86 protein-coding genes (1 of these 86 running past the window's edge) are annotated in these 115343 nt (G+C 54.9%); 66 read left to right on the forward strand and 20 right to left on the reverse strand.

The genetic code is table 11. From position 1 onward, the window contains the following. Positions 1–106 precede the first annotated feature (106 nt). The 11 genes from ACFO1S_RS26100 to ACFO1S_RS26150 all read left to right on the forward strand — a co-directional run bounded on the left by ACFO1S_RS26100 (position 107) and on the right by ACFO1S_RS26150 (position 13005). Positions 107–964, forward strand: coding sequence for a formylglycine-generating enzyme family protein (locus ACFO1S_RS26100; RefSeq protein ID WP_204604110.1), 858 nt, complete (start codon positions 107–109; stop codon positions 962–964). A 254-nt stretch (positions 965–1218) separates the two neighbouring features. Beyond that, on the forward strand, positions 1219–3009 hold the full coding sequence (locus ACFO1S_RS26105; RefSeq protein ID WP_204604111.1) for an extracellular solute-binding protein: 1791 nt from the start codon (positions 1219–1221) through the stop codon (positions 3007–3009). A gap of 95 nt (positions 3010–3104) precedes the next feature. Then, entirely contained in the window at positions 3105–4001 is an 897-nt protein-coding gene (locus ACFO1S_RS26110) for an ABC transporter permease (protein WP_204604112.1), read from the forward strand. Positions 4002–4012: 11 nt separating this feature from the next. Further along, positions 4013–4891, forward strand: a complete 879-nt coding sequence (locus tag ACFO1S_RS26115) for a carbohydrate ABC transporter permease (RefSeq protein WP_204604113.1) — start codon at positions 4013–4015, stop codon at positions 4889–4891. A 31-nt stretch (positions 4892–4922) separates the two neighbouring features. Further along, positions 4923–6701, forward strand: a complete 1779-nt coding sequence (locus tag ACFO1S_RS26120) for a sensor histidine kinase (RefSeq protein WP_204604114.1) — start codon at positions 4923–4925, stop codon at positions 6699–6701. Then, positions 6679–8295 (forward strand): response regulator transcription factor, encoded by a 1617-nt coding sequence (locus ACFO1S_RS26125; RefSeq protein WP_204604115.1) that lies wholly within the window; start codon positions 6679–6681, stop codon positions 8293–8295. The genes ACFO1S_RS26120 and ACFO1S_RS26125 overlap by 23 nt, the downstream gene beginning before the upstream one ends. A gap of 207 nt (positions 8296–8502) precedes the next feature. Then, the gene (locus tag ACFO1S_RS26130) at positions 8503–9810 is read left to right on the forward strand and encodes a spore germination protein (protein WP_378127889.1); all 1308 of its coding nucleotides are present in this window, start codon (positions 8503–8505) and stop codon (positions 9808–9810) included. Then, a complete protein-coding gene (locus ACFO1S_RS26135) occupies positions 9803–10873 on the forward strand; it encodes a GerAB/ArcD/ProY family transporter (RefSeq protein WP_204604117.1) in 1071 nt (356 codons plus the stop codon). The genes ACFO1S_RS26130 and ACFO1S_RS26135 overlap by 8 nt, the downstream gene beginning before the upstream one ends. Next, positions 10870–11964 (forward strand): Ger(x)C family spore germination protein, encoded by a 1095-nt coding sequence (locus tag ACFO1S_RS26140; protein WP_204604118.1) that lies wholly within the window; start codon positions 10870–10872, stop codon positions 11962–11964. The genes ACFO1S_RS26135 and ACFO1S_RS26140 overlap by 4 nt, the downstream gene beginning before the upstream one ends. A gap of 124 nt (positions 11965–12088) precedes the next feature. Then, positions 12089–12427, forward strand: coding sequence for a MazG nucleotide pyrophosphohydrolase domain-containing protein (locus ACFO1S_RS26145; protein ID WP_204604119.1), 339 nt, complete (start codon positions 12089–12091; stop codon positions 12425–12427). Continuing rightward, positions 12424–13005: an LOG family protein gene (locus tag ACFO1S_RS26150; protein ID WP_204604120.1), complete on the forward strand. Its 582-nt coding sequence runs from the start codon at positions 12424–12426 to the stop codon at positions 13003–13005. The genes ACFO1S_RS26145 and ACFO1S_RS26150 overlap by 4 nt, the downstream gene beginning before the upstream one ends. A gap of 37 nt (positions 13006–13042) precedes the next feature. Here the strand turns inward: ACFO1S_RS26150 and cntE are convergent, their stop codons facing one another. Genes cntE through ACFO1S_RS26195 form a run of 9 tightly spaced genes read right to left on the reverse strand, consistent with a single transcriptional unit; the run spans position 13043 to position 22350 of the window. Beyond that, positions 13043–14233 carry a staphylopine family metallophore export MFS transporter CntE gene (gene cntE / locus ACFO1S_RS26155; RefSeq protein ID WP_204604121.1) on the reverse strand — a complete coding sequence of 397 codons (1191 nt, stop codon included), beginning with the start codon at positions 14231–14233 and terminating at the stop codon, positions 13043–13045. A 58-nt stretch (positions 14234–14291) separates the two neighbouring features. Beyond that, the gene (locus ACFO1S_RS26160; RefSeq protein WP_204604122.1) at positions 14292–15035 is read right to left on the reverse strand and encodes an ABC transporter ATP-binding protein; all 744 of its coding nucleotides are present in this window, start codon (positions 15033–15035) and stop codon (positions 14292–14294) included. Continuing rightward, positions 15022–15843: a staphylopine uptake ABC transporter ATP-binding protein CntD gene (cntD, locus tag ACFO1S_RS26165; RefSeq protein ID WP_204604123.1), complete on the reverse strand. Its 822-nt coding sequence runs from the start codon at positions 15841–15843 to the stop codon at positions 15022–15024. Before cntD ends, ACFO1S_RS26160 begins: the two co-directional genes overlap by 14 nt. Positions 15844–15847: 4 nt before the next feature. Then, a complete protein-coding gene (cntC, locus tag ACFO1S_RS26170) occupies positions 15848–16741 on the reverse strand; it encodes a staphylopine uptake ABC transporter permease subunit CntC (RefSeq protein WP_204604124.1) in 894 nt (297 codons plus the stop codon). Continuing rightward, positions 16741–17673, reverse strand: a complete 933-nt coding sequence (gene opp1B, locus ACFO1S_RS26175) for a nickel/cobalt ABC transporter permease (protein ID WP_204604125.1) — start codon at positions 17671–17673, stop codon at positions 16741–16743. Before opp1B ends, cntC begins: the two co-directional genes overlap by 1 nt. A 51-nt stretch (positions 17674–17724) precedes the next feature. Continuing rightward, the gene (cntA, locus tag ACFO1S_RS26180; RefSeq protein WP_204604126.1) at positions 17725–19329 is read right to left on the reverse strand and encodes a staphylopine-dependent metal ABC transporter substrate-binding lipoprotein; all 1605 of its coding nucleotides are present in this window, start codon (positions 19327–19329) and stop codon (positions 17725–17727) included. 23 nt (positions 19330–19352) lie between these two features. Further along, the gene (locus ACFO1S_RS26185) at positions 19353–20666 is read right to left on the reverse strand and encodes an opine metallophore biosynthesis dehydrogenase (RefSeq protein WP_204604127.1); all 1314 of its coding nucleotides are present in this window, start codon (positions 20664–20666) and stop codon (positions 19353–19355) included. Between the two features lie 31 nt (positions 20667–20697). Further along, positions 20698–21489, reverse strand: coding sequence for a class I SAM-dependent methyltransferase (locus ACFO1S_RS26190; protein ID WP_204604128.1), 792 nt, complete (start codon positions 21487–21489; stop codon positions 20698–20700). Between the two features lie 24 nt (positions 21490–21513). Then, the gene (locus ACFO1S_RS26195) at positions 21514–22350 is read right to left on the reverse strand and encodes a diaminopimelate epimerase (RefSeq protein ID WP_204604129.1); all 837 of its coding nucleotides are present in this window, start codon (positions 22348–22350) and stop codon (positions 21514–21516) included. A 296-nt stretch (positions 22351–22646) separates the two neighbouring features. On the opposite strand from ACFO1S_RS26195, the gene ACFO1S_RS26200 reads away from it, so the two are divergent. The 9 genes from ACFO1S_RS26200 (at position 22647) to ACFO1S_RS26240 (ending at position 39108) form a co-directional block, all read left to right on the forward strand. After that, positions 22647–25544 carry a family 78 glycoside hydrolase catalytic domain gene (locus tag ACFO1S_RS26200; RefSeq protein ID WP_204604130.1) on the forward strand — a complete coding sequence of 966 codons (2898 nt, stop codon included), beginning with the start codon at positions 22647–22649 and terminating at the stop codon, positions 25542–25544. Positions 25545–25578: 34 nt separating this feature from the next. Beyond that, positions 25579–27828, forward strand: coding sequence for a glycoside hydrolase family 3 protein (locus ACFO1S_RS26205; RefSeq protein WP_204604131.1), 2250 nt, complete (start codon positions 25579–25581; stop codon positions 27826–27828). A gap of 118 nt (positions 27829–27946) precedes the next feature. Beyond that, positions 27947–29683: a sensor histidine kinase gene (locus tag ACFO1S_RS26210; protein ID WP_204604132.1), complete on the forward strand. Its 1737-nt coding sequence runs from the start codon at positions 27947–27949 to the stop codon at positions 29681–29683. A 14-nt stretch (positions 29684–29697) separates the two neighbouring features. Next, on the forward strand, positions 29698–31302 hold the full coding sequence (locus tag ACFO1S_RS26215) for a helix-turn-helix domain-containing protein (protein WP_204604133.1): 1605 nt from the start codon (positions 29698–29700) through the stop codon (positions 31300–31302). Positions 31303–31464: 162 nt separating this feature from the next. After that, the gene (locus ACFO1S_RS26220; RefSeq protein ID WP_204604134.1) at positions 31465–32397 is read left to right on the forward strand and encodes an ABC transporter permease; all 933 of its coding nucleotides are present in this window, start codon (positions 31465–31467) and stop codon (positions 32395–32397) included. Positions 32398–32417: 20 nt separating this feature from the next. After that, complete coding sequence (locus ACFO1S_RS26225) at positions 32418–33290, forward strand: carbohydrate ABC transporter permease (protein WP_204604135.1); 873 nt, start codon at positions 32418–32420, stop codon at positions 33288–33290. A gap of 67 nt (positions 33291–33357) precedes the next feature. Next, positions 33358–34902 carry an ABC transporter substrate-binding protein gene (locus ACFO1S_RS26230; protein WP_204604136.1) on the forward strand — a complete coding sequence of 515 codons (1545 nt, stop codon included), beginning with the start codon at positions 33358–33360 and terminating at the stop codon, positions 34900–34902. 123 nt (positions 34903–35025) lie between these two features. Further along, on the forward strand, positions 35026–37290 hold the full coding sequence (locus ACFO1S_RS26235) for a beta-glucosidase family protein (protein WP_204604137.1): 2265 nt from the start codon (positions 35026–35028) through the stop codon (positions 37288–37290). A 63-nt stretch (positions 37291–37353) separates the two neighbouring features. Next, positions 37354–39108 carry a DUF5605 domain-containing protein gene (locus tag ACFO1S_RS26240; RefSeq protein ID WP_204604138.1) on the forward strand — a complete coding sequence of 585 codons (1755 nt, stop codon included), beginning with the start codon at positions 37354–37356 and terminating at the stop codon, positions 39106–39108. A gap of 258 nt (positions 39109–39366) precedes the next feature. Here ACFO1S_RS26240 and ACFO1S_RS26245 read toward each other — a convergent pair whose 3' ends face one another. Continuing rightward, the gene (locus tag ACFO1S_RS26245; RefSeq protein ID WP_204604139.1) at positions 39367–39762 is read right to left on the reverse strand and encodes a hypothetical protein; all 396 of its coding nucleotides are present in this window, start codon (positions 39760–39762) and stop codon (positions 39367–39369) included. A gap of 374 nt (positions 39763–40136) precedes the next feature. On the opposite strand from ACFO1S_RS26245, the gene ACFO1S_RS26250 reads away from it, so the two are divergent. The 3 genes from ACFO1S_RS26250 (at position 40137) to ACFO1S_RS26260 (ending at position 46208) form a co-directional block, all read left to right on the forward strand. Then, positions 40137–40742 (forward strand): pentapeptide repeat-containing protein, encoded by a 606-nt coding sequence (locus tag ACFO1S_RS26250; RefSeq protein ID WP_204604140.1) that lies wholly within the window; start codon positions 40137–40139, stop codon positions 40740–40742. A gap of 301 nt (positions 40743–41043) precedes the next feature. Further along, the gene (locus tag ACFO1S_RS26255; protein WP_378127857.1) at positions 41044–44145 is read left to right on the forward strand and encodes a hybrid sensor histidine kinase/response regulator; all 3102 of its coding nucleotides are present in this window, start codon (positions 41044–41046) and stop codon (positions 44143–44145) included. A gap of 281 nt (positions 44146–44426) precedes the next feature. Continuing rightward, a complete protein-coding gene (locus ACFO1S_RS26260) occupies positions 44427–46208 on the forward strand; it encodes a cellulase family glycosylhydrolase (protein ID WP_378127858.1) in 1782 nt (593 codons plus the stop codon). A gap of 102 nt (positions 46209–46310) precedes the next feature. Here the strand turns inward: ACFO1S_RS26260 and ACFO1S_RS26265 are convergent, their stop codons facing one another. Genes ACFO1S_RS26265 through ACFO1S_RS26275 form a run of 3 tightly spaced genes read right to left on the reverse strand, consistent with a single transcriptional unit; the run spans position 46311 to position 48059 of the window. Continuing rightward, positions 46311–46970 carry a formylglycine-generating enzyme family protein gene (locus ACFO1S_RS26265; RefSeq protein ID WP_204604226.1) on the reverse strand — a complete coding sequence of 220 codons (660 nt, stop codon included), beginning with the start codon at positions 46968–46970 and terminating at the stop codon, positions 46311–46313. Positions 46971–47020: 50 nt separating this feature from the next. Beyond that, positions 47021–47386 carry a DUF4180 domain-containing protein gene (locus ACFO1S_RS26270; protein WP_204604141.1) on the reverse strand — a complete coding sequence of 122 codons (366 nt, stop codon included), beginning with the start codon at positions 47384–47386 and terminating at the stop codon, positions 47021–47023. A 13-nt stretch (positions 47387–47399) separates the two neighbouring features. Continuing rightward, on the reverse strand, positions 47400–48059 hold the full coding sequence (locus tag ACFO1S_RS26275; protein ID WP_204604142.1) for a TetR/AcrR family transcriptional regulator: 660 nt from the start codon (positions 48057–48059) through the stop codon (positions 47400–47402). Between the two features lie 221 nt (positions 48060–48280). Here ACFO1S_RS26275 and ACFO1S_RS26280 point away from each other — a divergent pair, with 221 nt between their 5' ends. From ACFO1S_RS26280 to ACFO1S_RS26395, 24 genes are all read left to right on the forward strand, one after another. Next, positions 48281–51388 (forward strand): ATP-binding protein, encoded by a 3108-nt coding sequence (locus ACFO1S_RS26280; RefSeq protein ID WP_204604143.1) that lies wholly within the window; start codon positions 48281–48283, stop codon positions 51386–51388. A gap of 236 nt (positions 51389–51624) precedes the next feature. Next, positions 51625–52140, forward strand: coding sequence for a GNAT family N-acetyltransferase (locus ACFO1S_RS26285; RefSeq protein ID WP_204604144.1), 516 nt, complete (start codon positions 51625–51627; stop codon positions 52138–52140). After that, positions 52133–52651 carry a phage tail protein gene (locus ACFO1S_RS26290; RefSeq protein WP_204604145.1) on the forward strand — a complete coding sequence of 173 codons (519 nt, stop codon included), beginning with the start codon at positions 52133–52135 and terminating at the stop codon, positions 52649–52651. Before ACFO1S_RS26285 ends, ACFO1S_RS26290 begins: the two co-directional genes overlap by 8 nt. Before the next feature lie 75 nt (positions 52652–52726). Continuing rightward, on the forward strand, positions 52727–53224 hold the full coding sequence (locus tag ACFO1S_RS26295) for a phage tail protein (protein WP_204604146.1): 498 nt from the start codon (positions 52727–52729) through the stop codon (positions 53222–53224). Positions 53225–53237: 13 nt separating this feature from the next. Beyond that, positions 53238–53762 carry a phage tail protein gene (locus ACFO1S_RS26300; protein WP_204604147.1) on the forward strand — a complete coding sequence of 175 codons (525 nt, stop codon included), beginning with the start codon at positions 53238–53240 and terminating at the stop codon, positions 53760–53762. Between the two features lie 78 nt (positions 53763–53840). Continuing rightward, on the forward strand, positions 53841–59378 hold the full coding sequence (locus ACFO1S_RS26305) for an S-layer homology domain-containing protein (protein WP_378127860.1): 5538 nt from the start codon (positions 53841–53843) through the stop codon (positions 59376–59378). Between the two features lie 366 nt (positions 59379–59744). Then, positions 59745–62108, forward strand: a complete 2364-nt coding sequence (locus ACFO1S_RS26310; RefSeq protein ID WP_204604149.1) for a GH36-type glycosyl hydrolase domain-containing protein — start codon at positions 59745–59747, stop codon at positions 62106–62108. A 246-nt stretch (positions 62109–62354) separates the two neighbouring features. Beyond that, the gene (locus ACFO1S_RS26315) at positions 62355–63497 is read left to right on the forward strand and encodes an asparaginase (RefSeq protein WP_204604150.1); all 1143 of its coding nucleotides are present in this window, start codon (positions 62355–62357) and stop codon (positions 63495–63497) included. A 253-nt stretch (positions 63498–63750) separates the two neighbouring features. Then, a complete protein-coding gene (locus ACFO1S_RS26320; protein ID WP_204604151.1) occupies positions 63751–64332 on the forward strand; it encodes an NAD(P)H-dependent oxidoreductase in 582 nt (193 codons plus the stop codon). A gap of 179 nt (positions 64333–64511) precedes the next feature. After that, positions 64512–65135: a TetR/AcrR family transcriptional regulator gene (locus ACFO1S_RS26325; protein ID WP_204604152.1), complete on the forward strand. Its 624-nt coding sequence runs from the start codon at positions 64512–64514 to the stop codon at positions 65133–65135. Positions 65136–65231: 96 nt separating this feature from the next. Continuing rightward, complete coding sequence (locus ACFO1S_RS26330; protein WP_204604153.1) at positions 65232–67571, forward strand: ABC transporter permease; 2340 nt, start codon at positions 65232–65234, stop codon at positions 67569–67571. Positions 67572–67581: 10 nt separating this feature from the next. Continuing rightward, complete coding sequence (locus ACFO1S_RS26335) at positions 67582–68352, forward strand: ABC transporter ATP-binding protein (RefSeq protein ID WP_204604154.1); 771 nt, start codon at positions 67582–67584, stop codon at positions 68350–68352. Positions 68353–68513: 161 nt separating this feature from the next. Further along, positions 68514–68804, forward strand: a complete 291-nt coding sequence (locus ACFO1S_RS26340) for a transposase (RefSeq protein WP_204604155.1) — start codon at positions 68514–68516, stop codon at positions 68802–68804. Positions 68805–68827: 23 nt separating this feature from the next. After that, positions 68828–69688, forward strand: a complete 861-nt coding sequence (locus tag ACFO1S_RS26345) for an IS3 family transposase (protein WP_204604227.1) — start codon at positions 68828–68830, stop codon at positions 69686–69688. 582 nt (positions 69689–70270) lie between these two features. After that, positions 70271–70936 (forward strand): hypothetical protein, encoded by a 666-nt coding sequence (locus ACFO1S_RS26350; RefSeq protein WP_378127862.1) that lies wholly within the window; start codon positions 70271–70273, stop codon positions 70934–70936. Between the two features lie 131 nt (positions 70937–71067). After that, the gene (locus ACFO1S_RS26355; RefSeq protein WP_204604157.1) at positions 71068–71454 is read left to right on the forward strand and encodes an iron chaperone; all 387 of its coding nucleotides are present in this window, start codon (positions 71068–71070) and stop codon (positions 71452–71454) included. 123 nt (positions 71455–71577) lie between these two features. Further along, positions 71578–72531 carry a carbohydrate ABC transporter permease gene (locus ACFO1S_RS26360; protein ID WP_204604158.1) on the forward strand — a complete coding sequence of 318 codons (954 nt, stop codon included), beginning with the start codon at positions 71578–71580 and terminating at the stop codon, positions 72529–72531. Positions 72532–72556: 25 nt separating this feature from the next. Beyond that, the gene (locus tag ACFO1S_RS26365) at positions 72557–73405 is read left to right on the forward strand and encodes a carbohydrate ABC transporter permease (protein WP_204604159.1); all 849 of its coding nucleotides are present in this window, start codon (positions 72557–72559) and stop codon (positions 73403–73405) included. Between the two features lie 131 nt (positions 73406–73536). Beyond that, the gene (locus ACFO1S_RS26370) at positions 73537–74952 is read left to right on the forward strand and encodes an ABC transporter substrate-binding protein (RefSeq protein ID WP_204604160.1); all 1416 of its coding nucleotides are present in this window, start codon (positions 73537–73539) and stop codon (positions 74950–74952) included. A gap of 69 nt (positions 74953–75021) precedes the next feature. Continuing rightward, positions 75022–76848 (forward strand): sensor histidine kinase, encoded by a 1827-nt coding sequence (locus ACFO1S_RS26375; RefSeq protein WP_204604161.1) that lies wholly within the window; start codon positions 75022–75024, stop codon positions 76846–76848. After that, complete coding sequence (locus ACFO1S_RS26380; protein ID WP_204604162.1) at positions 76841–78436, forward strand: response regulator transcription factor; 1596 nt, start codon at positions 76841–76843, stop codon at positions 78434–78436. Before ACFO1S_RS26375 ends, ACFO1S_RS26380 begins: the two co-directional genes overlap by 8 nt. A gap of 30 nt (positions 78437–78466) precedes the next feature. Next, positions 78467–80392 (forward strand): heparinase II/III family protein, encoded by a 1926-nt coding sequence (locus ACFO1S_RS26385; RefSeq protein WP_204604163.1) that lies wholly within the window; start codon positions 78467–78469, stop codon positions 80390–80392. Beyond that, positions 80340–81470, forward strand: coding sequence for a glycoside hydrolase family 88 protein (locus ACFO1S_RS26390; protein ID WP_204604164.1), 1131 nt, complete (start codon positions 80340–80342; stop codon positions 81468–81470). Before ACFO1S_RS26385 ends, ACFO1S_RS26390 begins: the two co-directional genes overlap by 53 nt. 43 nt (positions 81471–81513) lie before the next feature. Then, positions 81514–83421, forward strand: a complete 1908-nt coding sequence (locus ACFO1S_RS26395; RefSeq protein ID WP_204604165.1) for a DUF2264 domain-containing protein — start codon at positions 81514–81516, stop codon at positions 83419–83421. A gap of 47 nt (positions 83422–83468) precedes the next feature. Here ACFO1S_RS26395 and ACFO1S_RS26400 read toward each other — a convergent pair whose 3' ends face one another. After that, positions 83469–84461, reverse strand: coding sequence for a zinc-dependent alcohol dehydrogenase family protein (locus ACFO1S_RS26400; RefSeq protein ID WP_378127863.1), 993 nt, complete (start codon positions 84459–84461; stop codon positions 83469–83471). A gap of 176 nt (positions 84462–84637) precedes the next feature. On the opposite strand from ACFO1S_RS26400, the gene ACFO1S_RS26405 reads away from it, so the two are divergent. Continuing rightward, positions 84638–85312 carry a uracil-DNA glycosylase gene (locus ACFO1S_RS26405; RefSeq protein WP_204604229.1) on the forward strand — a complete coding sequence of 225 codons (675 nt, stop codon included), beginning with the start codon at positions 84638–84640 and terminating at the stop codon, positions 85310–85312. A gap of 51 nt (positions 85313–85363) precedes the next feature. On the opposite strand, the gene ACFO1S_RS26410 is transcribed toward ACFO1S_RS26405, so the two are convergent. Further along, complete coding sequence (locus ACFO1S_RS26410; protein ID WP_204604166.1) at positions 85364–86482, reverse strand: GntR family transcriptional regulator; 1119 nt, start codon at positions 86480–86482, stop codon at positions 85364–85366. Positions 86483–86757: 275 nt separating this feature from the next. On the opposite strand from ACFO1S_RS26410, the gene ACFO1S_RS26415 reads away from it, so the two are divergent. The 11 genes from ACFO1S_RS26415 (at position 86758) to ACFO1S_RS26465 (ending at position 98447) form a co-directional block, all read left to right on the forward strand. Beyond that, complete coding sequence (locus ACFO1S_RS26415) at positions 86758–87426, forward strand: cyclase family protein (protein WP_204604167.1); 669 nt, start codon at positions 86758–86760, stop codon at positions 87424–87426. Continuing rightward, on the forward strand, positions 87423–88418 hold the full coding sequence (locus ACFO1S_RS26420) for a C-terminal binding protein (protein ID WP_204604168.1): 996 nt from the start codon (positions 87423–87425) through the stop codon (positions 88416–88418). Before ACFO1S_RS26415 ends, ACFO1S_RS26420 begins: the two co-directional genes overlap by 4 nt. 19 nt (positions 88419–88437) lie before the next feature. Beyond that, a complete protein-coding gene (locus ACFO1S_RS26425; protein ID WP_378127866.1) occupies positions 88438–89454 on the forward strand; it encodes a zinc-dependent alcohol dehydrogenase in 1017 nt (338 codons plus the stop codon). Between the two features lies 1 nt (position 89455). After that, entirely contained in the window at positions 89456–90211 is a 756-nt protein-coding gene (locus ACFO1S_RS26430; RefSeq protein ID WP_204604170.1) for an SDR family NAD(P)-dependent oxidoreductase, read from the forward strand. An 88-nt stretch (positions 90212–90299) separates the two neighbouring features. Continuing rightward, positions 90300–91172, forward strand: coding sequence for a fumarylacetoacetate hydrolase family protein (locus ACFO1S_RS26435; protein ID WP_204604171.1), 873 nt, complete (start codon positions 90300–90302; stop codon positions 91170–91172). Between the two features lie 265 nt (positions 91173–91437). After that, positions 91438–92619 (forward strand): AraC family transcriptional regulator, encoded by a 1182-nt coding sequence (locus ACFO1S_RS26440; RefSeq protein ID WP_378127867.1) that lies wholly within the window; start codon positions 91438–91440, stop codon positions 92617–92619. Further along, complete coding sequence (locus ACFO1S_RS26445; protein ID WP_378127868.1) at positions 92567–93298, forward strand: ABC transporter substrate-binding protein; 732 nt, start codon at positions 92567–92569, stop codon at positions 93296–93298. Before ACFO1S_RS26440 ends, ACFO1S_RS26445 begins: the two co-directional genes overlap by 53 nt. Positions 93299–93486: 188 nt before the next feature. Next, a complete protein-coding gene (locus ACFO1S_RS26450; RefSeq protein ID WP_204604172.1) occupies positions 93487–95202 on the forward strand; it encodes an ABC transporter ATP-binding protein in 1716 nt (571 codons plus the stop codon). Positions 95203–95235: 33 nt separating this feature from the next. After that, on the forward strand, positions 95236–96279 hold the full coding sequence (locus tag ACFO1S_RS26455) for an NAD(P)/FAD-dependent oxidoreductase (RefSeq protein ID WP_204604173.1): 1044 nt from the start codon (positions 95236–95238) through the stop codon (positions 96277–96279). An 85-nt stretch (positions 96280–96364) separates the two neighbouring features. Next, positions 96365–97414, forward strand: a complete 1050-nt coding sequence (locus tag ACFO1S_RS26460) for a FecCD family ABC transporter permease (protein ID WP_378127870.1) — start codon at positions 96365–96367, stop codon at positions 97412–97414. A 61-nt stretch (positions 97415–97475) separates the two neighbouring features. Next, entirely contained in the window at positions 97476–98447 is a 972-nt protein-coding gene (locus ACFO1S_RS26465) for a FecCD family ABC transporter permease (RefSeq protein WP_378127891.1), read from the forward strand. 736 nt (positions 98448–99183) lie between these two features. On the opposite strand, the gene ACFO1S_RS26470 is transcribed toward ACFO1S_RS26465, so the two are convergent. After that, positions 99184–99705 (reverse strand): nitroreductase family protein, encoded by a 522-nt coding sequence (locus ACFO1S_RS26470; RefSeq protein ID WP_204604176.1) that lies wholly within the window; start codon positions 99703–99705, stop codon positions 99184–99186. Positions 99706–99730: 25 nt separating this feature from the next. Next, positions 99731–100342, reverse strand: a complete 612-nt coding sequence (locus ACFO1S_RS26475) for a nitroreductase family protein (RefSeq protein ID WP_204604177.1) — start codon at positions 100340–100342, stop codon at positions 99731–99733. Between the two features lie 166 nt (positions 100343–100508). Here ACFO1S_RS26475 and ACFO1S_RS26480 point away from each other — a divergent pair, with 166 nt between their 5' ends. The 4 genes from ACFO1S_RS26480 to htpG all read left to right on the forward strand — a co-directional run bounded on the left by ACFO1S_RS26480 (position 100509) and on the right by htpG (position 108111). Next, positions 100509–102170, forward strand: a complete 1662-nt coding sequence (locus ACFO1S_RS26480; protein WP_378127893.1) for a helix-turn-helix domain-containing protein — start codon at positions 100509–100511, stop codon at positions 102168–102170. A 47-nt stretch (positions 102171–102217) separates the two neighbouring features. Further along, positions 102218–103486: an ABC transporter substrate-binding protein gene (locus ACFO1S_RS26485; protein ID WP_204604179.1), complete on the forward strand. Its 1269-nt coding sequence runs from the start codon at positions 102218–102220 to the stop codon at positions 103484–103486. A 485-nt stretch (positions 103487–103971) separates the two neighbouring features. Further along, complete coding sequence (locus ACFO1S_RS26490) at positions 103972–105348, forward strand: RsmF rRNA methyltransferase first C-terminal domain-containing protein (RefSeq protein ID WP_204604180.1); 1377 nt, start codon at positions 103972–103974, stop codon at positions 105346–105348. An 882-nt stretch (positions 105349–106230) separates the two neighbouring features. Further along, positions 106231–108111, forward strand: a complete 1881-nt coding sequence (gene htpG / locus ACFO1S_RS26495; protein WP_204604181.1) for a molecular chaperone HtpG — start codon at positions 106231–106233, stop codon at positions 108109–108111. A gap of 46 nt (positions 108112–108157) precedes the next feature. Here htpG and ACFO1S_RS26500 read toward each other — a convergent pair whose 3' ends face one another. The 3 genes from ACFO1S_RS26500 to ACFO1S_RS26510 form a co-directional block, all read right to left on the reverse strand. Continuing rightward, positions 108158–109651 (reverse strand): GGDEF domain-containing protein, encoded by a 1494-nt coding sequence (locus tag ACFO1S_RS26500; protein ID WP_204604182.1) that lies wholly within the window; start codon positions 109649–109651, stop codon positions 108158–108160. Between the two features lie 97 nt (positions 109652–109748). Next, positions 109749–110741: a lipoate--protein ligase gene (locus ACFO1S_RS26505; protein WP_204604183.1), complete on the reverse strand. Its 993-nt coding sequence runs from the start codon at positions 110739–110741 to the stop codon at positions 109749–109751. A gap of 163 nt (positions 110742–110904) precedes the next feature. Continuing rightward, the gene (locus tag ACFO1S_RS26510; RefSeq protein WP_378127873.1) at positions 110905–111411 is read right to left on the reverse strand and encodes an SRPBCC domain-containing protein; all 507 of its coding nucleotides are present in this window, start codon (positions 111409–111411) and stop codon (positions 110905–110907) included. A 194-nt stretch (positions 111412–111605) separates the two neighbouring features. On the opposite strand from ACFO1S_RS26510, the gene ACFO1S_RS26515 reads away from it, so the two are divergent. From ACFO1S_RS26515 to lspA, 3 genes are all read left to right on the forward strand, one after another. Next, on the forward strand, positions 111606–112187 hold the full coding sequence (locus ACFO1S_RS26515) for an SLOG family protein (RefSeq protein ID WP_204604184.1): 582 nt from the start codon (positions 111606–111608) through the stop codon (positions 112185–112187). Positions 112188–112393: 206 nt separating this feature from the next. After that, entirely contained in the window at positions 112394–114757 is a 2364-nt protein-coding gene (locus ACFO1S_RS26520; protein WP_204604185.1) for a carbohydrate-binding domain-containing protein, read from the forward strand. A gap of 150 nt (positions 114758–114907) precedes the next feature. Further along, positions 114908–115343, forward strand: partial view of a signal peptidase II gene (lspA, locus tag ACFO1S_RS26525; protein ID WP_204604186.1) — the 5' portion only. It continues 23 nt past the right edge of the window; only the first 436 of its 459 coding nucleotides appear in the window; it begins with the start codon at positions 114908–114910; the stop codon falls past the right edge of the window.

Consider the following 115343-nt stretch of genomic DNA (forward strand, 5'->3'; position numbering starts at 1 on the left):
CAATGAGCGATTCACTGGAAATTTTGACGGAGGCCTCCAGCCCCCTCGAGGACTGGAAACTGACTTAAAAGAGCTTTCAAAAGATACTATACGAGGAGACATATCAATGAGAAAGCTAGGAGTTTTCCTTCTGATCGCGATCGCTTTTATCAGCGCATGTTCGCAGGACAAGCCCGGGAACAATAGAGACGCCGAAAGAAAGAACGACGGCTTGGTCTTGATTGAAGGCGGGACAGCCGCGAATGCCAATTCCAACTACTATGGAAAAGACGTAACCTTATCGAGCTTTTATATCGGCCGTTACGAGGTCACGCAAAAAGAATGGCAGGGAATCATGGGAAGCAATCCTTCGGCATTCAGAGGCGATCATCTGCCGGTCGAGATGGTGAGCTGGTACGATGCTGTCGAGTACTGCAATAAGCGGAGTATAAACGAGGGCTTAACCCCCTATTACCATATCGACAAGAGCAAGAAGGACCCGAATAACAAGAGCGATCATGATTCGATGAAATGGACGGTAACGATCCAGGAGGGAGCGAACGGCTACCGATTGCCGACAGAAGCCGAGTGGGAGTATGCCGCAGGCGGGGGGCGAGCGAGCAAGGGCTATCTATACAGCGGAAGCGACAATGCGGATGAAGTGGCATGGTATTGGAGGAACGCCGGAGAGAAGTACCTATCGGGAGATTGGAACTGGCCGATCATAGAAAATAACCGGAATAAAACCCAAGATATCGGCGGCAAGACGCCCAACGAGTTAGGACTGTACGATATGTCAGGCAATGTCAGGGAATGGTGCTGGGACTGGTACGGGGACATGGATAGCCAGAGCGGCTCTTTCCGGGTGGTGAAGGGCGGCGGCTGGATCGGAGATATCGGCAACAACGAGCTGTCCTTTCGGGGCAAGTTCGAGGCGAACGGCTATGGGCCCGATCAGGGCTTTCGCGTCATTCGCAGCGGTTAGGGGAGATGAAGTTTCAATAAAAATATAGCCTTTAGGAAAAGCTCGACGCAATCCCGTTGAGCTTTTTCTTTGCGTAAAAGAGGACAGACGTCTGCCGGGCAACGGTCGAGGCGTCTCTTTTCGCTGAAATACAGCGAGCTAGGAATAGATGTATGTTTTCCGATATGACGTTAAAAATCGAATATTTACGCTGATTTGCCAAGTTCATATAATTTGAAGCGTACCGCCAAACGTCTAACGCAAAGGGGTAACTTATGAGTCGATATGCTAAGGTTATACGGCTGTTAACGCTTTCGATTGCAATCGGGCTGCTGCCGACATTAGCCGCCTGCAGCAAGGGCAACGATCAAGGCTCGGCAAGTCCGACCGCATCATCCAGCTCTCCGGCTCCATCGGGAACCGGCAATGAAGAGGCTTCGGCAGAAAAGTGGAAACAGAAGTTCGACCCTCCGGTTACGATTACGACCGCAATCATTGACGACGGGACTTCGAGAGGCAATGCGTTCAAAGCCGGAGAATCCATGGAAGACAATGCGAATCTGCGCTGGATGAAAGAAAATCTCGGCATTAACGTGAAGTTCGATTTTATTGTAACGAAGCCGGAGGATTACGATACGAAGCTTCGGCTGCTGCTTTCCAGCGGCGGGAAGCTGCCGGACGCTTTCGCGGCGGCGAACGATCCGCTGCAAAACCTGCTCGCGGCGGATAAGCTGATGCCGCTGGACGAGGCTATCGAGAAATACGCGCATCCCGAGTATAAGAAGCTGGTAGAGAAATATGGCTACGCGATGGGCGAAGTGAAAAAAGACGGTAGAATTTACGGGTTGCCGGCGTTCTTCATGGGCGACGAAGGCACCGTCATGTGGATTCGCAAGGACTGGCTTGATAACCTGGGGCTTCAACCGCCCGCAACGATGGACGAATTCGAGCACGTTCTTGAGCGGTTCACGGAAGGCGACCCGGATCAGAACGGCAAGAAGGACACGATCGGTCTGGCGGCGCCGCTTAAAGAAGGGCCATGGACCTGGATGGGTCAGACGGACGCGATCGTGGCCGCCTTCACCGATCAGATGATCAATACGTACGATGCGCGCCTGTTCTGGAACAAAGGCGCGGACGGCAAGCTAAGCTATGGCGCGATCCATCCGGACGCCAAGCTGTATTTGGAGAAGATGCGAGATTGGATGAGCAAGGGTTATCTGGACAAAGAAGCCGGCATCAAGGATCCGGCCAAAGAGTCCGAATTGGCGGCCAGCGGCAAGGCAGGCATTATGTTCGGTCCGTTCTGGATGGGAGAATGGCCGCTCGGAGACGCGACTAACAACGATCCGAAGGCCGATTTCCAGCCCTATCCGCTTCCGGTCGGTCCGAACGGCCTGGTAGGGCGCGCCGAGAAGCCGTTGGTGCAGGGCTTTACGGTATTCAACAAAGACTTTAAGCACATTGACGCCTGGTTCGCCTACTTCAACAAAGTATTCGCCAAAAAGCTGGAGAAGGCAGGCGATCCGTACTTCGATCCGCGTTGGAAGGACGGCTACCACGAAGGGTACGACTATGTCAAATATAACGGCAAGGTCATCAAGAGCAACTACGAGGCCGCAGGCGTTCCGGCGGATCAATGGCCGCTGAAGGACGGAGGCACGTTGGACATCCGCTTCATGATGACGAATATCCTGGGCAACTTCACGAGCATTCCGCACTCCAACACGGAAGCGGTCAAGAAGTTTTTGGCCGATCCGAATGCCGAGCCTGTAACGGCGATGGAGTTCGATACCAAACAATTGAAGAAGAGGCAGCTCGACGCCGCGGGCGTGCGGATCAATCAAACCGTTACGGAAGGCAAAAACTATTTTACCGGGCCTATGACGCCGACGATGAAATCCAAAGGCGAGCTGCTGAAGAAGCTTGCTACGGAAAGCTATCTCAAAATCATATACGGCGAAAAACCGATTGAGTACTTCGACGAATTCGCCAAGCAATGGCTCGATAACGGCGGCCAGAAGATTACGGACGAGGTCAACGAATGGTACGCGAAAAACCAGTAATGTTCGTCCACTGCATTTGATAAAGAGATGGAGGAGAGGGCGGCCTTGGTTCGCTTGCTCCTCCTCTATTTTTACAAGGATAGGAAGGATGCATAATGGCAGCGTATTGGCGAAAAACCTGGCCGTTTCACGTTCTCTTGTTGCCGGCCTTAACGTTGGTTCTCGTGTTTCAATATATTCCTCTATTCGGAGCCGTCATCGCCTTCCAGGATTACGAGCCATGGCTTGGGATCAAAGGCTCGCCTTGGGTAGGCCTGGACCACTTCCGTTACTTGTTCACCTATCCGGACGGCAAGCAGATCATCTGGAATACGTTAATCATTTCGGCATTTAAGTTAACCGTGAATCTAATCATCCCGATCATCTTCGCGCTTCTGCTCAATGAAGTCCGCGCGATACTGTTCAAGAGATTCGTGCAGACGTTTGTCTACTTGCCGCACTTTTTATCCTGGGTAATCCTTGGCGGCATTCTGATCGATATCTTGTCGACGGAGGGCGGAATCGTCAATCGGCTTTTGAACTCGCTCGGCATTCCGAGCATCTTCTTCCTGGGCAACGGGCAGTGGTTCCGGTTTACGGTCATTCTAAGCGACGTGTGGAAAGAGTTCGGGTTTTCCGCGATTATATTTCTGGCTACGCTGGTGGGCATTAATCCGGCTTTGTACGAAGCCGCCGAGATTGACGGGGCTTCCCGCTGGCAGCAGGTGAAATCGATCTCCGTTCCGCTTATGATGCCGATCGTCATCGTCGTGGCCACTTTGTCGCTGGGCCGAATATTGGACGCCGGCTTCGATCAGCTGCTGAATCTTTACAACCCCCTCGTCTACTCGCATGGAGATATCATCGATACGTTCGTCTACCGGGTAGGCTTGAACAACGGACAGTTCAGCTTCGGGACGGCAGTCGGTCTGTTCAAATCGGCGATTGGCTTCATCTTGATCGTGATCAGCTACAGATTGGCTTTCAAATTAGCCAATTACCGGATTTTCTAAGGAGGGCGACTATGCGCTATCGTTCCACGGGATACAACGTATTCTCGATCTCGAACACCATCCTGCTCAGTCTGCTGTCGGCGCTGTGCGTGCTTCCGCTGCTGCACGTATTCGCGCTGTCGTTCAGCTCGCGGGCTGCGGCAACGGCGAATATCGTCAATTTCTGGCCGATCGGCTTTACGACCGATGCCTATGTGAAGACGTTGGGCAACACGATGTTTCTGCAAGCGCTGTGGCACGGCGTAGAGCGAACCGTGTTAGGGACGCTGCTGTCGATGGCCGTCATTACGATGGCGGCGTACAGCTTATCGAAATCGGTCCACAAATTTCCCGGACGTCAGATCTATATTTGGATATTCGTCTTTACGATGCTGTTCTCGGGAGGGCTGATCCCTTCTTATATCTTGGTAAGCAAGCTGCACCTGATGGATACGCTATGGGCGCTGGTGCTTCCTACGGCCGTCAGCGTATGGAATATGATCCTGATGCTCAATTTCTTCCGAACGATCCCGCAGGAGCTGGAAGAAGCCGCCCACATCGATGGAGCCGGCCATCTGAGAATTCTATGGAGCGTATATTTGCCCGTATCGATGCCGTCGATCGCGACGTTATCGTTGTTTACAATGGTATTTCATTGGAACTCCTGGTTCGACGGCATGATCTATATGTCCAATCCGAGCGGGTATCCGCTTGCCACTTATTTGCACTCTATGATTGTTAGTGACAATTTGTCCAGAGCCGGGGTAACATTGGAGAGTATAGATAATTTTTCTAATCGCACCGTCAAATCGGCGCAGATCTTTATCGGGGCGCTTCCGATCCTGCTCGTCTATCCGTTTTTGCAAAAGTATTTCGTTAAAGGAATCGTACTTGGCTCGGTCAAGTCCTAGCCTGCAATAAAACTCGAATCGGGGGAGTTCCTTGTTCAAGTGGAGACGCGGAACGGTCGGCAAGATGAACATTTTCACGAAAGTCATGATCGTGATCGTCCTGATGCTGATCCCGATTATCGTCATGTACAACTATTCGAACAAGACCAGCACCCGCGTTGTCGAGCAAGAGCTGCTTCAGATCAACTTGAATCGCATTCGTTTTTTCGTAGCGCAGATGGACGTCGAGGCGGACCGGCTATGGAAGGCCGCCTTCGTCGTCGCGGTGGACCCGGATACGCTGCAAATGCAGTTCAGGTCTTCCTCCGAGCCGGATTATACCCTGCTGGCTTCGAAGAGACTTCTGCTTCAGAAGCTGGATATGCAGTCGACCTCCTTCGAATGGGTGAATGATTTTACCGTCTATTCTCCTCTTTCGGGCGTCGCCGTTTCTACGAATTTGAAGCAAAATTACGATGAGGAATACTTCAAGGATGCGAGTCAGGAGGAATGGGACTATCGCGTTATCGAGATGGACCGGGGGCTGGAGAAGGCGTTCGTGCGAGCTTTGACTACGCCGTTCGAGTCGCATGCCAGACGGGAAAAACCGAACTTGTATGTCGAGGTTACCTTTACGTCGGATAATCTTGTGAAAATGCTCGAAAGCTTTATGCAAGGCAGCGACGGCCAGCCTTTCCTCTATCGTCCCGGCTTTGAGCCTATTCTGCCGCGGGGGCACGATCCCGAATTGGCGAACGCGATGGTGAAGCAATTCGACCTTATCAGAGAGCAGTATCCGACCGAGGGATCGGCCAATATTACCTTTCAGGATGAACCGTACTTGGTCAATTACGTCACTTCGGAGTCTCTGGGCTGGTATATGGTCGATTTTCAGCCGATGAAGAAGGTGCTGGCGCCAATCGACCACAGCAAGCGGATGTTCTATGCGGCCGGGTTGCTGCTGCTGTTGATGGGCATCGCTTCCGCCGCCTTGCTGTATCGCAACGTGCAGAAGCCGATCAACGATCTGATTCGAGCGGTGAAGTCGCTCCGGCGGGGCGCATACGATCATCGGATCAAGCGCGGTTCCCCTAACGAGTTTCATTATTTGATCGATCAATTCAATCTGATGTCCGAAGACATCGAGACGCTGATCGACAAGGTGTACGCGGAGCAGCTGCACGCCAAGGAATCCTCGCTCAAGCATCTGCAAGCCCAGATTAATCCGCATTTCCTGTATAACAACTTCGCCTTCATTCAAAGCATGGCGCAGCTGGAACGGACGAAAGTGATCGTCGCGTTCACGCAGCACCTGAGCCAATATTACCGTTATACGACCCGCACGGGGCAGCAATGGACTTCATTGTCCGAAGAGATGGATTTGATTCGCAATTACCTGGAAATCCATCGGATGCAGTCCGAGCGTCTTCAGGTGCTTGAGCAGATCGAGGACGGCATGCTGTCTATTCCCATGCCCCGCTTGCTGCTTCAGCCGGTCGTCGAGAACGCGATCGTGCACGGGATGGAAGGCAGAATAGGGGAGTTCCAGATCGTCATTACCGGAAGACGAACCGAAGAAGGCTGGGAGCTGATCGTAGACGACAACGGAGTCGGCATGCGGCAGGAGGAGCTGGAAGCTCTAAAGCGCTCCTTGCTCCTGCAGTCGGAGGACGATCGCAGTCTTGGGCTGCGAAACGTTCATCAGCGGTTAAAGCACTGCTTCGGGCAAGCCTCGGGCTTGCGGATCGAGCATTCGAAGCTGGGCGGGCTGCGAGTGACGCTGATGATGACGGACGGAGGCGATTTCGGTGTTAAAGATTCTGATCGTTGACGATATCCCTTCCCAGGTGGAGAGCATTGCCGCTACGATTCCGAAGGACGAGCTCGGTATCGGACGTATCTATAAAGCCTATTCCGGCAGAGAAGCTTTACAGCTTTATCGGGAATCAAGCATCGACATCGTCATTACGGACATACGGATGCCGGAGATGAGCGGAATCGAGCTGATTCGGGAAATTCGCGACATGGGGCGCAAGGTTAAAATCGTCGTCATTTCGGGGTATGCGGATTTCGAATATGCCAAAAGCGTAGTTCCGTATAATATTTCCGGATACTTGATGAAGCCGGTTAACCCGGATCAATTGAGAGAGACGCTAGGCAAGCTGGCCGAGGAAATCGCTTGCGAAATGAAGCGGCAGCAGGAGCAGCAGCGCGACGTCTACGCTTTCCGGGAAAATCTGCCCGCGCTCAAGAGCGAGCTGCTGCAGCGACTGCTGTACGGCTACGGCATGCCTAACGCAGAGCTGGAACGGAAGCTGTTCCTCTTAAACCTGCCCTTCTCATTGCAGCAGAAAGCGGGATTGTTCGTCGTAAGGCTGGAGGGAAAGCATCAGGAATACCAAAGGAAGGATAAGGAGCTTCTCGAATACGCGGTAATGAATATGGCGGAGGAGATGCTTCAGGAGGCCTTTCATTCGTGGTTCTGTCGAGACCAGAATGAATACCTGGTATTTATCGTTTCGGCCAAAGAGAGAACCGAGACGAACGAGCAGACGCTTCGGTATGCGATGGACGTTCAGGCGGCGGCGCTGAAGAAAAGGGTGGAATCCCTCCTGGGCTGCGGCATTTCGATAGCGCTGGCCGAGGACTGGACTTACTTTCCGGGTGGCATTCCCGGATTATACCGATCGGTCATCGACGGGATGCGAGTCATCGAAGAGAAGCGGCAGAGCGTATTCCTGCGCATTGCGGGCAGCGCCGATCAGGTTCGAATCGGCACGCTGACGTCGCTGTATCGGCCTCCCCTTCTGCTTCATTTGCTCGATACGGGGAACTGGGCGGATGCGGAGAAGAAAATCATCGAAATCTTCGACGAATTGAAAAGCAAGAACTATCCGCCCGAGCATGCCAACGAAGCGTACTTCGCCATTGCCAACGCCTATCAATATATGGCGCATAAGAAGGGGAAGCTGCTTAGCGAGTTCGGCGCGTCGTCCTTCGGCCTCATGCCGGCGGCTCCTTCGCTTAAGCAGCTGGAGAAGTGGGCATTCGCTACGCTTCAAAGCCTGAGAGAGCAATCCGAGGATCGGTCCGATAAGCAGACCGGTTTAGTCGACAAGGTTCATACGTTCGTTAAGGAGAATATGAACGGCAATCTATCGCTGCAGACGATCGCCGCGCACATCGGTCTTCATCCCGCTTATTTATCAAGAGTGTATCGAGCGGAAACGGGTAGTAATCTTAGCGAATATATTATGCGATACCGGATGGAGTTGGCCTCTTATTTGCTGCGCAGCGGCGACAAAAAAATATACGAGATTGCCCAGATGCTCGGTTATCAGGCCGTTCCGCATTTTATCAAGCTGTTTAAGGCCTTTACGAATATGACCCCGCAGGATTACCGCGACCGGGCGGGGCTATCCTGACGATTGCAAATATCGGGTCTGAGTTTAAGTTGTTCAATGAGTCATTAAGATCTAAAAAGCGGAACGTTGGCTGTCAAAGCCGGCGTTCCGCTTTTATATTCCATCGCGGGCGTAAACCTGCATAACGGGGATTTCTCAAAGACATACTATCGGAGGAGGTGGTAAAATTTGCATGATTTCGATCATCATAACCTTATAGGGGTGGAAATGCAGCTTTATGACCGATTTCGGAAAAATTCTGATTTCGCGTGCAGGACCGTCGTTATCGCAAGCGAGGCAGTAAGAGCATGCTTTCTGGAATCTCTGGTTAATTTTCGAACGACGTTGCCTGCCCTGTGTCAAGAAGCGGTGAATTCGGATCGCGATTCGATTAGGCAGGCTTTTAATACGATGAGGGAAGACGTCTCCGAATCCGTCGCCCGTCTATCTGGCGCCTTGCTGCAAGGAAAGCTGATTCTATTTAACAAGGAAGGCTCGGTCGCCATAATCGAACCTGTGCAGCCTGAGCTTTCCAGGTCCGTCATGATTCCGAACAGCGAGAATCCCCTACAGTCCGCTTTCGATGCCTTTACAGAAGATATCGATATTAATATCGGGCTGTTGCGCAAAAAAATGATTTCGGATCGGTTGGTCGTCGAGACCCGGTTCATGGGGAGGAGTTCGGTCAAAAAAATCGCCATGATCTATCTAGAGGACACGGCTAGGCAGAAAGTCATCGAGTCCATCCGGGATAAGCTGGAGGGCAATAGCGACAAAGAGCTGACCACAGTACGCGATCTAGCTCGTCTGCTGGGGCACCCCAAGTTCGCGTTGACGCCGACCTATATTTCTTCCGAGCTGCCCGGAGAAACCGTACAGACCTTGATAAACGGAAAAGTGGTTATTCTGATCGACCAATTTTCGTTTGCATTCGCTTTTCCGGCAATCGTCACAGACCTATGGACGACAACTCTGGACTCCAACTATCCGCTGCTTTTTCAACTGTTTTTGCGCACACTCCGGGTTGGAGCCTCCCTGATGGCGGTTACGCTCCCCGGTCTCTATGTCGTGCTGAATTCCGTAAATCCGGAGTTGCTCCGGATTCAGTTAGCTATCACCGTGGCGAACAGCAGGGAAGGGGTTCCGTACCCTTCAATTATCGAAATGCTGCTTGTCCTGCTGCTGTTGGAAATGATCGTCGAGGCTACGATCCGGCTTCCTAAGAATATCGGCCCCACAATCACGATGATCGGGGGTATTCTATTAGGCCAAGCGATCGTTCAGGCCAAACTCGTCAGCAATTTGTTAATCATTATTTTGGTTGCTTCCGCAATTGCCAATTTCGCTCTCACGAGTTATATGAATGCGGTCGGCATGCGAATGTACAAGTACGTTGTCATGTTCGCTAGCTCCTTCTTTGGGATTTGGGGGTTGGAGGCTGCGATGATCTGGCTCATGCTCTACTTTTCCTCCTTGACGATCAGTACGGTACCTTACTTAAGCTTAAGCGTGAAAGGAAAGGTTCCGGATGAGTAAAGCAAGGACCCTGATCCTGTTCTTCCTGCTGCATCTGGCTTCGGTTTTTGCCATATTTCCGGAGCGGATGATGGCGGCCTCCTCTACGGGGCATTGGATGGCCGTTTCCCTTCTCTTTGTAATCGAGCTGCTCGTGCTATGGCTATATATGAAGGGAATGTCGTTCTTTCCCGGGAAGACGGTAGCGGATATTTGCAGCGAAGCGTTGGGGAAATGGGGAGCTGGTCTGGTAGCATTGCCGATCCTGTTTTTTTTGATGCTTGAAGTGATCCTTCTGACTTATTACGAAACGGTTGAGATCAAAGCGGTGCTTTTGCAGCGAACTCCCGTTCTTGCTACGTCAGCTCTTTTTGTCCTCCTCTGTCTCTATGCGGCCTGGAAGGGACTTGCGGCGTTGATTCGGGTAAGTATCGGGTGGTTTTTTCTGTTCATGCCCTTTATTCTCTTCTCCATGCTGATCAGCGTCAAAAACTATAGATTCCATTACATATTTCCGATCTGGAATGGCAGCTTGACCTTCCTCTTTGATCCGGATTTCTATGTGGGCAGCGTTATGTTCGCCGGATTCCTGTTCCTCGGAATGACTTCCCCCGGAAGCCGGATTGGATTTAAAGGAGCGACTGCTACGATGGGAGTCCTGTTCGTGTTCGCTTTGGCATCCGTATATATCCCGCTGCTCTTATTCGGGCAGGAGACGGCGGTCCGATTGCAGTATCCCTTGCTCATGGCGTCGGATACAATCGATTTGGAATGGGTAGTGTTTGACTGGCTCCCCAGCTTTTACGTCGTTTCTTCAAGCGCGCTCGGCGTACTGAAGGTATCGGTGCTGCTCTGGATGCTCGTGTCGTTCCTTCATCGGTTGTTTATGCCCAAAGCCGACAGCAGGTTGATTCTCGCGATCGCCTGCATCGGTTTGTATATCTCTTGCCAACTAATCCCGAACGCGGATAGGTTGAACCACTATTTATATCTGAACTCGTATTTTTGCCTGTACACCACGATCGGCTTTCCGATCATCGTATTCCTTGCTGCACAATGGAACCGAAAGAAGGCGAGGGCATGAGAATTCGTACGTTATGGGCTCCGATAATCGCGTTGTGCGCGATTATATTGCTGACAGGGTGTTGGGACACGAAGGACATTAACAAGGAATATCTTCCGGCAGTCATGGGCATCGGAAAGGGACGTTCGGATAAGTACAGGGTTATTCTGCAGATTCCTAATGCAACAGGGAAAACCCAATTTTTAGATAAAGAATCAAAGTCCATTAGCAAAGCGATCGATCTGATCCGGACAGATTCGGAAAAAAACATCGATCTGGTTCACTTGCGGCTCATGCTGATTGATAAAGAGCTTGCCCATGAAGGGATAGGCAACCTCATCGATTTTGCCGTCAGAGCCAACGACATTTCGATCAAAGGGCTAGTCGCTGTAGTGGACGGGGACTTCGAGAAGACGCTCTACCATGAAATTTCTCCGACACCGGAGGTTTCATCGTACGATTTTTTCAGCGAAGAAGCGGGATGGACACCGAATCAATCGATCGTGAGAATATGGGAAGCTTATCGCAGCCAGAATTCCTTCTCGGAGGATATGGCCATTCCGATGCTCAAGAACGGCGATCGTACTTTGTTCACTTTTAGAGGCACGGCCGTCATGCGAGAGGACCGCATGGTTGGAACACTGAGTCAGGATGAAACGCTTTTGTACAATCTGTTCAAGGGAAAATATACCGGAGGAACGATCGAGGTCGCCCAAAACACGAGCGTGCTGATTGAGAACGCCAAAATCAAGCATCGAAGGGGGTGGTCGGAGCAAGGACCGTCTCTCATAACTGAGGTGACCCTGAACGTCTTGATTACGGAAAAGCCCAAAGGGAAAAGCAACAAGAGAATCGAGAAAGAGATGTGCGAACAGCTGAGTCGACAATTTAACGATACGTTGAACAAGATCCGCGGCTATAAATCGGATGTGCTGGGGACTGGTCTGATCTTCCGCCCTTACCTGTCGGAAAAGAACCTCATGAAATGGAAATCCAAATGGTTTCCCATGTTGGAGCAGAAGGTCAACGTTCATGTAAATATATTGAACGAAATCTATTTTAAAGACCCCGACACAGATATGGGGCAGGGAGGATTGCTGAAAAGCAGCTAGTCTGGAGCAACGGGCCGCTTGCATAGCGCTCTGTGCTGCCGTTGCAGATGTTTCTGTGTATCTGAGGGCAACAGAGATGTGATAGACTGTTATAAATACATGCTCTCTGACCGGAGGATTAATCTTGGATATTGCAAATTTTCAACAATGGGTGAAACAATATTACCGGGAGCGGGGCTGGGCGGAGCTGGATATCTTCGTGCGCATCGGCTTCTTGGCCGAAGAAACCGGCGAGGTGGCAAGAGCGATAAGGGCGCTGGAAATCGGCAGAGACCGTCCCGATGAGCCCATCGGTTCTTATGAAGAAAACAAAGCCCAGTTGACGGAAGAGCTAGGCGATGTACTCGGGAATCTGATCGTCATTGCGAATAAGTACGATATTTCCCTGGAGGAGATCTTCCTTTCTCATCAGACAAAGCTGGACCACAGATATTCAAGCTCAAAGGAGACTGAACAAGAATGAAGAAGATAGCGGTATTTTGCGGCTCCAGTGACGGAGCAAATCCGATCTATAAGGAAGGCGCGCAGCTTCTGGGCAGGGAGCTTGCCAACAGGAGCATTACCCTTGTGTATGGCGGCGCGAGTGTCGGCTTGATGGGGGCCGTTGCCGATGCCGTACTGGAGCAAGGCGGAGAAGTCATCGGGGTTTTGCCCGGGTTTCTGCAGAGCCGGGAGATTGCCCACAAAGGGCTTACAGATCTGATCGTTGTCGATTCCATGCATGAAAGAAAAGCAAAGATGGCCGAGCTGGCCGACGGTTTTATAGCTATGCCCGGCGGGGCCGGCACAATGGAGGAATATTTCGAAATCTTCACTTGGGGACAATTGGGGCTGCACGAGAAGCCGTGCGGTCTTCTGAATATCAATCATTATTTCGACAGCTTAATCGCCATGTTCGATCTCATGATTCAAGAGAAGTTTATGCAGGACAAATATCGTTCCATGGCGATTACGGACACGACGGCACAAGGCCTGTTGGCTCAATTCAAGGCTTATGCTCCTCCTTCTGTCAAAACATACCTTGAGCCCGGTCGAACCTGAGTAAGCGCAGAGAGGCTGAAGGGCCTCTCCGCACGTTTTACTTTGATTCGGCAAGCCGCCGGCGTCCCCGATAACCGACGGGAAGCATCGCGACGGCCAAGATCGCGCATATCATATACATCGTAGAATAAGAGGAAAGATCCGCGATCGGCCCCATCATAACCCCGCCCAGCGAAACGCCCAGGTCCGCCATCGCAATGAACAGGCCCACCAGCACATTGCGGCTTTCCCCTGGCAGCACGAACGTCAGATAGGTCGTGAGAGTCGGATAGAGCAGCGCTTGCGCGGTTCCCATCAGAACGGCGCCGATATAGAGGAATGAGGCTCCGCCTAGAACCGAGAAGCTGACGGCTTGCGCCGCCGCGGCGACGATGAGCATAATGACCATGATGTAGGCCGAGTGCCATTTTCCGTCCGACGGTATTTTTTTGCGAAGAGCAAATCGCGCCAACACAACGACGCTTGCCTGGAGCATCAGATAGACGGCCGCGTTACCGTGCGAGATTTGCTCGGCGTATAGCGGGATAAAGGTGGTCACCGCGCCAAACACAAGGGAAGCGCTCAGCATCAGGAGGCTGCACCTTAGCAGATGCGGATTTCGGACCAGCTGGCTGAACGATTTCAGCATAGCTGCTCCTGGCTTCGTCTGACCCGCAGCGGCGGTCTTGACTTCTTGCCGCTCTATTTTGGCGCTATAGCCAACGCCTCCGGTAAGGAGGGCAATCGCGATCATCGCAGCCGTAAAAGCCTGCATATCGCCTGTCTGCCAGATGCCAAGAGCGATAAGGGGACCGAAGATTCCCGGCATGGAAGCGCAGAGCGAGTACATCGAGATGCCCTGCGAGCGATCCTTGTCCGGCAAGGCGTCGATAATGCCAAGCTGAAGAGCCATCGAGAAAAACGCGGTGCACACTCCTTGCAGCACGCGAGCAACGAAATAACCCTCCAAGCCAGTAAACGTATAGAGCAGCAGCGCCACGCCGTTAACCGCAAGAATCGCGCGGAGCACCTTGATCGGCCCGTATTTCTGGATGATCAGACCCGCCCAGGGACGAAAAAACATCGTTGTAAACAAGTAAGCTCCCATGATGAGCCCAATCGTGGTATTGGTAGCGCCCAGCGATTCGCCCTTCAACGGAATGAGAACATTCAACAGGGCATTCGCGCTAAAATACAAAAGCGTTAGTGCGTATAACCGCAGAAAAGGCCAAGACAACGCTCCCTTCAACCTGCCTGCTCCTTTCTCCAAGCTTCTTGGCGGCTTTCTTGCTTGAGCCGGAGCATCGCTAAGCGATGATCATGCTCAGCAGCTTCCTTGCGTACGGCGACTCCACATCCTTCAAGCGCTCGACAGGAACAATCTCCTCAATCCGGCCCGCTCTCATGATCATCACTCTGTCGCAAATATAAGCCGCCGCCTGTATGTCGTGCGTGATGAAGATATATCCCATGCGGTACAACGTTCTCAGGCGTATCAGCAGATCGAGAATTTGGACTTGAACCGAGCCGTCAAGAGAGCTGATCGCTTCATCCAGCAGGATGCAACGCGGTTCCGTCGACACGGCTCTTGCGATGCACACCCGTTGCGCTTCCCCGCCCGACAGCTCGTGCGAGTATTTGCTGCGATAGGACGGGTCCAAGCCGACCTGCCGCAATAACCGATCGATCTTGTCGTGAAGCCCGCGGCGAGGCTCATTGTGCAGCTTTAACGGCTCCATCAGGGCCTGCTCTACCGTATAGAACGGATTGATGGAGGAGGAATAATCCTGAAATACGGCGCTGATGCTGCCTAGTCTTGTTGTACGCTCCTCGATTCGCCGCCCCTCCCATAGAAGGCTTCCTCGATCTGGCTTTTCGATGCCCAGGAGCAATCGGCCCAAGGTCGATTTGCCGCTGCCGCTTTCCCCGATGATGCCCAGGCATTCTCCCGGCCGCCAATCGAAGCTGATGCCGGAGAGCACCTGCTTTCGCTTGCTGGCGAACAGGCCGCCCTCCGGATAGGACTTGTCCACGCGATCAATGGTAAACAATTCGCTCGCCTCCCATGAGCTTCTTGAAATGCTCGCTCAGCGCCAGCTTCGCCGAGACCAGATGACGGGTGTAGTCATGGCGGGCCGCGCTGAAGATGTCCTTGGACGTTCCGCGTTCCACGATCTCTCCGTCCTTCATGACAAGAATTTCGTCCGCGACCCGCTTGACGACGCCCAGGTCGTGCGACACGAAGAGCATCGAGCAGCCGATTCTTGCCCGCAATTGAACAAGCTGTTCGACGGCCTCGAACTGCGATATCGTATCAAGCGCCGTAGTCGGTTCGTCGGCAATGACCACATCGGGCTCCAGCACGAGGGCCAGCGCAATCATGACCCGCTGCAGCATGCCGCCCGACAGCTGGTGCGGGTAGCTGTTCATGACGGCGAGAGGGTCCTTGAGCAGCACGCTTGCCATTGCTTTACCCATTCTGGCGACGATCACATCCCGGCTCCAGCCGAAATGAAGGGCCAGCGTTTCCTGCAAGTGAACCCCGACGATGCAAGAGGGATCGAAGGCGCGCATGCCATTTTGTACAATCATGCAGAGGCGCTTGCCTCTTATCGCCCGCATCTCTTTCTCGGAGAGCTTGGACAAGTCAAGCTCTCCGAGCCGAATGTCGCCGGACTGGCGAATTCCGGCTTTATTTAATCCCATGATGGCTCTGCAGGTCAGAGACTTTCCGCTGCCGCTTTCGCCTACGATGGCCAGACAGCTTCCTTGCTTTAATTGAAAGGAGCTGCCTAAGACCAGCGCGTTGCCGGTATGGCGGTCCCAAACCTTCAGATTGGATACTTCCAGATTGCTCATGCGATCATGCCACCTCTTTTCCCTGAAGTTGCGCGGTTATGGAGACGCTTTGCTTCTGCCGCTTGTGCCGGGAGGTCATCAGCTTCGGGTCCAATGCCTTCTGCAGCGCGTCGGACAGGAAGTTGACGGCCGATACGATCAGGATGATCGCGATTCCGGGGGCCAGCATCAGCTCCGGCTTCGAGAACATGACGCCTCTTGCCTCGTTAAGCATCATTCCCCATTCCGCATTCGGCGCTTGAATGCCCAGACCAAGGAAGGAGAAGCCCGAGATTTGCAGGATCATGGAGCCGAACGCGCTGCTTGAGATGACGGCGATGTCCGGAAGCGCGACGGGCAGAAGATGCTTTCGGACAAGGGTAAAGCTGCGGGTGCCGATAGCTCTGGAGAACCTCACGTATTCGGCATCCGCATATTGCATGACGGACGTTCGAATGATGCGGGCGAACCAGGCCCATTTCATCAGTACAAACGCGATCAGGATATTCTCAAGACCTGCGCCCAGAACGCCGATGACCGCCAGCGTCATCACGTAGCCCGGAAAGGAAAGCATGACATCGCAAACTCTCATCAGAACGGCATCGATCTTGCCACGAAAGTAGCCCGCAATAAAACCGACGATCGCGCCTATTCCCACGGATGCGAGCAGCGCGGCCCCAACCCATAGCATACTGGGACGTATGCCGTAAATGATACGGGATAGCACGCATCTGCCCAGATGGTCGTTCCCTAACCAATATTCCCATGACGCCGCTGCATAGCGAAGCTCCATATGGACTTCCTCCGGGTTATGCGGCGCAAATAGTGGGGCGCAAATTCCGACGACAAAGGTTGCCGAGAGAAAGAACAGGCAGACAGCGGCCAACCGCTCTCTACACACTTGTCTAAGCAGCTTCATTAGAGATCCTTCCTTAGCTTGGGATTCAACGCAGCGTTGAGAATATCGGCAACGGTGTTAAACAGGACAAAGGCAACGGCGAGCACCAGAACATAGGCCTGAATGATCGGGAAGTCTCTGCTCAGGATGGATTTGACGCTAAGCGGTCCCAGCCCCGGCCAGGCGAACAGGTTTTCCACGACAACCGTGCTTCCGAGAATGACGGGAATCGCCATGCCGAATACCGAGACGGCGACCTGCAACGAATTCCGCAGAACGTGCAGCGTTATCTTTCTTTCCGGCAAGCCGGAGGCTCTTCCGTAGAGCACATAGTCCTCATTCAGATTGCTTAGCATAGAGGTTCGGATCATTCGGAAGTAGATGCCCGCATAGCTGATCGTGAGCACCGTAACCGGCAAAATATAGCTTGAGTAATCGTCCATGCCGCTGGTCGGCAGAAGATCCAGCTTGACGGAGAAATACCAGACCAGAAGCGCTGCAAGCCAGTAAGGAGGCATCGACGTCAGTAAAAAGGCGAGGCCTCTGACGGATTTATCCAACCACTTCCCTTCGCGCAAGGCGCAGAAGACGCCGAGCGCGAGGGACAGCGCGGCAATCGCCGCTACGGAAACAATCGTCAGCTTCAGCGTGTTCAGGAATGCCGGGCCGAGCATAGACCATACCGGTTTTCCCGTGACATACGAGCTTCCGAAATCGAGCTGCAGACAGGAAACCAGCCAATCCAGATAGCGCAGCATGAACGGCCGATCCATTCCGAGCGCAGCCCTTGTTTCGGCGATTAGTTCATCCGTAATGCTCGGTATGCCTTGCGCATGCAGCACCACTTCGGCCGGATCCATAGGAGACAGATTGCTCAGGATAAAGGCGATAAACGAAATGACGGCAAGCAGAGGAATCGCTATCAACAAACGTCTGAGAATATATAAGCCCATCGCAATCTCCCTTGTCAGACCTAATAAAAGGGGAAGACCCCTTTTATTGATCTATTCGAAGTACATTTGCTCGAAAGGCAGCTCATATTGCGTTTGCTTGAATGAAATGCCCTGCAAGCTTTTTGGCGCTACAATGGTGACATTGCCGTTCGTAAGCGGAATAAATACCGCCTCGTCATGGACTAGGTTCAGAATATCCGCGTACAACGACTTCCGCGTTTCCTCATCCGCAGACACCATTACCTCTTCGATTTTTTTGTACAGCTCAGGCGCTTTCGCGAGGCCTTTGGTCGTGTGGGCATAGGCCGATTCGGACGTAAAGGCGGCGATGGTGCTCTGCGGGTCGTAGGCCAGTCCCCACGTTTGGTTGAACAGCAGATCGTAGTCTCCCGTCGACCTTCTATTGGCGATGGATGAGGATTCTTCGCCGATCAGCTCCAGCCCGATTCCAATCTGCTTGGCGGTGCTTTGGATGTATTCGGCCTGCGTCTTCTGCGAGTTCGAATTCGCGTCGTAGTACAGCTTCAGGGTTAATCGGTTTCCGGCTTTCGCCCGGAGCTCGCCGCCCTGATCGCTAAGCCAGCCGGCTTGTTCCAATATCGACTTCGCCGTCTCAAGGCTGTAGCCGCGTTTCTTCAACTCGACATTGGCATAGTTGACGTTCGAGGAGAACAGGCTATCGGCCGGCGTCTCGGTGCCGCTGAAGATTTGCTTGCTGATCGTTTCCCGGTCAATCGCATGCCAGAGCGCTTCCCGGACCGCCTTTTCCACGATAGGGCTGCCGGTCTTGCTGCTGTTGGCCACGAGCATTTTCGTATTCATCGGTTCGCTTCGCACGATCTGATAATCGCTTGTCTCCGCCAGCTGATTCATGGCCTCCACATCGATGCTGTCTGCGCCGCGATCGTCCGTGAAGATGAAATTGACCTCGCCCTTCTGCAGCGCCAATAAGGTCGTCTCGCCGGCGGGAAGCACCTTGGCCGTAATCTTGGTCACCTTGGGCGCGCCGCCCCAATAGCTTTCATTAGCTTCAAACACGGCATATTGATCCGTCTTATGCTCGCCAAGCTTATAGGGACCGGTGCCATGGTAGCCCTTAACGCCATCCTTGGTTCCTCCGTTGTCGAAATCCTTAGGGGACAGGAACGCATACGGGCGGGTCATCGCCAATTCCAGCAGTGTCGGATAATACGCTTCGGAAAGCGCCAGCTGGACCGTATGCTCATCGAGAACGTCCACGCTTACGATCTTGGTCGACAGCTTGATCCAGGAATGCTTGCTCGGATTGCTCTGGACCGCTTCGATGTTTTGTTTCACCGCATCGGCATTAAACGGGGCACCGTCATGAAATTGAACGCCCTTCCTCAGGTGGAAGGTATAGGTCTTGCCGTCCGGGGAAATCTCCCACGATTCGGCCAGCATCGGCCGAATTCCGTCCTTGGTGTTCTCGACAAGCGATTCGTACACGATCCCTTGCGCCGGAATAGAGCCTGCATATAGATGAGGATTCATGTCATTGATATCCTTGGATGTCGCATAGATGAGTTCCGTGCCTTTAGCCGATTCCTTCACATTCTCCGTCTGGCCGCCGTTGCAGCCTGCAAGCAGGACCAGGGCAACCAGCGAAGAAATCAAAATCGCAAATTTGTTGTTCATGTCATATCCTCCAGTAATCGTGCTCATGTAGGGGTGCGGCTCTGATGGATGCCGATTTCCTTGCATATCCTTTCGATATCCTCTTCAAAGCTTTGCAAGGCAAATGCATCGGATAAGGGCTCGCCCGCAAGCTTGAGCGCAGCTTCCGCCAGGCTGCGCTCGTAGGTTGCGATGAAGAGGTCGAGGGTCGGGCAGGCTGAATCGAGCCGTCTTGCGATGCCTTGCAAAATCTTGATCCGGTAGTAATCCTCCTTGGGCATCCGCGGAATGTCCCAGAGACCTTCCTTGTTGCGGAAGATCGATCGAATGGGGACGGCGGAGAAGTCGAAATATTTGCCGTCCCGATCCGGCTCCGAGTATGGATCGATCAACAAGGAGGCATAGCGGACGTACAGCAAGTATTCCTGGTGAATCGCCTCCAGGCGAACGAATTGCTCAATATCGTGCCGCGATAAGCTTTCCGGTCTCACCGGGTAATTGTCGTCGGTCATAAACTTCAGCAGGTTAACGCCGTTCAGATGCAGTCTCTCGCCGATCGCCGAGATTTCCCTCCAGGCGGCGAGCATGCTGCGAATTAATTGGGGTGTGATAGGCCCTTCGGGAAATAGCTTATAAACATACTTCCTGGCGGAGGCTTCGTCGAACACCGCGCTTAACGTAAAATCATTCATGAACAGCGGCGGGTGGACATACAACGAAATATTTCTCGCTTCGGCCTCGATCGGCGAATTCATGACCTCCAAGGCGATGCCCGACGATTCATATAGCGTCCGAAGCTGCTCGACCTGTCGGGAGGGGGCGCGGGTCGAGCCGATAAACACCTTCCGCTTGACCCCCGTTGTGATCGCGTTGCTTGACGGACGGGCATCCGCCCAGCGCGTATCTCCCAAATAAGTAGAAAAGCTGATCGTCTCCGCCTGCGAATGCCGGCTGTTCATCCAATGGCGAATCAGCGCGCCCGAGCCGAAGGTCGGAGAGAGCAGCGCCACGCATCGGAGCTGCCGCAGAACGCCTGCGTCCAACTGCTCCAGCACCTTGGTATAGGCGTCCGCCGTAACCGCTAATATCACGGTGTCCCATTGTCCCTGAACGCTGTCGTAGCCTTGAAAAACATGATCGATTCGGCATTCGCCTCTAAGCGCGAGATGCTTCTCGTTCTGAATGTCGACGCGAATCCTTTGGTCGTTCCGCTCAAGCGCGGCAAAGAAAGGCTCGGAGCGCACGGACCGCCGTCCGACGATGCCAATGCAGCAATCCAGGCGGCCTTTGAGCAGCACAGCCATCTGAATGGAGGCGGGGCCTGTTCCCGCAATCAAGATGCGTTGCCTATCGCTCATATCCAAACCTCCTTAAAGGAAATCCCGGCCATCAGGCTTTCTGATACAAGGCGATATCGAATACATGATCCGGCCTCAAGACCTGATCCGCCAACCGCCATTTGCGCTCGTCGACCGCCTGCAGGGGATAGTTGAACAACGATTTCAGCCGGTCTCCGTATCTCATCGCTACAACAACCCGGTCGCAGGTGCGCTCATGCAAGCGGTCCAGAAGCTGATATTTCTCGGAGACCGTCGAGCTAAAAATGATATGAGTCGTATCCTCGATTCCCTCTAGCCGTTCGACGACTTCGTTAACAAGCGTAATTCGTAAGCCGCTTCCCAATCGTTCGACGACCTTCCGTCCAAGCGCGACGGCTTCCTCGTCAATGTCGATGCCGACTACGGCCGCGCCTGTCTGTCTGGCGATGAACAGGGGCGTCATCGGGAACGAGCCGGAGCCTACGAGCAGCACCTTCGAATCGCCGGTAACCTGGAAGCTGCCGAATTCCTGTTCGATGCAGGCTTCAATGTTATGAAAATAATCGCAGCGCTCCGACTCGCCGTTCAGCAGCTTCAAGGCGCGATACTTCTCCATCGTCGCCACGCACAGCGCCGAGGACTTCCTTAGTTCCGCAATGAGCTCGACATTCTCGCGGGAAGGCTGCCGCTCCAGCTCGGTCCATACTTGGCGATGCTCCTCGTTGGTGACAAATGCGGAATACTCGTCGATGACCGATTCCAGCTCCGAGCTTCGGCTGATCGCACCGTCGTATTGATCGGCCAAGGCCGAGAAGGTTGCCTGATAATCGGCCAGACGTCGTTGAAACTGCTCCAGATTCACGTTTTTCCACTCCCTTGCAGCTATTTAAGCTTCAATGTAGGCTTTGCCTTGCGCGACAATGCCGACCGTACCCTCGATCAGCAGCCGTGTCACCTTGTCGCGCTCGCAATCGGCCGTAACCTGAATCGTGCCGCCGGGCTGCTTGACTGGAACGGCGACGGCTCCTTTGTTTTTCCAGGCAAGGTAGGCCCCGAGGGATGCCGTGCCCGAGCCGCAGCCTCTTTCCCAGACCATGCTGTCCAGGGACGGAACATAAATGAGCGGAGCCAGCTCATGGGAGTCGGGCTTGAATAGCAGAATGCCGATCAGGCTGGTTCCCAGTGCGACTCCAAGCAGACGGGCCAGCTGCTTGGCCTTTCTTCTCACGGACTTGTCGACTTGATCGACTTCAAGAACGACATGCAGAAAATCGCGATACCTCACGATGGCCAGCAGCAGCTCTTCGCCTTCATAGCGGACAGCTCTTTGTTCAATTTGCCGAGGGATCGGCATGTCAACCCGGCAGACATACGCTTCGTGGCTTCTTCGAACCTGGCATACGACGAACCGGTCGCTTCCCGAGGCTTCCAGCACAATGTCGGTTGCATCTTCATGGCGCAGGCCGCGTTCCGCTGCAAGATACGCGGCCAAGGCCATGCAGGCATTGCCGCAAAACTCGCCTCCCGCCATCTGCAGCTTGGCGGCAGCTTCGCCGTTAAGCGGCTCCTCGATAAAGCCGACTTGCTCGCCATGGACGTGATCGTAAGCCATCATTCTAGCGGCGATGCGAGGCTGATCTTCCGGTGAATGCTTCGTTGTCACAAGCAGAGTCATATTCTGTGTGGGATTAAGCTTTACGAATTCGATTTCGTGTTTTCCCATAACGTCCCTCTAGACTTTAAATTGATAGCACTCGTCTTTAAAATGTAATTATTACGATTAACGGCAAATTCATCATACCCATAAAATGGGTCATCGTCAATACGAGATTGCGAATCATTTTCATTATGCTGCGATAATGTCGCGAGATTGCGAATCTTCCGGTTTGCCTCGATCGGAATTGGTCGGCAAAACAAAAACTCTGGTCGTTATAGTGGAAGCTGGCTGCGGAATCCGTCCGGTAGAATAAAAGGAGAATGGAAGGGATCAAATCTCAGGATAGCGGAGGAGATCAAGACATGAATTCACTCTACGTGCACGGCTTGACCGTAGAATATCGGGAAAATCTGCTGGGTACGGACGTCGCCCGTCCGCGAATCAGCTGGCGGCTGGAATCGGACCGTAAAGCCACTCGGCAAGAGGCTTATCAGATCCAGGTAGCCGCTCATTGCACGGATTTCAGTTCCCCCGTATGGGATAGCGGACGGGTATTGTCGGAGGAATCGGTGCTTATTCCGTATGAAGGGGCGCCTTTGACATCCAGAACTCGCTATTACTTTCGAGTCAAGGCTTGGGATCGATTCGGCCGCGAGTCCGATTGGTGCGAGGCCCAGTGGTGGGAGACAGCCTTCCTCCACGCGAAGGAGTGGGAAGCAAAGTGGATTACGCCCGACCCGATAGCGATCGATCCGGATGCGGATCCGGCCTTCATGCTGCGTAAAGCTTTCGAGTCGGACAGCAAGCCGGTGCAGTCGGCGCGTATCTATGCGACTGCGGCAGGCGTATACGAGCTTTATTTGAACGGGCTAAGGGTTGGCGACGAGGTGCTCGCGCCGGGCTGGACGAGTTATCGCAAGCGTCTCCAATTCCAGACCTACGATGTGACGGCGCTGCTTCGAGACGGGAGCAATGCTCTCGGCGCGATGGTGGCGGATGGCTGGTACAAAGGCCGCTTGGGCTGGGAGAACAAAACCCGACATTACGGAGACCGGAGAGCCTTGCTGCTTCAACTGCACATTCGTTATGCGGACGGGACGGAAAAGACGGTCGTTACCGATTCGGATTGGAAGGCGACTCTGGGTCCTATTCGGTTGTCCGAGATTTACGACGGTGAGACGTACGATGCACGGGATGAGAGGACGGGTTGGAGCGAAGCGGCGTTTGACGACAGCTCCTGGAGTCCGGTTGTGGAGGTCGAGCTGCCGCTGCATCATCTGGCAGCCCAGGAGAACGAGCCTGTGCGGGTAACGGAAACGTTAACGCCTAAGGCCGTGGTTCGGACGCCGGCCGGGGAGACGATTCTTGATATGGGGCAGAATATGGTCGGCAGAATCCGGATGTCCGTTGCGGCTCCGGCAGGTACAACAATTCAACTGACCCATGCGGAGGTACTCGACAAGGACGGAAATTTCTACAGGGGAAATATTCGAACCGCGAAGCAGCAGGTGATATATATCGCCAAGGGGACCGGCATGGAGACGTACGCCCCGCACTTTACATTCCAAGGCTTTCGTTATGTCAAGGTGGATGGATATCCCGGGCAGGAAAAAGGCTTGCCTCTTGAGGCCTTCATCGGCGAGGTGCTTCATTCCGACATGGAGCCGACTGGCGTCTTCGAATGCTCCGACCCGATGGTCAATCAACTGCAGCGGAACATCGTCTGGGGACAGCGGGGGAACTTCCTCGATGTGCCGACGGACTGTCCGCAGCGGGACGAACGCCTTGGCTGGACGGGCGACGCTCAGGTGTTTGCGGGAACCGCGTTGTTCAACTATAACGCCGGGTCTTTCTTTACGAAATGGCTTCGCGATCTGAAGGCGGACCAATTGGAGGACGGCGGCGTTCCGTTCGTCGTTCCGAACATCATCCAAGGCTATTCTTCCGCCGCTTGGGGCGATGCGGCGACAGTCATTCCTTGGGCGGTCTACGCCGGCCTGGGGGACAAGCGCATTCTGGCCGAGCAATACGAGAGCATGAAGGGCTGGGTTGATTACATCCGCGCTCAGGGAGAGCACGAGCACGTCTGGAATACGGGCTTCCACTTCGGCGATTGGCTCGCCTTGGATGCAAAGGAGGGGAGCTATATGGGCGCCACGCCGAATCATATGGTGACCGCGGCTTACTTCGCGCTTTCAACCCGAATCGTGCGCGATGCGGCTGAAGTGCTTGGCTGCGCAGAGGATGCGGCCTATTACGGACAACTGGCCGAGCGCATTGCCGCAGCCTTCCGCGATGAATTCATGACGCCGAACGGGCGGGTCGCCGCCCAGACGCAGACGGCCCACATTCTCGCGCTTGTCTTCGATCTGGCGGAGCGCAAGGATCGCGCGAGGATCGCCGGCGATTTGAACGAGATGATTGTGGACAACGGATATCACTTGACGACCGGCTTTGTCGGGACGCCGTATCTTTGCTTCGCGTTGTCGGACAACGGCTACCATGATACCGCGGTCAAGCTGCTGCTTCAGAAGGAATATCCTTCCTGGCTGTACTCCGTGTCTAAAGGAGCGACAACGATATGGGAGCATTGGGACGGCATCAAGCCGGACGGCTCGTTCTGGAGCGAGGATATGAACTCCTTTAACCATTACGCCTACGGCGCCGTGGGGGAATGGATGTACCGCAGAATCGCCGGTCTGGCGCCGATAACGGATCAGCCGGGCTATAAGCGAATTCGTGTGGAGCCGGATTTCACGGGGGGCAGGTTGAGTCATGCCCGGGCATCCTTCAAATCCATGTACGGGCTCATCGAGTCCGAGTGGGCGTTCAAGGAGGATCGCCTGAAGGTGAACGTCGCGATACCGGCGAATACAACGGCATCCATCCTGCTGCGCGGAGCGCAAGCGGATCGCGTTCAAGTCGGAGGAGTCGCTCTTGCGCAAGCGGACGGCATCTTGCTTTTTCGGCAAGAGGCGGACGGAGTACGGGTCGAAGCGGGCTCCGGCAGCTACAGCTTCATCTACGACAGGCCGGAGGCCTCCTATCGAACCTACCATGCAGGCATGAGATTAGGGGAAATGGCGCAATGGGACACGGCAAAGCGGATTATGGATCGGCATGCTCCCGGCTTTGCGGACAATCTGGGATTTATGAGCCGGATGCCGTTGGCCAGTGCCGCGAATAGCCCTATGGGAAGCTACATTTCGCAAGAGCAGTATGAGGCGATGCTTGCGGAGCTGCTCTCGATCCGCGAATGATCATTGATCCAAGATCGCAGCAGGAGGGATTCCGATGAGACACACAGGCGACATCAAGGTGCTGTACGTTCACAATGAGCGAGGGCCGAAGCTCGGCTATTCCGAGGCTTCGGGCGTTCGGATTGTGCATTCGGACGGCTTGGCTTTCAAGAGCCATAGCGGGGACGAGGAGCTGCTCCCTTACGAGGACTGGAGGCTGGCCCCGGAAGCGCGCGCGAAGGATCTGGCTTCCCGAATGACGATCGAGCAGATCGCCGGACTGATGCTGTATAGCAGCCATCAGGCGATTCCGGGCAATCAAGGGTGGTTTCCTGCACACTACGGCGGTCAAGACTTCGCGGTTAGCGGAGCCGATTCGGCCGACCTGTCCGACGAGCAGATGGCTTTCCTTGCGAACGACCACATTCGTCATCTGCTGATTACGCGCATAGAAAGTCCCGAGACGGCCGCGCGCTGGAACAACAACATTCAGGCTTATGCGGAGAGCCTTGACTGGGGCATCCCGGCGAACAACAGCTCGGATCCGCGCCATAGCTCGGATGCGTCCAAGGAGTTCAATGCGGGCGCAGGGGGAACGATCTCCATGTGGCCGGAGAGCATGGGGCTGGCAGCCACCTTCGATCCCGAGACCGCCCGTAAATTCGGAGAGGTGGCGGCACTGGAGTACCGGGCCCTCGGTCTGGCAACGGCTCTATCGCCGCAGATCGATATCGCCACGGACCCAAGATGGTTCCGCTTCGGCATGACGTTCGGAGAAGACCCGCGGTTGGCGGCGGATATGGCGCAGGCCTATATTGACGGATTTCAGACTTCGGAGGGAGAGGCCGAAATCGCGGACGGATGGGGTTACGACAGCGTGAACGCCATGGTCAAGCACTGGCCCGGCGGCGGGTCCGGCGAAGCCGGAAGGGATGCGCATTTCGGCTATGGCAAATACGCGGTGTACCCGGGCAATAATTTTGAGGAGCATCTGATTCCGTTTACGGAAGGAGCCTTTCGCTTGTCGGGCAGAACGGGCCAGGCTTCCGCCGTCATGCCGTATTACACGATATCCGTCGGTCAGGATCCGATCGGAGGAGAGGATGTCGGCAACGCCTACAGCTCCTATCTCATTCAGGAGCTCCTTCGGGAGAAGTACGGCTACGACGGCGTCGTATGCACGGACTGGGGCATTGTCGCAGACGAAGGCGAAGACATCACCCGTCTGTTCCCCGGGGGACGCTGCTGGGGCGTAGAGGAAGGCTACACGGTTGCTGAACGGCACTACAAGCTTCTGATGGCCGGTATCGACCAATTCGGAGGCAGCAATGAGCCTGCTCCTGTGCTGGAGGCGTATCGCATAGGCGTCCAGAAGCATGGCGAAGCCTTCATGAGGAGGCGCTTCGAGCAATCGGCGGCGCGGCTGCTCCTGAACATGTTCCGCTTGGGCCTGTTCGAGAATCCCTATGTCCAGCAGCAAGAAACGGCAGTCAGAGTCGGATCTCCCGCTTTTATGGAACACGGGTATCAGGCTCAGCTCAAGTCGATCGTGCTTCTGAAGAATGAGCGGGCGCTGCCGCTTGCGAAGAGGCAGACCGTATATATTCCGAGGAGATCTCTGCCGGCCGATACGGATTGGATGGGAATACCGCTTCCGCCATCCGAGGAATTTCCGATCCGCCTCGATGTCGTGAAGAAATATTTCGAACTGACCGACGATCCGGACAAGGCGGATTTCGCGCTGGTCTGCATCGAAAGTCCCCGCTCGACGAAGGGCTACAGTAAAGCGGATGCGGAGGCGGGAGGCAACGGGTATGTACCGATCAGTCTCCAATACAGGCCTTATACGGCAGAGCATGCCCGCGAAGAGAGTCTCGCCGGTGACCCGCGCGATGTGTTGAACCGCTCGTACCGGGGCAAAACGGTGACCGTCTCGAACGCTTCCGATCTGGATTTGGTCGTTCGAACCAAACGCTTGATGAACGGCAAGCCGGTCGTCGTGTCCATGCTGCTGTCGAACCCTGCGGTGATGGCGGAGCTGGAGCCCGAGGCCGATGCGATCATTGCCCACTTCGGCGTACAGGATCAGGCGATTCTCGATATTGTATCGGGCGCTTTCGAGCCGCAAGCGCTGCTTCCCTTCCAAATGCCCGCCAGTATGAAGACGGTGGAGACGCAGCTGGAAGATATACCGCATGACATGGAAGCGTATGTTGATTCGGCAGGCCGCGCGTATGACTTTGCGTACGGATTGAATTGGAAGGGCGTCATTCAGGATGCCCGCGCGGTTAAATACAAAAGGTAACCCGACGAGGGTTGTTGGAGAGGGCATTGGTCATAATGCCCTCTTTATGACGTCCGCCCCATTCGGATAAAATGAGGACAAGCAGATTATAGGCGGATTTCAAGGAGGAGGAGCGGCCGTGCGTAGAATTAGACCTTATCTGAACTCGCTGCGCTTCAAGTTCATTGCGGCCGTGCTCGTCATTTTCGTGCCTCTGGCCACGATGCTGGTCGTAAACAATCTATACTCCGTTGAAGTTGTCCGCAGCCAGGTCGCGCAATCCAACAAAAATATGCTTAGTCTGTACATGGGACAGATTGACCGCAACCTGGTGGAAGTGGACAAGTATATGTTTCCGACTCTGGAGGGCAATCTGAACGTACTGGATCTGGAATTTCCCAAGTCGCGCGACTCGGACAGATACCAGATTGCGAAAATCAGCATGTTCAATACCCTTAAGGATAACATGGGCTATTACCCGATTCTCGAATCGTTTTTCGTCTATTCGGCGCTTAATCAGGAGCTGATCGTTGCGCAAAATAACCAAGGCAGCTTCGAGGAGCGCGAACAATCGCGCCAAGAAATTCTGAGGATGCTGGAGCAGGAAATGGAGACCAACGATTATTCCAACTGGCATGTCTGGAAGGGAGAACAGAATTATTATTTATTTCATTTGCTGAAGTCCGGCAATGTCTATATGGGCGCCTGGATCAACAGCAGCCAATTGATGGTTCCATTAAATCTCATCGATCTGGGCGAATCCGGCGCCGCGCTCATTACGACGGACAAATCGGAGCCGATCAGCCATGTCGACCTCGTCAATGACAAGGAGCTCAGCCTGAACTTTCCCAAGCAATCGTATACGCTCACAGGCCAAGGCAACGATACCTACCTGGTCATGGGAGAGCCCTCGACGCAAGGCAATTTCAATTTGGTCGCGCTCGTTCCCGAAAGCACGATTTTGCAAAATCTACCTTACCTTCAGCGGATCTCCTCCATCATTACCCTTGCCGGCGTATTCTTCCTGCTGCTGTTTATTTTCCTGATGCGGCATATGTTCCTGAAGCCGATTAAGCGAATCGTCATGGCGATGCGCAGGCTGCGAGACGGCAACTGGGAATCGCGGATCGAGCAGAAGCCTGCGTCAACCGAATTCGAAATCGTGAACGAAACGTTCAATCGCATGATGGAAGAGATCGTGCATCTTAAGATCAACGTGTACGAGGAAAAGCTGAATCACCAGCGTGCGGAGCTGAGACATCTGCAGCTGCAGATCAATCCTCACTTCTTTCTCAATTCGCTCAATATTATTTACAACCTGGCGACGGTCAAAGACTTCGCCCTCATTCAGGAGATGACCAAGTGTCTCGTGTCGTACTTCCGGTTCATGTTCCGGAGCAATTCTTACCTCATTCCGCTGCGCGACGAGCTGAACCATACTGCTAATTATTTGCGGATTCAGCAGCTGAGATTCCCGGATATTTTCCAATATCGGATCGATCGGCCCGAGGCCTTCCTGGATCAGGAGGTTCCTCCGCTTATTGTGCAGACGATGGTGGAAAATACGATTAAATATGCGGTGAACATGGACAAGCTGATTTATATTTCGGTCGAAGTGGGGAAGGAGGAGTCGGCCAAGGGCCCCTCGCGTCTCCTTCTTCACATTAAAGACACCGGTCCCGGCTTTCCCGACGAGGTGCTGGAGTGGCTGGCGCAGGAACGGGAAGGTGCCGCCAGCGAGAACGGAGAGCAGATCGGCATTTGGAATGCGCGAAGGCGGCTTCGGCTGCTCTACCAGGACAGGGCGACAATTGAATTCTACAACGAGCCGGGGCAGGGCGCTGTCGTGCGGATCGGAATTCCGATGCAGGAATGAACGGGGTGGGATAGATGTTTCAGGTGTTGATTGTAGATGACGAGGTCCATGCCGTCAGAGGGCTGCAGGCCGGGGTTCAATGGGATAAGCTGGCCGTTGACGAGGTTCATACGGCGCATAGTCTGAGGCAGGCCCAGGACGTATTTCGCGACCGCAAGATTCACCTCCTGATCTGCGATATCGAGATGCCTCAAGGTTCGGGAATCGAATTGACGGCTTGGGTCAGAGAGCAATACCCGGATACGGAAACGATCTTCCTGACCTGTCATTCCGACTTCTCCTTCGCCAAGCAGGCGATTCAATTAAACAGCTTCGATTATTTGCTTAAGCCGGTAGACTATTCGGAGCTGGAGACGGTCTTGGCCAAAGCCCTGGGGAAGATCAAGAAGGAGAGCGAGCTCCGTTCGTTCGAGGAGGTTCACAACCGCTATCACCAGCTGTGGGAGGCTCATAAGCCGGTAGTGGCGGACCGCTTCTGGCAGGATCTGATCCAGAAGAAGCTTCCGGCCATTCCGAAGACGATAGGTGCGGCTATGCAGAGCGCCGGCTTGTCTTATCGGGAAGGGAAATACCTGCCCGTCTATACGCGTGTTCAGCGCTGGAACAAGGAGCTGTCAGACCGGGATCAGCGGATTATGGAATACGCGCTGCGCAATGTGCTGGAGGAAATCATGAATCAGGTGGAAGGGGCCGCGATTATTCCTGTGCATCACGATTCGCTGCTGACGGTTATTCCCGTTGATGCGCCGATAGATCAGCCCAAGTTTCGCAGCGATTGCGATTCCTTCATCCAGAATTGCAATCAATACTTGTATTGCGATATTAGCTGTTATGTCGGCGATCCGGTACAGCTGCATGAGATGGCGGATATGCTGTATACGCTGCAACGGCTGGAAGAGAACAATGTGACGCGGATTAACCGTACGATTTTTCTGGGGGAATCGAAGAGGGGAGAGCTCCGGATACCGACCGCTCCGTTGGCGGAATGGGCAGAATGGATGAAGCAGGGGGCCCGCGACAAATTAAGGGAGCATATCTCCCGCTATCTTGAATCGTGGAAGGAGCTTGAAGGCGGAGTGGATGCGGAGGACGTCCATTCGTTCTATCAGGACTTCATGCAGATGATCTACTTCGTTCTTCAGTCCAAGGGACTGCAGGCCAATCAGGTGTTTGCGCGCAATCTGCTCACGCACAAGCCGGAATCTGTGCTGCGTTCGTTGACCGCCTTGCAGGAATGGGTGGGCTTCATCGTGGAGGTTGCGTTAAACCATATCCATTCGATCGAGGAGAACTTATCCGTCGCGAACAAGGTGAAGAGATTTATTGCCGAGAAGATCGGGGAGCAGAGCCTTTCTCGCGAGGATATCGCCAATCACGTGTTCCTCAATCCGGACTATCTGACGCGTATATTCAAGAAGGAGACGGGGCTATCCCTTTCGGACTTCCTCCAACAGAGTCGAATTGAACATGCCAAGGAGCTTCTTGTCCATTCAGGTCAATCGATCAGCGATATCGCGCTCGCTTCGGGCTATTCGAACTTGTCCTACTTCTCGACGATTTTCAAGAAATCGACCGGCATGAATCCGCTTGATTACCGCAGACGATCGCAGACGAATTAGAGCTCCACAGCCGATTCCTTAACAAGGAGTCGGCTTTCTGTATATACGAGCAGAAGAGGTCGGAATTTTATAAACGAGAAGTCGTTTTATTGGTAAGCGCTCTCACCGATACTCCCTTAGAATGAGAGCATAACGAAAGGCAAGGAAGAGGGGGAGTTCCACATGGCGAAGACAGGATGGGCTCGTACATGGAAACAAATGAAACGCTATCGTGCCTTGTTCTTGATGATGGTGCCCGGCATCGTCTACTTGATTATCAACAATTACATGCCGATGTTCGGCGTTGTCATCGCCTTCAAGGACATTAACTATGCAAAAGGGATTCTCGGAAGCGACTGGATCGGGTTCAAGAATTTCGAGTATTTGTTCAAGACAGAGGATGCCGTTACGATTACCCGTAACACGATACTGTATAACGGAGCGTTCATTATCCTCAATACGGTGATGGCCATAGGCGTTGCGATATTGCTGAATGAAGTTCGCAGCAAGCTGGCCGCCCGATTCTACCAGAGCGTGATCCTGCTGCCGTTCCTCATCTCAATGGTTGTCGTCGGGTATCTGGTGCTCTCGATGCTAAGCTCCGAGAACGGGTATCTCAATATGAATATCCTTCCGATGTTAGGCATTGAACCGATCTCGTGGTACTTTGAACCGAAATATTGGCCTTATATCTTAACGATTGTCCAATTGTGGAAAGCTACCGGATATCTGTGCGTGATTTTCCTGGCGTCGATCATCGGAATAGATAACGAATACTACGAAGCGGCAACGATCGACGGCGCAAGCAAGTGGCATCAGATCAGGAGCATTACGATCCCGCTGATTACGCCGACGATCACGATTATGACCCTGCTGGCGATCGGCCGGATTTTCTACTCCGATTTCGGCCTGTTCTACCAGGTTCCGCTTAACTCCGGTCCGCTGCAGCCGGTTACGGACGTGATCGACACGTATGTGTACCGGGGCTTGATGACGCTTGGCGACATCGGGATGTCTTCCGCAGCAGGCTTGTACCAATCGTTGGTCGGATTTGTTCTGGTGCTGCTGTCCAACTACATCGTCAGCAAACGCAACAAGGATAATGCCTTGTTCTAAACCGAAAGAGGTGAACTGCAATGAGAAACAATATGAACCAGGCATTCGTACACACGGTGTTCGTCATTCTCGCGATCCTGTGCTTGTTTCCCTTCCTTCTGCTCTTCATGTCGTCGATCACGGAGGAGAGCGCAATCATAAGCAATGGATATTCGGTCTGGCCGAGCGACTTCAGCTTGGAGGCCTACAGCTACCTGTGGAAGCAAAAGCTGTCCATGTTCAACGCTTACGGCATCACGGTTCTGATTACCGTTACAGGCACCTTCGTAGGTCTGCTGATCAGCGCTCTGCTGGCCTATCCCTTGTCCAGGCGCGACTTGCCTATGCGAGGCATCCTGTCCTTCCTCGTGTTCTTCACGCTTCTGTTCAACGGAGGACTCGTGCCGACGTACCTGATCTACACGGAAGTGTTCGATATGAAGAACACTTTAATATCTCTCATCGTTCCAGGACTGCTGACCAACGGATTTTTTATTCTGTTGATCAGAACCTTCTTCGCCAACTCCATTCCGGTACAGATCATTGAGTCGGCGTACATCGACGGAGCGTCGGAATTCAAAATTTTTTACCGCATGGTGCTTCCGCTCTCCTTGCCCATTCTGGCGACAATCGGTCTTATGCTGACGATCAATTACTGGAATGATTGGTTCAACGGTCTTATCTATGTCACGGAACCGGGCCTGTTCAGCATTCAGAACCTGCTTAACCGAATGCTGGTCAACATCCAGTTCCTTCAGCAGAATAACCTGGGAGGCCAGAACGTGACCGCCAACCTGCCCATGAACTCGGTTCGGATGGCGATGGCCGTCATCGGGATATTGCCTCTGCTGCTGATCTATCCGTTCTTTCAGAAGTATTTTGTCAAAGGCCTCACCATTGGTGCTGTCAAATGATTGGCCATTCTCGGGCTTCCGGCCCGGTTGGTATAGATGAGTATACAATTATTTAGGGGGAATACACATGTTAAGAAAGTCCAAGGCCTCTATACTTCTGCTCTCCGTCGTATTGATTCTGTCTTTACTGCTTGCCGCTTGCGGGAAGTCCAGCAACTCGGGCAATACTTCCTCTCCCGCTGCGAGCGGCGGGGCCTCTTCGTCGGAAGGCGTCGCCTCCGGTCCGAACAACGAGAAGGAGCTGGAATTGAAGCTGGCCTTTATCGGGCTTGGCAATATGAAGGAAGTGAACCTCGTACAGGAGGAAATGAGCAAAATTACAAAAGAGAAAATCAATGCGACTGTCAAGCTTATTCCGATAGACATCGGCGCATGGGTGCAGCAGGTGAATCTGATGCTGGCGGGCAACGAGCCGCTCGACCTGTTGGTCACGTCTTCCTTCTTCAACTTCTCTTCGCAGGTTGCCAAGGGGCAATTGCTTCCGATCGATGAGCTTGTCGCGAAACACGGCCCAGCGATCAAGGACACGATGGAGCCGAGAATCTTTAATGCAACGAAGGTCGGCGGCAAGAGCTACGGCGTGCCGAGCGTGCGGGATACGGCAGCCGATCACGGCTTCGTGGCCAGAAAAGACTTGATGGACAAGTATGGTCTCAACTTCGATAACGTTAAAACCTATGCGGATCTGGACCCGATCTTCAAGACGATCAAAGATAATGAGCCGGGCATCTACCCACTGGTGCAACGCTCTCAGACGAACACCATTGCTTACGAAATCGTTCGGGGATATATTGACCAGATGGGGGACACCCCGGGGGTGCTTCTGGTGAACAACCAGGATTTGAAGGTCGTTAACCTCTACGAGCTGCCCATCTACAAGGATGCTTTGCAGTTGGCCAGAAGATGGTACCAGGCCGGTTATATTATGCCGGATGCGGCCACCTCGCAGGAATCTAACACCAGCTTGACGAGCGCAGGCAAAGCGTTCAGCTACATGGCCAATCTGAAGCCGGGATTTGAAGCCCAGGAAAAGACAATCACAGGCTATGAAGTGGCGGTTGCCCGGTTTGTGGCGCCGATCTCCACGTCCGACTCGAGCACCGGATTTATGATGTCCATTCCGAAGAATACGCAGGATCCCGATCGCGCCGCTCAACTGTTGAATCTGCTCTATACGGACAAGGATATCGTTAACCTGATCGCCAACGGCGTCGAAGGCAAGCACTACGTGTCCGCAGGGGACAATCTCATCAAAGCGCCGGAGGGCGGAAGCAGCTATATCTTTAACCAATGGCAGGTTGGCAACAATGCCTTGGCGAAGGTATGGGAAGGAACGCCGCCGGACATCTGGGAACAAACGAAAGCCTTCAACAAGGCTTCAACCTTCTCCAAGGCGCTTGGCTTCTCGTTTGATGCTACTCCTGTGAAAACCGAAGTAGCGGCGGTTGCCAATGTCAATAATCAGTACAAGGCTGGCCTGGAATCCGGGACGATTGATCCAGCCAAGCTGGATGAATTCTTAAGCAAGCTGAAGTCTGCTGGCCTCGACAAGATCATTGCCGAGAAGCAGAAGCAGTTGGATGCATGGGCTAAGGAGAACAACATCCAATAACCGTTCGTCCTCCGCCCCGTGAAGCCTCCCTTCTTCGGAACTGCTGTTTCGAGGAAGGGAATTTATTATCCGGCCTTCGGCCGGCGAAGAGCATGTCGACAGGATTCTAATGGAGGTGCTGCAATGGCAAGGGATATTCAAGGCTTAGTTGCCCGAATGACATTGGAAGAGAAGGCCGGAATGTGCTCCGGTCTTGATTTCTGGCATATGAAAGGAGTCGAGCGCCTGGGCATTCCGTCCATCATGCTGACTGACGGGCCCCATGGACTGCGGAAGCAGCGGGCCTCGGCGGATCATCTCGGCTTGTTCGACAGCGTCCCGGCGACGTGTTTCCCCTCGGCTGCGGGCATGGCCAGCTCGTGGGACCGGGAGCTGATTCGCAAGGTCGGGGTTGCGCTTGGAGAGGAATGCCAGGCGGAGGAGGTTGCCGTCCTTCTCGGTCCAGGAGCGAATATCAAGCGCTCGCCGCTTTGCGGACGCAACTTCGAATACTTCTCCGAAGACCCGTATCTGTCTTCCCGTATGGCGGCCAGCCACATTGAGGGGGTGCAGAGCCAGGGCGTCGGCACTTCGCTGAAGCACTTCGCAGCGAATAATCAGGAGCATCGCCGTATGACCGGCGATTCGATTGTCGACGAACGGACTTTACGGGAAATTTATTTGGCCAGCTTCGAGCTGGCCGTGAAGGAAGCGCAGCCTTGGACGGTGATGTGCTCCTATAACAAGGTGAACGGGATCTATGCCTCCGAGAACGAGTATTTGCTGACTGATATTCTGAAGGAAGAGTGGGGGCATGAAGGGCTTGTCGTCTCGGACTGGGGCGCCGTGAATGAGCGGGCGGACGGACTGGCAGCAGGCCTAGAGCTCGAAATGCCCTCAAGCGGAGGAGCGGGAGAACGCAAAATCATCGAGGCCGTACGCAGCGGCCGACTGCCGGAGTACAAGCTGGATCGGGCGGTAGAGCGCCTCTTGCGGATCATATTCATGGCTGTAGACAACCGTAAAGAGATGGCAGCCTACGACGCGAAGGAGCATCACGCTTTGGCACGTGAAGTCGCGCGGGAAAGCATGGTGCTGTTGAAAAATGAAGACGGCATCCTGCCGCTGCGCAAGGAAGGACATCTTGCCGTAATCGGCGAGCTTGCGGTCAAGCCGCGCTATCAGGGGGGAGGAAGCTCCCACATCAAGCCGACCAGGCTGGAGGATATCCGCGAGGAGATTGTGAAATCCGCAGGTGCAGGCGCGCAAATTGCGTATGCTCAAGGCTACGAGCTCCAATCGGACGCTTCGGACGATCGGCTTCTCGATGATGCGAAGCGGATCGCTTCTCAAGCGGACGCGGCTGTTCTGTTCGTCGGATTGCCGGAGCGTTACGAATCGGAAGGTTTCGACCGGACTCATCTCCGTCTGCCGGACAACCAGATCGAGCTTATTCTAGCCGTTGCGGAAGTACAGCCGAATCTCGCCCTTGTGTTGAGCAATGGAGCCCCGATCGAAATGCCGTGGCTCGGCAGCGTCAAGGCGGTGCTCGAAGCCTATCTCGGCGGCCAAGCCCTAGGCGGTGCGATTGCCGATCTGCTGTTTGGCGACGCCAACCCCTGCGGCAAGCTGGCGGAGACATTTCCTGAACGCCTGGAGCATAATCCTTCGCAGCTCAGCTTTCCGGGCGAGGGGGATCGCGTGGAATACCGCGAGGGTCTGTTCGTCGGTTATCGTTATTATGACGCCAAGCAGATTAAACCTCTGTTCCCGTTCGGCTTCGGATTAAGCTATACAAGCTTCGTATATAAGAATTTGCTTATTGGCAGCAAAAGCCTCCGCGACGACGAACACGTTACGGTTTCCGTCGAGATCGGCAATACGGGCTTGCGCGCGGGCAAGGAAATCGTTCAGCTGTATGTACGCGATGTCCACAGCACCATGATCCGTCCGTCCAAGGAACTGAAAGGCTTTGCCAAGGTTGAATTGCAGCCGGGCGAGACGAGGACCGTTTCATTCACGCTGGACAAGCGTGCTTTCGCCTACTATAGCGTTGACTTGAAGGATTGGCATGTTGAGACGGGAGAATTCGAGATTATTATCGGCAGCTCATCGCAGGATGCGCGACTGACGGATACCTTGCATGTTCAATCGACATCTGTCGTCAAGCCTGTATACACCCGGAACACCACGGTCGGCGATCTTTCCGGCGATTCTAGAGGGGAAGCGGTCATCCGGGAATGGGTCGCGCGAACGCCATTCGGAGCTATGGCTTCCGAGGAGGGTTCCGGCTCGGAGATGATCTCCGCCATGCTGCGGTATATGCCGCTGAGAGGACTGATTGGCTTCAGCGGGGGAGCGCTCTCCGATGAAGACCTGAATGAAATGCTCAAGCAGCTGAACGGATAAAGCGGAAGCTGCGATGCTCTTGCGAAATAAGACCGTTACTTCAGACTTAAGGGGATGAATAAGATGGAAATCACTAGAGACACTCGTATTGGCATCCTGTTGAGGCATGAAGAGGCGCGAGCGATTCTGCTTCGTCGGATTCCCAGCCTGCTCACATCGGCTCCGCATATGGTGTCCCTCTTGAAGAGCTTGTCTTTGGCCAAGTTTTATCAGTTCAATCATGAGGAATTGTCCCAAACGAATTGGCTGGAGGAAACCATGTTGGAGTTGTCTCGGGTTTCGTTGCAGCCGGAGGCTCGGCAGGCGGAGCCGGCAATCGCTCCTTCGATCGAGTATGAAGCGGTTAGCGTGCCTCGCGGTTCGGCGGCCGTTCATGCGCCAACCGAGGGAGAACAATGGTCCGTGTACGAGATCGAGCTGCGTGGTCCCAGCCACGGCAATCCGTTCACGGATGTGTCTCTGGAGGCCGAGTTTTGTTGGCAAGACCGATCTGTTCGCGTGGCGGGATTCTATGACGGCGAAGGCGTTTATCGTATCCGATTTATGCCGGACGCCAAGGGGGCCTGGACCTTCAGAACCTACAGCACGGCCAGATCGCTCGATGGCATCGAAGGTGCTTTTCGCAGCGTCGAGCCCTCTTCCGGCAACCACGGGCCGTTGCGCGTAAAGGATACTTATCATTTCGCCTATGAGGATGGAACTTCTTACATCCCCGTGGGGACGACATGTTACGCTTGGACACATCAAGGCGGCGAATTGGAGGAGCAGACGCTGGAAACGCTGCAAGCTTCCCCGTTCAACAAGATGCGGATGTGCGTATTTCCGAAATCCTATCTGTTCAACCTGAATGAACCGATCCATAACCCGTTCGAAGGCTCCCTGGATGAGGGATGGAATTATACCCGGTTCAACCCGGTATTTTTCCGGCATCTCGAGAACAGAATCGCCGATCTTGGCAAGCGTGGGATTGAAGCCGACTTGATCCTGTTTCATCCGTACGATCGTTGGGGCTATTCGGAGATGAGCCCGGAGACGGACGATCGTTATCTGCGCTATGTCGTGGCCCGATTGTCCGCTTACCGGAACGTATGGTGGTCACTGGCGAACGAATATGATCTGATGTGGTCCAAGGAAGACAAGGATTGGGAGCGTTTTGCCGCAATTGTGACGGAGAACGATCCAGTTGGACATCTGATCTCGAATCATAATTGCTTCAGCTTCTATGACTTCAGCAAGCCATGGGTTACGCATTGCAGCATTCAGCGCGTCGATGTGTACAAAACCTCCGAAGCTGCGAACGAGTGGCGGGAAAAATGGCATAAGCCGGTCGTGATCGATGAGTGCGGATACGAAGGAGATATCGACCAGGGTTGGGGCAATATTACCGGAGAAGAGATGACGCGCCGCTTCTGGGAAGGAGCGATTCGCGGCGGCTACGTCGGGCACGGGGAGACGTACCTTAATCCGGAGGAGATTCTGTGGTGGTCCAAGGGCGGCAAGCTTACGGGGACTAGTCCGGCCCGGATTGCCTTCCTTCGCAGGATCATGGAAGAGAGCCCGGGAGGCGTGCTTAATCCGCTGCCTTCAGACTGGGATACGCCGTGCGCGGGAATCAGGGATGAATACTATTTGTACTATTTCGGGTTTAACCAGCCGAAATTCCGCATGATCAGCCGGAGGCCGGGAACCCGATATCAGGTTGAACGGATCGATACCTGGAATATGACCATTGAGAAGCTGCCGGGCAGCTATGAGGGGACGTTCCGAATCGAGCTGCCGGGCAGACAATTCATGGCGATCCGATTAACGAGGATTTGAGTCAATCGGGTCGAATAAGAAGCGGGAAGCTTCGTATATCCGCAGGAAGAACCTTCCAAATATACCAAGCTCAAGCGCCGGGCATTCCTGCCGACGCTTGAGCTTATTTTGTTCCAATATCAGAAAGTATAACATTTAGACATTCTTATCCCCATCTGATAGCTCGATACAAAACGTCTGCCGCCTTACCTAAGGACGGCGGAGCCGTTTTTACTTGGTTGAGCTCTTCCCGCTCTGAATGTTGCCAATCGAGAGCAATTAATTGAAAGTTATCGTGTAGGAAACGGAAGGATAGGCGGTTGTGGAATCCGGCACGCGCTCTATAACCGTAACCAGCGTGCCGGGACTGAAGTAGCCTGAACCGCCGTTGTAATTGGTGCTGTTCACGACGGCCGTGCCAAGATCGAGCGTCGTATTGTTGTAGCTCCAGTAGTAATGGAGCCGAAGCGCATTCGCGGCGGAAGCCGTAATCTTGATGCTTGTTCCGGTAGTTTTGGCGTTAGGAAGAATGTAGGCATAGCCTTGGCCGGCTGTGAGCGTATTGGAGTAGGTGCTGCCGTAGCTCACGATGGCCGGATTGGCTGATGCCGTTATGCTGAACAGCAAAGAGACAGCCATCAGGACTACAAATAGCTTGGCGGTTAATTTGTTCATTAATCATCCGTCCTCTCAGAAATAGATAGTTTCCAAGCTTGCTTGGAGCTGAACGAAAAGCCTTGCGAAATGGATGATCTCCTCCTCGGCAGTCAGATGAACGGCTTTGAAAAAACACGTTCTATTGCAAATATATACCAATTATTAAAGGGTGTAAATAGTGCTGATAGACCTCTAGTCCCGAGCATTCGCATTTACCGCCCAGGCTTAGCGGCATGGCAATCGAGCAGGTCGTTCAACCTTCAATGACATCGGTTAGTTTTTTTATTTTGGCATTTAAAATAATGACATAATGCTGTCAACATTCTGTGTGGTAAGTTGGAAGGTGCTAACGGCATTGACGTTATTTTATTGCGGGCAGGAGGCTGGTTGAATTGTACCAATATCAGGATCAGACCTATCAGGAGGTTCAATTTGAAGGTCGGGATTTGCGCTACGGCGAACTCATTCGCTGCACCTTTAACAGATGTACATTCATGAACGCTTCCATGGAGGAAATGGCCACCGCCAATTGCCGTTTCGTCGAATGCAGCTTTCGCGGAGCGGCTTTGAACGGTTCCGTTCATACAGAGAGCGCCTTTGAAAACTGTAATTTCAACGGCGCCAATCTCTTTGTGTCCAAATTCACCGCGTGCAAGATGACCGGCTCGGATTTTTCAGGCGCTCAGATGGACGGCATAACAATCGATCAGGGGGATTGGGCATATACGAATCTAAGACACGCCAGATTAGGGAAACAGGTGTTCAGAGGAGTTCGCTTTCTGGAGGCTGACTTCACGGAGGCGAATTTGGAAAAGGCCGATCTAAGAGATTGCGACCTGACCCGGGTCTCGTTCAGCAAAGCGAAGCTGCAGGGGGCGGATCTTCGCGGCGCGAGCTTGGAGGGAGTCGATTTGAAGGGCCTTGATGTGAAGGGCGTGCGAATGGACGCCGGGCAAGCCGTTCTTTTCCTGCGATCCTATGGGGCGCGAGTAGATTAATTCGATCGTACGAATGAGTGTTACGCCTTCAGCGCAGACATAACCGCGAAGCCTTGCAGCTACGCGGTTATGTCTGTTTTTTTACGTCCCTCTCCTCCCGAACGGGGGATATTTTTTTGAGAGGAATAGCGATATATTATGCCTGGATAGCTCTTGTTAGGCGAGCTGTAAGAAAAATTTCAGATCAGAATTGTATAGTAAAAGAGGACTATCATGATTGTCCCAACTTTAGTTAAATCTTGAATCATCTTGCTATTGGATAGAGAGCAGCGGAGTAACCAAGTCAAGGAGTCAGATCATTTTGTCTAATCAGATACAATGGATCGGAAAATGGAAAATACCTATTCTAGTCATTCTATTTGTATTGGTTCTTTCGGGCGTGCGCATGGCATGGATCTCTTATTTCGATAAGCCGGATCAGCCTTATGCGGTGAACGGAGAATTGGATTTGCGGGACTGGACGGGCTTGGAGAAAGAAACGATTACGCTGGATGGACAGTGGGCGTTTTATTCCCACGAATGGCTGCCTGGCAACGAGCCCGAACGTGAGCCGTCGATTTCCCGAATGATTCCGGTACCGGGAAGCTGGAATGCTTATGTGCAGCCGGAAGAGGAAAGCTCGTTCGGGTACGGCTCTTATCGGCTGCGAATTCTCGTCGATCCGGAGCTCGATGCGACCTTCAGCATTCGCGTGTCCAGCGTTCGGAGCTCGTCGGCGCTGTATGTCAATGGGCGATTGCTGGCCAAGTCGGGAGAGCCTGGGGACAGCGAGAAGACGTATGTCGCAATGAATCTTCCTTATACGGCATCGTTCTCGGCCAATGGTCAGGGCGTAATCGAGGTGATCGTCCAGGCGGCCAATTATATAGACATTCGAGAAGGCGGCATTGTCCGGTCCATCAAGTTCGGAACGGAACAGGCGATTGCAAGGGAGACGCAGCTATCCGTCTCTATGCAGCAATTGGCCGCCGTCGTATTTCTGATTCATGCCGTGTATGCTCTTATCTTATATCTGATGGGAACCCGCGAGAAGCGATTGCTTTACTTCGCTCTGCTCACCGCCGGCGCCATGGTGATGGATTCTCTGGGCAGCGAAGAGAAATTATTGCATCAGTATCTCTCCATCGGCTATGACTGGGGTTTTAAGCTCGTCCATTTTTCGATGGTTGCCATTGCTTACGCCCTGCTCCAGTGCGTGGCGCATAAGCTGCCCGCCTTTTGGAGCAAAGTATCGCCCGGATATTCCTTGATATGCGGGGGCGCGGCCTTGTTGGCATTGCTCCTTCCTGCCCAGCAAGTGTTGATGCTGCAGCCTTTATTCGGCAGCCTTATCTCGTTATCCGTTCTCGTTACCATTTTCTCCATGCTGCGTATTTCCTTGAAGGATATCCAAGATAACCTGCTTTTGCTGTTCTCTCTTCTGGCGTTCACGAGCAACTTCGTTTGGTGGAGCATTCTAGTGGCTATGGGGATTAAGGGGGTTTATTATCCCTTCGATCTGATCGTTTCAACCGCTTGTTATGCGTCCGTGTGGTTCAAGCATTATTTTCAGGTGCATGCGGAGACGAAGAGTCTGGCCGCGAAGCTGCAGCGGGCGGACAAGATGAAGGATCAATTTCTTGCCAATACGTCCCACGAGCTGCGGAATCCGCTTCACGGAATTCTTAACATTTCGCAAGGCGTGCTGGAGAGGGAGCGGTACTCGCTGAAGGGCGACAGCGTCAAGGATTTGGAGGTCGTCCTGTCCGTAGGGCGCCGCATGTCTCTGATCCTGAACGATCTGCTGGATACGATGAGGCTGAAGGAGAATGCGCCGCGGCTGCATTACAGCAACTTCTCCATTCACTCTATCGCGACGGGAGTGCTGGATATGCTTCTTTCCATGAGGGAAGGAACGCCGGTAAGGCTTGTCAACGAGATCCCGGACAATTTCCCTATGGTGTACGCAGACGAGAACAGGGTCATCCAGATCGTATTCAATCTGTTGCATAATGCGGTGAAATACACGAACGAAGGCGAAGTGGCCATTCGGGCTCAAGTGAAGGAGGGACTAGCTCACATTGCGATCGTGGATACGGGAATCGGCATGGACGAGGAAACGATCAGGCGAGTATTCGAGCCTTATGAGCAGGCCAGCCCGGATAAGACGATGGTCGAAGGAGGCTTCGGTCTGGGACTCAGCATTAGCAAACAGCTGGTAGAGCTGCACGGCGAGACGCTGCAGGTGAGCTCGGTTCCCGGACAAGGGTCGGAGTTCGTCTTCACCTTGCGGATTGCCGATCCTGCTCCTATGCAAGGAGAAGCCCAGCCAAGCATTCCTGCTACGATAGGATTAGCGGAAGCGGCCGCTGCCACGACCGGCTTGTCCCGGGATTCCCTTCTTCAACTGCAAGTGCAGCAGAGGGGAGCATTCGTTGATCGTCCCAGAATTCTGCTCGTGGATGACGACCCTGTAAATCTTAAAGTGCTCGAATCGATTCTGTCCACAGAGCCCTACAATATGATGTCGGTAACAAGCGGAAAACAGGCGTTAGAGGTGCTGGACAACCAAGAGTGGGATCTGATCATATCGGACGTGATGATGCCGCAGATGTCCGGTTACGAGCTGACGCGCAAGATTCGCGATCGGTTTACGATCTCGGAGCTTCCGATCTTGCTTCTTACCGCAAGAAGCCAGGCCGAGGACATCGTTTACGGGTTTTTGGCGGGAGCCAACGAATACGTGACCAAGCCGGTAGAGGCAGTTGTGCTGAGATCCCGAGTGAAGGCGTTAACCGATGTCAAGAAATCCGTGCGGGAACGGCTGCGGATCGAGGCGGCATGGCTTCAAGCGCAGATCCAGCCGCATTTCTTGTTTAATACCCTGACCGCAATCCGAGCTCTAAGCGAAATCGATTTGAGTCGAATGCGCAATATGCTCGAAGCCTTCGGAAACTACTTGAGAGACAAATTCAAGCTTCATAACATCGACGAGCCTGTCCCTGTCGAAGACGAATTGAGCGCTGTCCGCGCTTATCTGTATATCGAACAGGAAAGATATGAGGATCGGCTTCGAGTCGTTTGGGAGATTGACGAGTGCAACGACCTGAAAATTCCGTTGCTTACGATTCAGCCTTTAGTTGAAAATTCGATCAGGCACGGCATCATGAAACGACGGAGCGGAGGGAAGATCACGATCCGCATTTCCAGCTTCGAGACCCATGCGGAGATTTCAGTGAAGGACGACGGCGTCGGAATGGATGAGCGATTGCTGCAACGGACCTCCGACAAGCCTTCCGACTCGTGCTCGACGGTTGGTCTGATCAATACGGATCTTCGATTAAAGCGCCGTTACGGAAAAGGGCTCCAAATCAAGAGCAGACTTGGGTATGGAACCACAATCTCTTTTATCGTATATAAGTAACTATAAGCCAAGGGCCCTCTCACGAGACGGCCCTTGGCTATTTGGGCTGTTATTTTCATTTTAATGTGCATTTGGTATCCAATTGTTATTTAAATATAGCTAAAATTTGGCTAATAATATATGATGATGTTAGTCTAACCTGATCAATACGGTTATCTACTCATGGGGAAAGAGACATCTACGATTGAGGATAGACAACGGATGCAACTTGTTGGAAAGGAGGTGAGCCCAATAAAGTAAGCGCTCACCTAAGGGTGGAATTTATTAAACGGAGGTATCGGATGATGAATGGGCAAGCATTAGTTAGATTCAGGAAACAAATTGCGGCCATTTTGGCGCTGGTGATGATTTCTGCGTACTATACGCCTGTCTCGCCGGTCTCGGCAGCGGGCGTGCCTGTGAAAGGCTTCTATGTAAGCGGCACTACGCTGTACGACGCGACGGGCAAGCCGTTTGTGATGAGGGGTGTCAACCATGCGCATACCTGGTATAAAAACGATCTGGCTGCAGCCATTCCGGCTATTGCCGCAACCGGATCGAATACGGTGAGGATCGTTCTTTCCAATGGCGTCCAATGGACGAGAGACGACCTCGCCTCGGTACAAAATATCATCGCGCTTTGCGAGCAGTACAAACTGATTGCCATGCTTGAAGTGCACGATGCCACGGGCAGCGACAATGCCTCGGCACTGAACGGCGCGGTCGACTACTGGATCAGCATTAAGGATGCGTTGATCGGCAAGGAGGACCGGGTTATCGTCAACATTGCCAACGAATGGCACGGCTCCTGGGGGACGACAGGCTGGGCCAGCGCGTATCAGGCGGCCATTCCCGCGCTTCGCAACGCAGGGATCAAAAATACGCTTGTCGTCGATGCGGCGGGCTGGGGGCAATATCCGACTTCCATCTTTACCAGCGGATTATCGGTATTCAATACGGATACGCTCCGAAACACGATCTTCTCGATTCATATGTATGAATACGCGGGAGGCAACGCGGCTACGGTTCAAAGCAACATCGATAACGCGTTAGCCATTGGAGTGCCTGTCATTATCGGGGAGTTCGGTCATCTTCATTCCGGCGGCGATGTAGATGAGGCCACGATTATGAGCTATTCCCAGCAGAAGGGCGTGGGCTGGCTGGCATGGTCCTGGTATGGCAACAGCGGGGGAGTGGAGTATCTAGACTTGGCCAACGGTCCGGGGGGCGGGCTTAAGCCTTGGGGCGAGACGGTCGTGAACGGAACTTACGGCACGAAGGCGACCTCTCAACTCAACGGCATCTATACGACTCCGGGCTATCAGCCTGTACCGGATACGACAGTCACGGTTCCGTCGGCTCCTGCGGGGCTCGCGGCGACGGCGGGCAATGCACAGGCAGCCTTAAGCTGGAGCGTATCGGCGGGGGCTGCCAGCTATACGGTGAAGCGCTCGACAACAAGCGGCGGTCCCTATACGACGATCGCGACGGGTTTGTCCGGAACCAGCTATACGGATACGGGACTAACCAACGGCACGACTTATTATTATGTGGTTAGCGCGACGAATAGCGCAGGCTCCAGCGCCAACTCCGCCCAGGTCAGCGCGCTTCCGCAGACGACCACGACGCCGACAGGCAATCTGGTGCTGCAGTATAAGGCGGGAGACACGAATGCGACCGACAACCAGATCAAGCCCTTCTTCAATATTAAGAATAACGGCACTTCGGCGGTCAGTCTGAGTCAGCTGAAAATTCGCTACTATTTCACCAAAGACGGCAATCAGGCGCTGGACTCCTGGATCGATTGGGCGCAAGTCGGCGGAGCCAACATTCAACGGACATTCGGAAGCGCTTCGGGCACCAACGCCGATACCTATGTCGAGCTTACTTTCACGTCGGGAGCGGGCTCCATTCCGGCGGGAGGGCAGAGCGGGGACATTCAACTGCGCATCTCCAAGACGGATTGGACCAACTTCAACGAGGCCAACGACTATTCCTTCGATCCGGGCAAAACGTCTTACGCCGACTGGAGCAAAGTGACCTTGTATCAGAACGGCGCAAAGGTATGGGGAACTGAGCCCTGATTCTGTATGAAGCGCAAGAAAGGGCTGCCCTATAAGGCAGCCCTTGGCTATCGAATGAGTGGGATATGAGGCCTTCCGGCTGCTGCCGGAAGGCTGCATTCATTAGCCCAGCGACTGCGGGGAACTACGGGCAAGGCGGAAGCCCAAGTCGTCTATCCCGAAGGAGGGATGGCTGCGGCGACGGCACGAGGCGCCGCAGCCCCTAGCCTCTTCCGCCCAACTGCCGCCGCGAAAAATGCGATAAGGGCCGTAGACCTCCGGGTCGTATACATCCCAACACCACTCCCACACATTTCCCAGCATGTCGTACAGTCCCCAGGCGTTGGGCTCTTTTTCGCCGACTCCATGAATATGGCCGGATGAATTGCCCTGATACCAGGCGATCCGTTCCAGGTCCCCGTATCGGTATCCTGCAACTCCCGCTTTACAAGCATATTGCCACTCCGCTTCCGAAGGGAGACGATAGCCGTCTGCATCAAGATTGCAGCGAATGTCTTCGCCGTCATTGCGGAACTCGTAATACTCCTGTAATCCCGTCTTATGCGACAGCAGGTTACAGAAGCATACAGCCTCGTTCCAGGAAATGTGTACGACCGGTTGGCGAGCAGCGTCGGCAGAAGGTGGAGATTTGCCCGTTGCCGCGCAGTACAGCTCATACGTTACGGGAAACGAGCCAAGAAGGAAGGAAGAGAGCCTGACGCTCCATTCGCGGCGCGTTCGATCGTCTCTTAGCCCGACTTCCCCAGCCGGGATGCGGATCATCGGATAATCGACCGACAGTATTTGTTCATTGGTCAAGCGGACCCCTCCCGTTAAACCTTGCTTAATCGATCCGCAGCCTGCTGCTCGTCCGGCAAGAAAAACAGATCCTTGCCTTCATTGCTCTCGCGGATGAAATCTTGCAGGCTTTTGCTCTCATATATGGAAAAATCGCCAACGATAGCCACCTTCACCCGGTAATTTATGAATTTCTGACTGACCGCTCCCGCCAGCCCCGATCTCAGGTTGAAGAATTCCTCGGCGATTGCGGCTTTATCTAGCAGAATCCGCTCGCATAGAGTTTCATAACCGACAGTGCCAATCAAATCCAGCACGGACTGAACGTCCGTTATCAGAATCTCAGTGCTCCTTATACGAGCAATCTTTACGTTATTTGCAGTTATCGTCGTAATTTGCATTTCGAATCTCCCTTCATGTGCGCTCATTACTGAGCCTGGCGATATAATCCTCGCAAATGTATCGATTATCCTGTTGATTCAGCGTCGGAATCTGCGCCACCCGAAAGAAGCTGAGCCCGACAACCATGGCGAGCAAGCCGTAGGCGGCGCTGGGGGAATCCTGCACCTTCATCTGTCCGGTCAGGTTGCCATAGTCGAAGATCTTCACAATGCCCTGAATGTCCTGCTGATATCCCGAGGATACAACCTCCTGCAGGCGGGGATCCAGCGCCGCTTTGGAGAAGAAGTGAAGAAAAAGCCTGGCCTGATCTTCATGGGGAATGTGCATCTGATCCGGGCCTTCCAGCGGGGAGACGTTAATCGCCCCTTGCGGCTCGTCCGTGTGGGCAGGGAGAATATGCTTCAGGGTCAGATCGAGCATTTCTCCCGCCTTCAGGGTGCTGCGAATTTCGGAATGGATCTTCAGCCCGTAGTAAGCCAGGAATGCCCTGAAAGCCTCGATCACCAGAGTGTCCTTGCTCTTAAAGTAATAAGTGACTACGCCTTTGGAGCAACAGGCATATTCGGCCACCTTATCCAGAGTCATGCCCTCGATTCCATGCGCGCTAATACACATTAGCGTGGCGTTGAGGACAGCTGCGCGACGATGGGGTTCCGCGCCAACCTTGGGCATTCGCTCACCTCGATGGTTGATTTCTTTTTTATACTGAACAGTCGGAATAAATAAAATTTATTCGAATCGGTCTCCGCTGTCAAGGCATCTCATCGTTCTTTTTTCGCATGATCGCAATTGAACTTTTGGATTTGCCTAAGGTATACTCTTCATAATCTTGAAGATTTAGCCGAGACCGGGTTTCTTTCATCGGCGCTTCATGACATTAAGGAGCGGATTATGTGCTCAAGAAAGCGATATTCGTCTGTCTGATCGGGTTAGCTACGTTCGCTCTCATCCCCCTGTCCATCCTCATGGATAGCGATAAGCCGGGAAACGAGCTGCAGGTTAGAGAGGGGGTAATGGACCTCTCGGCTTGGCATTACGACTCTGATAAGGTCATTAAGCTGGACGGCGAGTGGGAGTTTTACTGGAATCAATTGCTGACCCCCGCATCCTTCGAATTCTCCGGCGATGCGCGGTTATCTCCGAATGCGTATATGAAGGTCCCCTCTTCGTGGAACGGAGTTGTTGTGGACGGTCGGCCACTGCCTGTAAAAGGCGCCGCAACCTACAGAGCCGTTCTGAAGAACGTGCCGATCAGCGGCGTATTGGCGTTGAAGAAAAACAACATCCGCTTTTCAAGCGTCATCTATGTCAACGGCGAGAAGCTTCTGGAGGATGGACGGCCTTCGCTGGAGGCTGACTCCTATACGTCGGGCAACGTACCCGGGCTCGGACTGTTCGACTCCCGGTCGGATGAAGTGGAAATTATCATTCAAGTAGCCAATTACGATTATATTAACTCCGGCATTCCGATTTCTCTTTATTTCGGCGATCATGAGACGCTGCTGCAGGATCAGCAGCAAAGCCGGACACAGGAATTCAGCGCAACGGTCATATTGGGCACGTTGGCCGTCATCTATTTCGTATGCTTCGTCGCGGCAGCCTTCTATCGGAAGATGGACTATTCCCTGCTCGTTTTTTCGATCGTTTGTCTGTTATACGCCGTCTATAACGGCTTAATCGGCGAACGCCCGCTGCTGCTGTACTTGCCCGAGATCTCGTTCGAAACGATGTACAAGCTGAAGGATATTTCATCTATTGCCAGCTTTATCGGGCTCTCCCTCTTTTTCTATCAATTGAAGAGAGGGCTGATTTCGCTGCGGGCTTTAGGGGTTATCGCGGCTGTGTTAGGCACAGGCCTTCTCTTGCTCGCAATCGTCCCCAACACAGCTTACGTTTGGATTCAGACTTTCCTTATCGTCTTCTACCAACTGCTGATTATCTGGCTGCTCGTCCGAGTCGCGAAGCTGTATCTGAACAGCGTCCGGGTGGAGCGATTTAAGTCGTTTTTGCTGTTCATGGCCATTCTTTGCATTAATTTATATTCCCTCAATCTGATTTTGTTCGCATCGGCATCTCCGATAAATCTGTGGGTAGGGCAGGTGTATCTCTTGCTGCTTAACCTCACGATTATGCTACTGGTCGTTCTGAGATTCTTCGAAGCGTATCAAACGATAGATGAGATGAAAAACAAGCTGCTTGAGATGGACAAGATTAAAGACGATTTCCTGTCGAATACCTCCCATGAGCTGAAGACGCCGCTGAACGCGATTGTGAACATTACAGAGTCGTTGCTGAAGGGAGCAGAGGGAAAACTGTCGGACAGGCAAGCGCATAATCTCGCCATTGTGACGGGCAGCGGCAGGAGACTCACGCATCTGGTCGGCGAGCTGCTGGATTACTCGAAGATGAAGCATGGCAATATTGCCTTATATAGAAGTAGCCTCGATCTTAAATCCGCTGTTGATTCGGTCATCCGGGTTCATCTGTTTCTGCTTGACGGCAAGCCCATTACGCTTCTAAATCTCATAGGAGACAAGATGCCCGCAGTCTATGCAGACTCCAATCGGCTGCTTCAAATCTTGCACAATCTGATTGGCAACGCGATTAAGTTTACCGATCAAGGCCGAATAGAGATCAGCGCGAGGGCAATCCATGACAGGGCTGAGGTTCGAATAAGAGATACGGGGATCGGGGTTCCTGCGCATCTGCATGAGACGATCTTCCAATCCTTCGAGCAAGCGGAGACCGGGCCCAGCCGCAACCGCGGCGGAACGGGGCTCGGACTGAGCATTACGAAGAGGCTCGTGGAGCTTCAGGGCGGAACGATTCATGTGACCTCCAGACCCGGGGACGGCTCGGTATTCACGTTCACGCTTCCTTTATCGGGGAAGGCTCCGAAGCCGGTCGGAGAATGGATAAATACGAATACGCCATCCCTGTCGCAAGCGGTTTTGCCTTATACGAGTTATCCGGTGTTCATCGAAGGGAGCAAGAAAGAGCCGATTCTGATCGTGGATGACGATTATGCCAATCTTCAATCGATGATTAATCTGTTCAAGCTGGAGGACTATTCTATCGTTGTGGTGAACCGCGGACAGTTGGCGTTGAACGCGCTCGCGGAGCAGCCGAATTTCTTCCTGATTATTCTGGACATTATGATGCCCGATATGTCGGGCTACGAGGTGCTGGCCAAGGTAAGGGAGCGCTTCTCGCCCTTCGAATTGCCCGTTCTGATGCTGACTGCCAAGAACAGGGAGGTCGATATCAAGCTATCTCTGGAGCAGGGCGCCAACGATGTGGTCGGCAAGCCCTTCGAGGCCGAGGAGCTTCTGGCGCGGGTCAGGAGCTTGATGAGGCTGAAGGCATCGGTCAAGCAGGCGAAGGACGCGGAGATCGATTTTTTGCGTTCGCAGATCAAGCCTCACTTTCTATACAATGCGCTTAACTCGATAGCCGAGCTCTGTGTAGTCGAGCCGCAGCAGGCCGAGGAATTAACGATTCAGCTTTCCAAGTACCTGCGCAGCAGCTTTGATTTCGAGCATCTGGATTACCTCTCGACGATTAAGGACGAATTGGAGCTGGTGCAGGCTTACGTCAGCATCGAAAAGGCGCGTTTCGGCGCCAGATTGCAGGTGGAGTACGTAGTGGATGCCGATCTGCATATCCGAATTCCGCAGCTGGTGCTTCAGCCGCTGGTGGAAAATGCGATTCGGCACGGGCTCATGTCGAATCTTCACGGGGGAAAGGTCGTTATTGCCATTAAGCAACGGAATGCCGTGGTCAGCTTTGTCGTTGAGGATAATGGCTGCGGCATGAATGAGAGCAAGCGGAGCTCCCTGCTGCTCCCGGGGAGGGAGAAGAAGGGCGTGGGGCTGTGGAACATCAGTCAGCGTATTATGCTTCTATACGGACGAGGCGTTGAGATTCAGAGCGCGGAAGGCCAGGGCACCAGAGTCTCCTTCGACATTGCCGTTCATCAATTGAAGCAAACCGGAGGATGATCGGGCGAATCGCCTCCCGATCGTTGCAGGAACCTTGAACAAGACGTTCAGGGTTCCTTTCTTGTTTATTCTTTGTTTAGAGTTGGCTTGTATACTGGATGGAAGATCATGGATTGCAAACAGGAGGCTGGCAGATTAAAGATCAACAGGATGAACAACGCAGTTGGCGCAGGAAATACGAGCACTTCCATAATAACGAGTTGCAGAAATCTAACCTGATCTAAGGAGTTTTCCCGATGCGGTATACGGTAAAGAGCGCGACAACGGAGGATGGGCCTTTTCTTGAGGCTTTGTACCAGAATTCGCGCTGGGAGGAGGTGAGGGCTTGGGGGTGGGACCCGCAGCAGGCCGAAGCCTTCCTTAGGCTGCAATGGCTGGCTAAGCGGCAGTCCTACGCGATGCAGTATCCGCACGCCGAGTATCGTCTGGTGACGGTCAACGATTCGGCGGCGGGCGCTTATTTGCTGAACGAGGAGCCGTGGCAAATACGAATTGTGGATATTGCTTTCATGCAGCTTTACCGGAATAGAGGATTAGGAACCCTTCTGCTGAAAGCCTTGCAGCAGGAGGCCAAGCAACGGGAGGCGGATTTGCTGCTTTCCGTCCAGACGCATAACCCGGCACGCAGGCTGTACGAGCGGCTGGGCTTTAAGGAAACAGGCTGCGATGACGCAGGTATGTACTTGTCGATGCGCTGGAATTACGAGTCCGGTTACCAGACCGCTAAGTCGAAGGAGGATAACGATGAGTGATCAATATGTAGGGGAAATTCGAATGTTTGCCGGGGCGTATGCGCCTGAGGGATGGGCACTATGCGACGGCCAGATCCTCAACATCAAGGAGTATCAGATTCTATACACTGTACTCGGCACTACCTATGGGGGAGATGGAAAGACGACATTCGCCCTTCCGGATCTGCGGGGCCGCTTGCCGATACATATAAGTCACCCCTATCCATTAGGCGCATCAGGCGGGACCGAGACGGTGACTCTCCTTACAAGTCAACTGCCGGTTCATACCCATCTCCCCTTGGCCAGCACGCTGCCGAACACGGATGCGACGGCTAAGGATTCCCCTGAAGGAGCTTTTTGGGGGAATACGAAAGGGATTACCAATTATCTGGAAAACCCAACTCTTAATGCGGCGATGAATTCGGCGGCGGTATCCAGCGTAGGGGGCAACATGGCGCATGAGAACCTGATGCCTTATATGGTTATCAGTTTTATTATCAGCACGCAAGGGATTTTTCCAAGCGCTGGATAGCTCTATTAAAGCAATCGAATCTATTTGAAGCCCGACAAAGGCTCCAATGAACATACAAGAGGAGGAGTTTATAAGATGGCTGAACCATTTTTAGGCGAAATCAGATCCTTTGCATTCGGTATGGTTCCAAAAGGCTGGATGTTATGTGATGGGGCTCTTCTTCCTGTTAAAACCAATCAAGCCCTATTTGCCGTTCTTAGCACAACTTATGGCGGCGATGGTACAACGACCTTCGCCCTGCCCAATCTGCAGGGGAGAACGCCCATTAGCGCGAACGCCCAATTTAAGCTAGGCATAGCGGGCGGAGAGGAATCGCACGTGCTAACCGTATCGGAAATGCCGCAGCACACCCATACGGCATCAGGGAGCTCGAATACGGCCACGGCGGTCACGCCTGCCGGCAACGTCTGGGCGAAGACATCCCCCAACTCGTATAATTCCTCCGCCAATGTAACCATGGCGCCTCAAGCCATAAGTTCAACCGGAGCCAGTGCCGCCCATGCGAATATGCAGCCTTATTTGGCCTTATCGTACTGTATCGCAGTTACAGGCATCTTCCCATCTAAGCATTAGGAGGAATCAGACTATGGATCCGTATGTTGGAGAAATCAGATTGTTCTCAGGAAATTATGCTCCCTATGGTTGGGCGTTGTGCGACGGAACGGAACTGCCTATCATGAAAAACAGCGCATTGTTCGGCGTGATCGGCTTTCTTTATGGAGGCGACGGAAAAACCACCTTTAAGCTGCCGAATTTGAACGGGATGGCTCCGATGCATCAAGGGACGGGGCCGGGGCTAACGCCACGGATGGTTGGCAAGAGCGGCGGAGAGTCAGCGGTTACGTTAACGGAGGGGCAAATGCCGGTGCATACGCATATTCCTCAAGGCACCAAAACGACTGCGGGCGGGGGTGAGCATCCGACGAACGCCGTGTGGGCAAGCGAAAGCGCCATCGGCAAAAAACCGTACGGAACCCCTCCCAATGTCGCGATGCATCCGCAGGCGCTAAGCGTGCAAGGGGGGAACCAGCCTCACAACAACATGCAGCCTTACTTGCCGCTAACCTTTATCATTGCCATGGAAGGCGTATTTCCGGTGAAATCGTCGTAAGTCTACCGAGAGAGTCAAAATGGAAGTCCCGGATACGAGGCTGAGAACGGCGATGAAATGTAATGGAGGAGAGTAACAATGAAATCGATTTCGACAATGCTGGTTTGCATCATGCTGGTATCCATGGGGCTTCCATTCGTCGGCATAGAGAAAGTCTATGCGGCGAATGAGATCATCAAGGTAAAAGATATTGACTACCTGGAGATCAAAACGGTGGGGGGTGGAGCGCCGCAAAAATTAAATGTTGACGGAGAAGTGAGTTTGTTTGGCATTAGCGCCTCGGAGGATTACAGGGTTGCTTTTAAATTTCCGATTCAGGCCGGAAGAACGATCGTGTCGGCCAAATTGGGAATTGCGAGCGGAAATGATATTTCTACAACTGTAATGAAGGTGGCCTTAGGCAATAGCGATAGCTGGACAACAAGCTCTGCAGCTTCCAGCTTTCCCAGTGTAAGAGCAGGCTCGGAGAAGCAGTTCGCGAACTCGAACTTTCCAGAACTGCAATATACGGAATTCGATGTGCTGGATTTACTTACGGCCGAAGCTCTGGCTACGGGGAATGCCGATCAGGTTTCGATCATTTTGCACGGAGCCAATACGCTAGTTAGTATTGCTAATAGCACTCAAGCAGATGGAGAATACTCTCCCTATCTAACAATCGAGTATGGCGCTGCGGCGCCTTCGGATACAACTGCGCCATTGCTTGTTAGCGCAATCAGAGACAGCAATACCAGAATTACGGTAGGGCTGGATGAGGCTGCGGCTGCAGCGGGGCTGAATAAAGCCAATGACGGCGGGTTTACGGTTGAGGAAGCAGGCAACCCCGCCATTACATATGCAGTTACTTCTATCGCGCCGGGTATGGATGCGATGCACGTGGTATTAACGGTAAACGATATGGAGCGCTCGGGCAAAGAGGGGGTCACGGTTAAATATACCGCCGGAGGCAACGGTACGATTGCCGACAGTGCAGGCAACGCCTTGGCGACGAACGCGACCGGACTTGGCGTAGCGGCATGGGATGTGACCGCGCCGACGCTTACAAGCAGCAGCGCCGTGTCGGCAGGCAATGTCTACGTCGACCTGACGTTCAGCGAAGGCGTGTACGGCGATTCGGCGGGCACGACAGGGCTAGGTGCAGGCAGCTTGGAGATTGCGAATTTTGCCGCCAACGGCGGAACGGCGACAGGCGTCGCGATAACGTCCGTGAAGCGTGCGGATGCGACGACCGAAGCGGCGGCGACGGCGCTGGCGGGAGGCGAGACGACAGTGCGCGTGTTCCTGAGCGTCACGGGAACGCCAAGCGGTACGGAGACGTTCGAGGTGAAGGCAGCCAGTGCAGCGTCGATCTATGACCTGGCGGGCAATGCGTCCCCGGCGAGTCTGACCACCGGCGCGAAGACGCTGCAGGATTTGCAGCCGCCCGCACTGGCTGGCGTGCAGCGCGACAGCGACACGCAACTGACGGTGGAACTGAGCAAGGCCGTTACGTCAGCGAGCGCAACGAAGGCGAACAACGGCGGCTTTACGGTAACGGAGACGGGCAATGCTGGCATCATGTATACGGTAAGCGAGATTGAGCTGGGAACAGATCCGAAGCAAGTCGTGCTGACCGTTGCCAACCTGGGACGCTCGGCTAAAGAAGGCGTGACGGTAACGTACACCGCCGGAGGCAACGGCACGATTGCCGATAGCACAGGCAACGCCTTGGCGACGAATGCAACCGGACTTGACGTAACGGCGTGGGACGTGACCGCACCAACGCTTTCGAGCAGCAGCGCCGTGTCGGCAGGCAACGTCTACGTCGACCTGACGTTCAGCGAAGGCGTGTATGGCAACGCGGCAGGCACGACAGGGCTGAGCGCAGGCAGCTTGACGATTGCGAATTTCGCCGCTAATGGCGGAACGGCGACAGGTGTCGCGATAACGTCCGTGAAGCGTGCGGATGCGACGACCGAAGCGGCGGCGACGGCGCTGGCGGGAGGCGAAACGACGGTGCGCGTGTTCCTGAGCGTCACGGGAACGCCAAGCGGTTCGGAGACGTTTGAGGTAAAAGCGGCCAGCGCAGCGTCGATCCATGACCTGGCGGGCAATGCGTCCCCGGCAAGTCTGACCACCGGCGCGAAGACGCTGCAGGATCTGCAGCCGCCCGCACTGGCTAGCGTTCAGCGCGACAGCGACACGCAACTGACGGTGGAGCTGAGCAAGGCCGTTACGCCAGCGAGCGCAACGAAGATGAACAATGGTGGGTTTACGGTAACGGAGACGGGCAATGCTGGCATCACGTATACGGTAAGCGAGATTGAGCTGGGAACGGATGCGAAGCAAGTTGTGCTGACCGTTGCCAACCTCGGACGCTCGGCTAAAGAAGGCGTAACGGTAACGTACGCCGCTGGAGGCAACGGCACGATTGCCGATAGCGCAGGCAACGCCTTGGCGACGGATGCGACCGGACTCGGCGTAGCCGCGTGGGATGTGACCGCACCGACGCTTTCGAGCAGCAGCGACGTGTCGGCGGGCAACGTCTACGTCGACCTGACATTCAGCGAAGGCGTGTATGGCGATGCCGCGGGCACAACGGGGCTGAGCGCAGGCGGCTTGGAGATTGCGAATTTCACCGCCAACGGCGGAACGGCGACAGGTGTCGCGATCACGTCCGTGAAGCGTGCGGATGCGACGACCGAAGCGGCGGCGACGGCGCTGGCGGGAGGCGAGACGACAGTACGCGTGTTCCTGAGCGTCACGGGAACGCCAAGCGGTACGGAGACGTTCGAGGTGAAGGCAGCAAGCGCGACGTCGATCCATGACCTTGCGGGTAATGCGTCCCCGGCCAGTCTGGCGACCGGCGCGAAGACGCTGCAGGATCTGCAGCCGCCCGCACTGGCTGGCGTTCAGCGCGACAGCGACACGCAACTGACGGTGGAGTTGAGCAAGGCCGTTACGTCAGCGAGCGCAACGAAGGCGAACAATGGTGGGTTCACGGTAACGGAGACGGGCAACGCTGGCGTCACCTATGCAGTCACTTCTATTGAGCTGGGAACAGATCCGAAGCAAGTCGTGCTGACCGTTGCGAACCTCGGACGCTCGGCGAAAGAAGGCGTGACGGTAACGTACACCTCTGGAGGAAACGGCACGATTGCCGACAGCGCAGGTAACGCCTTGGCGACGAATGCGACCGGACTCGACGTAGCGGCATGGGATGTGACCGCACCGACGCTTACAAGCAGCAGCGCCGTGTCGGCGAGCAACGTCTACGTCGACCTGACGTTTAGCGAAGGCGTGTATGGCAACGCGGCGGGCACGACGGGGCTGAGCGCAGGCAGCTTGGAGATTGCGAATTTCACCGCCAACGGCGGGACGGCGACAGGTGTGGCGATCACGTCCGTGAAGCGTGCGGATGCGACGACCGAAGCGGCGGCGACAGCGCTGGCGGGAGGCGAGACGACAGTACGCGTGTTCCTGAGCGTCACGGGAACGCCAAGCGGTACGGAGACGTTCGAGGTGAAGGCAGCAAGCGCAGCGTCGATCCATGACCTGGCGGGCAATGCGTCTCCGGCGAGTCTGACCACCGGCGCGAAGACGCTGCAGGATCTGCAGCCGCCTGCGCTGGCTGGCGTGCAACGCGATAGCGACACGCAACTGACGGTGGAGCTGAGCAAGGCCGTTACGTCAGCGAGCGCAACGAAGATGAACAATGGTGGGTTCACGGTAACGGAGACGGGCAACGCTGGCGTCACCTATGCAGTCACTTCTATTGAGCTGGGAACGGATGCGAAGCAAGTCGTGCTGACCGTTGCGAACCTCGGACGCTCGGCGAAAGAAGGCGTGACGGTAACGTACACTGCCGGAGGCAACGGCACAATTGTCGATAGCGCAGGCAACGCCTTGGCGACGGATGCGATCGGACTTGGCGTAGCCGCATGGGATGTGACGGCGCCGACAATCGTGTCGGCCTTGTTGGCCAGCGGCAACGCCTATGTGGACCTGACGTTCAGCGAAGGCGTGTACGGAGATGCGGCAGGCAGCCTGCCGCTGTCGAAAGAGTTGCTCAGCCTCATTTTCGAAGCCAATGGGGGTGGAGTGAGCGCGTTAAATCTGGCAGCCATTGCGAAAAACGATGCTGCGACGAGCGGTGCCGCCAGTCCGCTGACGGGCGGAGAAACGATCATTAGGGTGTTTCTGCAAGCGACGGGAGTCGCGAAAGGCGTGGAAACGGTCGTCATCAAGCCAACGGACGGAGCCTCTATCTACGATGCGGCAGGAAACCCCGCAGCAGCGAGCCAACAGACGGCAGTCCTGAGGCTGTTCAATTTGCAGCCTCCTGGCGGAAACTCCGGCGGCAGTCCCGGAGGCGGCGCGCCAGCGACGAGCGAAGACGGGATAGCGATTATCGTCAACGGCGTCGTTCAGGAAAAAGTCGGATCGGCTAAGATCGAAAGCACCAACAACGAGAAGTCGACAACCGTTATTGTTGACGAGCAGAAGCTCAGAGATAAAATGGCCGATGCTGGCTCTGGAGCTATCATTACGATTCCGGTTACTAACGGCTCCAATAAGGTGACGAGCGTGCTGAGCGCCCACATGGTCAAGCAGATGCAGGACGCGAGCGCAGTGCTGGTCGTTCAAACCGAGCGGCTTCGGTATACGATTCCGGCAGGTCAATTGCAGGTAGGTTCTATTTTGGAGCGACTAGGAGCACAGCAAGCCCCGAAAGAGGTTGCGATAGAAGTGGTCGTTCGGGAAGCGCCTGCAAGCGAAGCTAAAGTCGTTAAACCGACTGCTCATGAAACGCAGGTTGGGCCAACGTTCGATTTCGATATTTATGCGGTGTATCAAGGCAAGCGGATCGACCTGAAGTCATTCACCCGGTATGTGGAACGGTCGATCGCTCTGCCTGCTGGCCTCGACCCGAACAAAATTACGACGGGCGTCGTAGTTTCGGCGAATGGCAAGCCGCTGCATGTACCGACGCGCGTCGAGCGCATCGACAGCCAGTATTACGCTACGATTAACAGCTTGACGAACAGTTCTTATACTTTGATTTATAATGAAAAAACCTTCGCGGACATTAGCGGACATTGGTCCCGGGAGAGCGTGGAGGATATGGCCTCCAGACTGATCGTCAGCGGGGTCAACGACAATCAGTTCAGACCGGACGCGGCGATTACGCGCGCCGAATTTATCGCCATTGCCGTTCGTGCGCTGGGGTTGCACGAGGCGAGCGGCGCAGGAAGCTTCAAGGATGTGAAGACCTCGGACTGGTTCTACGATGTCGTGAGCATCGGTACCTCTTACGGTTTGATCAAAGGCTATGAGGATGGCTCCTTTAAGCCGCAGCAGTCGATTACGCGGGAAGAAGCCATGGTCATTATGCAACGAATCATGCCGATCGTCCAATTGCAAAGCTCGCTTGCCCCAGAGAAGCAACGCAGTCTACTGGCTGCCTTCGCGGACGGCGATCAGCTTGGCCAGTGGGCGCGCGAGGCAGGAGCGCTTGCGGTTGAGAGTGACTTGATGAAAGGCTATGGAGAGAAACTGCTTCCGAAGCAGTTAATTACGCGCGCGGAAACGGCGACGATTATGCAGCGGCTTCTGAAAAAAGCGAAACTGATCTAACTCATCTAAAGCTGTCAGGCTGCTTAGCGGCCGACAGCTTTTCTTTGTTTTCTTGGCTTGCAATACCGATTTCGTGTTGGCGAAGAACGGCGATCAGTATTATAATTTCCATGAAGCATATGATGGCTTGCTGGCAGGAGTTCGCATGTGAGCGGCGATTGGCTCGGGCGTTCCTTAAAGATGCAAGCTTCGGGAATGAAGTAAAACGTTTTCCGTAAATTGATATTCAAGAAATCGCCGACCTTGTCCAACAAAGAAAGCGAAGCCGATTTCTTGCTGCCAGTCCCGAAGAAAGCCGAGCGGGTTGATCTGAATGAATATTTTCCCTGATTTGTAATTAAAGTGATAAGGAATTGAGGTGCAGCAATGATCACAGCAACAGAAGATAACGAATACTACGAGCTGACAAGTCCAACCGCGCTGCCTAAGGCTTCGGGGTTCTTGTGGAACGAGAAAATGATGATCCATATGAACTGTCGAGGCTACGCGGTAGCGCAATATATGCAGCCGGAACCGGCCAAATATTCCCATGCCCCCAATCTGGAAGCCAAGACGTTCATGCAGCCGGAGCAGCCTTACTACGCGCACCATCCCGGCCGTTTCCTCTATGTTAAGGACGAAGAGAGCGGAGAGATTTTTTCCGCGCCGTATGAGCCGGTTCGGGCGCTTCCGGAGCAGTACACGTTTGCCGTGGGGAAGCACGATATTTTATGGAAAATCAGGAACCGGGACATTTTAATTGAAATGAGCTTGAGCCTGCCGAAAGACGATACCATGGAGCTGTGGCGGGTGAAGGTGACAAACCTGTCGCCGAACAGACGGAAGCTCAGCCTCTACCCATACTATACTGTCGGGTATATGTCCTGGATGAACCAGTCGGGAGAGTACAACGAACAGCTGCAAGGGATCGTCTGCTCCTCCATCACGCCCTATCAGAAGTATCAGGATTACAGCAAGGTGAAGGAAATGAACGACAAGACCTTCCTGTTGGCGGATCGTCGGCCTGCCGCATGGGAAGTGAACCATGAAGCGTTCGAAGGAGAGGGCGGCATTGCATCGCCTTCGGCGATTCATAGGGAAGAACTGGCCAAGGGCGAGGCTCGCTACGAGACGCCGGTTGCCGTGCTGCAATATCGTCTCGATCTGGAGCCCGGCGCAGAGGAGAGCTATCGGTTTCTGTTCGGCCCAGCGCATAATGAGGAGCAGATCGCGGGGATCAAGCAAAAGTACTTCGGCGGAGAGGATGGCTTTGCCGCGGCTGAACGGGAATATGAGGAGTACGTGGCAGAGGGCCGAGGTTGCATCGAAATCGCAACCCCCGATGCCGATCTCGATAATTTCGTGAACCATTGGCTGCCTAGGCAGATGTACTATCACGGCAAGACGAACCGTCTAACAACGGACCCTCAAACCCGGAATTACCTGCAGGACAACATGGGGATGAGCTATATTGCCCCCGATATAGCCAGGAATGCGTTCCTGACGGCGCTAAGCCAGCAAGAGGCCAGCGGCGAGATGCCTGACGGCATTATTTTGCATAAGGATGCCGAACTGAAATACATTAACCAGGTTCCGCATACCGATCATTGCATCTGGCTGCCCGTCTGCCTGAGTACTTATCTGGACGAAACGAACGATTACAGCTTGCTGGAGGAGACGGTTCCCTATGTCGGCGGCAAGGAATCGGGTACGGTGCGGGAGCATGTCGATCGGGCGATGAATTGGCTGATCCAAGCCAGGGACGAGCGGGGCTTGAACTATATCAATCAAGGCGATTGGTGCGATCCGATGAATATGGTCGGCCCCAAAGGCAAGGGCGTATCGGGGTGGCTGACGATCGCTACGGCCTACGCTTTCTCAACCTGGGCGGACATTTGCGAGAGGAGCGGCAAGCCCGAGGTTGCCCGGCAATACCGCCTAGCGGCGGAGGAGACCAATGCGGTCGCGAACGAATACCTATGGGACGGCGAATGGTATGCCAGAGGCATTACGGATGACAATGTCCTATTCGGAATCAGCACGGATAAGGAAGGCCGGATTTTCCTGAATCCTCAAGGCTGGGCGCTTATGAGCGGAGCTGCGGACGAAACGAAGCGCAAGAAGCTTATTCAGACGGTCGCCGAGCAATTGGAATCCCCATACGGAGTAGAGAAGCTTGCTCCCTCCTATACTTCGATGCGCGAGGATGTAGGTCGGGTTACGCAGAAGCATCCGGGAAGCGCGGAGAACGGGGCGGTCTATAACCATGCGGCGGCGTTCTATATCTATGCCCTCTACCTGACCGGGGAGCAAGAAAATGCTTTTCGCCTGCTTCGCAAAATGATTCCGGGACCGGATGCGGAGGATATTCTCAGAAGGGGTCAACTGCCCGTGTTTATTCCGAACTATTATCGGGGAGCGTATAGGCAGTATCCGAAGACAGCCGGGCGCTCCAGCCATCTGTTCAATACCGGAACGGTGCCGTGGGTGTACCGCAGTCTTATTGACGGATTGTTCGGGCTGCAAGGCACTCCCGAGGGAATTCGGGTTCGTCCGCAGCTTCCTGCCGAGTGGCAGAAGGCCGCGGTCAAACGGAGGTTTAGAGGCGCGGAGCTGAAGGTGACGTTCAAGCGGGAGCCGGAGGTCAAAGCCGTAGAGGTGTACCTCGACGGCATACTCGCGGAGAACGGATTGATCAAGGACATGCAAGCGGGAACGGCCTATGAGGTGCTGGTGAAAATTCCGCAATAGTCATTTCCCGAAAGGGGCTTCTTCATATCGCAAGCATTTTGCGACGGAAGAAGCTTCTTTGTTTATAGCGCTATATTCAATATTTGTGTAATGTTTATGTCATATATCAAGAGGTTTTATAAAGATAATCTTAATCTTGTGATAAATATACGTAAATTATATGTTAAATAATATAACAAAAACTATTGAAAATAGGCGGTGTATCCATTACGATAAATCTGTACTTACACACCTAGGAGGTTGCTCATGGTCAAAAAACGTTTGCTAGGGGTTATGCTTGCTGCTCTTGTCGTAATTACATCCAGCTTTCAATTGCCTTACTTCAGTCAGGAGGCCAAGGCGGCCAGCGTCAAAAAACTGCCGAACATTACGATAGTGGGCATGGGAGGAACCATTACAAGCACGGCCCTTGGACGCGATTTGTTTCAATCCTACGGTCCGGATAAGGTCTCGATTCAAGAGATTCTGGATCGGCTTAAGCCGGAAATTTCTGCAATCGCGAATGTTAAGGTAGAGGAGCTATATAATATCAGCTCGGCTCAAACGACCTCCGAGCATCTATACAATCTTAGCCTTGCGATTGACAAGCAATTGGCGGACAAAAACGTCGATGCGGTTATCGTAAACGCGGGAACGAACATTATGGAGGAGCTTGCGTACTGGACCGATCTGACGGTTCAGAGCCAGAAGCCCGTTATCTTTACAGGATCGATGAGACAATCCAATACGTTCTCGTTTGACGGAGAGGCAAATTTGTTTAACGCTATCAGGTTGGCCGCAAGCGGAGAAACCACCTGCTACGGAACGGTATTGCTGATGAACGACGAGTTCTTCGCTGCCCGCGAAGTGACGAAGACGGACGCGCTTCGCCTCGATACGTTCGACGGAGGCCGCTACGGCGCACTGGGAACGGTGGATGAGAATCGTATTCGCAGCGTGAGAGCGCCGGCACGCGTAATGGCTTGCGGCAAGGAAGCGTGGAAAACGCCGTTTGATCTGAGCAAGATCAAGCCAGCGGATCTGGCCAAGGTCGAAATCGTATACAGCTATACGGAAGCAAGCGGAGTGCCGATCAAGGCGCTGGCCGATGCGGGAATCGACGGTATCGTAACTGCGGGTCACGGTGCGGGAGGCATCTCCACCGAGCAAGCGGCTGCCAGAAAAGAAGCGATCGACAAAGGCGTCGTCTTCGTAAGCGCGACGCGGGCGGGTTCGGGCGCCGTATACGATACGGGAGCTCCCGGCATTATCGGAGCAGCGGATTTGCTGCCGCAGAAAGCCAGAATTCTGCTTCAATTGGGGCTCACTTTCTCCGATGATCCCGAGAAGGTGAGAACCTGGTTCAAGAGCATCGGCGTGCCTGAATTCAATATGGCTCAGTATCGGTAATCGGCAAGACAGACCGCTTTAGGCGGAATTTCAGCCCTCGCGCCTCCTTCAAATGGAGATGTCGGGGGCTTTTTTTACGATACAGGTTTTATAAGTTTCACGCTTATCCTTCTCTGAATCGTCTCCGCAAAGCTTCTCCGGCTGTCGGAGGACGCCGAAGGCGTTTTTGCTTGGAATCGCGCAATGGATTGAGCGGCTTTTGGAGAAGCTACAAATGAACGGACCAACTCAAAATCACTGGAGGATCATGAGGATGAACCATCTAATCGTCTACGCGCACCCGAGCTCGGAGAGCTTTAATCACGCCGTTCTGGACACAACCGTAAGCACCTTGAAGGAAAAGGGCCATCAAGTGACGGTCCGCGATTTGTACACGCTTGGCTTCCAGCCGGTGCTGAAGCCGGAGGATACGGCTGCGCTGAGAGCCGGTCAGACTCCGTCGGATATTAAAATCGAACAGGAGCATATCGCTCAAGCTGACGCGATTACTTTCATCTATCCGATCTGGTGGACGGGCATGCCGGCAATTCTTAAGGGCTACATCGATCGCGTGTTTTCTTACGGGTTTGCATACGCCTACGGCGAGACGGGCATCGACAAACTTCTGTCCGGAAAAAAAGGCCTTATCATCAATACGCACGGCACGCCCAAAGAAATCTATGACCAGATCGGAATGACCGAGGGTCTTAAAGTTACCTCGGATATCGGTATTCTCGAATTTACCGGCATCGAGCCTGTAGACCATCTGCTCTTTGGCAGCGTACCCAGTGTAGGGGAAGAGGCGCTTAAGGCGAATCTCAAGCAGGTGCAAGACAAAGTCGCTTCCTTGTTCTAGGTTCATATCGGGTACATAAGGCCGGGAAAATCGTTTCCCGCGCCTTATTTGCATTGTGCGAATTATCGCTTCAATTTATATTGGCCGGCTCTTTGGACTTGCGGGCAGTTGACGAGAGACTTGGATTTATAGTATAAAATTAGTATAGACCGACGGTCGGTCTATACTGGAGAGTGAGCATGAGAACCTTAAAGGAACCGGAAGAAAGAAAAAACGAAATTTTGGAAACGGCGGAAGCCCTGTTCGTAAACCAAGGCTACGAGAAGACGACTATCCAGCATATTCTGACGCAGATCGGAATTGCGAAAGGCACCTTCTACCACTATTTCAAATCCAAAGAGGAAGTGCTGGATGCTATCGTGGCCCGGCACGTTGAGCACGGGGTGCGTGAGGCCGAGCGGATTCAAGCTGAACCCGGGCTCACTGTTCATCAGAAATTTCTGAGCATCATGCTGGCACAGAAGCCGGATACCGCCGGCAAGCGGCAGCTTGTAGAACAATTGCACGACATTCATAACGCCCAGATGCATCAGAAAAGCTTGACGGAAACGGTGCTTAGACTGACTCCCGTCCTGCAGAAGGTTGTCGAGCAAGGAATTCGGGAGCAGCTGTTTGCGACCCCTTATCCGAAGGAATCCATCGAATTTCTGCTTGTAACGGCCGTGACGTTGTTCGATGAAGGCTTTTTCAAATGGGAGCCGCAAGAGATGGCCGAGAAAATCGAAGCGTTCATTCACACGATGGAATTGCTGCTCGGCGCGGAAAAAGGCAGCTTCGCATACGTCATTCAATTGTTCGATTAAACGGGTGGAGAAGAAGGCACGATCGCACATCAAGAAGAAGGACGCCGACTTCGGAGGTTGGCGTTGTTGCTGCCGAGGCAAAAGGAGAGCTTGGAAATGTTGCTTAGAATGCTAAAGAAGGATCTTAAACGGAACAGGACGATAGCCGTTGCTTTGTTTGTATTCGTGATGCTGTCGGCTTTGCTTGCAGCTAGCGGGTCGAATATGATCATGCAGTTATTTCGTTCTATGGATCATTTGTTTGCCGTGTCGAACGCCCCGCATTTCGTGCAGATGCATGCCGGGGAGATCGACGAGACGGCGCTGGACGAATTCGCATCGGACAACCCTATGGTTCGAAGCCGGCAGCTCGCCGAGATGCTGATCATCGATAACGCAAGCATCTATTACGGTGACCGAAGGACGCCCGATTCTGGCAGCGTCATGGACAACGGCTTTGTCGAGCAGAATGAACGGTTCGACTTCCTGCTGAACCTGGACAACGAGCGGATTGCCGTTTCCAACGGGGAGATTGCCGTCCCTATCTATTACAAGCAGCGAGAGAATCTGGAGCTTGGCGACCGAATTCGAATCGCGTCGGCATCGTCCGAGCTGGAGTTTACAATAGTCGACTTCGTGCGGGACGTTCAGATGAATCCGTCTATCATCAGCTCCAAACGTTTTGTCGTTAGCGCTGCAGATTTCGAGGCATTAAGGCCGCTTGCCGGAGAAGTCGAGACGATGATCGGCTTTCAGCTCAACGATCTGAGCAAGCTAGGCGAGTTTAAAACCGCCTACCAATCCGCAGGACTGCCGTCCAAAGGGCCCACGATCGATTATTCGCTGCTGCAGATGCTGAACGTCATTACGGACGGCTTGGTGGCGGCAATCATTTTGCTGGTCAGCCTGCTGCTCATGGTAATTGCCGGGCTCTGTCTAAGGTTCACCCTGATCGCGACGATGGAGGAGGAGTATCGGGAAATCGGCGTGATGAAGGCCATCGGCATTCGCCAGTCGCACATGCGCAAAATATACAGGACCAAGTATCTGTTTCTCGCCGGAGCGGCCTGTCTGTGCGGCTATGCGCTTTCTGTGCTGACGAGCGGCTGGTTTACTTCCAATATCGCCTTATATATCGGCTCTGCCCCGCGAAACGCCCTGCAGTTGGTCGTTCCTATCCTTTCTGCGGCAGTCGTCTTTGCTCTAGTCTGGATGTTCTGCTCCCTGGTTCTTCGCAAAATGAACAAAATCTCTGCGGTAGAGGCACTGCGCTTCGGCACGACGGGAGGGAATAAGGTCCATGCAAGCTGGCTCCCTCTTCATAAGAGCCGATTGCCGAGTCTGAATATTTTCCTGGGCGTGAAGGATGTTCTCGGCCGATTCAGAATGTACCTGCTGCTGTTTCTGATTTTTGTTATTTGCTCGTTTATGATGATCGTGCCGATCAATTTCCTCAGCACGGTTCATGCTCCGAGCTTTGTCTCCTACATGGGAGCGGGGCAAAGCGATATTCGCATTGATCTGCAGCAGTCCGAAAACATTCGGGAAAGCTTTGCTGAGGTACAGGCGTACTTGGCCGAAGATCGGGACATTGCGAAGTTTGCTCCGTTGGTAACGAGCAAATACGGCGTGATAGGCGCCGAGGGCGCGTTGGAAAATATCCAGGTGGAGACGGGAGACTTCTCGCAATTTCCGCTGAAATACAGCAAGGGCAACGCACCTGCGAGCGACAATGAGATTGCGCTGTCGAGCCTCAACGCCGAGGGCTTGGGGAAGGGTGTCGGCGATACGGTAACTGTCGTCGCGGATGGGAAGTCGATCGAATTGCAAGTCAGCGGCATCTATCAGGACGTGACCAACGGAGGCAAGACGGCCAAAGCGCTGCTCCCTCCGGCCTCGGACCGCGTTCTCTGGTATACGATCAACGCGAATGTACAGCAAGGCGTCGACGTCCGGGAGAAAGTAGCCGAATACGCCAAGCTGTTTCAAGGGGCCAAGATTACGCCGATGGAGGATTATTTGTCCCAGACGCTCGGCTCGACGCTGGAGCAGATCAAGAAGGCGACGCTTATGGGCGTTGCGGTTGCGCTGTGCATCTCCTTCCTGATTACTTCGCTGTTCTTGAAAATGCTGACGGCCAAGGAAGCCTCCGGGATCGCCGTCATGAAGTGCATCGGATTCGCCGATAGCGATATTCGCAAGCAGTATATCGCCAGAACAATGACCGTTCTCGCAACGGCCATCCTCGTGGGAACGGCAGCATCCAATACGTTGGGCCAGGGGCTTGTCGGCATGCTCATGTCCGCTAGAGGGGCATCCTCGATCCAGTTCGTGACGAGCCCGCTCGTATCCTATGTCGTATGCCCTCTAGCCTTGGCACTGTTCGTAACGGGGGCGGCATTGCTCGCTACGCGTTCACTCAAGCAATACAGCATCGTAACTTTAAGCGCAGAATGAGGTGGCGGACGTGAAAGACATTTTAGAGGTGAACAATCTTAACAAAAGCTACAGCCTGAACAAGAGCGAGGAGCAGGCCGTGCTCAGAAATATCGATTTGCGCATTCCCGAAGGGCAATTCGTATCGGTTATGGGAGCCTCCGGCTCCGGGAAGTCGACCCTTCTCTACACGATCAGCGGCATGGACCGCATGACCTCCGGACAAGTCCGGTTCGATCAAGAGGATATCTCCTCCTTGCCGGACAAGACTCTGGCCGCTTTGCGCAGAAACAAGATGGGCTTTATCTTTCAACAAATTCATTTGCTGAAAAATCTGACCCTGCTCGATAATATCGTGCTTTCGGAGTATCTGGCTGGGCGAGAAAGCCGGAAAGCGATTAATCGGCGGGCGCGGGAGCTGATGAGCGAGATGGGCATTGCCGAGCTCGAAGACCGCGACGTTACGCAGGCGTCCGGTGGACAGCTCCAGAGAGTCGGCATATGCCGGGCGCTCATGAATCGGCCGAAAATGATCTTCGGCGACGAACCGACAGGGGCGCTGAATTCCAAAGCGACGAGCGAGATCATGGCGCTTCTCGGGCGCATCAACCGCTCGGGCACGACCATTCTGCTGGTCACCCATGACGTTAAAGTCGCCGCCCGGACGGAACGCGTGCTACTGATGGAGGACGGACGTATCGTCGGCGAGCAACACCTGGGCAAGTATGAGCAAGACCGTAACGACGATGCCAAGCTTCGTGAAGAGAAGCTATCCTCCTGGCTTCTGCAGATGGGGGTATAGCAAAGCGAAAGAGATCGGGGGATTTCTCCGATCTCTTTTGCTTTACAGTTGGATAATTTACGCACTCAGTATGGAGTCGAACTGGAGTGCTACGATAAAAATGCAGTCGAAAAACCCCCTCGTATGAAATAAATTGAAAGCTAACGAGGGGACGAGAGACAATGAACAGGTACGACAAGGCATTCAAAGAAGAAGCAGTAAGATTGAGCGATGAGATTGGACCAAAGAAAGCTGCCGAGCAGTTAGGCGTAGCCTACTATACGTTGCAGGAATGGAGAAAGCGAAGAACCCTGCACGGCGACGGAGCGCATATCGGGAGCGGACACGCCTATGCCTCTGCCGATAAGACTGCGCGTGAAATCGAATTAGAAAAAGAAATAGGCGAGTTGCGCCGAGCCAATGAAATTCTCAAGGACGCACTCGGTTTTTTCGCAAAAGACCGGAAGCGGTAAAGGCATGTCAGCTCTATGCTTACATCCGTGAACGACGGGATCAGTGGACCGTCAAGGAGATGTGCGAAGTGCTTGCTGTCAGCGAATCGGGCTATTACCGTAGCTTGAAGCCTACACTCAAACAGGAGCGGCAGAAACGCCTTCTGGTCAAAATCAAAGACATCATTGGAGAACATGAAGACAACAATAATTACGGTGTCCAGCGTATTCTGCTGGCGCTGTCACAGATCGAGATCACGACCAGCTACAGCACCGTCTATCGAATCATGAAGAAGCATGGCCTGCTGAAGAAAGTGAGGCGTCATCCAAACGGCATTACACGCGAGGATGCCGCAGCTCAAAAGAGCGAGAACCTGATCCAGAGAGACTTCAGATCCTCAGCACCCAACCAAAAGTGGCTATCGGATATCACCGAAGTCCCTTGTTCAGACGGCAAGCTCTATCTGTCCGCGGTACTGGATTGTTTCAATGGAGAGATCGTGGGCCTCGCCATGGACGATCATCTGCGCAAGGAACTCTGCATCCAAGCCTTTGAGAACGCCTGTAGAGCAAGAAATGCTCGCGGAATGATTTATCACAGCGATAGAGGCAGCCAATTCACGAGCCATGCATTCCGAGAACGTCTGGCTAAACGAGATGCCATTCAGAGCATGAGCGGCACAGGACGTTGCTATGATAACGCAAGGATGGAAAGCTTTTTTGCTACGCTAAAGAAAGAAAAGCTGTATAAGATCAAAACCGAGCACTACCCGATGGCTTATGTTAAATCGATCATCTTCAGGTACATCATGGTCTACTACAACAGACGGCGGATATACACCTCTAATCCAGGGGGCTGGCCACCAGCTATTTATCGCGAAAGAATGCTGTCACAAGCGGCTTAGTAACGGGATTTCTGTATGAGGGTGTTTTCAAACTACACTTTTTTTGACAACTCCAAACCTTCTTCACTTGGTCTGTTCCGAGTTTCAATCCACGCACTCCGTAAGGAGTGCGACGCTACGCGACCGCCGCGAATTCCGGCATCAAGATGTTTCAATCCACGCACTCCGTAAGGAGTGCGACAGCGGTAAGATATGAATTAATACCAACAGTGTGGGATTACGATTCATTTCAGATAAGAATGATCTCAGATCTGTCTAGGTTCAGGATTGACTTTCTGATGATAGGTAGTGATTTCTATGATTTCGACATTATTCGCGGTGCGAATGATCCAGGGATTTCATGGGAGCTTCACATTCGCACCTTTTGTGAGCCCTTGTTTCGAGTATACGTTTATCATAAGTAATCGCATAGTTTATTACAACTCCTTCCAGAATAAAGCTGATGTCAAGAGTAACTCCACAGCGTCGCAAAATGCGACGAAGAAGGGGCAAGCGAAGCAAGCGGCCAGCGCATAGTCGCAAAATGCGACGAAGAAGGCAAAATGCGACGAGGAAAGGGCTGGCGAAGCAAGCAGCCAGCGCATGGTCGCAAAATGCGACGAAGAACAGGCAAGCGAAGCAAGCAGCCAGCGCATAGTCGCAAAATGCGACGAAGAAAGGGCTGGCCAAGCAAGTAGCCAGCGCATGGTCGCAAAATGCGACGAAGAAATGGCTGGCGAAGCAAGCAGCCAGCGCATGGTCGCAAAATGCGACGAAGAAGGAGCTGGAGAAGCAAGCAGCCAGCGCATGGTCGCAAAATGCGACGAAGAAGGAGCTGGCGAAGCAAGCAGCCAGCGCATGGTCGCAAAATGCGACGAAGAACGGGCAAGCCAAGCAAGTAGCCAGCGCATAGTCGCAAAATGCGACGAAGAAGGAGCTGGCGAAGCAAACAGCCAGCGCATAGTCGCAAAATGCGACGAAGAAGGAGCTGGCGAAGCAAACAGCCAGCGCATAGTCGCAAAATGCGACGAAGAAGGAGCTGGCGAAGCAAGCGGCCAGCGCATGGTCGCAAAATGCGACGAAGAAGGAGCTGGTGAAGCAAGCAGCCAGCGCATGGTCGCAAAATGCGACGAAGAAGGAACTGGCGAAGCAAGCAGCCAGCTCATAGTCGCAAAATGCGACCAAGAAGAGCTGGCGAAGCAAGCAGCCAGCGCACAGTCGCAAAATGCGACGAAGAAGGAGCTGGCGAAGCAAGCAGCCAGCGCATAGTCGCAAAATGCGACGAAGAAAGGGCTGGCTAGCCAGACATGCATTCCCCGTATCTCTACGCAATCTCCTAAGGTATAATAAACCTATACATTAATCGGCAAGAACAATAGGATTCCGAAGGGAGCCTCTGCATGGACAACCGAATCGCCTATGCTTCCACAGAAGCATACATCGCGCAGTTCCCGCCGCACGTTCAGGAGATTCTCAACACGCTGCGGCAAGTCATTCGCGAGGCGGCGCCGGAAGCGACGGAGAAGATAAGCTACCAGATGCCGACCTTTTTCCTGCATCAAAACCTTGTGCACTTTGCCGGATACAAAAGCCATATCGGCTTTTACCCCGGAGCCAGCGGAATTGCCGCGTTTCAGCCGGAATTGGCGGCTTACAAAGGCGCAAAGGGGTCCGTGCAATTCCCTCTGGACAAGCCCTTGCCCTACGAATTAATCGCAAGAATCGTCCGATATCGGGTTGCCCAAAATATCGAGACTGCCGCAGCGAAGGCGAAAAAGAAGAAATAACGACCCGCGAGAAAGTCAAATAAATTGCGTATCGAATCAAAATACCGTCAAAACGCGACGGTATTTTTTTTTATAATTAAAGCCAAGTTCACGACTACTTATCGGATTGAGGTGTTAAGAGCTATGGCTGATCCAACGGTGACAACTCATACGCATGCACAGCAGCCGCATCCCCGGTCGCCGCGGGTCAAGCGAGCCAACCGGCTCGGAGGAGATACGCTGGCGGGACTGCTTTTCGTCAGTCCGATGCTGATCGGGGTTACGGTGCTCGTATTGCTGCCGATTCTGGCTACGCTGGCGCTCAGCTTGGCGGATTGGAATTTCGTGCAGGGCTGGGACGGGCTGACATGGACGGGGCTCGATAATTTCAAGAAGCTGCTGGACGATCCGGCGTTTGTTCGTTCGGTACGCAACAACCTGTTTTTCCTGTTGGCCGTCCCCGTCTACATGCTCGTGTCGATGGTGCTGGCGGTGCTGATAGACAGGTACGTGTATTGGAAGGGTTTTTTCAAGGTCGCGTATTTCATGCCCTACATCTCCAGCATCGTAGCGGTCGCCATCGTCTGGCAGGTGCTGTTCCAGCCCTCCTACGGCCCGATCAACGAGGTGCTGAAAGCGATCGGATTCGCCAATCCTCCCAAGTGGATTGCCGACCCGAAGTTCGCGCTTGCTTCCATAATGATGATCACGATCTGGGTGTCGATCGGCTTTAATCTCATTATCTACATCGCCGGGCTGCAATCGATTCCCAAAGACCTGTACGAAGCCGCCGACATCGACGGCGCGGGGGCCTGGGTGAAATTCGCGCGGATCACGTTTCCGCTGCTGTCTCCAACGTCCTTCTTCCTGCTCGTCACCGGAATTATTTCCTCGTTCAAGGTTTTCGATATTATCGCGGTCATGACCCAGGGGGGGCCGATCGGTTCCACGAGCCTGATGGTCTGGTACTTATATGATCAAGCGTTCGTCAATTTGAAGATCGGGTATGCTTCATCCGTCGCCGTCGTCTTGTTCGCCTTCGTTATGCTCATTACGGCGGGGCAATGGTTCGCGCAGAAAAAATGGGTCAATTATTGACCGAGACCGGAGGGGGAGAAGGCTCATGCAGCGGGTTCAAAGGGCATCGGGGCCGGATTGGCGGAAGCTCGTCGTGACGGCCGTACTACTGGCAATGAGCATTCTGTTCTTGCTGCCGTTCATCTGGATGCTTACGACTTCCTTTAAAATAGAGAAGGACGTCTTCGTCTATCCGATCCAGTGGATCCCTAAGCAATGGAACGCGATTGCCAACTATAAGGAAGTATGGTTTGGAGATTATCCTTTCTATGTGTATTATTTGAACACGATCAAGGTGAGCGTCTTGACGACCCTCATCTCCTGCACGACATCAAGTCTGGCGGCATACGGCTTTTCCAAAATCCGCTTTAAGGGCAGCAAGACGCTTTTTATGATCGTGCTTGCCACTTATATGGTGCCAAATCAGGCGATTCTAGTGCCGCAATTCATCCTGTACCGCAACATCGGCTTGTTCGACAACCATCTCGGACTGATCATGATCGGCAGCTTCAGCGTGCTGGGAACCTTCATGCTTAGGCAATTTTTCATGGGCTTGCCGCAGGACTACATCGAATCCGCCAAGATCGACGGAGCCGGCCACTTCCGCACGTTCTGGTCCATCGCGATTCCGCTGGTTAAGCCGGCCATCGCCACGTACGCGATTCTGCGGTTCATCTGGACGTGGAACGATTATCAGAATCCGCTGATTTTCCTGCGCACGGATAAGCTCTACACGATTCAACTGGCGATGCAGAAGTTTACTTCAATGAGCGGCGAGTTCTACTCGCTTATAATGGCCGCTGCGGTGTCGGCGATCTTGCCGCTGCTGATCGTCTTCATTATCGGACAGAAGAGCGTAATCGAGGGAATCGCGCTTGGAGGCGTGAAAGGCTAAAAGCTGATATCGAGCCGAATAAGTAAAAATATTTCATAATAAGTAAATATTGTTTCATGGAGGATCGGCAAGGCGTCAGTATAATGTGGATTGTCATCAGATTACGTATCCTATGGGAGGGTGTCAGACGGATGAGAAAAAAGTGGTTTAACGTAATGGCCGCAGGCGTCATGGTGGTCGGTTTGCTGGCAGGATGCGGAAGCGACAAGAACGAGAAGACGGACGCTAGCCCGAGCGCAGGCGGCAGTCCTTCCGCCAGCTCCGCGGCAAGCTCTCCGGCCAGCTCGGGGGAGAAGGTGCACCTCAGGCTGTATACGTTCGGGCCGGAAGCGACGTACAATTGGTCCAATACGTTAAAGAGCTATGAGGAAGCCAACCCCGGCGTTACGGTAGAGGCGGTCGTGCTGAGCGATAAGGGCGATACGCAGGAAGCGATGAAGAAGCTGGACCTGGCGTTCGCCTCCAAGGAAAACATCGACGTTCTGATGTTCAGCGATCCGGCCGGTTACGCACAGCGCGTATCGTTGGGCATGGCCGAGCCGCTGGACGATTACATCGCCAAGGACGGCGGATTCAAGGTGTCGGAGGAATACAAGGTAGATACGACGCTGAACGGCAAAGTGTATGCGCTTCCCGGGAAGTTCAATCCCTGGTACGTCTTGCTGAACAAAGACCATCTCGACGAGGCGGGCCTAGCGCTGCCGACCGACTGGACCTGGGATGAATACGCGGATTACGCGAAGCAGCTGACCAAGGGAGAAGGCACCTCGAAGCGCTACGGCACCTACTTCCACGGCCCTCAAGGCGGCGGATGGATGGAGTTCCTGAAGCTGATGATGATGAACCAGCCCAAGGATTCCGACTTCCTGAAAGCGGACGGCTCCTCCAACCTGGCCGACCCGAACTACAAGCGCACGCTGGAGCTGCGCGTCAGGATGGAGAAGGAGGACAAATCCTCCGTTCCTTATTCGGATATCATTTCGCAGAAGCTGGCCTACCGGAATCAATTTTTTAACCAATCCGCCAGCATGCTGACGATCGGAAGCTGGATGAACACGGAGATCGGCGGAACCGACAAGCTGCCCCTTACGTTCCATGTTGCCGTCGCTCCGTTCCCGAAGAACGATAAAGCGGATCAAATCGGATATTCCCCGGTGACGACCGACTACACGGCCGTATCCTCAATCTCCAAGAACAAGGAGGCCGCTTACAAATTCGTTCGCTGGTACACCACGGAAGGACAACTGGTTCAGGGCAAAAATATTCCGGCCTGGAGCAAGGTATCGAACGATCAGGTGACGCCGATTATCGATACGATACTTGCCGCTACGGCGAATCCGGAGCTGGTGGACAAAGACTCGCTCACGAAAACCCTGCTGATGTCCAAAGCCTCCGAGATGATTCCGGCCGCCTCTTATCAATCCGAGGTGTACAAGGCAGTCAACGAGGAGTACGAGAAGCTGATTCTGGGCGAGCAAGACATTGAGGCAACGGTGAAAAACAGCCAGGAACGCGCGCAGCAGATTATCGATGCCAACAAAAAATAAATGATATACTGGCATTGCGGAGACGGCGTTTCGCTGTCTCCCTTTGCTATTGCGAGAGGGGGAGAGAGCATGCTGCGGCTGTGGAGAGGAAGAAGCGGTCGCGGATTTCTATCGATCCGCTACAAGCTGATGACGGCGGCGATCGCCTGTATTCTCATACCGGCCGCATTGTCGCAACTCGTCTACAATTCTCTCACGCAGGATGCGGTTCAGCGTCAGGCGATCGCCAACGCGCAGGATTCTCTGCTGCTGGTGGACAGCTCGGTGACGAGTCTTCTGAACAGCATGGTGAACATCGCGAATTACATTCAGATGAATGCGGATATGAATACGTATTTCAAGCTGGTCGTCTCGGGCAAGACCGAAGGAAACGACGACTACCGCAAATTCATGGACAAGAACCGGATTCTTCAACAGCTCGATAGCTTAACCGTCAGCGAGAAAAGCTACGTAACCGTGCTGCTGACGGACGGAACGACGTTCACGAACTATTCCACGAGCGATTACAATCCCTCGGCTCTGCTGGAGGAGCCCTGGTTTCATCATTTGAACGATCTGAAATGGCTCAGCTCTTACTGGATCGGAACAAGCCCCAATGTCTTCAAATATATCGAGGAGGAGAAGCCCTATCAGATTTCGCTGGCCCGTACCTTGCGTAGGGACGACTCCAGAATCTACGGATATATCGTCGTCACCTTCATGGAGCAGCAGATCAGCCGCTTGTTCACGCGATTGTCCTCCGAGCAGGAGGTGATGCTGCTGGACGGCGAGAACCGGATTTTGTCCAGCGGGGACGTGACGCAGATCGGCCGCGTGTTCAACGATATCGGAGCCACTGCCGGAAGATTGAACACCACCATCGAGACGGTCGGCGGCACGAAGTATTTAATTACGGAGCAGCCGTTCACCTTCAACGATTGGCGGCTGGTGTCCAAGCAGCGCTACGAGGAGGCGATCGTGAATATCAGCTCGATATTCAACCGGGTGTTTCTTGTGCAATTTTCCGCGCTTGTGCTGTTCCTGCTCCTGCTTCTGGCGCTGCTCCGAGCCTTCACCAAGCCGCTTGTGCAATTGGGCAAGACGGCTTCCGCCGTACAGCGGGGCAATCTGAGCCTGCGGTCGGGCATTCGCGGACGGGATGAGATCGGCAGGCTCGGATTTCTGTTCGACCAGATGCTGGGAAGAATCCAGGAGATGCTCGCAGAGGTATCCGATACCCAGGCGCGCAAGCGCAAGGCGGAGCTGAAGATGCTGCAAGCCCAGATTCACCCTCATTTTCTGTTTAACGTCCTGAACTCGATTCGTATGAAGGTATTGCGCCGCGGAGACCCGGAAAGCGCGAAAATGATCAGCTCCCTGTCTACGCTGCTGCGCATGACGATCAAGAACGAAGAGGACGAAATCTATCTGCACGAAGAGCTGGAGCTGCTGAGCCATTATGTGGACCTGATGAACCTTCGGCAGAAGGAAGAGGTTCGCTTGTCTCTGGACATCGATTCGGAGGCGATGCTGATGCGTGTTCCGCGTTTCTTCCTGCAGCCTGTCGTGGAGAACGCTCTCATTCACGGCTTCAGCCAGCGGGCGGGACATATTCGCATTCATGCCGAGATGCGAAGCAAGGTGCTTGTGATCGAGGTGAAGGACGACGGCATCGGGATGGACGAAGAGGCGTTAAAGGCGCTGAACGCCAAGCTGGCCGCCGCGGCCGACGCCGGTGGATCGGCGATGGACCGGGGAGCCGGTGGAGCGTTCTCCGGAATGGGCCTCGTGAACGTCGTCGAAAGGATGCGTTTGCTGCGCGGCGAGCGGTTTTCGATGACGGCGGAGAGCGTCGCGGGTCACGGGACGATCATTCGATTAATTCTTGCGTACGAAAGGGCGGATAACGATGTATAACGTCATGCTGGTAGACGACGATTATCCTGTCTTGGAGCTGCTGTCGGAGACGATTGATTGGGAAGCCAAAGGGCTGAGGCTGCTCGGAGCGTTCGAGAACGGGGCGACGGCGTGGGAGCAAGCTCAGCAAGCGATGCCGGATATTCTTATCACCGACATCGGCATGCCGCGCATGAACGGGCTTGAGCTGTGCGCGAAGATCAAGGAACGCAAGCCGGACACCCGGGTCGTGATATTGTCGTGTCACGACGAGTTTGCCTATGCCCAGCAGGCCATGCGGCTGAACGTCCAGGAGTATTTGCTTAAGGAATCGCTTCAGCCGGACGATCTGGCGCGCCTGCTGGACCGGATCAAGCATGGGCTGGATGCGGAGCGCCAGTTAAACGGCGAGCAGATGCGCCTGCATGCGCTCGTGAACGATTCAAGAGAGCTGCGCAAGGAGCAGGCGTTCAAAAATTTCATCCATCAGCCGCTGCTTACTCCCGACAAATGGATGCAGGAGGCGAACGGCTTCGGCTTGTTCCTGGGGCGGGAGGCATGCCTTCCGGTAATCGGATGCGTGGACGATTACGGACAGGTCAAGCATCGCTTCGCATCCGAGCAGACGCTGCGCTTTGCCATAGCGAACGTGATGCAGGAGGTACTGGGAGAGTTGGACGACAGCGTGCTGTATATTTCCTATAGCGAACGCAAGCCGCTGCTGCTGTTCACCTACAAGCCCAGCCTGAAGACAAACCGCTACGATGCCGTGACCGCCCATCTGCGCAAGATACAGCTGGCGATGGGCAAGGCGCTCAAGATTCGCCTGACCTTTCTGCTCGGAACGGAGTGCGATCGTCCGGAAGCGCTCAAGCAGGCGCTGAAATCGCTGCTGACCGACGAGAATCAGAGGTTCTACCTGGAGGCCGGGGCTCTTGTGAAGCATCGGTCGGAAACGGTGTCGGACGAGGATTTGTTCATCCATTACGACAACGCCAGCACGGAGCTGAGAGAGGCGCTGATCGGGAAAAGTCCGACGGAGGTCGGCCGGATAGCCGAAGTCTGGATGGACAAAGTCAAAGCCAGGAAATACCCGCCGGCCGCCGTGAAGGACTGGACGCTAAAGCTGCTGCTCGACTTGAAGCTCAAGCTGCGCACGCTGCAATACGTGCAAGCCGGACAATCGGCGGATACGCTGCACAAGGAAATATCGGAGATCGATTCGATTCACGAGCTGCTGGATTGGCTCAAGTGCCAATTGACGGCTGCCGCAGGCGAGCACCCGGCTTTTGTCGGCAAGCGTCCTGAGGTCAAGGAAGCCTGCCAGTACGTGTCGCTTAATCTGAACCGGAGAATCAGCCTTGACGAGGTGGCCGATCTGCTGCATCTGAACGCAAGCTACTTCAGCCGGATGTTCAAGAAGGAGACCGGGGAGACGTTCATCGAATACGTAACCCGCATGAAGATGGAGCGGGCCAAGGAAATGCTGGACAGAACTTCGAGCAGCGTCGGCGAAATCTGCGAGCACCTCGGCTATGACAATCAGAGCTACTTCATTAAGACGTTCAAGGCCCACTCGGGAGCAACGCCGATGGAATACCGAGGATAAGCGTCTCGCGGCAAGGGGAGGTGGAAGCGAATGGAGGACATTAGCAAGATTCGTAAGGCCGTCAGACGGATGAAGCGGGCTTCGGACTCGCTTTATTATCCTCAAGGGCAATCGGCGGACAGCTTCTGGAGCAAGGTCGCGGAATCGCCGTCCTATGCGCGGATCGTGAGCGATATCCGGGCCGAAGGAACGCGGATAAAGCGGGAGAAGGCCCCGGCGCTAACGGATGAGCTGTTTTCCTTGTTCGAGCGGACCGGCTCCCGTCTGGAGTACGAACGGGCCTATTTCGAGCGCCGGCGGCGGTTGAATACGCACATGCTGCTGTCTCTGCTGGAGCCGGGGGAAGGGGCTCATCTGCGCGAGCTGCAAGAGATGATTGCAAGAGTGCTGGATGAGCCGACCTGGTGCTTGCCCGCCCATGTGCTGGGCCGCGATCCGGACAAGACGATTGACTTGTTCTCCGCGGAGACGGGCTTTACCTTGGGCGAAATGGCTTGCGTGCTGGGGGAGCGGCTGCCCCGTTCCCTGCTTGCGGACATCGACGAGGCGCTCTCGGCGCGGCTGTTCCGGCCTCTCCTGGAGGAGGGACCTCACCCGTGGGAGAGCGCCCGTCACAATTGGTCGGCTGTGTGCGCGGGCTCGATCGGGGCGGCGGCGCTGCTGCGGCTCGCGAAGGAGGATGAGCTTGCGGAGGTGCTGACGCGAACGCTGGCCAGCCTCGATTGTTACTTGGAGGGCTTCGGAGACGATGGCGCTTGTCTGGAGGGGTTGGGCTACTGGAATTACGGCTTCGGCTATTACGTGTATTTCGCCGATTTGCTGCGGCGAATGACGGAGGGCGGTCTGAATCTGTTTCACTCCGAGAAGGTGCGCAGCATCGCTTCGTTTCAGCAGATCGCTTACTTGCACGAGGACTCCGTCGTCTGTTTCTCGGATTCGCTGCCGCGCGTGCCGTTTCGCGTCGGCCTCACTCATTATTTGGCCCGTATCTACCCGGAGATCGAGATTCCGGCGTTCAGGCATGCGGCGAGCTACACGGAGGATCATTGCAGCAGGTGGGCTCCGGCGTTTCGCGATCTGATCTGGCTTGATCCGGACGGAAGAGGGGAAGAGCCGGGACCTGTCGATCGCTATTTGCCGGATGCGCAATGGCTGGTTTCCAGATGCTCCGACCGGGGCGGCGAGTCTCGCTTCGGCTTTGCGGCCAAGGGCGGGCATAACGATGAGCCGCACAACCATAACGATATCGGACATTTTATATTGATTGCGGACGGCATAACCGTTGCGGGCGATCTTGGCGCCGGCGAATACACGGCAGCTTATTTTGGCGATGGCAGATATGAATACGATTGCAACGGCTCTCAGGGGCACTCCGTCCCCATCGTGGACGGCTGTTATCAGTCGCCCGGGACGGACAGCGCGGCCATCGTGCTGAAGGCCGAGGTCGGCGAACGGGAGGATCGGCTGAAGCTGGAGATGGCCGGAGCTTATCGCGTGACCGGAATGAAGTCGCTTGTGCGCGAGCTCATATGGCGCAAGGGCGGAGACAGGCCGACCTTGACGTTAATCGACGAATTTACGTTCGCCGAACGAGGCTGCCAGGTCGTCGAAAGAGTCGCGGCGCTGCTGCCCCCCGTAATTCGGAAAGACGGGACCATCGCGATTGGCGGCGAGAGCGAGAACGGGCTGGAGGCGCTTATCCGGTTTGACGAGGCGCAGCTTAAAGCGGCGGTTGAGAAGCGAAGCTATCGGGATCACTTCGGACAGGAACGGTGCTGGTATGCCATCGATTGGAAGCTCAGAAAGACGGAGCGGGTATGCCGGATCGAGCTGCGGTTTGAATGGAAGCATCGAGCAGGCAAGGGAAAGAACGCACAGATCATCGGAAAAGGAGTCGAGAGAAATGACGATTCAACCGGAATGGCTGGAGGAAGCCTGGGACAGAGCCAAGGATAAGACGCTGCGGAATCTTGAGCGAATCGGGGACGGGTTTCCGCATGCGAGCATCAACGGAGCTTACGTGCTGGAGCAGCCTCACTGGTGGACGGCAGGCTTCTGGCCGGGAATGCTGTGGCAGCTGTATGAGGGATGCGGAGACGCGCGGCTCAGACAAGCGGCCGAACGATGCGAGGCCAGGCTGGACGCCGTACTGGACGGGTTCGACCGTCTGGATCACGATCTGGGCTTCATGTGGACGTTGACCAGCGTGGCCGCGCACAAGCTTCACCCGACGGAGCTGTCCAGACGGCGGGCCTTGAAGGCGGCCAATTATCTCGCTGCTCGCTTTAATCTGCGGGGCCGGTACATTCGCTCCTGGAATCCTTGGCATGAGGGCGAGAACAACGCGGGCTTCGCGATTATCGATTGCTGCATGAACACGCCGTTGCTCTACTGGGCGTCGCGGGAGACCGGGGACCCGCGCTATCGCCATGTTGCGGAGGCGCACATGGACACGGTGCTTGAGCACTTCGTCCGCTCCGACGGCTCGGTCTATCATATCGTCGAGTTCGATCCCGAGACAGGCCGGCATGTGAGAGGCCTGGGAGGACAGGGATATGCGCCGGAGTCCGCCTGGTCGAGGGGAACCGCTTGGGCGCTGTACGGCCTGGCGCTGTCCTATCATCATACCGGCAACGCGGCTTATCGGGATGCCGCGAAACGGGTAGCGCACTTCTTCCTGTCCAGCTTGCCGGATGACCGCGTGCCTCATTGGGATTTCCGCCTGCCGCCCGAGGTGGCGGCGTATCGCGATTCCTCCGCCGGGGCGATCGCGGCCAGCGGCCTGCTGCTTCTGGCAGAGCAGACGGGCTCGCTGGAGGACCATACGTATCGGACGCCCGCCATTGCGATGCTCGAATCGCTCTACCGGCACTACGGCGCTTGGGAGGATATGCGGGAGGAAGGCCTGCTCCTGCACGGCACCAGTCATTTCCCCGAAGGAAAAAACATCGACGTTCCGCTGATCTACGGCGATTTCTTTTTCGTAGAGGGGCTGGCGAGGCTGCGGGGGAGCCGCGTGATGTTCTGGGAATAGCCCCGAGCCTGCGGAATAGACGATGCTGGAGGAGGAACGAGGAATGACCTTGCCGAACCTGCGGATTCAGGATAACCCTCTGCGGACAAAAGAGGACATGAGGCTGGCGCTAAGGCAGCTGATCCAACCGATCGAACGTTATTACAGCTCCGGCGGCGCGCTCTTGCGTCTCGGCGACAGCGGGGCAAGCTATCCGGCGGCGGTCGCGGAGATGGAGGGCTTCTCCCGCATTCTGTGGGGGATGGGGCCGCTATTGGCGGGCGGGGGCTCGGAACCGCTCTGGGATGACTGCCTGAAAGGCATCATGAACGGCACCGATCCCGCTCACGAGGAGTATTGGGGGCAGCCGGGGGATTACGACCAGCGCTTCGTGGAGATGGCGGCATTCGGCTTCTCGCTTGCGATCGCTCCGGAGCATATCTGGGAGCCGCTTGACGAGCGTCAGCGGGCAAATCTGGTCGCTTGGCTCGGCCAGATCAATCGGCATCCGGTATACGATTGCAATTGGCTGTTCTTTCACGTGCTGGTCAATGTCGGCTTTTCCAAGCTGGGCCTGCCGCACGACCGCGCGGGCATGGAGCGGAATCTGGATCGCTTGGAGCAGTTCGCTCTGGAAGGCGGCTGGTATACCGACGGACCGGAGGGGCACAGCGATTACTATACGCCGTTCGCTATCCATTATTATTCTCTGCTTTATGTCCGGCTGATGGCGGAAGAGGACCCGGAGCGCTGCCGGAGATTCAAGTCCCGGGCGATCTCGTTCGCCCGGGACTTTATCCGCTGGTTCGCGGCGGACGGCTCCGCGCTGCCTTACGGCAGAAGCTTGGCTTACCGCTTCGCACAGTCCGCGTTCTGGAGCGCTTTGGCTTACGCGGAGATTGAAGCGGACGATCTCTCCTACGGAGTCGTGAAGGGCATCGCGCTCCGCAATCTGAGATGGTGGCTCAGGCAGCCGATCTATCGCCCGGACGGAGCGCTGAGCATCGGCTACCGATACGCGAACTTGGTCATGGCCGAGAATTACAACGCACCCGGCTCGCCATACTGGGCAATGAAAGCCTTTCTGCCGCTTGCTCTGCCAGACGATCATCCGTTCTGGCAGGTGGAGGAGCTGCCGTTACCTGCGCTTCCTTCGCGCGATGCGCAGCATCACCCGAGCCTGGTTGTGAGGCGCGAGGCGGAGACGGATCACGTTGTCGCGTTTAATGCGGGGCATCTCTCTTCGAACGAGCATACGCATACGTCTGCCAAATATGAGAAGTTCGCTTATTCCAACGCTTTCGGCTTCAGCGTTCCGCGAGCGGAATGGGGGCTCGCCCAGGGAGCGTTCGATTCGATGCTTGCCCTGAGCGAGGGGGATAACCTGTATCGCGTGAGAAGGAAAAACGAGGAGACGGCCATTCGCGACCAAGTGTTGTTTGCCCGCTGGCGGCCATGGTCGGATGTGGAGGTGCGCACCTGGCTGATCGCAGGCTTGCCCTGGCATATTCGCATTCATCGTCTTAAGACCGGAAGAGCGCTGACCGTCGCGGAGGGCGGCTTTGCGCTGCCGCTGGAGCAAGGCCTGACCACGCTGGAGCAGGAGCGGGACCGACTCTTCGCGACCAGCGGCCTCGGAACCTGCGGAATGGTCAGCTATCGCGGCTTCGATACGGCGGAGCTGGTTCACCCGAACGCCAACACCAATCTGCTTCATCCGCGAACGGTTATCCCGACGTTGACGGCGACGTTAACGCCAGGGCGGCATTGGCTGCTTTCTGCGGTATACGCCTGCCCCGGCGTCGAAGACGGGGGAGCGCGCGCGCGTGTGCTGGAGCGTATGGACAGTCTGTTGAAGCACGCTGTGCCCGATACGGCCGATTCGTCTGACGAGGCGGTATGGATTGAAGCTTTGGCGCAGCAACTGACCGATCTGTCTGAAACAGGAGACGGCCCCAGATACCCGAAATAGTTGAAGCATCCCCCTGCCAATCCCATGGCGAGGTATAGCTTCAGCTGCTAAAAGGTCAAGATGACTTTGCCGCTACGTCTATCAGGAGATTCCGCGGCCTCGACGGCTTCGCGGATCTCCGTCAAGCGGCAGCGTGCGGCGGGAGCTCTTACGGCCAGCCGCCCTTCGGCGACCCAGCTCAGAATACGATTGAACGCGGCGTGCCATTGCGGCTCTGTCACGTCTTGATTCCAATGACGCAGATGGAACAATTGCAGACGAATATCGAAGCTCTGCTTCAAGGCACCCCAGTCTAGCGAAATCCCCGATAGAAGCCCCAGACTAAGCAGGATGCCCTGCCTTTTCAGGCAGGAGGCAAGCCCGTTTCCGGGCGGTCCGCCGATGGAATCGACGGCGGCTGCCGCGCCCTCCCCTTTCGTCAGCTCCATTACATAATTGCGCATCGTTGGGATGTCATCGGAATGAAGGACGTGAGAGGCGCCAAGCCGAAGGAGCTCCTGAGCGTTGTCCGCGTCCCCGGTGACGGCAATGAGCCGATAATGAAGAATGCCCGCTAATTGGGCGAAAATCCGACCGAGCGAAGAGCCGCAGGCATTGACGAGGAAGACATCGCCTTCCCGCAGCTTCAGCGCCTCGGCGCAGACCAGCCATGCCGTAACGGGATTGATATACAGCTGCGCGGCGGCTTCATCCCCTATCGAGGACGGAACAGGAACGAGCCACTGGGCCGGAGATTTCACATATTGCTGCCAGGTGCCTTGTCCCCTGAGCGGCAGTACGCGTCTTCCGATAAGCTGCCCGGACACGCCGGGTCCAGTGTCCACGACGGTTCCAACGCCTTCGAAGCCGGGAACGGCAGGCAGCGCAGTGCGATGCGAATAAGCACCGCGGATTGGAAGGATATCGGAAGGATTAATCGGGCAAGCGGACATGCGGACGAGAACCTCGCCGGGACCGGGCGGTTCGAGATCGGCGTCCGCAACCTGGAGAACCTCTCGGGGTTCTCCGAAGCGCTCATAATGTATACGTGTATATCGCAAGCCTGTTGTCCTCCTGTGCGGCGGCCGCATGGCGCGGCCCGGAATGGACGTATCGGCGCAAGGCCGACCGTGGTTGAAGCCGCGGGCTTCAAGGGTAGTCATGAAGGCGGCGTTCGATTATGCTAATAGAAATAATTGAAATAATTGAAATGCGAGCGGCAAGGGGGTGCTTGAATATCGCAATCTTAAAAAACGATTGGGCCGACTATCTGGACGGCGAATTCGAGCAGGGCTATTACGTCGAGCTCCGCCGGTTTCTGGCTGCGGAATATCGATCCACGACGGTATTCCCGGATATGTACGATATCTTTAACGCTTTGCACCATACGCCGTTCGCCGACACTAAGGTCGTCATTCTCGGACAGGATCCGTATCACGGGGCCGGACAAGCCCATGGGCTGAGCTTCTCTGTCAAGCCCGGCGTGCAGGCGCCTCCTTCCCTGGAAAACATCTTTCGCGAGCTGCGAGACGACCTCGGCTGTCCGGTTCCGAACAACGGATATCTGCTCCATTGGGCGAAGCAGGGGGTGCTGCTGCTGAACACGGTGCTTACGGTTCGGGCGAACCGCGCCCACTCCCATAAGGACAAGGGCTGGGAAAGGTTCACCGATCGCGTGATCGAGGCGTTGAACGACAAGCCGGAGCCGGTCGTATTCCTCCTGTGGGGCAGCCACGCTCAGAAGAAGGCGGAATTGGTCGTTAACTCTAAGCACCATTTGATTCGCTCGCCACATCCGAGCCCGTATTCTGCGGACCGGGGGTTCTTCGGCAGCCGGCCTTTCTCGCGGGCCAACGCTTTCCTGAGAGCTGCGGGGCTGCAAGAGATTGACTGGCAAATTCCGAATGTGTAGCTAAAATCCCGATCCGGCGCGCGCTGCCGAATCGGGATTTTTGTTGGCGGATCAGCCGCGAGGGACAAGCTCCACCAGACGGGGAGCGATCGCCTCCTTGCGAGGCTCGCTCCCTTGCTCGATGGCCTCGACGATCAGTTGCGCCGCTCGGGTGCCCATCTCGAACGGCGACTGATCGATGTAAGCGACCGGCGGAACGCAGTTCGGAAAGAGCAGCGGCTGATCGCAACAGATAATGCGCATCTGTCTCCGGTTCAGCTTCGCGCAGGCCATGCCGACATATTGCGCGAGCAAGGCATCGACCGTTGCGATCGCGTCGATGTCTTCGTTGCGTCGCAGGTAATCTAGCAGCTCGGCCGGAATTTCCCTGGGAGCGGAAGGCTCGAGCAGAGAGGTCGGCAACGAAAGAATCCGCTGCTCGGACAAGGGCTCCATTCCTCTCTGAACGAGCGCCCTCTGAAAGCCGTTCACCCGATCGCTGATTCCGATCGTATACAGGCGGGGATAGGTGACGAGGCCGATATTCGTCGCTCCCAGCTCGCCCAGATAGCCGACCATAAGCTGCCCGATCTCCTCGGTATGGCAATAGACGCCGTTCGTGCGAATGTCGCGCATCGTCCGCTCGACAAGAACGACCGGGTGCTTGTTCAGTACGAGCCGAACGATGTCGTCGTTGAAATGCTGCTCCCCCTGGCTGGCCACGATAATGATCCCGTCTACGGGCATATCCATTAACTCCTGAAGCGCCTGGGATTCTTCCTCCCTGCTTGCGATGCGCTTAAACAGAAAATGATAGGAAAGCCGATTCAGAGAAGCTTCGATTCCGGCGATCAATTGCGAAGAATAGTAGGCTTCCATCCAAGGGATGATGAAGCCGATCATTTTTTTGCCTCTTTGTGCGAAGGTCGATCGGGCAGACTCGTTTGCGGACGGCGTCCGTTCCTCTCTCGCTCGGTCCGCTACGAACGTGCCTTTGCCGCGGTGCCGATACAGCCAGCCGTCGTTCACCAGCTTAAGCATGGCATGCTTCGCCGTAATACGGCTCACCTGAAATTGCTCCGCAAGCTCGCGCTCGGGCGGAATGCGGCTGTGAGGAGACCAGTCGCCGCTGCCGATTCTATCCATTACGTAGTCTTGAATTTGCGAGTATAAGGGTTTCTTCGCGTTCATCCTCGTAGCTCCACTCCGAATGCCAGACTTATCGCCCATCTCGCGATACGAGTATATTCGATCAGAGTATATCTTTTTATCGCCGACAGAGCAACTTCAATTCTATTATTTATATATCCAATATACCCAATATTGCGAGAATAGAAAAGAATTATTATGTTGACATACCCAATCTGGGGTGTTAACCTCATTTTGAAAGCGGTTACCGACCTTTTCTATGTCTTAGAGCATCTGTTTAGTGAAATTGGATATGACCTTTTGAAGGGGGAGAGCCTGTGGGAAGAAAAATCATCGATCTCTCGTTGGACATCTATCACTCGGCGCCGACATTTCCGCTTGACCCGAAATGCGCGGTCATCGTTCACCATACGGTGGACAGCATGGGCTACAACATTTCGCAGCTTGTCATGAGCACGCATCAAGGCACTCATCTGGACGCTCCGTTTCATTTTCTGGACGAGGGCAAGACGGTGGAGCAGCTCGATCTGGACAAATGCATCGGCGAGGCGCTGCTGGTAGACCTGACGCATAAGAGGCCGAAGGAGCCGATTACGGTGGACGACTTCATGCCTGTCGCCGACCGGATCGGGGAAGGAACAAGGCTGATTTATCGAACGGATTGGCACAAGCAATACCCGCAGAAGCACTACTTTTCCGATTTTCCCTACATGACGGTGGAGCTGGCCCGTTGGCTCGCGGAGAGAAAAATCGGGCTTATCGGAATGGATGTCCCTACGCCTAACCCGACGGATTTCGATCCGGTTCACAAAATTTTGCTGGGCGCGGAGATCGTCATCGTGGAAGGCCTGGCGCGGCTAGGCGACATCGGCGCGGAGCGGTTTTTTTTCATGGCGGCCCCCTTGCGCATCGCCGGACGGGACGGCTCTCCGGTGCGCGCGCTTGCCATGCTGGAATCAATCGGCGACACGGGAGGACCTTTATGAGCAGGTATATCGCAGCCGTTACGGACTCGGGCTTTCCCGATCTGGAGCAGGAGAAGAACATTCTGAAGCCGCTGGGCTTCAGCTTCGTCGAGGGCCAGTGCGCATCCGGCGCCGAGGTTGCCGAGCTATGCCGCGACGCAGATGCCGTTCTTACCCAATGGGCTCCTGTGACAGCCGAGGCGATCGAGGCTTTCACAAGATGCAGGGTGATCGTCCGATACGGGATCGGCGTCGACAATGTCGATCTGGAGGCGGCCCGACGCAAAAATATTCCTGTCGTGAACGTGCCCGATTATGCGATTCAGGAAGTCGCCGATCACACGCTGGCGTTAATGCTGGGCATCGTCCGCAAAATTCCTCAAGTGGCGGCAAGGGTCAGACAGGGGCGGTGGGAGATTTCCCCTTGCCGCCCGATCGTCGGGCTGCAGGACAAGGCGATCGGCGTGGCCGGATTCGGCAATATCGCCCGGGCGGTCGTTCGCCGGGCTCAGGCCTTCGGCATGCAGGCGATCGGCTACGATCCGTACATGGAGCAAGCCGCTTTCGCCGCTCTGGGCGTAGAGAAGGTGGATTGGCAAGCGCTTCTGGCCCGCAGCGATGTGCTGTCCGTACATCTGCCGTTGACGGAGGCGACGCGGCACATGCTGAATGCCGAAGCGTTCCGAACGATGAGAGCTTCGAGCTTCCTGGTGAACACTTCCCGGGGAGGCACGGTGGACACGGCGGCCTTAATCGAGGCGCTGCGCAACGGGGAGATTGCGGGCGCGGCGCTGGACGTCCTGGAGAAGGAGCCGATTGAATCGGACAGCCCGTTGCTTCGGATGGAGCAGTGCATCGTCACCAGCCACTGCGCCTGGTACTCCGAGAGCTCTCTGCTGCGGCTGCAGGAGTATGCCGCTCTTGAGATCAAGAGGTTGTTCAGCGGGCAGAAGCTGCTCCATGTGGTGAACGGAGTCGATTATGAATCGTACGGGATTGAGGAAGCGCGATGACGAGGAGAGAGGGAAGACGATGCAAGCTATCGTATATCATGGATCGCGCCAATTGACTTTGGCGGAGCTGGACGTTCCGAAGCCCGGACCCGGAGAGGCGCTCGTGCGCGTACAGGCGGTCGGCGTGTGCGGCAGCGAGCTGGAGGGATATCTGGGTCATAGCAGCGTGAGGAAAGCGCCGCTCGTAATGGGGCACGAATTTTGCGGAGTGATTGAGGGCCTGGGACCCGGCGCGAGCGGCTTCCTTATCGGAGACAGAGTGATCGCCAATCCGCTTGTTTCTTGCGGAACATGCGACAGGTGCCGGATCGGCAAGGGGAATATCTGCCGGCAGCGGCAGATTATCGGAATCCACCGTCCCGGGGCCTTCGCCGAATATGTCTCCGTGCCCGCTGCGAATCTTCATGCGGCGCCTGCAGGCCTGGATGCGGGGGTGGCTTCGCTGGCGGAGCCGCTCGCGGTATGTATTCATGCGCTCAAGCTGGGAATGCGGCCGTTCGAGGATGCCGTCATATTCGGCGCGGGGCCGATCGGGCTCCTGACCTTGCAAGCGGGACTGGCGATGGGAGCGAGAAGGCTGCTGGTCGTCGACCGGCAGCCGGAAAGGCTGGCGTTCGCCGAGACGCTGGGAGCCGAGATTGCGACGCCCGATCGGTTGGAGGAGGCTTGCGAGCGAGTCTTCCCCGGCGGCGCAGATACGTTCATCGATTGCGTCGGCGTGCAGGCGACCAGGGAGCAAGCGATCCGGCTCGTGAATCCCGGAGGCAGCGTTATTCTGGTCGGTCTGGGGCAGGACGAATCGCTGCTCCCGATGAATCATGCGGTACGCCAGGAAATTTCCCTGATCGGCTCCTATACGTACTCGGATGCCGATTTCGCGCAAGCGGCAGCTCTGCTGGCCCGAGGCAGTATCACAGGCCGGAACTGGATGACGGCTTGCAGCCTGTCGGAGGCTCCTCGCGTATTCGCGGACTTGGCCGACGGGACAGCCAGATTCAGCAAATATGTTCTTATACCTTCGGAAGGAGCGCGGTAGCATGAGCAGATTGGCGGGCAAGACAGCTATCGTAACGGGCAGCACGAGAGGGATCGGCAAGGCCATTGCCATCCGCTATGCCAGGGAAGGCGCGAACGTTGTCGTCTCGGGCACGAACGCGGCCTTGTGCGCAGAAGTGGCGGAAGCCATTCGCAAGGAGGGAGGAACGGCTCTCGGCGTTCCCTGCGATATTTCGGAGCTGGAGGCAATCCATCATCTGTACGACCGGACGCTTGATGTGTTCGGGGAGATCAACATCGTCGTCAACAATGCCGGAATCGCGGTGTTCAAGCCTTTCGTGGAGGTCGATCCGGAGACGGTGCGCCGCATTTGGAACGTTAATCTGTTCGGCACCTTCTTCAGCGGACAACGGGCGGCGCGGGAGATGATCCGCCAAGGCAAGGGCGGCAAAATCATCAATATGTCGTCCATCTCGGAGGAGGTCGGAACGGCTAACCTGACGCAATATGCGACAACGAAGGGCGGCATCAAAATCATGACCAAGTGCATGGCTCTGGAGCTGGCGCAATATCGGATTAACGTCAATGCGATCGGGGCCGGGGTGATCGATACGGACATCAGTCAGGAGGAGTTCGCCAAGCCGGGGATGAGGGAGGAGACGGTGCGCCGGATTCCTTGGGGCCGCATGGGCGCCTCTGAGGATCTGGCCGGAACGGCCGTATTTCTCGCTCACGAGGATTCCGACTACGTGACGGGAACGACCGTATTCGTGGACGGGGGACTGATTGCCATGTAAGGCTTTGAATCTTCCTGCGGTCTTGCAGGAATCGGACTGCGGGAAGAGAAGATGAACCAAAGGAAGACGGACGAGGAGGCTGCATGGAATGAAGCTGCTAAGCTTTGTAAGAGACGGACAAGAAGCATTGGGCATTCTCACGGAGCAAGGAGTCGTCGATATCGGACGGATCGGCTCGAAGCTGGATATGATGGACGCAATTGCGGGGGGCAAGGACACGCTGGCGGAATTAAAGCGGCTGATCGCCGATACGGACCCGGATACGCTTTCGGAGGCTTGTCTGGAGCCGTCCGCTCTGGAGTGGGGGCCGTGCGTGCCGCGGCCGAACAAAATCATCTGCGTCGGCTTGAATTATCGCAAGCATGCAGAGGAGACGAATGCCCCGATTCCCGAATATCCGATTCTCTTCAACAAGTTCAATAACACGCTGACGGGTCACTTGAGGACGATCGCGATTCCGAAGGCAACGAGCCGTTTGGACTATGAGGCCGAGCTTGCGGTCGTCATCGGGCGGACGGCGAAGGACGTGCCGCGGGAGGAGGCGCTGCAGCATGTGTTCGGCTATGCGTGCGTGAACGATCTGTCCGCCCGCGACCTACAGATGCGCACGAACCAGTGGCTGCTCGGCAAAAGCTGCGACGGCTTCTGCCCGCTGGGCCCTTATCTCGTTACAGCCGATGAAGCGGGCAATCCGAATGAGCTGGCTATCAAGGCGATTGTGAACGGAGAGGTTCGGCAGAGCTCCAATACGTCGGATATGGTGTTCGGCGTGGACGAGATTGTCAGTTACATTTCCCAGCATATGACGCTCGTTCCAGGAGACGTGATTCTGACCGGCACGCCGGAGGGAGTCGTGCTTGGCCTTCCGCCGGAGCGTCAGGTGTATTTGCAGCACGGGGACGAGGTTACGATTGAGATTGAGAAGCTGGGGGCGCTGACGAATCGGTTCGTCAAGGAATAATAAGAAACGGGAAACAACGCCGTTCGCGAGAGAACGGCGTTATTCGCATAGGCTCCGGCAGACCTCATCGTCCTCGTTATCGTACTGTGCGGACCAGACTTTGCCCCAGCGCATGAATATTCGCTTCGGCTTCATCGCCCTCTAAGCGACTCGCACCCTGAATCAGCTTATGTACACTCTATGGGTTGGAATGAGAATGATTATCAATTATAATCAGCCTAAGAGGTCGGCGCGGATCGTGAAGCGAATGGAGAAGAGGCACGGGATGAAACTGGATGAGCATATTGCGCTGTGGAGCTATGCGGGATTGAAAATATTGGATCTGAGGCATAGCTTCATGGGCGAAGGCGAACGGAAGGAAGGCGTTCCGCTGCCTGCCAACGGCTTTATCGTAGGCGTAAGGGGAGCGGCCACACTCGATCTGAACGGCAAGATTCATACTATCGGCAGCAGCTACGTGTTGCACGGCTGCAAGGGCATGAGCCTGGACATCTGGGCGAACGAGCAGTTCGAATATTATCTGCTTCTATATCGGGCCTCACTGCCCGGATACATTGCCAAGACATTAGGTAAGCTTGCCGATCCGCATAATCCGCTGGCAATGTCGTACGGATTTCGTCCTGACGAGCCATTGGCTCTGCTGAGAGTTATGGACCAGATGGAGCAGGCCTGGATGCAGGGAGATGCGCTGGGCAAAATCCGGGCAAAGTCGGAGTTCTATCGCTTTGTTCACGATGTGCTGCTGCAGTATCGCGGGCAATTGGCAAATAGGCAGATGCCCGATTCCGTATCGCAAGCGGTTAGCTATCTCCATGAGCATTATCGGGACAACATCGCTTTGGATGACCTTGCAGAGAGGCTGAACTATAGTCCGAGACACCTGTCCATGCGATTCAAGGACCGCATGGGAGTGAGTCCTATCGAATATTTGATCGGCATTCGAATCGAGCATGCGGCGGGCTTGCTGCTGAATACGGACGCAGGCTTGCGCGAGATTGCCGTCGAGGTCGGATATGCCGACGTGTACTATTTCAGCCGATTGTTCAAAAATCGCATGGGCGTCTCTCCGGTCAAATTTCGTTCGGAATTCAGTGGCGGGCAGGCATCGGATAATCGTCCATTCAGAATATCCGAATCGTCCATTGGCGGACGGCGACTCCAGGGATATGATTTTAACGGTAATGAGAATCGTTATCAATATCTTCGTGGAGGATCAACAAAGATGCCAAGAAATCCGAAGGCAGGACTGGCCGTCAGCCTGCTGCTAAGCTTAACGCTCATTCTGGGAGCCGGAGACCCGAACGATCTCTACGGTCAAGGGCGATGTCGTCATTCCGGCCGAGCCGAAGCGGGTCGTCGTCCTCTATTATCAGGGCGATGTCGTATCGCTTGGCGTGAAGCCCGTCGGCACCTCCGAGGTGTACGATGGGGCGGCGTACGCCAATGAGCTGGACAACGTAGAGCAGATGGGCGCCTTCTTCGAGCCGAGCCTGGAGGCGATTGTCGCATTGGAGCCGGACCTGATCATTGTGCCTACGGAAGAAACGTATGATGTGCTTAACAAGGTGGCGCCAACGATCCTGATGCCCTTGTACAGCTTGACGATGGAGGGCCGGCTTGCATTTCTGGGCAAGGTGTTCGGCAAGGAAGAGGAGGCCAAGCAACGTCTGGAGAGCTTCAACGTCAAGCTGGAGAGCGCGAAGGAGAAGCTTCGGGCTGCGGGGCTTTTGGACAAGACGGTCACGATTATCGAGGGCGGTCAGAAAAAGATGACCGTAGTCATGAGCTCGCAGTACGGACGAGGCTCGCAGGTTTTATACGAATATTTGGGCATGAAAGCGCCGGAGATCGTCCAGCGGCAAATTGACGTCGCTACGGTAGGCACAGGCAAGGAAGTGTCGCTGGAGGTGCTGCAAGAGTACAGCGGGGACTTCATCTTCCGTTCTTCCTGGGAGGGGATGGACAACCTGGCCGAAGACAAGGTATGGAACAGCATCCCGGCCGTGAAAGAAGGCCGAGTCATCGAAATCGAATTCGGCTTCTCGTATTACAACGATATTTACTCCCTGGACAAGCAGTTGGATTTCGTCGTTGAACAGATGCTGGCGACGGCAAACAACGGTTAAAGAAGCCCGGAAGAGAGCGGAGGCGGCGGTTCCATATGGAATCGTCGCTTTTGTCCAAAGAAAATAAAGATAATGTCCATTGCTTTTTGCCGACAAAAAGGCTAAATTCATGTTGATAATGATTATCATTTTCGCGATAATAAAGAAAGTACGTCTCATCCGGGCGCACAGACTATCAGGAGGTTAGCATGCTTCGTCGTTTTTTCTCGTACTACAGGCCTTATAAGGGCTTGTTCATTCTGGATTTCAGCTGTGCCATTCTGGCCGCTCTGCTTGAGCTGGCTTTTCCGGTCGCCCTTAACCGCGTCGTGGACGATCTTCTGCCAAGCGGGAACTGGGAATGGATTCTGGTCGCTTGCCTGAGCTTGCTCGGCGTGTATATCGTCAGCGCGGGCTTGCATTATGTCGTCACCTATTGGGGACACAAGCTGGGCATCAGCATCGAGTCCGACATGCGCAAGGCGCTGTTCGATCGCGTACAGAAGCTGTCGTTCCGCTTCTTCGACAACAACAAGACGGGACATCTCGTATCGCGCATGACCAATGATCTTATGGACATCGGCGAGATCGCCCACCACGGTCCCGAGGACCTGTTTATTGCCCTCATGACGCTGGCCGGCGCATTCGGCATCATGCTCAGCATCAACTGGGAGCTTGCTGTGCTGACGTTTATTATCGTGCCTTTAATGATCTACCTGTCCCTGTTTTTCGGCCGGAAGATGTCCGCAGCGTTCGATCGAATGTTCGCCGATATCGCCGATTACAACGCACGCGTGGAGAACAACGTCAGCGGAATCCGCGTCGTTCAAGCGTTCGCTAACGAGAAGTACGAGATGGAGCGGTTTGCCGAGAACAATGACCGTTTCCGCTCTGCCAAGCTGATCGCATACCGGATCATGGCCTGGAACTCTTCGATCAGCTTTATCCTTATGAGGTCGATTTCCCTGTTCGTGCTCGTATGCGGTACGTGGTTCGTCATCCAAGACAGGATGACTTACGGGCAATTCATCGCCTTTATTATGCTGTCCAACGTGTTCCTCGGGCCGATCAAGCAGATTAACTCGGTCATCGAGACGTACCCGAAGGGGATTGCCGGCTTCAAGCGTTTCCTGGAGCTGCTGGAGACGGAGCCGGACGTAGCCGACGCACCGAACGCTCAAGCGGTCGGGCATCTTCGCGGCGACATCGCGTTCCGCGGCGTGACCTTCGGGTATGAGAACAAGGAGAAGGTGCTGCATCATGTCGACCTGAACGTCAGGGCCGGGGAGACGGTTGCGCTTGTCGGACCGTCGGGCGCGGGCAAGACGACGCTGTGCTCGCTGCTGCCGCGATTTTACGACGTGGATGACGGCGCGATCTCGATCGACGGCATCGATATCCGCGAGATGACCTTGGAGTCTCTTCGGTCCAATATCGGCATCGTACAGCAGGACGTCTTTCTATTCGACGGAACGTTCCGGGAAAATATCGCTTACGGCAAGCTGGGCGCCTCGGAGCAGGACATCTGGGATGCGGCCAAGCGGGCCCAACTGGAGGAGCTGATTCACTCGCAGCCCGCAGGACTCGATACGCTGATCGGGGAGCGCGGCGTGAAATTGTCGGGCGGTCAGAAGCAGCGTCTGTCGATTGCCCGCATGATCTTGAAAAATCCGCCGATTCTCATTCTCGACGAGGCGACCTCTGCGCTCGATACCGAGACGGAAGCGGCGATTCAGTTGGCGCTCACCGAGCTGTCCCAAGGGCGCACAACGCTGGTGATCGCGCATCGGCTGGCAACGATTCGCAACGCCGACCGGATTCTGGTCGTGGCCGACCAAGGCATCGCCGAGCAAGGGCGGCACGATGAACTGGTTACCAAGGGCGGAGCCTACAGCAGGCTGCATCGCGCTCAGGTAGGAAGCTGATAGCCGGATTTCTGACAATAATGGAGGTTGACCATGAGCGACACGCTAGAGCTTTACGACGTTACGATCATTGGCGGCGGGCCCGCCGGGTTATATACCGCATTCTATAGCGGCATGAGGGATCTCAAGACGAAGCTGATCGAGGCGAAGGAGCAATTGGGCGGAAGGATGCTGCTGTACCCGGAGAAAATGATCTGGGACGTCGGCGGCGTTACGCCGATCCGCGGGGAGAAGCTTATCCAGCAATTGACGCAGCAAGCGATGACCTTCAGCCCCACGCTCGTAATGGGGCAGCAGATCGTGGGCTATGAGCGTCAGGAGGACGGTACCTTTATTCTGCTCTCCGATACGGGAGAGAAGCATCATACCCGAACGATCATTCTGGCGATCGGGTATGGCATCCGCAAGCTGGCGAAGCTGGAAATCGAAGGCGCGGACCGCTACGAAGTTTCGAATTTGCACTATACGGTTCAGGAGCTGGAGATTTTTCGCGGTAAGCGGGTGCTGATCTCCGGCGGCGGAGATTCGGCGGTGGACTGGGCGAACGAGTTGGAGCCGATCGCCGCAAGCGTGACGATCGTGCACAGACGGGATCAGTTCGGCGGTCACGAGCGGAACGTATCGAGAATGAAGGCCTCTTCCGTACGCGTCTGCACGCCTTATACGGTGCAGGCGCTGCACAGCGAAGACGGCAAAGCGATCGATAAGGTCACGATTACCCATGCGGAGACGGGGGAGACCGAGCAGATTGCCGTTGATGACGTCATCGTTAACCATGGCATGAAATGCGATTTCGGTCCGATCCGCGAATGGGGACTGGATATGGGCGAATGGCATACCCGTGTGAACGAGAAGATGGCGACCAGCATTCCCGGCATATTCGCCGCCGGAGATTTCGTCACGCACGGCAGCAAGGTCCATCTGATCTCCGGGGCCTTCACGGACGGCGTGCTGGCGCTCAACAGCGCCAAGCTGTATATGGACCCGGAAGCTCCGACTGTGGCTTACGTATCGTCCCATAACGAAAGATTCAAGGAGAAAAACCGCGAGCTGGGCGTCGTGGACGAAGAAGAATAGAGCTTGCCGATCAGGCAAGCTTCGCAACTGCAATAATTATGCTTGTGAAATCGTAACAGCAAGGGTGGAACAGATGAATCAGCAGATGAGTAACTCATCGCAAGAGACGGAGCAGGGGAAGGCACACATCAAGGTACATAGCCGCCCCTGGACGGCTATGTTGATCCTGACGGCGGGAATCGCCGTTCTTGTGCTGGGTATTGCCGTATCCGCATCCTTCGGAGCGGCGGACATTCCGGTCTCTACGGTATGGGAATCGGTCTTTCGGTTTAATCCCGATGTGACGGCTCACCAGATCATTCAGGAAATTCGGCTGCCTCGAGTGCTTGGCGGCGCGATGGTTGGCGCTTGCTTTGCCGTTGCGGGGGCCATTATGCAAGGGATGACGCGCAATCCGCTGGCCGACTCCGGCTTGCTCGGCTTGAATGCCGGAGCCGGCTTCATGCTGGCGCTTTGCTTCGCCTTCTTCCCCGGTTTGCCTTTTATGTATCTGATTATGTACTCGTTTATCGGCGCGGGCTTGGGGGCCGTGCTTGTGTTCGGAATCGGCTCTATGGCCAAAGGCGGCTTGACCCCGGTTCGCCTTGTGCTGGCGGGCGCTGCGTTAAGCATCTTGCTTCAGGCGCTGAGCGAAGGGATCGCGCTTTACTTCCGCATCGGGCAGGATCTGGCGTTCTGGTATGCGGGCGGCGTAGCCGGCACGAAGTGGTACCAGCTCAAAATCATGTTCCCTTGGATCGCGTTCGCGATCGCAGGGGCGATTGCCTTGTCGCGTTCGATCACGATGCTCAGCCTGGGCGATGACGTGGCCAGAGGTTTAGGCCTACGAGCGAATCGTGTCAAATTTGCCGGAATGCTGATCGTGCTTGTGCTGGCGGGAGCGGCGGTGTCGGTTGTCGGATCAGTCGGCTTCATTGGACTTGTTATCCCCCACCTGACTCGCAAGCTTGTCGGCGTTGACTATCGCTGGATTATTCCTTGCTCGGCTGTGCTCGGCAGCTTGCTGGTCGTCCTTGCCGACCTCGGTGCTAGAATGTGGAATCCGCCTCACGAGACGCCTCTTGGCGTAATTATTCCTTTGATCGGGGTTCCTTTCTTCCTGTACCTGGCCCGCAAGGAAAGGAGGTCTCTGTAGCATGTCTAACGCGACAACGACAACTTACGAGTCGACCAGACAGCGCAAGGCTGTACTGGTCATGCTCGTCCTGGGCGCTTTGATAGTGATCGCCTTCCTGATCAGTATGAATACCGGCTACATTCGCTTGTCTCCAATGGATGTCCTCAAAACCTTTTTCGGGGGAGGCACGGATAAGCAGGATTTGATCCTGTTTCAATTCCGGCTGCCCCGGATTGTGATTTCGATTCTGATCGGCGCAGGGCTGGCCGTATCCGGCTGCGTCATGCAAGGCATCTCTCGGAACGCATTGGCCGATCCCGGCATTCTCGGCATCAATGCCGGGGCAGGGCTGGTGGTCATGCTCTTCATTTCCTTCTATCCTTCTACTTCCGCAGCTCCGGTATTTATGCTGCCGCTGCTTGCCCTGGGAGGAGGACTTGCCACCGCCGCCTTGATCTTCGCGCTTGCCTATCAGCGGCATCGCGGGCTACTGCCTACTCGTCTCCTGTTAACGGGGATCGCCGTGGCGGCAGCGATCAGCGCCGCTACGCTAGTCCTTACGCTCCGGTTAAGCCCGGAGAAATATCAATTCGTAGCGACCTGGATGGCGGGCAGCATCTGGGGCACGAACTGGAAGTTCGTGCTCGCCTTGCTGCCGTGGATTCTGATCTTGCTTCCTTATGTATTTTTTAAAGCCAACGCCATGAACGTGTTGAATCTGGGAGAAGCGATCGCCAAGGGACTCGGAGCTCCGGTGAGCAAGGAGCAGGTCAAGCTTCTGACCGCTGCGGTAGGTCTGGCCGCCTCGTCGGTCGCGGTCAGCGGCGGCATCGGCTTCGTCGGCCTGATCGGCCCGCACCTGGCCCGCCGTCTGGTTGGCCCAAGGCATCAATTACTGCTGCCGACTTCGGCACTGGCGGGGATGCTGCTCGTCCTTGTCGCGGATACGCTGGCCCGCTGGATTTTGCAGCCATCGGAAATCCCTACAGGGATCGTCGTTGCCGTCATCGGCGCGCCGTATTTCCTTTACCTGCTGGCTCGCGCCAAATAGCTTCGTACAGCCGCAATCGCCTTCCGCAAACCGGGAAGGCGATTGCATGGGCCCAGCCGGCGAGAATGGCGGCGAGTCCGCAGGAGAGGCCTATAAGGCAAGCAAGCCGAGCTCAAGGACGGGATCGTCCTCGAAGCTCGGCTTGTTTTGTTCAGTCATCCAACCCAGCATAATCCCCCGTGTCGGAACGTTGAATTGCGATGCTCCCAGACCCCCGCTGACAGAGTTTAGTTCGACTAATCAACACTACTGCTCTCCACACCGACTCCCGGCAGGCAATTAGTTCGACTAATCAACACTACTGCTCTCCACACCGACTCTCAGCAGACAATTAATTCGACTAATCAACACTACTGCTCTCCACACCGACTCTCAGCAGACAATTAATTCGACTAATCAACACTACTGCTCTCTACACAGACTCCCGGCAGGCAATTAGTTCGACTAATCAACACTACTGCTCTCCACACCAACCCCAGCACGCAATTAGTTCGACTAATCAACACTACTGCTCTCCACACCGACTCCTGGCAGGCAATTAGTTCGACTAATCAACACTGCTGGTCTCCACACCAACCCCAGCACGCAATTAGTTCGACTAATCAACACTACTGCTCTCCACACCGACTCCCGGCAGGCAATTAGTTGGACTAATCAACACTACTGCTCTCCACACCGACTCCCGGCACACAATTAGTCCGACTAACAGATTCAGCTTGGGAGCAAGGCAATCGGTCTACCAGATGTCCACTCTGTCGAGAGGCTTGCGACATTGCGCAGGCTGCTCCGGCAGCTCGTCGAAGTAGCCCAGTCCCAATACGCCCGCGATACGTTCTCCGGGGTGAATGCCGGAAAAGGAGCAGAAGTTGGCACAATTCAGACGGTCCGTCATTTCCCAGGCCATGCCCAAGCCGTTGGCCCAGGCCAGCAGCTGAACGTTCTGAATCAGACAGCAGGCCGCAGCGAAATCTTCGTTCGACACGGCTTCGTCCGAATGGGTCGGGGAGGTGACGATCAAGCACAGCGGCGCCTCCGAGATCATGCTGCGAAGTTGGGAGTTGCGGTAGGGGTCCAGCGTCAGGAACAGCTGGCGCTTGGCTTCGCCTTCGGCGACAATGAAACGCCACGGCTCGCGAAGCCGATGATTAGGGGCCCACACGGCGTCATCCAGAATGGGCGCGATTTGCTCGAACGACACAGGGCGGCTATCGAAATGGCGAATCGGCCGAATATTTTCGAACAGGGATGTCAAGCTCATCGATCAAACCTCCTTCGGATTTCGTTTAAGGCGCCAGATGCGTGAGCTTCTGCGCGATCGCGGTTCGGGCCTTGGGCTTCGGCGCTTTGTCGTACATTCCCATGTATAACAGGCAGACGATGCGCTCATCCTCTTGCAGGCCCAGGCCGGCGGCGACGGAAGGCTCGCGCAGCGCGGGATCTGTATTCCACACAATTCCGATATCGTTCTCCCAGGCCAGCAGCGAGAAGCTTTGAATCATGGCGCTGATTGCGGCGTAGTTACGGTCGTTGTGCTGGGAGGAGGGACCGAGCTTCCGGATGACGGCAAGGAATGCGGGAATTCGGGCAATCCGTTCCGCCATTGCCTGATTTAACTTTTTGGGCAGCCATTTATAGAGCTTCTGATTCTTATAGGCATCCATTATCAATCCAGCAGCTTTTCTCTTCCCTTGCTGGCTGTTGAAATAGATCAGACGGGCAACGGAATCGTTCCAGTCGAGGGACACGGAGGCTTTGGAAGCCAGCAGCAGACGCAGGATGAGCTCTTGGGGGATGGGGCGATCGGCATAGCTGCGTATCGTTCGTCGATTGCGGATGACGCTTATCAGTTGCGATAGACGATAGGACGGCTCGGAAGCCGGGGATTGTGAATTCATTGCCTTGATTTCATCCTCTCCTTGAAGATAGCGGCCTTTCGGGTGCGAACGGAATCGGAGTTAAGACTGGACGTAAGCTCCCTTTTCTTTTATTATATTGAAAATGATAATCGTTATCAACGAGGAAAATGGAACTCTTGGGAAAGAGGGCGAGAAAGTGAACGAGATGATTTACGATCTGCAGGAGGCCCGAATCGTGTCCGACAGAGGAACGGCGGGCTCCGTCAAGCTGACGGCGGAAGGGCCGGTTATCGTCATTCCTGCGGAGGATATCGTTATTCATTCCGGGAGCGAGGTCTACAGAGTGGGAAGAGGCCGCTTTATTCTGCTGCGCTCTTCCAAAACGGATTGGTATATTGATAGAGCGGAGGAAGCCGATTATGCCGTCGTCTATGCGGTTCACTTCGAAAGCTATCGGCTGATCGAGCAATCGGGAGCCGAGCTGCGTTATCGGGTGTGCCATCAGCAGCTGCCCGAGCACGGCAGCGTGATGGAGTTTCCCCGCCAAGCGCAAGCGCTGCTGGACGACTTGATCGTCCAGGCCCGCATCTCCGCTTCGGTAAGAGGCGTGCCGCGGCTGAATCTCATGCTGGAGGAATTGATTCGAACCGCGCTCGTCAATTCCGTCTATATGGACGTTTACTTAACGAAAGATCCGGCGATGGGAGAGACGCTTGCGCATATTCATCGTTATTTCGGGGCTGCGCTGACAAGATCGGCTATGGCGAAGACGGCCGGATTTAATGCGAGCTACTTTTCGTCGCTATTTCGCAAGGAAACGGGCTGGAGCTTTACGGAATACGTCAACCGAATCCGCATCGACGAAGCAAAGCGGCTGCTGCTGCGAACGCCGGAGACGCTTCAGGAAATCGCGATGAAGACGGGCTTCTCTGATGGAGCCTACCTGGCCAAAACCTTCCGCAGAACCGTGCATCTTCCACCGAGCGATTTTCGGCGGCGACAGAGGACGCTGAGAGTGGCCGCAATGCAGTTTCTGGGCGCGCTGCTGGCAGTAGGCGTAAGGCCGGTCGCCGCTACGAAGGACGTGCTGCGCTCCTCCAACCTGCTGCGCGAGGATTTGCGCGGGATCGCCGAGATGGAGGAGCTGCATGACCTGGACAAGCTGAAGGCGACCAAGCCGGAGCTCATTGTGGCGCCTACGTACTATTACCGTTTCCCTGAGACGTTGAAGGAGCTGGAGAAGGTCGCGCCGGTCGTGATGGTGGAGTGGGGGGCGATGGATAAGCTGGAGGAGGTTCGCACGATCGGTCGGCTGCTCGGCAGGACAAGCGAGGCGGAGCGATGGATCGAAGCGCTGCGAATTAAGGCGAAGCTGGCCCGCAGGGCGATCAGTCGCTTCGTCCGCGCCTATGAAACGGCGGGCATCTACGAATTAAGATACGATCATAGCTGGCTGATCCCAAGCTATTCCGTACGTTCCGCTTATAATCTGTATCGCCTGTTGGCCATGAAACCGGTTGAACGCATTGCAAGAGAGGTGCTCGAACCGAACCGGCACCTTTTCGTGCCCGAGCGGAGCCTGCAGCACTATGCGGCTTCTCATATGTTCCTCATCATGCCTCACGAGAATTTGGACGACGGAAGAGAGGAATTGATGTCTCGGGGAATTTGGCAGAGGCTGACCGCTCAGGGCTGCAAGCTGCACCTGCTGAGGCTGAACGATTTTTGGATGGATGAGGGGGTGTCGCTGGAGCGTCAGCTTGATACCCTCGCCGATCTGCTCACGGGAAGCAGATGGAGCCAACAAAATAACGTGTCCGATAACCAACAGGCGTACATCGACGCTCGTCAAACCTCGCCTATATAATAGGGATTGTCAATCGCGAATGATAATCATTATTGGTGGAGGGTTATATGAAAAAGATAAAGACGCGTTACGCGCTGACGCTTATCGGGCTGCTGCTGGCCTTGGCGCTATCGGCTTGCGGCAAGGCGGAGGAGAAGGCGGCAGAGTCGTCGGCCCCGGCATCATCGCACTCCTCTCAAGCGCCAGCCTCGGTTGCTGCCGAGAGCGGCACAGAGGAAGCGAACAAACAGACGCGTACGGTGAAGACAGCGGTCGGAGAAGTCGAAATTCCGGCTCACCCGAAGCGAATCGTCACGGACGGCTACTTGCCCAACCTGCTCGTTCTGGGAATAAAGCCTGTCGGCTCCACGAAGTGGGAGCTTGAGAACAAGGTCATCCAGGATCAGATTGAAGACATTGAGAGCACGGGCGAAAATTCTCTGGAGAAGATTTTGTCGCTGGAGCCGGACTTGATCGTCACATGGCTGAGTCCGGAATACGATGCGAACAAGATTGAGCAGTACGAGAAGATTGCGCCTACGGTAGTCATTCCTTACAACTACTTCGGCAGCATCTACGAATCGACCCGATTCTTCGGCGAAGCGTTCGGCAAGGAGAAGGAAGCCGAGGACTGGCTTGCCGACCTGGATCGCGAATCCGCAGCCGCGCGGGAGAAGATCGCCGGAGTCATCCAGCCGGACGATACCTTTGCGCTGATGGGCGTATTCGTCGTCGACAAAAACTTCTACATCTACGGCAATGGCGGATATCGGGGCGGGGAAGCGATCTATCAGCATCTGCAGCTGAAGCCGCCCGAAAGACAGGCCAAGGAGTTCATCGGCCAGAAGCCTTTTCAGAAGGTCTCATACGAATCGGTAGGGGATTATGCCGGGGATTATATCTTCATAGACCAACATGCTTTCGGAAATCTGGGGCGCGAAGGACGGCGTATGGAAGTCGTTGGATGCGGTCAAGAACGATCGGGTGTTCCAGCTGGACCCGGATTTGTTCTGGGGCAACGATCCGATCTCCTTAAAGCTGCAAATTCAGGAAATCGCCAAAATGCTTGTGGAACGGGCGGGAGCCGCCCAATAAATCGCATTAACGTCAAACAGCTCTCCCTGCCATGGGGAGAGCTGTTTGACGTTCGTTACGACGAAGGAAGCGGAGCGAAGAATCCGTCCGGGTTGCTCCGAATCGCATTGGCGATCGTGTTCGATGCTGCGGATGCGGCTGGAAGAAGCCGGGCATACAACGGCTCTATGCTGGCTCGCAAGCCCGCATCGCGCTCCAGATCCTGCAGAGACGCGTCAAACCGATCTAATCTTAGCGGATGATTTCTGCTCCGCAGCTCGGCTTCGGTGTCCGCGAGCACCGCGAGCATGGCCTCGGCCTTGAAGTAACGCAGCGCTCCCAGCACCGCGTCCCATCTGCCGGGCTGCGCCATGAAGTAGGCGCTCCACCAGTACAGATCGGCTGGGGATTCGGTCGCGTGGACGCTGTACGCCCGAAAGACGAACAAGGCCCGCTGGTCATCCGTAAGCCGATTGAACAGCTCTTGCCGGGAATGACCGCCGCGGCTCTCTATCTCCTTGTAGGCGGCGATTAGCGGGGCGAAGCAAGCCGCGATGAGGGCGTCGCTGTTCTTGTCTTGGAAGGCGGCCGACTGAAGCTCTATGAAAGTCATTGTTCCACTCCTTTGCTGTCATTATATCAAAGGCAAACGATTATTGAAATTGCCGGGCATGTTATAATAGCGACGATCGAGATAATCCATAAGCCGGCCGACGGCCGGAAACGATAGAGATTCGAGGGATAGAGCATGAACCTGCCGAAAGAGTTCGAGAGCAAGATGAGCAAGCTGCTTGGCGAGGATTACGAAGCGTTCGCCAGAAGCTATGAGGAAGAGCGGGCCCAAGGCCTTCGGGTCAATACGTTGAAGGTTGCCGCCGAGAGGCTGCGGGACAATCTGGCCATCGAGCTGAGCGCAATCCCTTGGGTCCGGGAGGGCTTCTACTATGGCAAAGAAGCGAGACCGGGCAAGCACCCGTATCATGAAGCGGGTTTGTATTATATTCAGGAGCCCAGCGCCATGGCGGTAGGGGAGATTGTCGATCCGCAGCCGGGGGAAGCCGTGCTGGATCTGTGCGCGGCGCCGGGAGGCAAGACGACGCATCTCGCCGCGCGAATGCGGGGAGCGGGGCTGCTCGTCGCCAACGAGCCCCATCCGGCAAGGGCGAAAATTCTTTCGCAGAACGTCGAACGGATAGGCATTCGCAACGCCGTGGTGATGAACGAGATGCCGGGCAGGCTTGCGGAGCGATTCCCCGGCTTTTTCGACCGTATTCTGGTCGATGCCCCCTGCTCCGGCGAGGGCATGTTCCGCAAGGATCCCGACGCTCGCTCCGAGTGGAGTCCGGATCATGTGACCTTATGCGCGGATCGGCAGCTGGACATTTTGCTTAGCGCGGCGGCGATGCTGAAGCCGGGAGGACGTCTCGTCTATTCGACCTGCACGTTCTCTCCCGAGGAGAACGAGGGGGCGATCAGCCGCTTCATTCGGCAGCGTTCGGAGTTCGAGATCGCGGCGGCGGGAGCTTATGCGGGGTTCGATCGCGGGCGGGCCGACTGGGTGCCGGGTCCGGCAGCGGACGGTCTGGAGGAGACCTTGCGGCTGTGGCCGCATCGCATTCACGGCGAAGGGCATTATATCGCCGTTTTGCGGAGCAATGGCGGACAGGAGGCGCCTAGGCGGAAGTACGCGAAGACGTTCAGCGACACGAAGACGCTCAAGGACTATCTGGCGTTCTGCGGGGAGACGCTGCGCGCGGCGCCGACGGGAGACTTCACATTGTTCGGCGAGCAACTGTATCTATTGCCGCCCGGAATGCCCGCGATGGAGCAGTTGAAGGTCGTTCGCCCGGGATGGCATCTAGGCACGCTTAAGAAAAACCGCTTCGAGCCCTCCCATGCGCTGGCCTTGTCGCTTAAGGAGAACGAGGTCAACCAAAGCCTGAATCTGGCGAGCGATTCCAGCGAGCTTACGGCGTATCTCCGCGGGGAGGCGCTGCAAACGGAAGGGACGAAGGGCTGGCATCTGGTTCTGGCGGACGGTTATTCGATCGGCTGGGGCAAGCTGGCGGACGGCATCTTGAAGAATCATTTTCCGAAAGGCTTGCGCTGGATGGGACATTTTTGAGGCTGGGACAGGGAGAACCTCGAGCTGTAGCGTACGCTATCGGCAGCTTGCAGGAAGCAACGACAGCCGGGCGCTCTAACGCCCGGCTTCTTCTGGCGGACCGCAATTTTTCGGTGACATGATCTGTCAATTAGCTGAGAAAATGTAATGTTCAAGTGCTGCCGAGGCGACTCACCAGAGCGCATCGATATAGCGATTATGTTGAGAATACAGAACGCCATGGGAATTGCCCTTGCTTGTGGTATCTGGATACCTGCTCCGTGCTGGCCGTTAGTTCGACTTTGCAGCACTACTCTTCTCCTCACCTGCCCATTGCTGGCCGTTAGTTCGACTTTGCAGCACTATTCTGCTCCTCACCTGCTCCGTACTGGTCGATAGTTCGACTTTGCAGCACTATTCCTCTCCTCACCTGCTCCGTGCTGGCCGTTAGTTCGACTTTGCAGCACTATTCCACTCCTCACCTGCTCCGTGCTGGTCGTTAGTTCCACTTTGCAGCACTATTCCACTCCTCACCTGCTCCGTGCAAACTCTGACTCTGAGGAATTAATGTTTTCCCAACCTACTCGCTCGGACCGAGTGCTCCTTCCACATTCGTCCTATGTCCGCTAATGATCTTCTCCACCACGGCAGCCTGCTTCATTTCTGGTGTGCGATCGCCATCCTGCTGCGCTCTGACGCACGGCGCCTTTGGCGCCATAAACGTGCGCCGGGAGAGGCGCGCGAAAAGTATCTCAGCATAACGACATTTTTCGGCGACATGATCTTGACATTAAAAAGCGATAATGTGAAAATAATGAGGTGTTGGCACTCGTGAGGCTTGAGTGCTAAACGAACTGACGATTTCATACAAACATGCTCGCATATTTGAAAGGAGACTCATCCGTGGCTAAGAAACAATTCAAGGCAGAATCGAAAAGATTGCTCGAGATGATGATCAATTCCATCTACACGCAGCGGGAAATTTTCTTGAGAGAATTGATCTCCAACGCAAGCGATGCGGTGGACAAAATCTATTACAAAGCGTTGACGGACGACAACCTGGTTTTCAACAAGGAAGATTACTATATTAAGATCAGCGCGGACAAGGCGGCCAGGACGCTTAAGATTACGGATACCGGAATCGGGATGTCCAAGGAAGAGCTGGAGAACAATCTGGGCGTCATCGCGAAGAGCGGTTCACTGGCGTTCAAGAAGGAAAACGAAGCGCAGGACGGCCATAACATTATCGGCCAGTTCGGCGTAGGCTTCTACTCGGCGTTCATGGTCGCGGACGTGGTCACGGTGGTCAGCAAGGCGCTGGGCAGCGACGAGGCCTTCAAGTGGGAATCGACCGGAGCCGAAGGCTACACGATCGAGCCTTGCGAGAAAGAGACTGTCGGCACGGAAATTACGTTGAAGATCAAGCCGAACACGGAAGACGACCAGTACGACGAGTTCCTGGAGCAATATCGGCTTAAGGCCATCGTGAAGAAGTACTCCGACTTTATCCGCTACCCGATCAAGATGGATATGACGGGCAGCCGGCCGAAGGATGGCGAAGAGAGCGAGTTCGAGGAGTATACCGAAGAGCAAGTCGTCAACAGCATGGTGCCGATCTGGCGCAAGAACAAGAGCGAATTGACCGATGCGGACTACGAAAATTTCTATGCGGAGAAGCGTTACGGCTTCGATAAGCCGCTGAAGCATATTCACTTGAGCGTAGATGGAGCCGTACGTTACCAGGCGATTCTGTACATTCCCGAGAACACGCCGTTCGACTATTATACGAAAGAGTTCGAGAAAGGGCTTGAGCTCTATTCCAATGGCGTTCTGATCATGGATAAGTGCGGCGACCTGCTTCCGGACTATTTCGGCTTCGTGAAGGGAATGGTCGATTCCGAGGATCTGTCTTTGAACATCTCCCGGGAAATGCTGCAGCACGACCGTCAGCTGAAGCAAATCGCGAAGAACATTCAAAGCAAGATCAAGAGCCAACTGCAGAGCTTGCTGAAGGACGAGCGGGAGAAATACGAGAAGTTTTACGAGGGCTTCGGACGTCAGTTGAAGTTCGGCGTATACAACGATTACGGCATGAACAAAGAAGTGCTGCAGGATCTGCTGCTGTTCTATTCCTCGAAGGAGAAGAAGCTCGTTACGCTGGAGGAGTATGTCTCCCGGATGCCGGAGGAGCAGAAGTACATTTATTATGCGACCGGGGAATCGAAGGAGCGGATCGAGAAGCTGCCGCAGACGGAGCTTGTCTCGGACAAGGGCTTCGAAATCTTGTACCTGACCGACGACATCGACGAGTTTGCGGTCAAGATGATTGCCAAGTACAAGGAGAAGGAATTCAAGTCGGTGTCCAGCGGCGATCTGGGCATTGAAGCCGACGAGAAGGATAAGGAATCCGAAGCCGAGGCCAACGAAAGCAAGGAACTGTTCGAGGCGATGAAGGCATTCCTGGGCGACAAGGTGAAGAGCGTGCGGGCGTCCAAACGGCTGAAAAGCCATCCAGTCTGCTTGACTACGGAAGGCGAGCTGACGATCGAGATGGAAAAAATCCTGAACGCCATGCCGAACAATCCTAACGTTCAAGCCGAGAAGGTGCTCGAAATCAACGTCAACCACGCGGTATTCCAATCGCTGAAGGATGCGCACGGCCAGGATCAGGAGAAGCTTAATCTGTACACCAGCCTTCTGTACAATCAAGCGCTGCTGATCGAAGGCTTGCCGATCGGCGATCCGGTTGAATTCACGAACGATATCTGCAAGGTAATGATATAGTACAAATAAGGGCGATTCCGGGGTTCAGCCGGAGTCGCCCTTATTGTTAATCGGAGCTGGAGGGGGGAGAGTAGAGAAAGTATCTGTTCTTGCCTTGCGCCTTGGATTCGTACATGGCGATATCGGCATTTTTGCATAGCTGCTGGGCATCCAACCCCGATTCGGACGCAAGGGCGATTCCGATGCTGACCGTAATTTCCCCTTGCAGAGAGCCGGCCCCGTCGTGGATCGACTGGGAAGCAAAGCTCAGAACTCTGGAGGCGGCGGCTATGGCTTCATCCGGCGTGGTCGAGGGCAGAAGCAGGACGAATTCGTCGCCCCCCAGCCGGAATGCGACATCGGACTTGCCGGCCGAGCGTTGAATTCCGCTCGCGATGCTGCGCAGCAGATGATCTCCCCGATCATGTCCGAGCCGATCGTTAACGGCCTTGAAATTGTCCAAATCAATCATCAGGAGCCCGACGCCGGCCGTTCTCTGCTCCTTCAATACGGAGGGCAGCATCTCCTCGAAGGCGGCCCGATTTTTCAAACCCGTCAGGCTGTCGTGAAAGGCCATATGCATCGGCTTGGCTACCCAGCGGGCGATGAGAAGGGATAAGCCCATGGCAATCAGGGATATCACGAGCAATTTAATGGCAAACATCCGGCGATTGTCTTTAAGCAGCTGCTGCAGGTTTTTCTCGTTATAGATGATTTCGACGACCTTGCTTCGCGTCGACCCGGCGTCGTACTTCGAGGCATAATTCACATATCGGTATACGGCGGGCTCGTTCTCCCACCTTCCGCGCCATTCGGTCGTTTCTCCGGAGGCCAGCGTGCGCTCGAAGGCGGATCTTCTTTCTCCCGTAATGGAATCGCTGCGAGCGGACGGGCCTCCAAGCGCCCAGCCGGCCGTGTTCAGGACATGAATTGCGTTAAAGGAAGGGTTGCTGCGGTTAAGCTCGTCGATAGTGTCAAAAAAGTTGAATTCCCGAAAAATGGCGTTATCGGAGAGCGAGAAGCCGAGCTGAATAATGTACTTTTTGTCCGCCGTCGCAAGATAGCTGTATTTTTTGAGCAAGCCGGTATTCTGCTCCAGATCGATGCCGTCGTGAAAAAATTCGCCGGAAGCCCGTCTCTCGTCCAGGATTTTCGCAAGCCTGCCGCAGCATTCGTTAAAATTCATGCCCCTGTCTTGTGGAAAGCTGCTGTAAGTGATGGTATTGCGTTCATCGATCATGTAAATATCGAAGCCAAGCGTCCGCTTGAGCGCCTCGAAATCCCATCCTTCAAGGTCCGGACTCCGCTCGTAGTTGCTCCTTAACGCATAAGAAGCCTTCTTCATGTCCTCCGCAGTGTCCTCGCCGAAGAGATAATAGGCTTTGTCGATCGTGTCTAACGCGCGAAGAATTTGCTTCTCGTTCAGTTCCAATTGCTCTTCCGTGTTCTGTATCATTTGCTTTCGCACTCGCAGATGGTCGGTCAGAACCAGCGTTGTCGATATCAGGAGAGAGAAGAGCAGCAGAGCGAGTGTCAGCTTAAGCCGGAATCGAGACTTCATCCTTGGGCACCTCTTGGAAGTATGCGATCATCGCCATGAAAATCCTGCAATGCGGAAGACGGACGGGCAGCCGCGCGTAAACGTCACGATGCGGAGGTTACAGCATCAAATCCAGCCATTGCTCCTTCGTAACAGGACCGCAGTAATAAGCAAGGTCGATTTCATCGAGCAGTTGGCTCAGCGCTGCCGCTTCATAGCGGGCGCCGACAAGCTTGGCCGTCAATTCCGAGCTGTCGCCCCGGCCGAAGAAATCGCCGTAGAGCGTCGCGTCGACAATTGCGCCGTCCTCGATCTGCAGCCGGAGGTCGAAGGTTCCTGCACCTTCGATCCGTTTGGTCTGCCGCACGTTAAAGGCGGGAGAACGGCCATAGTTCCATTCCCAGCTCCGGTAACGCTCGTCCGCCAGCTTGCGCACATTGGCCCAATCCGTGTCCGTCAGCTTATATTCGGGAATGACTTTCTCGCCTGCGAAGAGCGATGTGAGCAGATTTTCGCGGAATTGCTCGATGGTCATCGGTTTCTTCAGAAATTCCGCAATGTTCGCGACTCTGCTGCGAATGGACTTGGTCGCCTTGGAGCTGTATTTCTCCGCGTTGACCTTGAGGGCGGAGACGACATGCTCGATCTCGGAATCGAACAGCAGCGTACCATGACTGAACATTTTGCCCTTGGTCGAGAATTGCGCGTTGCCGGATATTTTCCGCTCTCCGACCTGCAGATCGTTGCGCCCGGTCAGCTCCGCATCGACGCCCAATGCGCGAAGCGCCGCTACGACCGGCTCGGTGAACTTCTTGAAGTTGTGGAACGACTGGCCGTCGTCCTTACGGATGAAGCTGAAATTCAAATTGCCGTGATCGTGGTACACCGCGCCTCCTCCGGAAAGTCTGCGCACGACATGGATGCCGTTGCGCTCTACGTATTCGGCATTGATCTCTTCCACGGTGTTCTGGTTTTTGCCAATGATGATCGACGGCTCGTTGATGTAGAACAGCAAGTAATCGTTCTCATCGGGAAGAGAACGCAATATGTACTCCTCAAGCGCCAGATTAAGCGTAGGGTCGGTGAGGTTCAGGTTGCTGACGAATTGCATGACGGTGACCTCCTTAATCGGATAGGAGAAGGAAATACCTTCGTATACTTCATTTTACATCGCGCCCTTCTTAATGTCACTCAATGTCGTATCCTGTCTCGACCAGACGAACAGGCCGCCGGATTGCTCCGACGGCCTGCGGGTCTAACTATAAAACGTTCGGTCAGCCGTTGATCGTGGCCAACAGGCGGGCGAGACTGTTCAGGGTTTCCGTGTAGCCTTGCTTCAAGCCCATCGCCAGCGTCTCTTGCAGCGCTTCTTCCGAAGCGAACTGGTAGCGGGTCGTCAGAAGCGTTCGTCCATCCTGCTCCTCGAAGGTCACGGTGACCAGTTGCTCGGGAATATCGTCCGTCACATTGCCGTCCTTGTCGGCGAATGTGCTCGTATAGACCAGCTTCTCCGGCGGGGAGATTTCGCGATACACGCTTCTGGCCCAATGCTCGGCTCCCTCGGCGGACCGCATACAGTAATGCCAGACGCCTCCGGGACGCAGGTCGATATTGCAAACGGGAATCGTATAGCCGCCGGGCGCCCACCACCTCGCCAGATGCTCCGGCTTCGTAAAGGCGGCGAATACAAGCGAGCGGGGAGCATCAAAGGCGCGCTCCATCACCAGCTCCTTCTCGCCGACTCTCGCCGCGACTGGCTGAATTTCGTTATTTTCGGTCACTAAAATTCCCTCCTTAAGATACAAGCTTGGTTAAGATACAAGCTTGGTATTTCTTCGAAATAAGTTTTCCTTCGAATTGAATATACCTTTGAAGGAATATTCCTGTCAAGGAAAACTAAGTGCAGCATTTGCGAACATGCTATAATTGTGTAATAGACATGGGAAGGGTAGGTATCCCCGGACAAGGAGCCTGAATGAAAAATTTACTGATTACCGGTTACCGGGCTCACGAGCTGGGCATTTTCGATCAGAAGCACAAAGGCATTCCGTATATCCGCAAAGCGATCGAGTCGCGGCTGCTTCCGCTGCTGGAGGAAGGGCTAGAGTGGGTCATTACCCCCGGTCAATACGGAGTCGATCTGTGGGCATGCGAGACGGTCATCGAGCTGAAGCGTCGATATCCGCTGCTGCGCTTGTCCATTCTGACGGCGTTCGCAGGGCAAGAGGAGAAATGGAAGGAGGATAAGCAGCAGTATTATCGCGAGATTGTCCAGGGCGTGGATTATTTCGCGAGCGTAAGCAAGCAGCCCTACAGCGGGGTATGGCAGTTCCAGGCCAGGGATGATTTGCTGCTTCGCAAAACGGACGGGATACTGCTCGTATATGACGAGGAAGCGGGAGATGGCAGTCCGAGATTCATGAAGGAGAAGGCTCTCCGCAAGCACACGGAGGAGGGCTACGTCTATATCAGCATCGGCGCGGAGGAAATTCAGAGTATCGCAAACGAAGAGTCCTACGAGCAATTTGAGCAAGGCGACGAATATCGACAAAATTAGCGCTTGCAATTGCGTTCCGACTGAATTACGTTTTAGAAAACGTCTTCTATAAGTCGAAGCGAGCAAAGGAGGGAATTGATATCGTTAGGCTTCACTCGCCGTTCATAATTATTCCCACATGAAAATGAAAGCGCTTGCTGTTTTGCGAGCCTCGCGGCTCAACCTCACACGGTCGTTAAACCTATGACGGAGGAGAGAAAGAGTACGTGAAACTGCGCTATAGACTGGGGGAGCTTGCCGGGCGAAAGCTGTCGGCTTTTATCCGCAGGCATTTCCCATATCAATCGGCTGCCGCCGCGCGGCGCGCCGTATGGAGAAGGGCGGAGCGCCGCGGCTATCGGCCGGACGAATCCGAAGCCGTGCATCCACATGTCATCGGCAATGCTAACGTGGATAGGCCTTCCAAGGCGGGCGAATTGCGAATTGTGCGGGAAAATGGGGTCGGAACGCTGTGCGGAGCGGACGGGAAGCCGATCCAGCTGAGAGGGATGAGTACGCACGGCCTGCACTGGTATCCGGCAATTGTGAACGATCATGCTTTTGAGGCGTTGGCCTCGGATTGGGAGGCTAACGTTATCCGACTTACGATGTACGTCGGAGAGAACGGGTACGCCTCAGATCCGGAAGCCAGCCTGCAGCGCGTCCTTGCGGGAATCGAGCTGGCGATTGCGAACGATCTGTATGTCATCGTCGACTGGCATGTGCATCTGCCCGGAGACCCGAATGCGGAGCTCTACAAGGGAGCGAGGGACTTCTTCGCTGAAATCTCCGGACGTTATCCGAACAACAAGCATCTTATCTACGAGCTGGCCAACGAGCCGAACAGCAATGCGCCGGGAATTCCGAACAATGCCGCAGGCTGGCGCGCCGTCAAGGCGTATGCCGAACCGCTCGTGGAGATGCTGAGAGCAAGCGGGAACGATAATCTGATTATCGTAGGAAGTCCGAACTGGAGCCAGCGTCCCGATCTTGCGGCGAACGATCCGATTCTGAATCTGAATACGGGGCTGCCGGATGCGAATACGGCCTACGCTTTGCACTTCTATGCGGGCACGCACCAGCCTTCCTACGGCAGCGGCAATCGGCAGAACGTCATGTGCAATGCCCGGTACGCGCTGAAGAGGGGCGTGGTGCTGTTCGTCACCGAGTGGGGAACCAGCATCGCAAGCGGACAGAAAGGGACGTATTTGCAAATGTCCGATGCGTGGCTGGATTTTCTGAATCGGCACCAAATCAGTTGGGTCAACTGGTCGCTCACGAACAAGAACGAGGCTTCGGCTGTATTTAAACCCTACGAGCTCGGGCGAAAGGAAGGCGTCCTTCTTGATCCGGGACCGGAGCGGAGATGGGAGCTCGCCGAGTTGACCGTCTCGGGGGAATATGTGAGAGCGCGGATGAAAGGAATTCGCTACGAGCCGATCGATCGTACGCTCCGGGAGAGCTATACAACTGCCTTATGGAGCTTTGACAAGGGGACGGCAGAGGTATTGCCGAGCCGGGATGTCGGCATGAACGGGCGGATTGCGATATCGAACGACAATGGCGCCTTGAAGCTGTCGCGAGAAGCGACCAGCGAGGAAGGCGCGGATTGCAATTATAGGGCAGAGGTGCGGCTGTCTCCCGGCAGTCCCGAGGACAGACCCGATATTCGGGGAGCGGAGCGCCTGACGCTGGATGTCCTAGTCGCGTCTCCGACGACGGTGGGCATAGCGGCCCTCCTGCAAAGCGCAGAGCCTGTCGGGAGCAGTCCGGCTAATGCCGTTCAGGTCGGGCCTTCCGAGTTCGTAAAGCAGCCGGACGGAGCGTATAAAGCCCGGCTTGCGATCACGAAGGACGATGCGCCCGGTCTGGCAATTGTTGCGGAGGAAGGGACGGGCGGCATACTGAGCGAGCTTGTCCTTTTCGTAGGCGCGGCGCAGGCCGAATGGGTAGCCTTGGACAATATTGCCGTAACGGGGAGCAGAGCGGTTGTCGACAGACCGGTAAGCCATGCTCCCCTCGGCCGTCCCAGCCTTCCCGCCGATTTCGCTAATTCGACCCGCGGCGGCTGGGACTGGGATGCCGAATCCGGCATTCGGACTTCTCTGGAAATCCAATATGCAGACGGTCATAAGACGATCTCCTGGGAAGCCGCATACCCGGACGTAAAGCCTTATGACGGATGGGCGTCGGCGGCGCGTCTGGTGCTTGGCGGGATCAACGCGGCCCGAGGGGGGAATCGGTACGTCTTTATGGAGCTGTACCTGAAGCCTGTCCGTGCCGGCAGGGGCCATATCGCGGTGCATCTGGCCTTTGCGCCTCCCGAGCTTAACTATTGGGCGCAGGCTGCGGAGAGCTGCAACATTGCCTTGGAGCGGCTGTCGCAGGGAGAGAAGACGGCGGACGGACTGTATCTGTACAAGCTCGCTTTTGATCTGGACAAGATCGGCGACGGCAAGAAGCTTGCTCCCGATACGGTGCTTCGCGATCTGATCGTGATCGTCGCCGATGTCGATTGCGATTTTATTGGAAGGATGTATATGAGCAACGTCAGATTCGGCCATGCCGAAGCTCCGGCAATCGCCATCTAACCCGTTCAGCCGTCGCATGCGGTCCTTAATCAGGCCGCGCGGCGGCTGATTTGCGCTCAAGACGGTTGACGACTGCGGCGCGCAAACGAAAGCGAAATGAGCTATACTTTACTTAGGCTGAGCGATAACGGACAAGAAGGAAGGTGCAGGATGCCCTTTTACATCATTGCAATTGTTGTCGTTGTATTGGACCAGCTGACGAAAGCCGCCGTTCGCATGCATATGGAGGTTGGCGAAACCTTATATTGCTGGGGAATCGAATTTACGCGCTATGAGAACAGCGGGATGGCAGGGAGTCTGCTGCAAGGCTACGGCAGGCTGTTCGGCATCGTGGCCGTGCTGTTTGTCATCGGGGTAACGTATTACCGCAAATACGGAGAAATGAAAGGCAAGCTGCTCGATTGCGCCTTCGGATTTCTTGTCGGGGGTGCCATCGGCAACGGCATAGATCGTCTTCTGTTCGGGCAGGTGACGGATTTTATCGTTCGCTCGGGAGGCATTCTTAACGTGGCCGACCATGCGATCGAGGCTGGGGCCTTGCTGTTCGTCGCATTCGCTCTCGTGCATTGGTTCAAGTCCGGCAGGG

Source organism: Cohnella boryungensis (genome assembly GCF_042651945.1).
GTDB classification, from domain to species: domain Bacteria; phylum Bacillota; class Bacilli; order Paenibacillales; family Paenibacillaceae; genus Cohnella; species Cohnella boryungensis.

Excerpts from the sequence above, each read along its gene's own strand:
- ACFO1S_RS26100 (WP_204604110.1), top strand. The coding sequence starts at position 107 with ATGAGAAAGCTAGGAGTTTTCCTTCTGATCGCGATCGCTTTTATCAGC.
- ACFO1S_RS26105 (WP_204604111.1), top strand. The coding sequence starts at position 1,219 with ATGAGTCGATATGCTAAGGTTATACGGCTGTTAACGCTTTCGATTGCA.
- ACFO1S_RS26110 (WP_204604112.1), top strand. The coding sequence starts at position 3,105 with ATGGCAGCGTATTGGCGAAAAACCTGGCCGTTTCACGTTCTCTTGTTG.
- ACFO1S_RS26115 (WP_204604113.1), top strand. The coding sequence starts at position 4,013 with ATGCGCTATCGTTCCACGGGATACAACGTATTCTCGATCTCGAACACC.
- ACFO1S_RS26130 (WP_378127889.1), top strand. The coding sequence starts at position 8,503 with ATGCAGCTTTATGACCGATTTCGGAAAAATTCTGATTTCGCGTGCAGG.
- ACFO1S_RS26135 (WP_204604117.1), top strand. The coding sequence starts at position 9,803 with ATGAGTAAAGCAAGGACCCTGATCCTGTTCTTCCTGCTGCATCTGGCT.
- ACFO1S_RS26140 (WP_204604118.1), top strand. The coding sequence starts at position 10,870 with ATGAGAATTCGTACGTTATGGGCTCCGATAATCGCGTTGTGCGCGATT.
- ACFO1S_RS26150 (WP_204604120.1), top strand. The coding sequence starts at position 12,424 with ATGAAGAAGATAGCGGTATTTTGCGGCTCCAGTGACGGAGCAAATCCG.
- cntD (WP_204604123.1), bottom strand. The coding sequence starts at position 15,843 with ATGAGCAATCTGGAAGTATCCAATCTGAAGGTTTGGGACCGCCATACC.
- cntC (WP_204604124.1), bottom strand. The coding sequence starts at position 16,741 with ATGAAGCTGCTTAGACAAGTGTGTAGAGAGCGGTTGGCCGCTGTCTGC.
- opp1B (WP_204604125.1), bottom strand. The coding sequence starts at position 17,673 with ATGGGCTTATATATTCTCAGACGTTTGTTGATAGCGATTCCTCTGCTT.
- cntA (WP_204604126.1), bottom strand. The coding sequence starts at position 19,329 with ATGAACAACAAATTTGCGATTTTGATTTCTTCGCTGGTTGCCCTGGTC.
- ACFO1S_RS26185 (WP_204604127.1), bottom strand. The coding sequence starts at position 20,666 with ATGAGCGATAGGCAACGCATCTTGATTGCGGGAACAGGCCCCGCCTCC.
- ACFO1S_RS26195 (WP_204604129.1), bottom strand. The coding sequence starts at position 22,350 with ATGGGAAAACACGAAATCGAATTCGTAAAGCTTAATCCCACACAGAAT.
- ACFO1S_RS26200 (WP_204604130.1), top strand. The coding sequence starts at position 22,647 with ATGAATTCACTCTACGTGCACGGCTTGACCGTAGAATATCGGGAAAAT.
- ACFO1S_RS26205 (WP_204604131.1), top strand. The coding sequence starts at position 25,579 with ATGAGACACACAGGCGACATCAAGGTGCTGTACGTTCACAATGAGCGA.
- ACFO1S_RS26215 (WP_204604133.1), top strand. The coding sequence starts at position 29,698 with ATGTTTCAGGTGTTGATTGTAGATGACGAGGTCCATGCCGTCAGAGGG.
- ACFO1S_RS26220 (WP_204604134.1), top strand. The coding sequence starts at position 31,465 with ATGGCGAAGACAGGATGGGCTCGTACATGGAAACAAATGAAACGCTAT.
- ACFO1S_RS26225 (WP_204604135.1), top strand. The coding sequence starts at position 32,418 with ATGAGAAACAATATGAACCAGGCATTCGTACACACGGTGTTCGTCATT.
- ACFO1S_RS26230 (WP_204604136.1), top strand. The coding sequence starts at position 33,358 with ATGTTAAGAAAGTCCAAGGCCTCTATACTTCTGCTCTCCGTCGTATTG.
- ACFO1S_RS26235 (WP_204604137.1), top strand. The coding sequence starts at position 35,026 with ATGGCAAGGGATATTCAAGGCTTAGTTGCCCGAATGACATTGGAAGAG.
- ACFO1S_RS26240 (WP_204604138.1), top strand. The coding sequence starts at position 37,354 with ATGGAAATCACTAGAGACACTCGTATTGGCATCCTGTTGAGGCATGAA.
- ACFO1S_RS26245 (WP_204604139.1), bottom strand. The coding sequence starts at position 39,762 with ATGAACAAATTAACCGCCAAGCTATTTGTAGTCCTGATGGCTGTCTCT.
- ACFO1S_RS26260 (WP_378127858.1), top strand. The coding sequence starts at position 44,427 with ATGATGAATGGGCAAGCATTAGTTAGATTCAGGAAACAAATTGCGGCC.
- ACFO1S_RS26265 (WP_204604226.1), bottom strand. The coding sequence starts at position 46,970 with ATGATCCGCATCCCGGCTGGGGAAGTCGGGCTAAGAGACGATCGAACG.
- ACFO1S_RS26270 (WP_204604141.1), bottom strand. The coding sequence starts at position 47,386 with ATGCAAATTACGACGATAACTGCAAATAACGTAAAGATTGCTCGTATA.
- ACFO1S_RS26275 (WP_204604142.1), bottom strand. The coding sequence starts at position 48,059 with ATGCCCAAGGTTGGCGCGGAACCCCATCGTCGCGCAGCTGTCCTCAAC.
- ACFO1S_RS26285 (WP_204604144.1), top strand. The coding sequence starts at position 51,625 with ATGCGGTATACGGTAAAGAGCGCGACAACGGAGGATGGGCCTTTTCTT.
- ACFO1S_RS26290 (WP_204604145.1), top strand. The coding sequence starts at position 52,133 with ATGAGTGATCAATATGTAGGGGAAATTCGAATGTTTGCCGGGGCGTAT.
- ACFO1S_RS26295 (WP_204604146.1), top strand. The coding sequence starts at position 52,727 with ATGGCTGAACCATTTTTAGGCGAAATCAGATCCTTTGCATTCGGTATG.
- ACFO1S_RS26300 (WP_204604147.1), top strand. The coding sequence starts at position 53,238 with ATGGATCCGTATGTTGGAGAAATCAGATTGTTCTCAGGAAATTATGCT.
- ACFO1S_RS26305 (WP_378127860.1), top strand. The coding sequence starts at position 53,841 with ATGAAATCGATTTCGACAATGCTGGTTTGCATCATGCTGGTATCCATG.
- ACFO1S_RS26310 (WP_204604149.1), top strand. The coding sequence starts at position 59,745 with ATGATCACAGCAACAGAAGATAACGAATACTACGAGCTGACAAGTCCA.
- ACFO1S_RS26315 (WP_204604150.1), top strand. The coding sequence starts at position 62,355 with ATGGTCAAAAAACGTTTGCTAGGGGTTATGCTTGCTGCTCTTGTCGTA.
- ACFO1S_RS26320 (WP_204604151.1), top strand. The coding sequence starts at position 63,751 with ATGAACCATCTAATCGTCTACGCGCACCCGAGCTCGGAGAGCTTTAAT.
- ACFO1S_RS26325 (WP_204604152.1), top strand. The coding sequence starts at position 64,512 with ATGAGAACCTTAAAGGAACCGGAAGAAAGAAAAAACGAAATTTTGGAA.
- ACFO1S_RS26330 (WP_204604153.1), top strand. The coding sequence starts at position 65,232 with ATGTTGCTTAGAATGCTAAAGAAGGATCTTAAACGGAACAGGACGATA.
- ACFO1S_RS26340 (WP_204604155.1), top strand. The coding sequence starts at position 68,514 with ATGAACAGGTACGACAAGGCATTCAAAGAAGAAGCAGTAAGATTGAGC.
- ACFO1S_RS26350 (WP_378127862.1), top strand. The coding sequence starts at position 70,271 with ATGGTCGCAAAATGCGACGAAGAACAGGCAAGCGAAGCAAGCAGCCAG.
- ACFO1S_RS26355 (WP_204604157.1), top strand. The coding sequence starts at position 71,068 with ATGGACAACCGAATCGCCTATGCTTCCACAGAAGCATACATCGCGCAG.
- ACFO1S_RS26360 (WP_204604158.1), top strand. The coding sequence starts at position 71,578 with ATGGCTGATCCAACGGTGACAACTCATACGCATGCACAGCAGCCGCAT.
- ACFO1S_RS26365 (WP_204604159.1), top strand. The coding sequence starts at position 72,557 with ATGCAGCGGGTTCAAAGGGCATCGGGGCCGGATTGGCGGAAGCTCGTC.
- ACFO1S_RS26370 (WP_204604160.1), top strand. The coding sequence starts at position 73,537 with ATGAGAAAAAAGTGGTTTAACGTAATGGCCGCAGGCGTCATGGTGGTC.
- ACFO1S_RS26375 (WP_204604161.1), top strand. The coding sequence starts at position 75,022 with ATGCTGCGGCTGTGGAGAGGAAGAAGCGGTCGCGGATTTCTATCGATC.
- ACFO1S_RS26380 (WP_204604162.1), top strand. The coding sequence starts at position 76,841 with ATGTATAACGTCATGCTGGTAGACGACGATTATCCTGTCTTGGAGCTG.
- ACFO1S_RS26385 (WP_204604163.1), top strand. The coding sequence starts at position 78,467 with ATGGAGGACATTAGCAAGATTCGTAAGGCCGTCAGACGGATGAAGCGG.
- ACFO1S_RS26390 (WP_204604164.1), top strand. The coding sequence starts at position 80,340 with ATGACGATTCAACCGGAATGGCTGGAGGAAGCCTGGGACAGAGCCAAG.
- ACFO1S_RS26395 (WP_204604165.1), top strand. The coding sequence starts at position 81,514 with ATGACCTTGCCGAACCTGCGGATTCAGGATAACCCTCTGCGGACAAAA.
- ACFO1S_RS26410 (WP_204604166.1), bottom strand. The coding sequence starts at position 86,482 with ATGAACGCGAAGAAACCCTTATACTCGCAAATTCAAGACTACGTAATG.
- ACFO1S_RS26420 (WP_204604168.1), top strand. The coding sequence starts at position 87,423 with ATGAGCAGGTATATCGCAGCCGTTACGGACTCGGGCTTTCCCGATCTG.
- ACFO1S_RS26425 (WP_378127866.1), top strand. The coding sequence starts at position 88,438 with ATGCAAGCTATCGTATATCATGGATCGCGCCAATTGACTTTGGCGGAG.
- ACFO1S_RS26430 (WP_204604170.1), top strand. The coding sequence starts at position 89,456 with ATGAGCAGATTGGCGGGCAAGACAGCTATCGTAACGGGCAGCACGAGA.
- ACFO1S_RS26435 (WP_204604171.1), top strand. The coding sequence starts at position 90,300 with ATGAAGCTGCTAAGCTTTGTAAGAGACGGACAAGAAGCATTGGGCATT.
- ACFO1S_RS26440 (WP_378127867.1), top strand. The coding sequence starts at position 91,438 with ATGAAACTGGATGAGCATATTGCGCTGTGGAGCTATGCGGGATTGAAA.
- ACFO1S_RS26450 (WP_204604172.1), top strand. The coding sequence starts at position 93,487 with ATGCTTCGTCGTTTTTTCTCGTACTACAGGCCTTATAAGGGCTTGTTC.
- ACFO1S_RS26455 (WP_204604173.1), top strand. The coding sequence starts at position 95,236 with ATGAGCGACACGCTAGAGCTTTACGACGTTACGATCATTGGCGGCGGG.
- ACFO1S_RS26460 (WP_378127870.1), top strand. The coding sequence starts at position 96,365 with ATGAGTAACTCATCGCAAGAGACGGAGCAGGGGAAGGCACACATCAAG.
- ACFO1S_RS26465 (WP_378127891.1), top strand. The coding sequence starts at position 97,476 with ATGCTCGTCCTGGGCGCTTTGATAGTGATCGCCTTCCTGATCAGTATG.
- ACFO1S_RS26470 (WP_204604176.1), bottom strand. The coding sequence starts at position 99,705 with ATGAGCTTGACATCCCTGTTCGAAAATATTCGGCCGATTCGCCATTTC.
- ACFO1S_RS26475 (WP_204604177.1), bottom strand. The coding sequence starts at position 100,342 with ATGAATTCACAATCCCCGGCTTCCGAGCCGTCCTATCGTCTATCGCAA.
- ACFO1S_RS26480 (WP_378127893.1), top strand. The coding sequence starts at position 100,509 with ATGATTTACGATCTGCAGGAGGCCCGAATCGTGTCCGACAGAGGAACG.
- ACFO1S_RS26485 (WP_204604179.1), top strand. The coding sequence starts at position 102,218 with ATGAAAAAGATAAAGACGCGTTACGCGCTGACGCTTATCGGGCTGCTG.
- ACFO1S_RS26490 (WP_204604180.1), top strand. The coding sequence starts at position 103,972 with ATGAACCTGCCGAAAGAGTTCGAGAGCAAGATGAGCAAGCTGCTTGGC.
- ACFO1S_RS26500 (WP_204604182.1), bottom strand. The coding sequence starts at position 109,651 with ATGAAGTCTCGATTCCGGCTTAAGCTGACACTCGCTCTGCTGCTCTTC.
- ACFO1S_RS26505 (WP_204604183.1), bottom strand. The coding sequence starts at position 110,741 with ATGCAATTCGTCAGCAACCTGAACCTCACCGACCCTACGCTTAATCTG.
- ACFO1S_RS26515 (WP_204604184.1), top strand. The coding sequence starts at position 111,606 with ATGAAAAATTTACTGATTACCGGTTACCGGGCTCACGAGCTGGGCATT.